This window comes from Synechococcus sp. YX-04-1, assembly GCF_030546365.1.
Lineage (GTDB): Bacteria > Cyanobacteriota > Cyanobacteriia > PCC-6307 > Cyanobiaceae > Parasynechococcus.
The window spans coordinates 195,655-307,461 of the sequence record NZ_JAUONZ010000003.1 but is presented as its reverse complement, the minus strand read 5'-3'; the positions used below and the strand labels follow the sequence as shown (position 1 = coordinate 307,461).

The 111,807-nt window shown below is 58.9% G+C and carries 118 protein-coding genes, 4 tRNA genes and 1 other RNA gene (1 of these 123 only partly in view); 56 read left to right on the top strand and 67 right to left on the bottom strand.

Annotated elements, in window-relative coordinates; translation table 11 throughout:
• A protein-coding gene (locus Q3Y53_RS07780) for a sulfotransferase (protein WP_303534768.1) crosses the window boundary here: on the bottom strand, nucleotides 1-1,013 show its 5' portion. It extends 61 nt beyond the left edge of the window; the window shows 1,013 of its 1,074 coding nt (coding positions 1-1,013); its start codon is at nucleotides 1,011-1,013; the stop codon falls past the left edge of the window.
• Nucleotides 1,014-1,045: 32 nt separating this feature from the next.
• Between Q3Y53_RS07780 and cbiE the strand changes: the two genes are divergently transcribed.
• Complete coding sequence (gene cbiE, locus Q3Y53_RS07775) at nucleotides 1,046-2,305, top strand: precorrin-6y C5,15-methyltransferase (decarboxylating) subunit CbiE (protein ID WP_303534767.1); 1,260 nt, start codon at nucleotides 1,046-1,048, stop codon at nucleotides 2,303-2,305.
• Nucleotides 2,306-2,312: 7 nt separating this feature from the next.
• Here cbiE and Q3Y53_RS07770 read toward each other — a convergent pair whose 3' ends face one another.
• From Q3Y53_RS07770 to Q3Y53_RS07760, 3 genes are read right to left on the bottom strand one after another with little or no spacing between them, the layout of a single operon-like run.
• Nucleotides 2,313-2,756, bottom strand: a complete 444-nt coding sequence (locus Q3Y53_RS07770) for a DUF192 domain-containing protein (protein ID WP_226413110.1) — start codon at nucleotides 2,754-2,756, stop codon at nucleotides 2,313-2,315.
• A gap of 6 nt (nucleotides 2,757-2,762) precedes the next feature.
• Entirely contained in the window at nucleotides 2,763-3,440 is a 678-nt protein-coding gene (locus Q3Y53_RS07765; RefSeq protein WP_303534766.1) for a response regulator transcription factor, read from the bottom strand.
• Nucleotides 3,437-4,345, bottom strand: coding sequence for an NAD(+) kinase (locus Q3Y53_RS07760; RefSeq protein WP_303534765.1), 909 nt, complete (start codon nucleotides 4,343-4,345; stop codon nucleotides 3,437-3,439). Before Q3Y53_RS07760 ends, Q3Y53_RS07765 begins: the two co-directional genes overlap by 4 nt.
• A gap of 88 nt (nucleotides 4,346-4,433) precedes the next feature.
• Here Q3Y53_RS07760 and Q3Y53_RS07755 point away from each other — a divergent pair, with 88 nt between their 5' ends.
• On the top strand, nucleotides 4,434-5,516 hold the full coding sequence (locus tag Q3Y53_RS07755; RefSeq protein ID WP_303534764.1) for a hypothetical protein: 1,083 nt from the start codon (nucleotides 4,434-4,436) through the stop codon (nucleotides 5,514-5,516).
• 450 nt (nucleotides 5,517-5,966) lie between these two features.
• On the opposite strand, the gene Q3Y53_RS07750 is transcribed toward Q3Y53_RS07755, so the two are convergent.
• From Q3Y53_RS07750 to Q3Y53_RS07710, 9 genes are all read right to left on the bottom strand, one after another.
• Nucleotides 5,967-6,827: a formylglycine-generating enzyme family protein gene (locus Q3Y53_RS07750; RefSeq protein ID WP_303534763.1), complete on the bottom strand. Its 861-nt coding sequence runs from the start codon at nucleotides 6,825-6,827 to the stop codon at nucleotides 5,967-5,969.
• On the bottom strand, nucleotides 6,827-9,223 hold the full coding sequence (locus tag Q3Y53_RS07745; protein ID WP_226425561.1) for an arylsulfatase: 2,397 nt from the start codon (nucleotides 9,221-9,223) through the stop codon (nucleotides 6,827-6,829). The genes Q3Y53_RS07750 and Q3Y53_RS07745 overlap by 1 nt, the downstream gene beginning before the upstream one ends.
• A gap of 148 nt (nucleotides 9,224-9,371) precedes the next feature.
• Nucleotides 9,372-10,673 carry an NAD(P)/FAD-dependent oxidoreductase gene (locus Q3Y53_RS07740; protein ID WP_303534762.1) on the bottom strand — a complete coding sequence of 434 codons (1,302 nt, stop codon included), beginning with the start codon at nucleotides 10,671-10,673 and terminating at the stop codon, nucleotides 9,372-9,374.
• An 83-nt stretch (nucleotides 10,674-10,756) separates the two neighbouring features.
• A complete protein-coding gene (locus tag Q3Y53_RS07735; protein WP_303534761.1) occupies nucleotides 10,757-12,310 on the bottom strand; it encodes a DUF1254 domain-containing protein in 1,554 nt (517 codons plus the stop codon).
• 41 nt (nucleotides 12,311-12,351) lie between these two features.
• Nucleotides 12,352-13,920, bottom strand: a complete 1,569-nt coding sequence (locus Q3Y53_RS07730; protein WP_303534760.1) for a DUF1254 domain-containing protein — start codon at nucleotides 13,918-13,920, stop codon at nucleotides 12,352-12,354.
• A gap of 176 nt (nucleotides 13,921-14,096) precedes the next feature.
• The gene (locus Q3Y53_RS07725) at nucleotides 14,097-15,239 is read right to left on the bottom strand and encodes a DUF1254 domain-containing protein (protein WP_226425565.1); all 1,143 of its coding nucleotides are present in this window, start codon (nucleotides 15,237-15,239) and stop codon (nucleotides 14,097-14,099) included.
• 55 nt (nucleotides 15,240-15,294) lie between these two features.
• Nucleotides 15,295-16,416 carry a DUF1254 domain-containing protein gene (locus tag Q3Y53_RS07720; protein ID WP_226425566.1) on the bottom strand — a complete coding sequence of 374 codons (1,122 nt, stop codon included), beginning with the start codon at nucleotides 16,414-16,416 and terminating at the stop codon, nucleotides 15,295-15,297.
• 152 nt (nucleotides 16,417-16,568) lie between these two features.
• On the bottom strand, nucleotides 16,569-17,549 hold the full coding sequence (locus tag Q3Y53_RS07715) for a neuromedin U (RefSeq protein ID WP_303534824.1): 981 nt from the start codon (nucleotides 17,547-17,549) through the stop codon (nucleotides 16,569-16,571).
• Between the two features lie 435 nt (nucleotides 17,550-17,984).
• Entirely contained in the window at nucleotides 17,985-18,188 is a 204-nt protein-coding gene (locus Q3Y53_RS07710; RefSeq protein WP_226425569.1) for a hypothetical protein, read from the bottom strand.
• Nucleotides 18,189-18,194: 6 nt separating this feature from the next.
• On the opposite strand from Q3Y53_RS07710, the gene Q3Y53_RS07705 reads away from it, so the two are divergent.
• Both Q3Y53_RS07705 and Q3Y53_RS07700 read left to right on the top strand, forming a co-directional pair.
• Nucleotides 18,195-19,856, top strand: a complete 1,662-nt coding sequence (locus Q3Y53_RS07705; protein ID WP_303534759.1) for a hypothetical protein — start codon at nucleotides 18,195-18,197, stop codon at nucleotides 19,854-19,856.
• 46 nt (nucleotides 19,857-19,902) lie between these two features.
• Nucleotides 19,903-20,823 (top strand): hypothetical protein, encoded by a 921-nt coding sequence (locus Q3Y53_RS07700; protein WP_226425572.1) that lies wholly within the window; start codon nucleotides 19,903-19,905, stop codon nucleotides 20,821-20,823.
• 26 nt (nucleotides 20,824-20,849) lie between these two features.
• Here Q3Y53_RS07700 and Q3Y53_RS07695 read toward each other — a convergent pair whose 3' ends face one another.
• Complete coding sequence (locus tag Q3Y53_RS07695) at nucleotides 20,850-21,461, bottom strand: ferric reductase-like transmembrane domain-containing protein (RefSeq protein ID WP_226425574.1); 612 nt, start codon at nucleotides 21,459-21,461, stop codon at nucleotides 20,850-20,852.
• A gap of 112 nt (nucleotides 21,462-21,573) precedes the next feature.
• Nucleotides 21,574-22,581, bottom strand: a complete 1,008-nt coding sequence (gene pheS, locus Q3Y53_RS07690; protein WP_303534758.1) for a phenylalanine--tRNA ligase subunit alpha — start codon at nucleotides 22,579-22,581, stop codon at nucleotides 21,574-21,576.
• Between the two features lie 71 nt (nucleotides 22,582-22,652).
• Here pheS and surE point away from each other — a divergent pair, with 71 nt between their 5' ends.
• A complete protein-coding gene (gene surE / locus Q3Y53_RS07685; protein WP_303534757.1) occupies nucleotides 22,653-23,462 on the top strand; it encodes a 5'/3'-nucleotidase SurE in 810 nt (269 codons plus the stop codon).
• On the opposite strand, the gene Q3Y53_RS07680 is transcribed toward surE, so the two are convergent.
• Complete coding sequence (locus Q3Y53_RS07680) at nucleotides 23,447-24,007, bottom strand: DUF3611 family protein (RefSeq protein WP_226413100.1); 561 nt, start codon at nucleotides 24,005-24,007, stop codon at nucleotides 23,447-23,449. The two genes, surE and Q3Y53_RS07680, sit on opposite strands and share 16 nt — an antisense overlap.
• Nucleotides 24,008-24,061: 54 nt before the next feature.
• Here Q3Y53_RS07680 and Q3Y53_RS07675 point away from each other — a divergent pair, with 54 nt between their 5' ends.
• The 5 genes from Q3Y53_RS07675 (at nucleotide 24,062) to Q3Y53_RS07655 (ending at nucleotide 27,650) form a co-directional block, all read left to right on the top strand.
• Complete coding sequence (locus Q3Y53_RS07675) at nucleotides 24,062-25,003, top strand: bifunctional riboflavin kinase/FAD synthetase (protein WP_303534823.1); 942 nt, start codon at nucleotides 24,062-24,064, stop codon at nucleotides 25,001-25,003.
• A gap of 134 nt (nucleotides 25,004-25,137) precedes the next feature.
• Nucleotides 25,138-26,196 carry a thiamine phosphate synthase gene (locus Q3Y53_RS07670; protein WP_303534755.1) on the top strand — a complete coding sequence of 353 codons (1,059 nt, stop codon included), beginning with the start codon at nucleotides 25,138-25,140 and terminating at the stop codon, nucleotides 26,194-26,196.
• Between the two features lie 3 nt (nucleotides 26,197-26,199).
• Nucleotides 26,200-26,418, top strand: coding sequence for a sulfur carrier protein ThiS (thiS, locus tag Q3Y53_RS07665; protein WP_226425579.1), 219 nt, complete (start codon nucleotides 26,200-26,202; stop codon nucleotides 26,416-26,418).
• An 18-nt stretch (nucleotides 26,419-26,436) separates the two neighbouring features.
• Entirely contained in the window at nucleotides 26,437-27,393 is a 957-nt protein-coding gene (locus tag Q3Y53_RS07660; RefSeq protein WP_303534752.1) for a DUF1517 domain-containing protein, read from the top strand.
• A gap of 98 nt (nucleotides 27,394-27,491) precedes the next feature.
• Nucleotides 27,492-27,650, top strand: coding sequence for a hypothetical protein (locus Q3Y53_RS07655; RefSeq protein WP_226425706.1), 159 nt, complete (start codon nucleotides 27,492-27,494; stop codon nucleotides 27,648-27,650).
• Nucleotides 27,651-27,654: 4 nt separating this feature from the next.
• Here Q3Y53_RS07655 and larB read toward each other — a convergent pair whose 3' ends face one another.
• Genes larB through budA form a run of 7 tightly spaced genes read right to left on the bottom strand, consistent with a single transcriptional unit; the run spans nucleotide 27,655 to nucleotide 33,210 of the window.
• Entirely contained in the window at nucleotides 27,655-28,329 is a 675-nt protein-coding gene (larB, locus tag Q3Y53_RS07650; RefSeq protein ID WP_303534750.1) for a nickel pincer cofactor biosynthesis protein LarB, read from the bottom strand.
• Nucleotides 28,326-28,712 (bottom strand): TIGR03792 family protein, encoded by a 387-nt coding sequence (locus tag Q3Y53_RS07645; RefSeq protein ID WP_303534821.1) that lies wholly within the window; start codon nucleotides 28,710-28,712, stop codon nucleotides 28,326-28,328. The genes larB and Q3Y53_RS07645 overlap by 4 nt, the downstream gene beginning before the upstream one ends.
• Nucleotides 28,713-28,769: 57 nt before the next feature.
• A complete protein-coding gene (trmD, locus tag Q3Y53_RS07640) occupies nucleotides 28,770-29,975 on the bottom strand; it encodes a tRNA (guanosine(37)-N1)-methyltransferase TrmD (RefSeq protein WP_303534747.1) in 1,206 nt (401 codons plus the stop codon).
• Between the two features lie 6 nt (nucleotides 29,976-29,981).
• Nucleotides 29,982-30,443, bottom strand: coding sequence for a phycobiliprotein lyase (locus tag Q3Y53_RS07635; protein WP_303534746.1), 462 nt, complete (start codon nucleotides 30,441-30,443; stop codon nucleotides 29,982-29,984).
• Between the two features lie 21 nt (nucleotides 30,444-30,464).
• A complete protein-coding gene (locus Q3Y53_RS07630; RefSeq protein ID WP_303534744.1) occupies nucleotides 30,465-31,367 on the bottom strand; it encodes a phytanoyl-CoA dioxygenase family protein in 903 nt (300 codons plus the stop codon).
• Between the two features lie 38 nt (nucleotides 31,368-31,405).
• Entirely contained in the window at nucleotides 31,406-32,341 is a 936-nt protein-coding gene (era, locus tag Q3Y53_RS07625; RefSeq protein ID WP_226425589.1) for a GTPase Era, read from the bottom strand.
• A gap of 17 nt (nucleotides 32,342-32,358) precedes the next feature.
• A complete protein-coding gene (gene budA, locus Q3Y53_RS07620; RefSeq protein WP_226425590.1) occupies nucleotides 32,359-33,210 on the bottom strand; it encodes an acetolactate decarboxylase in 852 nt (283 codons plus the stop codon).
• Between the two features lie 50 nt (nucleotides 33,211-33,260).
• Between budA and Q3Y53_RS07615 the strand changes: the two genes are divergently transcribed.
• The gene (locus Q3Y53_RS07615; RefSeq protein ID WP_226425591.1) at nucleotides 33,261-33,782 is read left to right on the top strand and encodes a hypothetical protein; all 522 of its coding nucleotides are present in this window, start codon (nucleotides 33,261-33,263) and stop codon (nucleotides 33,780-33,782) included.
• A 58-nt stretch (nucleotides 33,783-33,840) separates the two neighbouring features.
• Here Q3Y53_RS07615 and Q3Y53_RS07610 read toward each other — a convergent pair whose 3' ends face one another.
• The 5 genes from Q3Y53_RS07610 to Q3Y53_RS07590 all read right to left on the bottom strand — a co-directional run bounded on the left by Q3Y53_RS07610 (nucleotide 33,841) and on the right by Q3Y53_RS07590 (nucleotide 39,642).
• Nucleotides 33,841-34,572, bottom strand: coding sequence for a Bax inhibitor-1 family protein (locus Q3Y53_RS07610; protein WP_226425593.1), 732 nt, complete (start codon nucleotides 34,570-34,572; stop codon nucleotides 33,841-33,843).
• 68 nt (nucleotides 34,573-34,640) lie between these two features.
• The gene (locus Q3Y53_RS07605; RefSeq protein WP_303534740.1) at nucleotides 34,641-35,636 is read right to left on the bottom strand and encodes a PhoH family protein; all 996 of its coding nucleotides are present in this window, start codon (nucleotides 35,634-35,636) and stop codon (nucleotides 34,641-34,643) included.
• A gap of 8 nt (nucleotides 35,637-35,644) precedes the next feature.
• On the bottom strand, nucleotides 35,645-36,046 hold the full coding sequence (gene rpsP, locus Q3Y53_RS07600) for a 30S ribosomal protein S16 (protein WP_226425595.1): 402 nt from the start codon (nucleotides 36,044-36,046) through the stop codon (nucleotides 35,645-35,647).
• A gap of 78 nt (nucleotides 36,047-36,124) precedes the next feature.
• Complete coding sequence (gene ffh / locus Q3Y53_RS07595; protein WP_303534737.1) at nucleotides 36,125-37,612, bottom strand: signal recognition particle protein; 1,488 nt, start codon at nucleotides 37,610-37,612, stop codon at nucleotides 36,125-36,127.
• Between the two features lie 68 nt (nucleotides 37,613-37,680).
• Entirely contained in the window at nucleotides 37,681-39,642 is a 1,962-nt protein-coding gene (locus Q3Y53_RS07590; RefSeq protein WP_303534735.1) for an IMS domain-containing protein, read from the bottom strand.
• 101 nt (nucleotides 39,643-39,743) lie between these two features.
• Between Q3Y53_RS07590 and pdhA the strand changes: the two genes are divergently transcribed.
• A complete protein-coding gene (pdhA, locus tag Q3Y53_RS07585) occupies nucleotides 39,744-40,829 on the top strand; it encodes a pyruvate dehydrogenase (acetyl-transferring) E1 component subunit alpha (RefSeq protein ID WP_226425601.1) in 1,086 nt (361 codons plus the stop codon).
• A 45-nt stretch (nucleotides 40,830-40,874) separates the two neighbouring features.
• Here the strand turns inward: pdhA and Q3Y53_RS07580 are convergent, their stop codons facing one another.
• Nucleotides 40,875-41,813 (bottom strand): RpoD/SigA family RNA polymerase sigma factor, encoded by a 939-nt coding sequence (locus tag Q3Y53_RS07580; protein ID WP_226425605.1) that lies wholly within the window; start codon nucleotides 41,811-41,813, stop codon nucleotides 40,875-40,877.
• Between the two features lie 179 nt (nucleotides 41,814-41,992).
• Complete coding sequence (locus Q3Y53_RS07575) at nucleotides 41,993-43,516, bottom strand: NAD(P)H-hydrate dehydratase (protein ID WP_303534731.1); 1,524 nt, start codon at nucleotides 43,514-43,516, stop codon at nucleotides 41,993-41,995.
• A 51-nt stretch (nucleotides 43,517-43,567) separates the two neighbouring features.
• On the opposite strand from Q3Y53_RS07575, the gene mnmA reads away from it, so the two are divergent.
• Nucleotides 43,568-44,719 carry a tRNA 2-thiouridine(34) synthase MnmA gene (gene mnmA / locus Q3Y53_RS07570; protein WP_303534729.1) on the top strand — a complete coding sequence of 384 codons (1,152 nt, stop codon included), beginning with the start codon at nucleotides 43,568-43,570 and terminating at the stop codon, nucleotides 44,717-44,719.
• On the opposite strand, the gene lnt is transcribed toward mnmA, so the two are convergent.
• On the bottom strand, nucleotides 44,671-46,086 hold the full coding sequence (lnt, locus tag Q3Y53_RS07565) for an apolipoprotein N-acyltransferase (RefSeq protein WP_303534727.1): 1,416 nt from the start codon (nucleotides 46,084-46,086) through the stop codon (nucleotides 44,671-44,673). The genes mnmA and lnt overlap by 49 nt on opposite strands.
• A gap of 53 nt (nucleotides 46,087-46,139) precedes the next feature.
• On the opposite strand from lnt, the gene Q3Y53_RS07560 reads away from it, so the two are divergent.
• Genes Q3Y53_RS07560 through sodX form a run of 4 tightly spaced genes read left to right on the top strand, consistent with a single transcriptional unit; the run spans nucleotide 46,140 to nucleotide 48,019 of the window.
• Entirely contained in the window at nucleotides 46,140-46,469 is a 330-nt protein-coding gene (locus Q3Y53_RS07560) for a phasin family protein (protein WP_226401159.1), read from the top strand.
• Between the two features lie 51 nt (nucleotides 46,470-46,520).
• Nucleotides 46,521-47,120, top strand: a complete 600-nt coding sequence (locus Q3Y53_RS07555; protein WP_303534724.1) for an FKBP-type peptidyl-prolyl cis-trans isomerase — start codon at nucleotides 46,521-46,523, stop codon at nucleotides 47,118-47,120.
• 42 nt (nucleotides 47,121-47,162) lie between these two features.
• Nucleotides 47,163-47,636 (top strand): superoxide dismutase, Ni, encoded by a 474-nt coding sequence (sodN, locus tag Q3Y53_RS07550; protein ID WP_303534722.1) that lies wholly within the window; start codon nucleotides 47,163-47,165, stop codon nucleotides 47,634-47,636.
• Entirely contained in the window at nucleotides 47,630-48,019 is a 390-nt protein-coding gene (gene sodX, locus Q3Y53_RS07545; RefSeq protein WP_368506439.1) for a nickel-type superoxide dismutase maturation protease, read from the top strand. Before sodN ends, sodX begins: the two co-directional genes overlap by 7 nt.
• Here the strand turns inward: sodX and Q3Y53_RS07540 are convergent.
• The 6 genes from Q3Y53_RS07540 to Q3Y53_RS07515 all read right to left on the bottom strand — a co-directional run bounded on the left by Q3Y53_RS07540 (nucleotide 48,002) and on the right by Q3Y53_RS07515 (nucleotide 52,314).
• The gene (locus Q3Y53_RS07540; RefSeq protein ID WP_303534720.1) at nucleotides 48,002-48,670 is read right to left on the bottom strand and encodes a hydantoin utilization protein A; all 669 of its coding nucleotides are present in this window, start codon (nucleotides 48,668-48,670) and stop codon (nucleotides 48,002-48,004) included. The two genes, sodX and Q3Y53_RS07540, sit on opposite strands and share 18 nt — an antisense overlap.
• Before the next feature lie 53 nt (nucleotides 48,671-48,723).
• Entirely contained in the window at nucleotides 48,724-49,611 is an 888-nt protein-coding gene (gene trpC / locus Q3Y53_RS07535; protein ID WP_226425611.1) for an indole-3-glycerol phosphate synthase TrpC, read from the bottom strand.
• A gap of 39 nt (nucleotides 49,612-49,650) precedes the next feature.
• Complete coding sequence (lpdA, locus tag Q3Y53_RS07530; RefSeq protein WP_303534718.1) at nucleotides 49,651-51,093, bottom strand: dihydrolipoyl dehydrogenase; 1,443 nt, start codon at nucleotides 51,091-51,093, stop codon at nucleotides 49,651-49,653.
• Complete coding sequence (locus tag Q3Y53_RS07525) at nucleotides 51,090-51,887, bottom strand: RNA methyltransferase (protein ID WP_303534716.1); 798 nt, start codon at nucleotides 51,885-51,887, stop codon at nucleotides 51,090-51,092. Before Q3Y53_RS07525 ends, lpdA begins: the two co-directional genes overlap by 4 nt.
• A 62-nt stretch (nucleotides 51,888-51,949) precedes the next feature.
• Nucleotides 51,950-52,198 carry a hypothetical protein gene (locus Q3Y53_RS07520; protein ID WP_303534714.1) on the bottom strand — a complete coding sequence of 83 codons (249 nt, stop codon included), beginning with the start codon at nucleotides 52,196-52,198 and terminating at the stop codon, nucleotides 51,950-51,952.
• A gap of 32 nt (nucleotides 52,199-52,230) precedes the next feature.
• A tRNA-Leu gene (locus Q3Y53_RS07515) sits at nucleotides 52,231-52,314 on the bottom strand.
• A gap of 149 nt (nucleotides 52,315-52,463) precedes the next feature.
• Between Q3Y53_RS07515 and murA the strand changes: the two genes are divergently transcribed.
• The 5 genes from murA (at nucleotide 52,464) to Q3Y53_RS07490 (ending at nucleotide 56,833) form a co-directional block, all read left to right on the top strand.
• Nucleotides 52,464-53,765 carry a UDP-N-acetylglucosamine 1-carboxyvinyltransferase gene (murA, locus tag Q3Y53_RS07510; protein WP_303534713.1) on the top strand — a complete coding sequence of 434 codons (1,302 nt, stop codon included), beginning with the start codon at nucleotides 52,464-52,466 and terminating at the stop codon, nucleotides 53,763-53,765.
• A gap of 33 nt (nucleotides 53,766-53,798) precedes the next feature.
• Nucleotides 53,799-53,881, top strand: a tRNA-Leu gene (locus Q3Y53_RS07505).
• A 13-nt stretch (nucleotides 53,882-53,894) separates the two neighbouring features.
• Nucleotides 53,895-55,076, top strand: a complete 1,182-nt coding sequence (locus Q3Y53_RS07500; protein ID WP_303534711.1) for an aspartate aminotransferase family protein — start codon at nucleotides 53,895-53,897, stop codon at nucleotides 55,074-55,076.
• On the top strand, nucleotides 55,077-56,291 hold the full coding sequence (locus Q3Y53_RS07495; RefSeq protein ID WP_368506437.1) for a folylpolyglutamate synthase/dihydrofolate synthase family protein: 1,215 nt from the start codon (nucleotides 55,077-55,079) through the stop codon (nucleotides 56,289-56,291).
• A 68-nt stretch (nucleotides 56,292-56,359) separates the two neighbouring features.
• Nucleotides 56,360-56,833: a pentapeptide repeat-containing protein gene (locus tag Q3Y53_RS07490; protein ID WP_226425623.1), complete on the top strand. Its 474-nt coding sequence runs from the start codon at nucleotides 56,360-56,362 to the stop codon at nucleotides 56,831-56,833.
• Between the two features lie 3 nt (nucleotides 56,834-56,836).
• Here Q3Y53_RS07490 and Q3Y53_RS07485 read toward each other — a convergent pair whose 3' ends face one another.
• The 3 genes from Q3Y53_RS07485 to Q3Y53_RS07475 are packed head-to-tail and all read right to left on the bottom strand — an operon-like array spanning nucleotide 56,837 to nucleotide 59,871.
• A complete protein-coding gene (locus Q3Y53_RS07485) occupies nucleotides 56,837-58,186 on the bottom strand; it encodes an FAD-binding oxidoreductase (RefSeq protein WP_303534709.1) in 1,350 nt (449 codons plus the stop codon).
• Between the two features lie 18 nt (nucleotides 58,187-58,204).
• The gene (locus tag Q3Y53_RS07480) at nucleotides 58,205-59,482 is read right to left on the bottom strand and encodes an amidohydrolase family protein (RefSeq protein ID WP_303534708.1); all 1,278 of its coding nucleotides are present in this window, start codon (nucleotides 59,480-59,482) and stop codon (nucleotides 58,205-58,207) included.
• Nucleotides 59,482-59,871 carry a DUF4359 domain-containing protein gene (locus Q3Y53_RS07475; RefSeq protein WP_226425699.1) on the bottom strand — a complete coding sequence of 130 codons (390 nt, stop codon included), beginning with the start codon at nucleotides 59,869-59,871 and terminating at the stop codon, nucleotides 59,482-59,484. The genes Q3Y53_RS07480 and Q3Y53_RS07475 overlap by 1 nt, the downstream gene beginning before the upstream one ends.
• Nucleotides 59,872-59,955: 84 nt before the next feature.
• On the opposite strand from Q3Y53_RS07475, the gene Q3Y53_RS07470 reads away from it, so the two are divergent.
• A tRNA-His gene (locus Q3Y53_RS07470) sits at nucleotides 59,956-60,028 on the top strand.
• A gap of 4 nt (nucleotides 60,029-60,032) precedes the next feature.
• Here the strand turns inward: Q3Y53_RS07470 and Q3Y53_RS07465 are convergent.
• Together Q3Y53_RS07465 and Q3Y53_RS07460 are read right to left on the bottom strand one after the other, a co-directional pair.
• Complete coding sequence (locus Q3Y53_RS07465) at nucleotides 60,033-61,115, bottom strand: DUF1611 domain-containing protein (protein WP_226425628.1); 1,083 nt, start codon at nucleotides 61,113-61,115, stop codon at nucleotides 60,033-60,035.
• The gene (locus Q3Y53_RS07460) at nucleotides 61,112-62,203 is read right to left on the bottom strand and encodes a dipeptide epimerase (protein WP_303534816.1); all 1,092 of its coding nucleotides are present in this window, start codon (nucleotides 62,201-62,203) and stop codon (nucleotides 61,112-61,114) included. The genes Q3Y53_RS07465 and Q3Y53_RS07460 overlap by 4 nt, the downstream gene beginning before the upstream one ends.
• A gap of 74 nt (nucleotides 62,204-62,277) precedes the next feature.
• On the opposite strand from Q3Y53_RS07460, the gene miaB reads away from it, so the two are divergent.
• From miaB to ftsZ, 5 genes are all read left to right on the top strand, one after another.
• Nucleotides 62,278-63,672 (top strand): tRNA (N6-isopentenyl adenosine(37)-C2)-methylthiotransferase MiaB, encoded by a 1,395-nt coding sequence (miaB, locus tag Q3Y53_RS07455; RefSeq protein WP_303534706.1) that lies wholly within the window; start codon nucleotides 62,278-62,280, stop codon nucleotides 63,670-63,672.
• A gap of 51 nt (nucleotides 63,673-63,723) precedes the next feature.
• Nucleotides 63,724-64,776: a D-alanine--D-alanine ligase family protein gene (locus Q3Y53_RS07450; protein ID WP_303534704.1), complete on the top strand. Its 1,053-nt coding sequence runs from the start codon at nucleotides 63,724-63,726 to the stop codon at nucleotides 64,774-64,776.
• Nucleotides 64,777-64,799: 23 nt separating this feature from the next.
• Complete coding sequence (locus tag Q3Y53_RS07445; RefSeq protein ID WP_226425635.1) at nucleotides 64,800-65,210, top strand: hypothetical protein; 411 nt, start codon at nucleotides 64,800-64,802, stop codon at nucleotides 65,208-65,210.
• Nucleotides 65,198-66,043, top strand: a complete 846-nt coding sequence (locus tag Q3Y53_RS07440; protein WP_226425638.1) for a cell division protein FtsQ/DivIB — start codon at nucleotides 65,198-65,200, stop codon at nucleotides 66,041-66,043. The genes Q3Y53_RS07445 and Q3Y53_RS07440 overlap by 13 nt, the downstream gene beginning before the upstream one ends.
• 117 nt (nucleotides 66,044-66,160) lie before the next feature.
• Nucleotides 66,161-67,270, top strand: coding sequence for a cell division protein FtsZ (gene ftsZ / locus Q3Y53_RS07435; RefSeq protein WP_226425639.1), 1,110 nt, complete (start codon nucleotides 66,161-66,163; stop codon nucleotides 67,268-67,270).
• 41 nt (nucleotides 67,271-67,311) lie between these two features.
• Here the strand turns inward: ftsZ and ffs are convergent.
• Nucleotides 67,312-67,409, bottom strand: an RNA gene (gene ffs, locus Q3Y53_RS07430) — signal recognition particle sRNA small type.
• 43 nt (nucleotides 67,410-67,452) lie between these two features.
• On the opposite strand from ffs, the gene panB reads away from it, so the two are divergent.
• On the top strand, nucleotides 67,453-68,268 hold the full coding sequence (gene panB, locus Q3Y53_RS07425; RefSeq protein WP_226425640.1) for a 3-methyl-2-oxobutanoate hydroxymethyltransferase: 816 nt from the start codon (nucleotides 67,453-67,455) through the stop codon (nucleotides 68,266-68,268).
• On the opposite strand, the gene hemW is transcribed toward panB, so the two are convergent.
• Nucleotides 68,204-69,385: a radical SAM family heme chaperone HemW gene (gene hemW, locus Q3Y53_RS07420; protein ID WP_303534701.1), complete on the bottom strand. Its 1,182-nt coding sequence runs from the start codon at nucleotides 69,383-69,385 to the stop codon at nucleotides 68,204-68,206. The two genes, panB and hemW, sit on opposite strands and share 65 nt — an antisense overlap.
• 39 nt (nucleotides 69,386-69,424) lie before the next feature.
• Here hemW and Q3Y53_RS07415 point away from each other — a divergent pair, with 39 nt between their 5' ends.
• The 5 genes from Q3Y53_RS07415 to cbiB all read left to right on the top strand — a co-directional run bounded on the left by Q3Y53_RS07415 (nucleotide 69,425) and on the right by cbiB (nucleotide 74,128).
• On the top strand, nucleotides 69,425-70,582 hold the full coding sequence (locus Q3Y53_RS07415; RefSeq protein ID WP_226425642.1) for a PIN/TRAM domain-containing protein: 1,158 nt from the start codon (nucleotides 69,425-69,427) through the stop codon (nucleotides 70,580-70,582).
• 24 nt (nucleotides 70,583-70,606) lie between these two features.
• Complete coding sequence (locus Q3Y53_RS07410; RefSeq protein WP_226425643.1) at nucleotides 70,607-71,275, top strand: ATP-dependent Clp protease proteolytic subunit; 669 nt, start codon at nucleotides 70,607-70,609, stop codon at nucleotides 71,273-71,275.
• 53 nt (nucleotides 71,276-71,328) lie between these two features.
• Nucleotides 71,329-71,931, top strand: a complete 603-nt coding sequence (locus Q3Y53_RS07405) for an ATP-dependent Clp protease proteolytic subunit (RefSeq protein WP_226425644.1) — start codon at nucleotides 71,329-71,331, stop codon at nucleotides 71,929-71,931.
• Nucleotides 71,932-71,993: 62 nt separating this feature from the next.
• Nucleotides 71,994-72,989 carry a ketol-acid reductoisomerase gene (ilvC, locus tag Q3Y53_RS07400; protein ID WP_226425645.1) on the top strand — a complete coding sequence of 332 codons (996 nt, stop codon included), beginning with the start codon at nucleotides 71,994-71,996 and terminating at the stop codon, nucleotides 72,987-72,989.
• A 119-nt stretch (nucleotides 72,990-73,108) separates the two neighbouring features.
• Nucleotides 73,109-74,128: an adenosylcobinamide-phosphate synthase CbiB gene (gene cbiB, locus Q3Y53_RS07395; RefSeq protein ID WP_303534696.1), complete on the top strand. Its 1,020-nt coding sequence runs from the start codon at nucleotides 73,109-73,111 to the stop codon at nucleotides 74,126-74,128.
• 6 nt (nucleotides 74,129-74,134) lie between these two features.
• Here the strand turns inward: cbiB and Q3Y53_RS07390 are convergent, their stop codons facing one another.
• Both Q3Y53_RS07390 and Q3Y53_RS07385 read right to left on the bottom strand, forming a co-directional pair.
• Nucleotides 74,135-74,893, bottom strand: a complete 759-nt coding sequence (locus tag Q3Y53_RS07390; protein ID WP_226425649.1) for a sugar transferase — start codon at nucleotides 74,891-74,893, stop codon at nucleotides 74,135-74,137.
• A 31-nt stretch (nucleotides 74,894-74,924) separates the two neighbouring features.
• Nucleotides 74,925-76,154: a glycosyltransferase gene (locus Q3Y53_RS07385; RefSeq protein WP_303534694.1), complete on the bottom strand. Its 1,230-nt coding sequence runs from the start codon at nucleotides 76,152-76,154 to the stop codon at nucleotides 74,925-74,927.
• Nucleotides 76,155-76,231: 77 nt separating this feature from the next.
• On the opposite strand from Q3Y53_RS07385, the gene Q3Y53_RS07380 reads away from it, so the two are divergent.
• Complete coding sequence (locus Q3Y53_RS07380) at nucleotides 76,232-76,489, top strand: hypothetical protein (RefSeq protein WP_025362415.1); 258 nt, start codon at nucleotides 76,232-76,234, stop codon at nucleotides 76,487-76,489.
• Nucleotides 76,490-76,649: 160 nt separating this feature from the next.
• Nucleotides 76,650-77,204 carry a hypothetical protein gene (locus Q3Y53_RS07375; protein ID WP_303534691.1) on the top strand — a complete coding sequence of 185 codons (555 nt, stop codon included), beginning with the start codon at nucleotides 76,650-76,652 and terminating at the stop codon, nucleotides 77,202-77,204.
• A 62-nt stretch (nucleotides 77,205-77,266) separates the two neighbouring features.
• Here the strand turns inward: Q3Y53_RS07375 and Q3Y53_RS07370 are convergent.
• The 7 genes from Q3Y53_RS07370 to Q3Y53_RS07340 all read right to left on the bottom strand — a co-directional run bounded on the left by Q3Y53_RS07370 (nucleotide 77,267) and on the right by Q3Y53_RS07340 (nucleotide 82,501).
• Nucleotides 77,267-77,353 (bottom strand) — tRNA-Ser (locus Q3Y53_RS07370).
• Between the two features lie 25 nt (nucleotides 77,354-77,378).
• Nucleotides 77,379-79,274, bottom strand: a complete 1,896-nt coding sequence (locus tag Q3Y53_RS07365) for a ComEC/Rec2 family competence protein (RefSeq protein ID WP_303534814.1) — start codon at nucleotides 79,272-79,274, stop codon at nucleotides 77,379-77,381.
• Nucleotides 79,275-79,280: 6 nt separating this feature from the next.
• The gene (glyQ, locus tag Q3Y53_RS07360) at nucleotides 79,281-80,171 is read right to left on the bottom strand and encodes a glycine--tRNA ligase subunit alpha (RefSeq protein WP_115008732.1); all 891 of its coding nucleotides are present in this window, start codon (nucleotides 80,169-80,171) and stop codon (nucleotides 79,281-79,283) included.
• Nucleotides 80,172-80,399: 228 nt separating this feature from the next.
• Nucleotides 80,400-81,014: a hypothetical protein gene (locus tag Q3Y53_RS07355; RefSeq protein WP_303534688.1), complete on the bottom strand. Its 615-nt coding sequence runs from the start codon at nucleotides 81,012-81,014 to the stop codon at nucleotides 80,400-80,402.
• Nucleotides 81,015-81,394: 380 nt separating this feature from the next.
• Complete coding sequence (locus Q3Y53_RS07350) at nucleotides 81,395-81,751, bottom strand: hypothetical protein (RefSeq protein WP_303534686.1); 357 nt, start codon at nucleotides 81,749-81,751, stop codon at nucleotides 81,395-81,397.
• 125 nt (nucleotides 81,752-81,876) lie between these two features.
• Entirely contained in the window at nucleotides 81,877-82,266 is a 390-nt protein-coding gene (locus Q3Y53_RS07345; protein WP_303534684.1) for a hypothetical protein, read from the bottom strand.
• A 46-nt stretch (nucleotides 82,267-82,312) separates the two neighbouring features.
• Entirely contained in the window at nucleotides 82,313-82,501 is a 189-nt protein-coding gene (locus tag Q3Y53_RS07340) for a hypothetical protein (RefSeq protein ID WP_303534682.1), read from the bottom strand.
• Nucleotides 82,502-82,886: 385 nt separating this feature from the next.
• Here Q3Y53_RS07340 and Q3Y53_RS07335 point away from each other — a divergent pair, with 385 nt between their 5' ends.
• Both Q3Y53_RS07335 and Q3Y53_RS07330 read left to right on the top strand, forming a co-directional pair.
• Nucleotides 82,887-83,735, top strand: coding sequence for a hypothetical protein (locus Q3Y53_RS07335; RefSeq protein ID WP_303534680.1), 849 nt, complete (start codon nucleotides 82,887-82,889; stop codon nucleotides 83,733-83,735).
• A 572-nt stretch (nucleotides 83,736-84,307) separates the two neighbouring features.
• Entirely contained in the window at nucleotides 84,308-84,457 is a 150-nt protein-coding gene (locus Q3Y53_RS07330; protein WP_303534678.1) for a hypothetical protein, read from the top strand.
• Between the two features lie 1,040 nt (nucleotides 84,458-85,497).
• Here Q3Y53_RS07330 and Q3Y53_RS07325 read toward each other — a convergent pair.
• The 6 genes from Q3Y53_RS07325 to hisF form a co-directional block, all read right to left on the bottom strand.
• The gene (locus Q3Y53_RS07325) at nucleotides 85,498-86,094 is read right to left on the bottom strand and encodes a site-specific integrase (protein WP_303534676.1); all 597 of its coding nucleotides are present in this window, start codon (nucleotides 86,092-86,094) and stop codon (nucleotides 85,498-85,500) included.
• Between the two features lie 486 nt (nucleotides 86,095-86,580).
• Nucleotides 86,581-87,954: a tyrosine-type recombinase/integrase gene (locus Q3Y53_RS07320; RefSeq protein WP_303534674.1), complete on the bottom strand. Its 1,374-nt coding sequence runs from the start codon at nucleotides 87,952-87,954 to the stop codon at nucleotides 86,581-86,583.
• Nucleotides 87,954-88,658: a hypothetical protein gene (locus Q3Y53_RS07315; protein WP_303534672.1), complete on the bottom strand. Its 705-nt coding sequence runs from the start codon at nucleotides 88,656-88,658 to the stop codon at nucleotides 87,954-87,956. The genes Q3Y53_RS07320 and Q3Y53_RS07315 overlap by 1 nt, the downstream gene beginning before the upstream one ends.
• Nucleotides 88,659-88,835: 177 nt before the next feature.
• A complete protein-coding gene (locus tag Q3Y53_RS07310) occupies nucleotides 88,836-89,186 on the bottom strand; it encodes a hypothetical protein (RefSeq protein ID WP_114988475.1) in 351 nt (116 codons plus the stop codon).
• Between the two features lie 78 nt (nucleotides 89,187-89,264).
• Nucleotides 89,265-89,966 (bottom strand): bifunctional demethylmenaquinone methyltransferase/2-methoxy-6-polyprenyl-1,4-benzoquinol methylase UbiE, encoded by a 702-nt coding sequence (gene ubiE, locus Q3Y53_RS07305; RefSeq protein WP_303534668.1) that lies wholly within the window; start codon nucleotides 89,964-89,966, stop codon nucleotides 89,265-89,267.
• The gene (hisF, locus tag Q3Y53_RS07300; protein ID WP_303534666.1) at nucleotides 89,963-90,733 is read right to left on the bottom strand and encodes an imidazole glycerol phosphate synthase subunit HisF; all 771 of its coding nucleotides are present in this window, start codon (nucleotides 90,731-90,733) and stop codon (nucleotides 89,963-89,965) included. The genes ubiE and hisF overlap by 4 nt, the downstream gene beginning before the upstream one ends.
• A 56-nt stretch (nucleotides 90,734-90,789) precedes the next feature.
• Between hisF and Q3Y53_RS07295 the strand changes: the two genes are divergently transcribed.
• The 3 genes from Q3Y53_RS07295 to Q3Y53_RS07285 are packed head-to-tail and all read left to right on the top strand — an operon-like array spanning nucleotide 90,790 to nucleotide 94,018.
• Nucleotides 90,790-91,005: a DUF2862 domain-containing protein gene (locus Q3Y53_RS07295; RefSeq protein ID WP_114988478.1), complete on the top strand. Its 216-nt coding sequence runs from the start codon at nucleotides 90,790-90,792 to the stop codon at nucleotides 91,003-91,005.
• A gap of 11 nt (nucleotides 91,006-91,016) precedes the next feature.
• Nucleotides 91,017-91,970 (top strand): chlorophyll synthase ChlG, encoded by a 954-nt coding sequence (chlG, locus tag Q3Y53_RS07290; protein WP_226425654.1) that lies wholly within the window; start codon nucleotides 91,017-91,019, stop codon nucleotides 91,968-91,970.
• Nucleotides 91,967-94,018: a transglycosylase domain-containing protein gene (locus Q3Y53_RS07285; RefSeq protein ID WP_303534659.1), complete on the top strand. Its 2,052-nt coding sequence runs from the start codon at nucleotides 91,967-91,969 to the stop codon at nucleotides 94,016-94,018. Before chlG ends, Q3Y53_RS07285 begins: the two co-directional genes overlap by 4 nt.
• A gap of 9 nt (nucleotides 94,019-94,027) precedes the next feature.
• On the opposite strand, the gene Q3Y53_RS07280 is transcribed toward Q3Y53_RS07285, so the two are convergent.
• Together Q3Y53_RS07280 and Q3Y53_RS07275 are read right to left on the bottom strand one after the other, a co-directional pair.
• On the bottom strand, nucleotides 94,028-95,365 hold the full coding sequence (locus Q3Y53_RS07280; protein ID WP_303534656.1) for a 16S rRNA (cytosine(967)-C(5))-methyltransferase: 1,338 nt from the start codon (nucleotides 95,363-95,365) through the stop codon (nucleotides 94,028-94,030).
• Between the two features lie 3 nt (nucleotides 95,366-95,368).
• Nucleotides 95,369-95,665 carry an MGMT family protein gene (locus tag Q3Y53_RS07275; RefSeq protein WP_303534654.1) on the bottom strand — a complete coding sequence of 99 codons (297 nt, stop codon included), beginning with the start codon at nucleotides 95,663-95,665 and terminating at the stop codon, nucleotides 95,369-95,371.
• Nucleotides 95,666-95,833: 168 nt separating this feature from the next.
• Here Q3Y53_RS07275 and trmH point away from each other — a divergent pair, with 168 nt between their 5' ends.
• Both trmH and Q3Y53_RS07265 read left to right on the top strand, forming a co-directional pair.
• A complete protein-coding gene (gene trmH / locus Q3Y53_RS07270) occupies nucleotides 95,834-96,523 on the top strand; it encodes a tRNA (guanosine(18)-2'-O)-methyltransferase TrmH (protein ID WP_226425657.1) in 690 nt (229 codons plus the stop codon).
• A gap of 63 nt (nucleotides 96,524-96,586) precedes the next feature.
• Entirely contained in the window at nucleotides 96,587-96,760 is a 174-nt protein-coding gene (locus tag Q3Y53_RS07265) for a hypothetical protein (RefSeq protein WP_170950570.1), read from the top strand.
• 8 nt (nucleotides 96,761-96,768) lie between these two features.
• Here Q3Y53_RS07265 and Q3Y53_RS07260 read toward each other — a convergent pair whose 3' ends face one another.
• Complete coding sequence (locus tag Q3Y53_RS07260; protein WP_226425660.1) at nucleotides 96,769-96,978, bottom strand: hypothetical protein; 210 nt, start codon at nucleotides 96,976-96,978, stop codon at nucleotides 96,769-96,771.
• 19 nt (nucleotides 96,979-96,997) lie between these two features.
• Nucleotides 96,998-97,870 (bottom strand): ABC transporter permease, encoded by an 873-nt coding sequence (locus Q3Y53_RS07255; protein ID WP_303534646.1) that lies wholly within the window; start codon nucleotides 97,868-97,870, stop codon nucleotides 96,998-97,000.
• Nucleotides 97,871-97,899: 29 nt separating this feature from the next.
• Here Q3Y53_RS07255 and Q3Y53_RS07250 point away from each other — a divergent pair, with 29 nt between their 5' ends.
• A complete protein-coding gene (locus Q3Y53_RS07250; RefSeq protein WP_303534644.1) occupies nucleotides 97,900-99,306 on the top strand; it encodes a sensor histidine kinase KdpD in 1,407 nt (468 codons plus the stop codon).
• A complete protein-coding gene (locus Q3Y53_RS07245) occupies nucleotides 99,303-99,656 on the top strand; it encodes a hypothetical protein (RefSeq protein ID WP_303534642.1) in 354 nt (117 codons plus the stop codon). The genes Q3Y53_RS07250 and Q3Y53_RS07245 overlap by 4 nt, the downstream gene beginning before the upstream one ends.
• Here the strand turns inward: Q3Y53_RS07245 and Q3Y53_RS07240 are convergent.
• Nucleotides 99,653-99,949 carry a hypothetical protein gene (locus Q3Y53_RS07240; protein ID WP_303534640.1) on the bottom strand — a complete coding sequence of 99 codons (297 nt, stop codon included), beginning with the start codon at nucleotides 99,947-99,949 and terminating at the stop codon, nucleotides 99,653-99,655. The genes Q3Y53_RS07245 and Q3Y53_RS07240 overlap by 4 nt on opposite strands.
• Nucleotides 99,909-100,094, bottom strand: a complete 186-nt coding sequence (locus tag Q3Y53_RS07235) for a hypothetical protein (RefSeq protein ID WP_303534638.1) — start codon at nucleotides 100,092-100,094, stop codon at nucleotides 99,909-99,911. The genes Q3Y53_RS07240 and Q3Y53_RS07235 overlap by 41 nt, the downstream gene beginning before the upstream one ends.
• Nucleotides 100,095-100,304: 210 nt before the next feature.
• Here Q3Y53_RS07235 and Q3Y53_RS07230 point away from each other — a divergent pair, with 210 nt between their 5' ends.
• From Q3Y53_RS07230 to Q3Y53_RS07210, 5 genes are all read left to right on the top strand, one after another.
• Nucleotides 100,305-100,979 (top strand): type IV pilin protein, encoded by a 675-nt coding sequence (locus Q3Y53_RS07230; protein ID WP_303534636.1) that lies wholly within the window; start codon nucleotides 100,305-100,307, stop codon nucleotides 100,977-100,979.
• 53 nt (nucleotides 100,980-101,032) lie between these two features.
• Nucleotides 101,033-102,622 (top strand): hypothetical protein, encoded by a 1,590-nt coding sequence (locus Q3Y53_RS07225; protein ID WP_303534634.1) that lies wholly within the window; start codon nucleotides 101,033-101,035, stop codon nucleotides 102,620-102,622.
• Nucleotides 102,619-103,194, top strand: a complete 576-nt coding sequence (locus tag Q3Y53_RS07220; protein WP_303534632.1) for a Tfp pilus assembly protein FimT/FimU — start codon at nucleotides 102,619-102,621, stop codon at nucleotides 103,192-103,194. Before Q3Y53_RS07225 ends, Q3Y53_RS07220 begins: the two co-directional genes overlap by 4 nt.
• 3 nt (nucleotides 103,195-103,197) lie before the next feature.
• Complete coding sequence (locus Q3Y53_RS07215) at nucleotides 103,198-104,349, top strand: calcium-binding protein (protein WP_303534630.1); 1,152 nt, start codon at nucleotides 103,198-103,200, stop codon at nucleotides 104,347-104,349.
• Nucleotides 104,350-104,543: 194 nt separating this feature from the next.
• Nucleotides 104,544-105,020, top strand: a complete 477-nt coding sequence (locus tag Q3Y53_RS07210) for a hypothetical protein (RefSeq protein ID WP_303534628.1) — start codon at nucleotides 104,544-104,546, stop codon at nucleotides 105,018-105,020.
• A gap of 4 nt (nucleotides 105,021-105,024) precedes the next feature.
• On the opposite strand, the gene lepA is transcribed toward Q3Y53_RS07210, so the two are convergent.
• Nucleotides 105,025-106,845, bottom strand: a complete 1,821-nt coding sequence (gene lepA / locus Q3Y53_RS07205) for a translation elongation factor 4 (RefSeq protein WP_303534626.1) — start codon at nucleotides 106,843-106,845, stop codon at nucleotides 105,025-105,027.
• Between the two features lie 71 nt (nucleotides 106,846-106,916).
• Here lepA and Q3Y53_RS07200 point away from each other — a divergent pair, with 71 nt between their 5' ends.
• Nucleotides 106,917-107,237 (top strand): multidrug efflux SMR transporter, encoded by a 321-nt coding sequence (locus tag Q3Y53_RS07200; protein ID WP_303534624.1) that lies wholly within the window; start codon nucleotides 106,917-106,919, stop codon nucleotides 107,235-107,237.
• A gap of 3 nt (nucleotides 107,238-107,240) precedes the next feature.
• Here the strand turns inward: Q3Y53_RS07200 and Q3Y53_RS07195 are convergent, their stop codons facing one another.
• Nucleotides 107,241-108,749 carry a malate:quinone oxidoreductase gene (locus Q3Y53_RS07195; protein WP_303534812.1) on the bottom strand — a complete coding sequence of 503 codons (1,509 nt, stop codon included), beginning with the start codon at nucleotides 108,747-108,749 and terminating at the stop codon, nucleotides 107,241-107,243.
• 80 nt (nucleotides 108,750-108,829) lie between these two features.
• Here Q3Y53_RS07195 and Q3Y53_RS07190 point away from each other — a divergent pair, with 80 nt between their 5' ends.
• The 5 genes from Q3Y53_RS07190 to Q3Y53_RS07170 all read left to right on the top strand — a co-directional run.
• Nucleotides 108,830-109,075: a NifU family protein gene (locus tag Q3Y53_RS07190; protein ID WP_011128549.1), complete on the top strand. Its 246-nt coding sequence runs from the start codon at nucleotides 108,830-108,832 to the stop codon at nucleotides 109,073-109,075.
• Nucleotides 109,072-109,374 carry a gamma-glutamylcyclotransferase gene (locus Q3Y53_RS07185; RefSeq protein ID WP_368506438.1) on the top strand — a complete coding sequence of 101 codons (303 nt, stop codon included), beginning with the start codon at nucleotides 109,072-109,074 and terminating at the stop codon, nucleotides 109,372-109,374. The genes Q3Y53_RS07190 and Q3Y53_RS07185 overlap by 4 nt, the downstream gene beginning before the upstream one ends.
• A 104-nt stretch (nucleotides 109,375-109,478) precedes the next feature.
• Nucleotides 109,479-110,201: a GAF domain-containing protein gene (locus Q3Y53_RS07180; protein WP_303534609.1), complete on the top strand. Its 723-nt coding sequence runs from the start codon at nucleotides 109,479-109,481 to the stop codon at nucleotides 110,199-110,201.
• 357 nt (nucleotides 110,202-110,558) lie between these two features.
• The gene (locus Q3Y53_RS07175; protein WP_303534607.1) at nucleotides 110,559-110,813 is read left to right on the top strand and encodes a hypothetical protein; all 255 of its coding nucleotides are present in this window, start codon (nucleotides 110,559-110,561) and stop codon (nucleotides 110,811-110,813) included.
• 273 nt (nucleotides 110,814-111,086) lie between these two features.
• Nucleotides 111,087-111,807 (top strand): hypothetical protein (locus tag Q3Y53_RS07170; RefSeq protein ID WP_303534604.1); only part of this gene is annotated, 721 nt, incomplete at its 3' end.

The window sequence follows — 111,807 nt, the reverse complement described above, 5'->3', positions numbered from 1 at the left end:
TCAGCGGTGTAGCTACGGGCCTGGGCAATCCGAGCCTGCAGCGGAGCCTGCGCCACCGACCAGCTGCTGAGCCCGAGTTCGTCATAGATCCGTCTCACCGCAACGAGGGGTTGGCGAATCAAGGCCTCATAGGGCAGCTCAACCAACTGCCCCGCAGGGATCCGATGCCGAGAGGCCTCAAAGGCATCAAGCAGCTGGCCATGGGCCGCCACCGTTTCCTCCACCTGGATGACAGCATCAGGCAGGGGTTGGAGTCCCACCAAAGCGCCCAACCGCTGCTTCACCTGAACCAGCGAGCGGATCGAGGCCTGCGGATCACGGCGCAACAGAACAAAGCGCGCCTTAGGGAAGTGGCGCAGCACCAGCTCCACCCGAGCGGAATGGGCGCTGTTCTTGATCAGCAGTCCCGTCTTTCCCTTGCCGTCATGGAGCCAGGAGAGCTTGGTGAAGTGCAGCCACTGCCGCTCGAAGGCACCGGACGAACCCAGAACATTGCGTCGGAAAAACCAGGGATAGGCCAGGGGAAAAGCCATGCCCGCCATGTTGGTATCCATGGTGAGTCGGGCCAGCCCGAGCTCATCCTCCTGGGGGTCGTCCGGCCCCCACGGCACTGCATCAATCGGCCGCTGCTGCGTCATCAAGGCTTTGAGTGCCGAACGAATCCAGGGTTTGAGCAGCAACGCCACCTGCGGCGCCATGGTCAGCGAATTGCGTGCCGTCGCCAGTGTTGGGTCGCAGGCCAGCAACTGATGCAGATAGGTGGTGCCACTGCGCCAGTGGCCAATCACCACGATCGGGTCGTCTGGAAGTTCGACCTTCTGCAACCGGCGAGCAAACAGCCAGGACTGAACCCAAGCCAGGGGCTCCACCAGCAGCCCACTGAGTCCCATCACCAGGCTCACCCTCCAGCAGGAGAGGGCCGGACGACGAAGCTGCAAACCTCGAAGCAGCACCGCAGGTCGCACAAAGCCTCCCGCCACCAAGCGATCGACCAGCAAATCCCCCCGTCCCATGGCCCCACAAACCCTCACACCAGAATGACGGGATGATCGATGTGATCGGCACCGACGCCGGGGCTCCCTCCTCGTTGCCCGTTCCGCAGCAGACGTTGCTGCAGGCTGCGGAGGTGATTGCTGCGCCGCAGCGGTTGCAAGCTGCTCTGCAGGCCTGGCTGGGGGACGCACGCCCAGAACTCATCAGAAGCGATGACCCGCGGGCTCTGGCGGACGCTCTGCAATCACGGCCTTCGGATCAGCCTGTGGTGGTGCTCGCCAGCGGCGACCCGCTCTGGTTCGGCCTGGGTCGCATTCTCTGCGATCGCATCGGTGTAAAGCGGCTGCGGTTTCATCCCGCCCCCACATCGCTGCAGTTGGCCTTCGCCCGCATCGGTCGCCCCTGGCAGGACGCCGACTGGGTGAGCCTGCACGGACGGAACCCCGAAATACTTGCCAGCGCCTTGCAGAAACGACCGGCGGCCCTGGCGGTGCTCACGGACCCAAACCAGGGGGGCGCCAGCAGCGTGCAGCGGATGTTGCGCAGCAGTGGCCTGGAGACCAGCACGGATCTGTGGCTCTGTGAAAACCTCGGGCATGCCGATGAGCGGGTTCAGCTGATCACCCCCGGCACCGCATTACCAGCAGATCTGCATCCGCTGCTGATTGCGCTACTGATCGCCCGAGAACCTGCCGCACAAGATCCCCATCAGCTGCCGTTGTTCGGGCTCGATGACGGGCTCTACCTGCAGCACAGCGACCACCCCGGACTGATGACCAAGCGGGAGGTGCGCATCCAACTACTTGCCGAACTCGCCCTGCCAAAGCAGGGCGTGCTCTGGGATCTGGGGGCCGGCACCGGTAGCGTCGGCCTTGAAGCCCTGCGCCTGCGCCCTGAGCTGCAACTGCTGGCAGTGGAACGCCGCGCCGGCGGCGCGCAACTGATCCAGCGCAATGCGCAACGGCTCGGGGTTAACCCCGCAGCGGTGCTGGAAACCGACGCCACCGCGGTACTGAACGGCGGGCTCCCCAGCCATCTCAGCCAGCCCGATCGGGTTTTGCTTGGAGGCGGTGGCGCCCAACGCGAACGCTTGCTGCAAGACGTTCTGGCACGGCTGCGGTCTGGTGGCGTTGTGGTGATCCCCCTGGCGAGCATTGAGGCATTGGCCAACGTTCGACCACTGCTCGAAAATGCCGGATTGGCGGTGCGCGTACAGCAACTGCAAGCCTGGCGTGGACAACCGCTGGGGGATGGCACGCGCCTGGCTCCGATGAACCCCACTTTGATCGTGACGGGAACGAAGCCGGCTTAAGGCGGCTTCACTCCGAAGGCGTGAGCGGAGCAATTCGAACCGGATCGCCGATGTCAATCCCAAGCCGCTCCGCCTCCCCGGCACCGATTTCAATCACTGCATCAACGAAATCAGCCCGTCCATTGCCATCCGCATCGGCGGCGTAGGAGCGACAGGGCAGCGCAGCGCAGGTTGGAACGGCACGCACCAAATCGAGCACCCGCCCATCACGCACAAAGATCATGTCCAGAGGCGCAAGGGTGTTGAACATCCAGAAGCGCTGCGGCTGCGGGGTGGAGAAGGGAAACCACATCCCGCGCAAGGGCGACAGGGCCGGCCGCTGCATCAACCCCAGCCGCTGCTGCTCCGGAGTGCGGGCCACCTCGAGATCAATGCAACGCTGCTGGTCCACGCACCAGCGGGCAGCAACCGAAAGCCACTGCGGAGGCGGCTCAGGGGGCAGAGCATCCATAGCCGCTTAAACCTCCGACATCACCTGGCCAAGGCAGTAACCCCGGCCGCGCACGGTGTGGAGCAAACGGCGCTCACCACCGGCCTCCAGCTTCTGACGCAAGTAGCGCACATACACCTCAACAACATTGCTACTTGAGCTCTCCCCCTGCCACACCTCCTGAAGCAACAGCTCGCGGCTCAACACCTGGCCCCGCCGCCGCAAAAGCACCTGCAACAGCATGAATTCCCGGGCTGTCAAAGCCACCACACGTTCTCCCCGCTGCACCGTTCGGGTGGTGGGATCGACGCTGAGATCGTCGAGCTGAAGCAGCGCCGGGCGCTGACCTGACCGCTGTTGAATCGTGCGGTGCAAGCGCAGACGCAACAACAGATCGCTGGGCCCGATCTCCGAGAGCCAGAAATCGTCAGCGCCAGTTCCCAGGCAGGCGGCGCGGGCCTCAACGCTGTCCCGTTCCAGGTCCAACAGGATCGGCATACCAACGAAACGGCTGCGCAGGTCTTGAATCAATGCGGCCTGATCGGCCGCCAGCACAGCAGCCACAGGCGATTCACCCGGTTCAGGAGCATGGGCCGAGGGCCCTGCACTAAGCCAATCGAGGGTGGAGTAGCCCGATGCGGCTAGACGAGGCGCAAGGGACACCGCCGAAGGGCCTGCCAGCAGCAACAGGGGATCAGCGTTCATTCCCGCTCGGGCTTGGCGATGTGGGGCAGCCCCCATCCGAGCTTGTTACGCAGCACCTGGAAGAACTCATGGTCAGCGAGACGAACAAACCGCACGGGATGATCGCTGCGACGGATTAGCACCCGATCTTCCGGCCAGACATAGCAACCTGCACTGCCGTCCACCACCATCATCAGGCGCTCCGGCGTGGCGGGAAACACAGTGACGGGCTCACGGTCACTGAACACCAAGGCGCGGGAGGCCAAGGAATGGGGTGCGATCGGGGTGAGTTGCAGCACCGGACAATCCGGCGTGATCACCGGCCCACCGGAGCTGAGGGCATAGGCCGTGGATCCCGTCGGCGTGGAGAGGATCACACCGTCGGCAGCGATGTCTACCGGGGCATGGCGGCCGATGGCGATCTCGAAGTGACACATGCTGGTGAGCGGCTCACGGTGCAGTGCCATTTCGTTGAGGGACAAGGCCTCCCAGCGGCGCTGATCGCCCCGCATCACACTCACCACAAGGTTGCTGCGTTCCTCGATCGTCCATTGCTGGGTGAGCACCACATCGAGGGCCCGGTCCAGATCATCGAGATAGGCCTCAGCCAAAAACCCCAGATGACCGGTGTTGATCGTGAGAATCGGGATCCCAACCGGGGCGGTCTGACGCGCTGCAGAGAGCACCGTGCCGTCACCCCCCAGCACGATGGCCAACACCATCGATTGGTCGAAGCCCTTTGGCACACAGGCGCTGTAGCCCCGAAGCCGCAGGTGCTGATCAGGGTTGGCAAAGCCCACCATGCCCCCGGAGCTGCTGGCCCGCTCCACGGCATGGCCGGCTGCCTCCAGACGCTGCTGAATCGTGTCCGCGGTCTGAACCGCAAGCGGCTTGCCGTCATTGACGATCAGTCCAATGCGGGGCACTGACCGCCTCAAGTGCAGAACCTAGCCACTTTATGAGTCTTGGCGGAAACGGAATCAGGCTGGCCCCCATTCGACACAGAGGCTCTCCGTGGGCGGTACAGCGCCTGGGACGATTCGAGCGCTTTTATTTGTCGGCCAACAAAAAACCCCTATTTTCAGTTTGATTTATTTTCAAATCGGCATGCGTCGCTTTCTTCTCCCGCTCGCTTTTGCCATCCCTGCACTACTCGGTACAGGTGGTCAAGCATCGGAAGAGTTAGCTTGGTCATACACCCCCTGGGTGACGCAAGATCTGCTCGCGCAAGCCGAGGGTGATGATGCTGTTTCTGAAGCAGAAGAAACTGACAACGACTGGCGGCTTTACCTCGATCTTTATGGGTTCTTGCCGCATGAAAACGAAGGGACTGTCAAGCTGGATGGAAACAGCAATACGGGCAAGCTGAGTCTTAGCGACATTCTTGAAAATGTTTCCAGCATTGCGACAGTTCGAGCAGGCGTGGAACGAGGGCGCTGGGGCCTTCAGACAGGCATCTTTCACGGAGCTGTTGACTTCAACGACAGTGGATCGAAATATGTGACTCGTGATCACTCACGCGTCCGGAAACTCACCGGCGACAAAGTGACGCGAAAACTCACCCTCAAAGGTGATGTCGAGGGAGATTTTCACCTCGATCAAACCTTGATCGATCTTGCTGTTCGCTACCGCGCGGGTGATGTTCAGCGTCCAAAAATGGATCAAGGAAGCTTCAGCTTTGTTGGTTTTGCAGGAGCCCGTCTCGTGGACGGCACGATCAAAACCGATATAGACGTTGAATTGTCTGCGTCCTACGAGGGCCCAATTCTTCAGGCTGAGCGCTCCAAAAAGCAAAGCTTCGGCGATTCCTGGTCACACACCTGGGTACAACCGTTAATCGGAATGCACGCCACTTATGCATTCAGCCCTGAATGGCAAGCTTTTGTGTACGCAGACGCCGCTGGTTTCGGCCTGGCCGGTGAAAAGGATCTCAGTGGCAACGCACAGGCAGGCATCGCCTATGCAGTTGGAAATTCAACCCAGATTTCACTGTCGTACAAAGTCTTCGGCCTGGAATATTCGGCCTACGGCAATGACAACGGATACAAGACCTTCTCTCATGGCCCCAACGTTGGAATTCGGTTTCTCTTCGACTAATAGCTAATTACATGGGCCATGACTCTAATTGCATCTAGATCCGTTTTTTCAGGTCATTTTGATGCATAAATCTCAACTCAACACCCGGCGATTGTCCTGTCTGGTTGAGCTTGCAACCGGCACAGCATTGCTTCTGACGCCTGGGCTGGCAATGACACTGATCGTTGGATCATCCCTGCCCAACGGTGGGAATCAGATGGCCCAACTGTTTGGAGCTGCAATCATCTGCCTCGGGTTGTCCTGTTGGTCAACCACCCAATCGTCAAGCCAAGACGCGATGCCAGGAATCGGCCTGACGGCATACAACATCATCAGCGGCCTCCTACTGGCCATATTCGCCTTCTCAGGCGATGCAAGGCCCTCTGTGGCACTCCCTGCGGCCATCCTTCACATCGCACTTGGCGTCGCCCTTCTGAGCAGACAAATCAAGGGCCGGACATCAACCCAGCCCTAACAATCTGCAGCGCAGCGAAAACCCATGTGACAGGTCGCCGTATCCAGCGTTTGGCCCATCAGGGCAGACGGTCGAAACCGGTGGCAGTAGTTGTCGGCGCAAAGGAACGAGCCGCCTTTAATCACCCTTCGTTCTTGCTCACCTTCAGGAACCGCGTAGGGCGTCGACGTCCATTCCCAGACGTTCCCACAAACGTCAACGAGTCCGTAGCCGTTGGCAGGAAAGCTACCGACGGGTGATGTCCAGAACCAACCATCCGTCTCTTTGTTGTCCCAAGGGAACGGGCCCTGCCAGACATTGGCCAGCCAACGACCATCAGGCGTCTTTTCAGACCCCCAGGCGTAGTCCTGATCAACCAGGCCTCCCCGGGCCGCAACCTCCCACTCATCGGCCGTGGGCAACCGTTTCCCGGCCCAATCGGCATAAGCAAGGGCATCCTCGAAGGCGACATGAACAACGGGATGCTGCATCAATCCTTCGAGGCTGGTGTCAGGCCCCTGCGGATGGCGCCAGTCGGCACCAGCGATTAAGCCCCACCAGGAAAGAGGTTCACTGCGATCCACCGTTGGCGGAGGAGGCAGGAAAACAACAGACTCGGGAATCTGCTCTTCAGGTGGAAGATCCGGGTACAGCGTTGGATCAGGGGGCCGTTCCGAAACTGTTTGATAGCCGCTGGCGTCAACGAATTGCAGAAACTCTGCGTTGGTGACAGGTGCCTGATCGATCTCAAATGAAGCGATCGAAACCTGACGCACTGGCGCTTCCTCGGGATAGAAGCGATCGGAGCCAACTTGATAGTCCCCAGCCGGGATGGCAATCATTCCATCCCGGCAATTCGACGTCGAGCTTGACACCATCAGCCCTGTTTGGTGTCAGTGTCTTTGGGATAGATCTGAATCGTCACCTTGTCGATCTGACCGCCATAGGCGCTGTAACGACGAGGACCGATGGTCTTGATCGTGACCGCTGATCCACGGTCAAGACCGACGTCAGCACCTTCATCAATGGAGAAGCGCGATGCAATCGTCTTCTCCATGCGGCCCTCTGCGACCACCTCGCCGTTGAGTTTCAAGCGAACGTCAGCTCCTTTTCCAGTACCACCACCGTCGTAGTCGAGCTCGAAACGGATTTCTGACTTACCAGTTGGTAGTGGCTTGTTGCTTGTGAGCGTGAACAGCTCTCCCATGTAGTTGTACGTGTAGGAAGGTCTGTTGTTTTCAACGTAAAGAGACCAACCTCCAAATCGACCACCCTGGGAGAAAATCACACCATCTTCTTCGCCACCTTTCACATCAACAAATGCCGTCACACTGTTCGACACGTTCTTCACGTTGAGAATCGAGTCTTCAACCAGGTTCCAGGCATAGGGATACAAATCAATGGATGTCCGATCACCTAGAAGCGTCGGCCGACCTGCAACGGAAGGAACGAGACGCTCCAGAAGACGATCATCAAGGGGCAACACCTGATTTTCAATCGCCTCTTCCATGAACTTCTTCTTCATGGCCTCAAGGCGCTCAGGCTCCTGATCGGCGAGATTATTCGAAAGACTGAAATCCTTGGTGGTGTCGTACAGCTCCCAACCATCATCTGCCGCAACCGTGTTCATTCTTTCGGGCGCCATCCAGGGATACATGATTGTCGCCCGCGCCATCCAGCCGTTGTGATAAATACCTCGGTTGCCGATGATCTCGAAATACTGCGTGTTGTGCTTTTCTTTGGCATCCGGGTTATCGAAGGTATACATCAGGCTGGTTCCTTGCATGGGAATCTGCGGGATGCCATTAATTGTCTTTGGCATCGGTAGATTGGCTGCCTCAAGGATCGTTGGAGCCACATCATTCACATGGGAGAACTGTGTGCGTACACCACCACCTTTCTTGATGCGCTCAGGCCAATGAATCACTGTGCCATTGCGTGTTCCTCCAAAATCACCGGCGACTTGCTTGGAAAGCGCAAAAGGTGAATTGAAGGCGATTGCCCAAGCCATGTGATACATGGGATAGGTGGTTGGACCGCCCCATTCATCGAGCTTGGCCTCCTGTTCATCCGGCGTTTCTCCAACACCGTTGAGATAGTGGTTCCAGTTCCAATGACCAGTCCGATCCCCCTCAACACTGGCGCCGTTGTCACCAGTGATATAGATCACCAAGGTGTTATCAAGCTCACCTAGATCTTCAATCGCCTGAATCAAACGGCCTGCTTCATAATCGGAATGCTCCGTGAAAGCAGCAAACACCTCAGCCTGACGCGCATAAATTTTCTGCTGCTGGGGAGTAAGGCTGTCCCATTTGGGAATACTGTCTGGCGCCTTGGCCATCTGAGTCCCTTCGGGGACGATGCCCGCCTTGATCTGGTTCTGAAGATTGCGTTCCCTAAGAACATCCCAACCTTCATCAAACTTGCCCTTGTATTTGGCAATCCATTCTTTGCCCACATGGTGTGGGGAGTGGGCACCGGCCGAGGAGTAATAGATGAAAAATGGCTTATCAGGCTTGATCGCCTTCTGTTGCCGCATCCAACCGATCGCCTGATCGGTCATATCTTCGGTGAAGTGATACCGATCTTTCTTCGGTGCATCGACAACGGTGACACCATCGTGGATGGTGGGTTCCCACATGTTGTCTTCAGCGCCGACAAAGCCGTAGAACTTCTCAAAGCCCTGACGCGTTGGCCAACGGGTTTGAGGACCGGCTGCCGTGGTCTCACGGCCGGGAGTCTCATGCCACTTGCCGAAGGCGGCAGTGTTGTATCCATTCAGTCGCAGGATTTCTGCAACTGGCACCGCATAATCAGGCACCACAGTTGAGTTGCCGGCATATCCAGTTGCAACTTCAGGGATAGATCCTGTATTGACTTTGTGATGATTACGGCCAGATTTCAAGGCCGCCCGGGTTGGCGCACAAAGTGCAGTGGTATGAAATTTGTTGTAGCGAAGTCCGTTCTCGGCAAGTTTTTCAGCCGTCGGCATGTTCACCACACCGCCAAAGGCGGAGGGTGCTGCATAGCCCACATCATCAAGCAGGATGATCACCACATTGGGTGCATCGGCAGGTGCCGTCACCTCCCATTGGGGAGGCAATGGCACCTCTGACGGCAGTACCTTGGTAACCTTTTCAGGCCGTGGCTCAGCGATCGGCAGCTGCGTGCGATCAAACTGAGCGCTGTTAGCCTTATTTTGAAGCCCGAGTTGAGTTGAGCAGGCAGCAAGAACAAGGACGCCGCCTCCCAAAGCAATCTGACGGAGTTTCATGAACTCAGGAATCAAATAGTCAACATATGAAGCCTAATCAGGATGAGACTCACGAACCAAAAATTTCACAAACAAACCAGAGAGAAATTTCGAAAAAGTTTTTTTCGTACCAACATCCATAATCGTTTTGGACTGTGGATCGGCAGTGTCATCCCTGAATACTCTTGGCAATGCCCAATGCTGCTGAGGAACCGCTGGCGATCGCTCCCTCAATAAAGCCGCGCCAAGCCTGGGCATGGTCTCCGGAGGCAAACACAAGATTGCCCTCCTGTTGAGGCAGGGCATTGGCAAACCTTGCGATCGTGCCGGGCCGATAGGTGCACCAGGATCCCTGGGACAAAGCATCGCCACCCCAGTCGTGGCCAAAGGTGGACAGCAGCTTGACGCCTGGAAGAAATTCTTCGAGAACGGCTTGCCATTCATCAACCGACTTGTCCAAAGCACCGGGTTCGAGGCTGAATCCAGCCAGAACAGAGTGTTGTTCGCCGCGCTTGTAGGTGAAACTGCCGATCAGGGGGGAATCCGTTGAACGCGACAGGGTCATCACCGCGCCGGGATCTCCCTGCACCTCAAAAAACACCTTGTAGCCACCACCAACATGCTTCAGCGTTGAGGCCTCCTGCTTCGCTGCAGACAATGGCGGATCAAAGCTGACGCTGTTGAGGAGATTCAACGGCAGCGTGACGACCGCACGCTTGGCATTAACGACGTCGCCATTGGTTGTGGTGACCACAACCCCGGCCTCCGATTGCTGAACAGAAGCAACAGACGTATTCAGCTCAACATCGAAACCACCATCCTCAGCGATGGCATCAACCAGCTCACCCGTTCCATTGGTGAACTTGTAGCGGGCCGCGGTGTCATTGAAGATCTCGTAATTCCAACCGGTCAGCGACCAACAACGCATCATCTCCACATAAGACGCGTTTTCGGGTTGGTTCATCGAGAGGATCTCGAGGAATCCGCCAATCGATGTGCGTTGCAGAGGGGTGAGATCCAAGGCGGCAAAGCGATCAGCAACGCTCTGCGAATCATGGGCACAGATCGCATCCCAACAGTGATCTTGGTCGTAAGGGCGCTCCCAAACTTGCTTGGCCTCCGCAAAGAACAGCTCAAAGCCCTGCAGAAATTCAGCGAGCTGGTCTTCCTGCAGGTCATTTACCTGCCCATCAACCTTGATGGCAACCCGCTCGGCAACACAACCGGGAGTTTCCTGAACCTCCAAGCCGTAACGCTCCTTTTCCGCCCAAACAAAGGGTTGGGTCCAGTGAATCCAGGTTCCGCCCAGCTCCACATGGAAACCATTCACCTCCTTGTACCAAGTGCGACCACCCAAGCGATCACGGGCCTCGAGCAGCAACACATTGAAGCCACGGTGTTTGAGATCACGGGCGGCGGTAATCCCGGCGAAACCGCCACCGATCACAACAACATCAACAGTGCGAGACATCGGACCAGAGGGAAAGGAGAACGGGACAAGCAACGACACCCATCGATGGATAGATACCCACCGATGGGATCAAGACAAAAGAATCAGAGCTGTTCGATCGCACCGAGTTTCCAGGTGCGGTCAAACCACTCCTGACCTGGGCCATAGAGACGGAAGATGCCGAACCAACCCTTGCCGGGAACCGTCTTCACCCAGTTGGCCTCTTTGCCAGCAGGGGCTTCAGGGCCGAAGTAAAGATCAATGCTTCCGTCAGCATTTTTCGCCATCTCGGGATTGCGCTTGTTGTTTTTGCTGGGGTAGGGCATCTCCTTGCTCTGGAGCATGGAACGGGTCTGCGGGTCGTAGACCACGAACGACCAGAAGCGCTGAGCCGGTGGATTGGCAGGGATGTTGACTTTGTAAGTCTTGGATCCATCCAGGTAGGCGCCGCTGCCATCACGCGAGCTGAAGGCGTATTGGGACCCCACGCCAGGAAGTTCCAGCACCATCGCCGGCGTGTTCACCGTGGCCAGGTAGAAGAACAGCGTGCGGCCATCCATGTCACGGCCACCATTGCCGCCATCCACGAGGTACGTGTGGTTGCCGCCGGGGAAACCGGTCTGCCAATAGCCGGCCTTGCCGGGATAGATGTATGCCTTGGGATCCTGCGGGGCAAACAGAATCGAACGTGCCGTCGCATTGCCAATGGCGACCGCTTCAGTCAGCAGGGCTTTCTGCTCCCTGGTCGGATTGAACGGCTTCCCTTTTTGAATGCCAATCGCCGAGGCCATGCCCAAGAGTTCAGGGGAGAACATCTCGGAGGGCTCACGCTGGATCACCTCATCCAGTTCCTCGTAGAACTTGAAGTTGTTGGCATGGATGGTGTTCACATCTGACCCGGTGAGGTTGGTGAACGTGTTTGCAGGAGGGTTGCTCCTTTGAGCGAAGGGATACACCTTGAGGCCATTTTTAAATGCCGTCTTCGCCGTATCAGGCTTGCCTTGGTCATCAAGAAAGCCGCGAAGAATCAGCCAGTTGATTTTGCTGGGAGTCGTCGCAATGAAGTAACCATCGGTGTTGGCCGGTGGCGTATGGCCTGGGCCAAGAATCAGATACTTGCCGCCTTTGCCTTTGTCTGGGCCAGGGCCACCCATGTCGACAACAAAGCGGAAAAAGGCGTCATTAACGGTGCCCGGCCCTGTTCCCGCAGGAACTTCCACCACCACAGGGCCATCACTGAGATCAAGAAAAGCCGAGGCATAGACCGTATCGGTATTGCCGGTTAGCCAGAGCGATGTGGAGCTCATCAACTCCTCAAACAAACCGATATCTCGATTTGGCTTCAAGCCATAGCCATCGCGGTGGCCGACATAGAGCATCTCGATGGATGCTGCCGGCATGAAATTGAGGAAGGTCTGCACACCACGGCCGAGATCCACTTGACGGCGCGCTGCCTTTTTTGTGGCTTCATCAGGGAAGCCATCGAAATAGCGGAACGTGCCGATGCGGGTACGAACAACATCAGGCGTTAAGACATCTTCAGGGATCGGCGTGTTGTAACCCTTGGGAGTGACATCCTTCGCTTGAACTGGAAATGCAGAGCTTCCGATCAAGAGAGTGGAAGCCAAGAGAGGTGAAACAGAATTAAGGCCTTTCATGACAAATCAATGAATAAAAGTGGAAGTCGTGAATTGTTCGTTCAATCAAGCACTTCGATATTGTTCAGCTTCCAGATTTGGTCAAACCAGGGTTGCAATGGGCCATAGAGCCGAAAGGCCGTGAACCACCCTTTCCCAGGTACCGTTTCAATCCAATTGGTTTCCTTGCCCAAAGGTGCTTTGGGTCCGAAATACAAATCCACGGACCCATCTGCATTCATAACCATGTCTTTGTTGCGCTTGTTGTTCTTGGCAGGGAAGGGCTGACTGGTTTGCAGCTGAGAACGCGTTTGTGGGTCATAAACCACGATTGACCAGAAATCCTTAGCAGGTGGATTCTTATCAATGGTTAATTTGTATGTTTTACCACCATCAAGAACAGCACCATTTTCATCCGTCCCAGCAATCGCATATTGAGAGCCGACGCCAACCATTTCCAGCACCATGGCCGGAGTGTTGACGGTGTAAGCCCAGAAGAAGTTGTTACGGGCGTCAAGATTTCGACCTCCCCGGCCACCATCTTTGAGCCACTCATAACTTCCACCCGCGAAGGCTGTGAACCATTGGGGATTACCTTCATAGGTGTATGCATCTGAAGCACGGGGGGTAACCATGTCGGAGCGGACATACGCCACACCCACCTGAACAGCTTCCTCCATCAAGGCTCGATCTGCCGGTGAGGGGTTAAAAGGTTTTCCTTTTTCCATCCCGATCCCAGCTGCCAAACCGCGAATTTCCGGATCAAGGAAATCGATGGGCTCCCGCTGAATCACACGATTGAGTTCGTTGAAGAATTCAAAGTTGTTGGCATGCACAGTATTAAAAACCTTGTCCCCACCTTGGATGAAGGTCATCTTGGGTGGGTTGTCTTTTTGCGACAGCGGATACATCCGCAAACCATTCTCGTAGTTCGCAACTGCCTGGTCAGGCTTACCCTCATCATCCAGGAAGGCCCTCAAAATCAACCAGTTGGAATACGTGGGTGAGCGGAAAACAAAGTAGCCATCGGTGTTTGCAGGCTCTTTATCGTCAGGACCAAGAATCAAATATTTACCACCCTTGCCTTTGTCCGGACCGGGACCTCCTGTATCAGCCACAAATCGAAAGTAGGCATCATTGATCGTGCCAGGTCCAAGACCAGCAGGCACCTCAATCACCAACGGCCCCGTCCGCTGCAAGTTGAAAAAAGCCGAGCCATAAACGGTATCTGTATTACCGGTTAAAAACAGGGGATTGGAATTCAACGGTGACATCAAATTCACCTTGGTGTAATCATCCACACCGATCTGTTCATGACCGTGCCGCAGCATTTCTATGCTCGCCGCAGGCATCATCGTCAGGAAGGTCTCGTAAGCCCGGATGAATTTGAGATTGTCGAAAGTCGCCTTCACCGTGGCCGGATCGGGCATACCATCGAAGAAATTGAAGGTGCCAACAGACGTGCGCACCTTGTCTGGTGTGAGCAGCTCTGATGGGATCGGAGTGGTGTATCCGGCTGGGATGGCATCAGCCCCTGCTTGCGCTCTGGTGGGCAAACCAAACAAAACACCTGACAGGGCAAGAAGGGACAGCCCCTTAGAGGCACCCTTCATCCACGTTGCGCTCACCATGAGATGCAATCGACAGCTTTTTAAAGCTAGATAGCAAAAAGCGATCGGTCAGCGGTCGATGGTACGAAAAAGCCTTGATTTACCAGCAAAGGGAAAGATGGCTTGCATGAGCTTGAAAACCCACGCAAGCCAAGCCCAAAGGGCATTCAATCCCATTAAGGATCAATCACGGAGACTCATTTGAGCTCCAACTCAGGCCGAACCCACGAACCATCGAAATAAGCGGGTTTTGGATTGTAGATCCGGAAGGTGGCATTCCAGCCCGGGTAAATCTCCAAATAGTTGGGTTGTGTAGTATCACCACCAAAATGCAGCGTCACATCACCTTGTGCGTCTGCCTCGGCAAATGCACTATTCACATTGAAATTCTCACCAACCGGGAATCCATCCTTGTCGTACACCGTTAGCGACCAAAAAGCATTATCTCCATTCGGAACATCATTAAGCTTCAGCGTTTGAGGCTCAGATGATGATGGCGTGTAGAAGAGATAAACAGCACCTTCCTTCGGTAATCCGCCAATTCCAACAGCCACACCCATATTATTTTGCTCCGGGGTGACTTCACCGGGCCGACCAAAGAGCGATTCCGACTTCACACCTTTCTCGTTTCGCTCTTCGTTATAAGCCGCACGGAGAGCCATCATCTGCTCAAGATCCCATTGGTTGGGTTGCACATACTCGCCTGTCTTAGCCTGAGTAACCGACAACTTGGCCTGCAGAGCCTGGGCCTGTGCTACATCATCAGGATCCTGAATGTTCACACCGGTACGGAATGCTACTAAGGCATAGCGGCTCCCGACCTCGTCTTCTGTAAGGGTGTAATCACCAGGCTCTTTTTCCACATACACGTACCCCTGTCCATTAACCACCATGGCGCTCTGGTAGCGGCCATTGGTTTGCGGAAGCGTAAATGTCGCCGGAGTGGTCAGATCGAGAATCAACCAGGAATATAAGGTGTCAAAATTAATGCGAATCACCGTCCGATCCTTGGGATCCGCAGCCTTCTGGAGATTCAAAATCGTTCCCAAACCTCCGGTGCAGGTTGCAGCTGAAACATCGGCGATGTATTTGGCAAAGATCGTCTGCGTTTCAGCTTCGGAATAGTTTTCCTTGGTAACTGGCACAACTGTGTCGCTTTGAATTGAAACAGCAGGCTTAGGGCAATCCTTTTTTGCTGTGCCTACTGAAGCAGGAGCCTGCTCAGGATTGGCAGTCGACGAAGGCTGATCCGAAGAACTTTTGGGCTGGCCGCAGGCAACGGTTAAGACACCCAAACCAAGAGCGAGAGCACCAGTGATAGCTTTCTTTTGAAAAGACATGATTAAGGGTAGTAATTAGATGAAATTAAAAAAGAGAAGGAAATAATGATTTAATTCATTTTGCGGGCTCAAACTGTGGTGCAGTCCACGTGCCGTTGAAATATGCTTCTGTTGGTGAATAGATCCGCACCGCGACATTCCAACCAGGATAGATATCGAGGTAGTTGTCCTGACTCTTGTCACCTCCGAGGTGCATTACATACTCACCTTTATCATTTTTCTTCGCGAAAGCACTATTTACATTGTACTTTTCGCCCACTGCAAAACCATCCTTGTCATAGACAGTGACTGACCAGAATGCCCTTGGGTCATTGGGAACATCCTTCAGCACCAACACGTGAGGCTCAGTGGAATCGACAATTGTGGGGAAGGGATACACAGCCCCCTGCTTGGGAAGGCCACCCCAGCCCAAAGCAACACCGAAATCACGCATCTCATCTGAAATCTCACCCTTTTTGCCAAAGACCATTTCGGAGGTCAAACCCTCGGGTTGCATCCGCTTCTGGTAGCCAGCCCGAATAGCAAGAATTTCATCCATGTCGTACTTATTTTTGCTGACAAACTCACCGGCTTTATCCTGAACCAGCGCAATTTTCCCTTGGATCTCTGCCGCCTCCTTAAGATCAGCAGGGTCCTGCATATTCACTTGAGTGCGCACAATCACGTACGCATATCGACTTCCAACACTCTCCCTGCTGAGTTGGTAGCGACCGGGCTTATCGCTAACGAGTGGGATCCAATGATCCTCGTCGATCACTTCAAGAATCTGATATCGATCCGTTTCAGGCAGAACCACTGTGGCTGGACTCTCAAGGTCGAGAATCGCAAAGGAATAAAGAGTGTCGAAATTTGGGCGCAGGATCGTGCGCTCTTTGGGATCCATCGCTGCACGCTGGTGCAGGAAAACACCGACGCCATCACCGCACGTGCCCTTGGCGATCTTGCGAACGTAATCAGCAAAGATCACTTCCGTTTCAGCATTAGCGTAATTCGCCTTGGTGACAGGCGTCACCTCAGTCGCCTTGCTCACGACCGCAGGACTTGGACATTCGGCAGCTGAGGATGTCGCCTGATCGGGATCAGACTGGCCAATTGTGGATTGCGTCTGACCACAACCAACAGCACCAAAAACCAATGCAGAAGCGAGAACTAACGACTTAAATGAAGAACGAGTCATGAAACTTGAATTAAAAAATCAATGAAGCGAAGAACTTTCTAGCGATTGCTGTAGCCAATGACTTGAACCAAAACAAATCCTAGGCACGTAGTTAAATTTTTAGAAAAGAATAAACCGCAAATTCGCCCTAGGTCCAGATAAATATGTCAAGACTATTTCTTGCCAGCCGAGGGGATTAGGAACTGAACCTGCGTACGAATTGTCCAGTCACCCATCAGCTCTTCTCCACCAATTTCTGGCTTAATTGCATTGTAATAGCCATGAACTGAGACATTGATTGGCTGCTTTCCAAGCGTAAAGACTCGGCCAATTCCAGCACCGACTGGAACAGTCCAGCCTTGATCCTTATTCTCCCAATCAGCTGTAATGATTGGTGAAAATGACACGTACCAACCCTTAGGCAGATTGTAGTTAATGAAGGGTTGGACCAACATTTTATTCACATCCTTTCGGTCATCTTCACCTGCGAAAGACCACATGTTGTTCACCAAACCGCCCACAACCCAGGGGCCCTTGGTATAGACACCAACGAGTGCAGGACCGACAGACCACTTTCCGGTGCTCAGCGGGATCTTATTGGAAGGAATACTGAGGGTCGGGCCGAAACCAAAGGTGAAATCACCCTCCAGGGTGGGCACGAAAAAACCGGTGGGATTGACATCACCAACACCAAACGTGTATTTCTCCCTCCAGCCATCAAAGTAAGGTTCACCTGCTGGGGTGAGGTTAAACTTTGGCTTAGCGAATGGTGCATTAATGAAAGGAACAATGGTGCGCGTCACCAGCGTCCAGTCATCACTCAATTTGAACGGAAAAACAGGTTGAACGTTGACCACATTCATGACCCTGTCATGCTTGGCATCGGGGTCAACCGAATTCGGTGCCCATTGAGTCCCGGGAGTGGCATTCCATTGGAAGGGAATGCTGATCATGCTGGCGATGGGATTTTGTGCCGCTTTGGCCAGAGCGGCTTGGTCCGGGCCAGCAGCCTCTGCCGCAACAACACCAGGTGCCTTGTCTTCGGACGCAATGAGCTGGGCCTGAGCGATCTCGGCTTGCTCAGGCTCCGTCAGAGGGCTGTAATCAAAACCGCCTGACTCAGCCTTGATCTCGTTGACCTCTTGCGCCACCACGCCAGTGCCAGCAAAAGCTGTAAACGCAACCACGCCCAACAGAAGTCGACGAAACACTGGCAATCACCAAAATCAATTCATCTTGACGGGCTGAAAAATCAGGGTGGTACAAATCGATCGGTTATCTCGAGACTCGACAAGAGAATTGCCGGCCGAACCTTTTCAGTTGGGCAGCGGCCTGTCGTCATTGAAGATCAGTCCGACGGGACCGACATGCGCCCATCCGTACGTGATCGGGTTCGAAGCAGGGCAGAGATCTCCCTCTCTCCCTAGACAGAGAAAAACGTATCGACGTCCATGAAGGTCTTCAAAACGCTTGGACAGGTCCTCGCCCTTAGTGCACTGGCTGTTGGGACAGCAACAGGGTCTGTCGAAGCCCGAGGGCAATCAACATTAAAAGGGCAGATCTCCTTGAAGGGTCAGCCGGTGAGCGGCTCATCCATCACCCTCTGGCAAACCCAAGCTGGGCAATCCCCCAAACAACTGAGCACCCATCGTTCGAACAAAAGCGGGGCGTTCAGCGTCAAGGTTCGAGCAACGCAAGGGGTCGTCCACTACCTCGTGGCCAAGGGGGGCGACATCGGCGGATCCAGCGCCGACCAACTCACCATGCTCACGGTGCTTGGCGGGGATGAGCATCAGCAGGTGGCCATCAACGAGCTCACAACCGTTGGTTCGGTTTGGCCCAATGCTCAACTGATTGAAGGCACAGCGTTGGAAGGGAGCCAAAGCGCCTTAGCAATCGGATCGAGCCAAGTGGAAAACCTGGTTGACCAGAGCACAGGTCGCTTTGGAGCAACGTTGCTGAAAAGCACCAACCTGCTGAATTCCGAGACTGCAGCTCGAATGAATGTGCTCTCAGATCTGATTGCATTATGCGGGCAACCCCAGCAGTCTCAAGCGTGCTATCAGCTGCTAGCACTGACAAATTCAGAGAACACACTCTCGGCAATGACGTCCATTGCCCGTCAACCCTGGAAGAACGCCGGCGCGCTCTATCAGCTGTTCCAAAGCGCATACCCGATCAACAAAGCCTCACAGCTGCGCCCAACTGCAACCGCTCCCTATTTGTTGTTTCAACCCAAAAGTTTTTCACTTTCCCTGGTTTTTAACGGTGGCGGTGCTTTAGGCCTCGGGAAGTTGATGTTTGACGGAAAAGGAAGCATGTGGAGTGGAACCAACTGGATGCCTGGCTCTCAATCCGGAGTGGTAAACAACATCGGCGGAGGAGTGACCCACTTCGGCCCCGGTGGCACGCCTCTTTCACCAGCGATTAGCGGTTACAACGGCCAAGGCATCAACGGTGTGGGCTGGGGGACCGGAGTATCAGAAAAATATGCTTGGGTTGGCGCGTTCAACAACATGGTTGGGGTGTTCGACCTCAAAGACAGCAAAGCCCTTGGGCCAGCCACCATTGATAAGGAAGTGGGTCAGCTTCAGGGCGTCGCCACAGCCGCCAATGGAGATGTATGGATTGCCGACAACACCGCAAACCACATGATTCATTTCCCCGGTGGCGATTACACCCAAGGGAAACGAATCACAATTAATGACCTCCAAGCACCCTTCGGTGTCGCCATTGACGGACAGAACAGAGTGTGGGTGAGCAGCAGTTACAACAACAAACTCACCGTGTTTCCAGGGGACGCTCCTGATCAAGCCAAAACGATCGAAGTGAACCTTGGGGGCCGTGGTGTTGCGGTTGATTCAACAGGGCATGTATGGATTGCCCAGCAATCCAATTCTCCTCAAGGAGCACTACCTCCAGGCGCGAAAATGCCTCCCAATATCCCTGCCAATGCACCACAACCCAAAACCATCATGGAGGAGTTTGAGGCCGGTGCTGAATACCTTTTGACCAACCCCAACATCACGCAAACTGGAATGGTTGGGCTGATTTCACCCGACATGGAAGTCGTCCAACAAGACATCGCCAAAGGCACCGCTTATATCCCCTGGGGTGTGACCATCGACGGCAATGACAACGTCTGGGTCGGCAATCTTTATGGTCAAAGCTTGACTCACATCTGTGGCGTCAATCCCGCCAATTGCCCCGCAGGAAAAACCACTGGGGATGTGATTCACAACTACCAAAGCGGCGTTATTCAAATGACCACCGATGTCATTGTTGATGACGCTGGAAACCTCTGGAGCGCCAATAACTGGTTCGACGGTGATGTCGTCATTAACCCCACCTACAGGGGCCGCACCTCCACATTTGGAGGGGGCCAGGGATTCGTTGTGACTTATGGCGTGGCCGGACCGGTTCAAAACCCCCTGATGGGTCCTGTGCGCAAGCCACGCTGATGGCTTCGTTGTTCTCGATCTCCTGATTCTTCCGCTCCAAAGCCCGATGCGTCTCAACCGCCTGCTTGGCCTCGCCACGGCCTGTTTGCTCGCTCCGCTTGCACTGCCGTCAGCCGCAGAAGAAGTGCCTGACGAGGATGGCAACACCCGGGTGTATCTGGAGGCCTACGGGTTCTTCCCGCTGGAAACCCACTCCAAAACCACGCTGGACAACAACACCACCAAGGAAACGCTGGATCTCAGCGATGTGCTGGACATGCTCACCGGTGTGTTCAGCGGCAAGGTGGCTGTTGAGAAAGGGCGGTTTGGCCTGCAAGCAGGGCTGGACCATCTCAGCTTCAGCACATCCGAGACGGTCTCGTCCTGGAACAGCTCGAACCCGATTCAGAACGAACGCCACCCGCACTTCCCGCAGCGCCGGGTCACCTCCAAGGGAACGATCAAGTCGGTCACCGACAGCGAGCAAACCATTTTTGATCTGGCCCTGCGCTACCGAGCCGGTGAGATTCAAAAACCACGGATGACGCCTGGTTCGGTGAGCTTCATTGGCTTTGCAGGGATGCGATTGATCGACGCCTCACTGGACATGGACGTGTCGTTCAAAGACGACGTCACCGTCGAGGGAATCCTGCCCTCAAGGCAACTTCAGCGCGACATTGCCGATGAAGCCAGTGAGACATGGCACAACACATGGGTGCAGCCCCTCATCGGCATGAACACCACCCTTGCTCTGGGCGAAGACTGGCAAGCCTTCCTCGGCATGGATGCTGGTGGTTTTGGGATCAATGGCAAACAGGACCTGTCGGGAACCGTCGAGGCGGGTGTGGCCTATGCCCTGGGCAATTCAGCTCAGATTTCCCTGGCCTATCGCTACTTCGGCATCGACTACTCCGCCCACAACGGACGGAACGGCTACTCCTCCACACAACACGGTGTTTCGATGGGATTTCGCTGGTTGTTTGAATGAGCCTTCAACCAGAGAGACCTGAGGGTCTATCCACTCACTGGGCTTAACGGGCTTTTGGGTTTGATGTGGCCAACCCAGCGGATCACTAGGAGAACCAGGGTGAACACAAGAAAAGGTGCATAGAAATCAGCTGGCCCTTTCTTCACATGGCTCACATACGTGAGGGCGAATTCTGCCCATATCCAATAGGAGCCAATCACGTGCAGTCGCTTCCAATGCTTCATGCCCATCCATCGTTGGGCCGCATTCGTCGACGTGAGGGCCATCAAGGCAATCAACAGATACGCCATACCGCCAACCAGCCACTTCCCTGCGGGCTGCTCACTCAGGAATGGATCAGGGAAATCCAGAGACATCGCAAGGATCAAGGCCAAGTGAATCCCGTGGGACGACGCAAAACTCAGCCCGATCCAGCGCCTGTTTTGCAGCATCCACTGGCTCAGGGATGACGGCCAGAGGCGTTGCACACTCGAAGCCACGAAGGCCATCGAAAAGAGAGCCAGGGAGCTTCGCCCCGTGGCATCGATGCCTGCCGCAACTGACGTCGACGTCCATCCAGACACGCCGAAATGCAGCGCAAGGCCCGCCAGAATCGCGAACGTCACCGAGGCCGTCAGTCGCCAGCCAAGACGAGCCATCGACACTCCCCTAAATCTCTTTTTTAAACACGCTGTTCAGCCTTGCCAACAGGGCATTGAACAACCATCGAAGGCCATGAGGGCAGAGCGTCGTTGGCTTTTGCTGCGCCGATCAGAACTGCTCAAGGAAGCGCAGATCGCTGGTGTAGAGCCGGCGAATGTCGTCAATGCCATGGCGCACCATGCAGAACCGCTCCACCCCCAGGCCTGCGGCAAAACCGCTGTAACGCTCGGGATCGAGGCCCAGCCCTTCCAGTACAGCGGGATCGACCATGCCGCAGCCCATCACCTCCAGCCAGCGGCCGCGCCACTGCACATCCACCTCGGCTGAGGGCTCAGTGAAGGGGAAGTAGCTGGCCCGGAAGCGAACCGGCAAGTCGCCGAAGAAGGCCTTTAGGAAGGCCATCACCGTGCCGCGCAGGTGGCTGAAATCCAGTCCCTCATCAATGGCCAGCACCTCCACCTGGTGGAAAACCGGCGAATGGGTGGCATCGACGGCATCGCGGCGATAAACCCGACCGGGAGCCACGATCCGTACCGGCGGAGGGTTGTCTTCCAGATGGCGGATCTGCACCGGCGAAGTGTGGGTCCGCATCAGCAGGTCACCCCCGAGATAGAAGGTGTCCTGCATGTCCCGGGCCGGATGGTCCTCGGGGATGTTCAAGGCAGTGAAGTTGTAGTGGTCCCGCTCCACTTCAGGCCCCTCGGCCACGCTGTAGCCGAGGCCCAGGAACAGATCGACGATCTCTTCTGTGGTGGTGATCAGGGGATGGCGATGCCCCATCGGCACCCCAGTAGCCGGAGCGGTGACATCCAGACTTTCCTTGGCAATGCGCTCCGCCATGGCCGCCTGCTTCACGGCCTGTAGCCGCTCTCCCAGCAGCGACTGCACTTGCGTTTTCAGCACATTGGCGCGCTGGCCCACCAGAGGACGCTCCTGACCGGGCAACTTGCCCATGGCTCCCAGCACACCGGAGATGCGGCCCTTCTTGCCCAGCAGCCCGACCCGCAGTTGCTCGAGCGCAGCGGCATCGGCTGCCTCGGCGATCTCAGCCGCGGCCTGCTGCTCGAGGGCATCGAGTTGATCGGTGAGCTGCTGCAGGGTGACCGGTGCGCTCACAGGGATGAAACAGACAGCTGCTGACTGTAAGCAGCCAAGCCGCTTAGGTTCAGCTCAGTGCGAATAACCCCATGGCCCCGCTGCGGATCCTGATCAGCAATGACGATGGGGTCTTCGCAGACGGCATCCGAACCCTGGCCGCCGCAGCTTCAGCCCGCGGCCATCAGGTGACGGTGGTCTGCCCAGATCAGGAACGGTCTGCCACTGGTCATGGCCTCACCCTGCAGACCCCCATCCGTGCCGAGCGGGCCGACGAATTGTTCGCCCCAGGGGTCACCGCCTGGGCCTGCAGCGGCACCCCCGCCGACTGCATGAAGCTGGCCCTTTTCGAACTGGTGAAGGAGAAGCCGGACCTGGTGCTCTCCGGCATCAATCACGGCCCCAACCTGGGAACGGACGTGTTCTGCTCAGGCACCGTTGCCGCAGCGATGGAAGGCACCCTTGAGGGCATTCGTTCCCTGGCTGTGAGCAGCGCCTGCTTCCAGTGGCGTCAGTTCCAGGCGGCCGCCGACCTTGCTCTGGAGGTGAGTGAACAGGCCATCGCAGACCAGTGGCCCGACAACCTGTTGCTCAACCTCAACATCCCCCCCTGTGCCCGGGAGGTGATGGGAGCACTGCGCTGGACCCGACTCTCGATCCGGCGATACGACGAGCAATTCAGCCGTCGGGAAGACCCCCGTGGCCGCGCCTACTACTGGCTGGCCGGAGAAGCCGTGCAGGACCTGGAATCAGCCGGAGAAGGTCCCCGGGATTGGCCCAGTGATGTGGCCCAGATTCATGCCAATTCACCCTCACTCACGCCGATCCAGCCCGACCTGTTCTGGAGGGGGCCCCTCGGCGGACTTCCGCAGCTCAAGCTCAAGGATCAACTGGTGCGGTAAACCCGCTGCAACAACCAAAGGGAGAACAACACTCCGATCAGGTGGGCGAACAGCACCTGGGTGTTGCTGAGCACGGACAGCATTTCTAGGGAGGTGATCGCCAGGTTGTCGGCCATGCCGCGGCCGCCGATGGCAATGCCTGGAGTCTGCATGGAGGCCTGCACGAACAGGCTGCCGGCGAGGGCCTGATATCCGATGGTGGCAAAGGTGAGACCCAGGAGATCCGCCAACAGCCCCCGTTTGATCAGCCGTGCGACCTCTCCCCGACTGGGACGGGCCCCACTATCGATCGCCCGACCGGTACGGACGATCAGCCAGCCCTGCCAGAGGCTGAACAGCAGTACAAGGAAGGCCAGGGAGGTAAGCGACAGGCCAGGTCCCAGGCCCACGGCACGTTCGGAATTGCGGGCCAGGCTGCCGCCGATGTTGTTGAACAGCAGAACGCCCACCACAACGATGCCGAGGACCACCTGGATCCAAAAGCGGATCCATCCCATCCGACGCACGCCGAACGACAACTTCTGGAAATCGAGGCGGTCTGGCATGCCCTGGTGCTCGGTCGTTCAAACTTGCCACCAAAGCGCACCTTCTGCACCTCTTTGATCCCGCTCTGTTCTCCAGAGGAAGCCCGTCGGCCCACTGCCCTGGCGCTGGGGAGTTTCGATGGCTTGCACGCCGGCCATCGCAGCGTGATCGCCGAGGCCATCCAGGGCAGCCCGGATGAGGCCATTGCCTCAGTGGTGAGCTTCTGGCCCCATCCCCGTGAGGTGCTGTTCGGAGAAGCACGCCTCAGGCTGGATCTACCCAGCGAAAAACTCGCCCTGCTGGAACCCCTTGGGATCCAGCAGCTCGTGCTGGTGCCCTTCACCCGCGAGCTCGCTCAACTGAGTGCGGAAGACTTCGTCACCAGCGTGCTGCTGGACACACTTCAGGCTAGGCGCATTGCCGTGGGCACCAACTTCCGCTTCGGTCATCAGCGGCGCGGTGACGCCGAGATGCTTGAACGGCTTGCGGCTCGGAACGGCGTTGAGGTGAAGGTGGTGCCGATCGTTGAAGACCAAGAGGGCCGGATGAGCAGCAGCAGAATCCGCGCGGCCCTCGACCAGGCCGACCTAACCACCGCCAAAGCCCTGCTGGGCCGGTCCTACCGCTTTCAGGGACGGGTGGTTCGGGGCCGAGGGCTGGGGCGTGAACTGGGCTGGCCCACCGCCAATCTCCAGGTGGATGGGCGCAAGGCATTGCCAGGGCTTGGCGTCTACGCCGCCTGGGCCCAACTGGATGGGGAGGGTGATCGCCTGCCGGCCGTGATGAACCTCGGCCCCCAACCCACAATCGATCCCACATCTCCCTCAGCCGTTGAGGTGCACCTGCTGGATCAGAGCCTTGAGCTGGAGGGCCGGCACCTGGGCGTCGAGCCTGTGCAGCGCCTGCGCGGCCAGACCAAATTCAGTGGTCTCGAGGAGCTCAGCAGCCAGATCGGCCGCGACGCAGCTCAAGCCCGCGAGATCCTTCAGACCGGCTCTCAGGCCACGGTCGGATAGGCATTCACCAGGCCCCAAACGATGAAAACGCCGATGCCGCCGAGAAGAACGATTCCCCAAACCAGAACGTGCATGGTGCTCTCAGAACCACCGTTCTCCATGACCGACGCAGAAACCGTTGCCCACAGGGTGCCATGAATCCAACCCCAAGCGAGACATCCCTGGATTCACGGGTGGCACGCCTGATCGACGCCAACCTCGACCGGGCCCGGGAAGGGTTGAGGGTTGTTGAGGACTGGTGCCGCTTCGGGCTGGAGCAACAGGATCTGGTGGTGCGCCTCAAGGATTGGCGTCAACGGCTGGGACGGCTCCACCACGACAGCTACAAGCAGGCCCGCTCCACCAGCACTGACACCGGCGCCGGACTGGAGCATCCAGCCCAACTGGATCGCCACAGCCCCGACCACGTGGTGGCGGCCAACTGCGCCCGGGTGCAGGAAGCGCTGCGGGTGCTGGAGGAGTACGGCCGCAACATCGATCCCGCCCTAGCTGCTGAAGCCGCTGCGATCCGCTACGGCCTTTACGACCTGGAGGTGACCTGCCTCAACGCCACCCTGGGAGCAAGGCGACGCAACAAGCTTCAGGACTGTCGCCTCTGCCTGATCACAACGCCCTGCAATGACCTGAGCGATCGGGTGCAGGCCGCCCTGCAAAACGGCGTGGGCATGGTGCAGTACCGCTGCAAAGCGGGACACGACCGCGAACGTCTGCAGGAGGCCCAGCAGCTCAGGCAGCTCTGCAACCGCTTCGGGGCGCTCTTGTTCATCAATGACCGTGTGGACTTGGCCCTGGCGGTCGATGCGGATGGGGTGCACCTGGGCCAGGAGGACATGCCCAGTGAGGTGGCCCGCGATTTGTTGGGTACCGATCGTCTGCTGGGCCGCAGCACCCACAGCATCGATCAGGTTCATCAGGCTCAGCAGGAGCCGATCGACTACCTCGGCTTCGGGCCGATCCACTCCACGGCCGTCAAACCCGAGCGGAACCCTGTTGGTGTGGAGCTCTTGGCGCAGGCCACTGCGATCAGCCAACGCCCCGTCTTTGCCATCGGTGGAATCACAGCAGCCAACCTGCCGGCACTGCTTTCGGCCGGCGGCCAGCGTGCGGCGGTGATCGGCGCGATCATGCACGCAGATGACAGCGGGCAGGCCTCGCGGCAACTGCTCCAGCAGCTGGACCACGCCACGTTCTGAGCCATGCCTCTCACCCTGATGGTCAACGGTGAAACCCGCGTGCTGGATCCAGCACCGACCCCCGCCAGCCTGGCGGCCGTTGTTGCCCTGCTGGCCAACAACCCCCAGCTGGTGGTCGCCGAGCACAACGGGGTGATCGCACCCCGCAGCCGTTGGGACAACATCGTGGTGAAGGATGACGACACCCTTGAGATCGTCACCATCGTTGGTGGTGGTTCCTAGAGTCGCCGGACTGATGCTGTGGGCGCTGCTGTGGCCACCCCCCGACTGTTGAAACGACCCCAACGACTGCTCGCATCACTACTTTTGCCCCTGGTGATTGTGGGGCTCTGCCTCTTCCAGGCACAGCCGGCTGATGCCGCCCGCGGTGGGCGCATGGGAGGGGGCAGCTTCCGCGCTCCTTCGATGCCGCGATCCGGTGGGAGCTATGGCGGCGGCTACGGCGGCGGCTACCGCGGGGGTGGCTACCGCGGCGGCGGAATGGGCTTCCCCTTTCTCATTCCAATCTTCGGCTTCGGTGGTGGTGGTCTGTTCGGGCTGCTGATCCTGATGGCGGTCGCAGGTGTGCTGGTGAACGCCTTTCGTGGCGTTGTCAATACTCCCTCGATCGGTGGTAGCGCTGCTGCACCAGCCATGCCGCGCAACGTGAACATGATTCAGGTGCAGGTGGGGCTGCTGGCCAGTGCCAAATCCCTGCAGGACGATCTGCGCTCTTTGGCCTCCTCGTCCGACACCAGCAGTTCTGCTGGTCTGCAGAGGCTGCTACAGGAAACAACCCTGGCCCTGCTGCGCCAACCGGACCTCTGGGTTTACGCCAATGCCGAGAGTGGAAGTGTTCCCTTCAGCTCAGCTGAATCGACGTTCAATCGCCTCTCGATGAACGAGCGCAGCAAGTTGGATGCTGAGCTCACCAGCAATGTCGGTGGTCAGCGAATGAGCGACACCAGCAGCAGCGCTGGCGAGGCAGATGCCACCAACGAATTCATCGTTGTGACCTTGCTGGTGGCCTCGACGGCATCGGCCAAGCTCGCTGGAGCCGATACCGGAGAAGATCTGCGCCAAACCCTGCGCATACTTGGTTCCACAGCCTCCACTGAACTCATGGCCCTTGAGGTGATCTGGCAACCGGAGGGCCGCGGAGATGTGCTCAGCGCCAACGACCTCGTCACCGCCTATCCCAACCTGCAGCACCTCTGAAGAACTAAAGATTTTCTTCGCCGATTTTCAGGTTTTCTGGGTATTCCTTCTCAGGAATCAGCCTTAATTTGTTGATAACCAAATTTGGACTACCTGCGTTGGCTCCCGACCCCCGCTCCATGGAATGGCAACAGGACGGTGAGCTAGCTCGGGCTGATCTTGATGCTCTTGTCCATGCGCTTCAGCGGGTGGAATGCGACCACAACAGCGCTGAGCTGAAGCGCCTCGGCCAAATCGATCCTCCCGCGGGGGCTTGATACCTCAGCTTGAAGCTTCTGGGGCAAAGCCTCTGAGCATCCGCAATGCAGCCATTGCTGCGCCGTAGCCGTTGTCGATATTCACCACAGTCAGCCCTGGGGCACAGCTGGCGAGCATTCCTTCCAAAGCAGTTCGCCCCCCTGCGCTAATCCCATAGCCAACGGAAATGGGGACGCCAATCACGGGTTGCGGCACCAGACCAGCGAGCACTGTCGGCAACGCACCCTCCATCCCCGCGCAGGCGATCAGGATCCGAGCCGAGGCCAGGCGGGGGAGTTGATCGAGCAGGCGATGCAATCCGGCCACCCCCACATCCATCACAGGATCCACGCCGATGCCATGGCAACGCAGTGCCACGCTGATCTCAGCCACCACCGTGCGATCACTGCTGCCTCCACTGAGCACCACCACCTCAGCTGGTGGCGCAGGCACTGAAGGCAACGCACCCAGGGTGAGGCAGCGAGCATCGGGGTGCCGCGCCACCTCCGGCAACGCCTCACACACCCGTGCCGCCTTTTCAGGAGCTACCCGAGTCACAAAACCCAGTTCTCCTGCTGCGGCAAAGCTTTCAAGAATGGCGACGATCTGATCGGCTGTCTTGTGTTCCCCCCAAACGGCCTCGACCATGCCCAAGCGTTGGCGGCGCCGCAGATCGAGGCGAGCATCCGGCGTGTTCACTGCGGTAACAGTTCCCCTTCAAACACCAGCGGGAAAGGGTTGCCCTGGCGCTGTCCTGTTTGCTCGCGGGCCAGCATCTCGAAGCGCTCCTGAACCGTCTCCACCTCTTCCATGGAGATGGATTTCCATTCCTCACGACTGCTCCAACGAATCAGCAGCGTTCCCTCCTCTGTTGCTGGATCCCAGAACAGTTCACGGCCCAGAAACCCAGGCTGTTGCTTCAACCAAGGCTCCCAGCTGCCGCGTTCCGCCACCATCCAATGCTCACGGCTCTCCTGGGGCACCTGCAGCCGCAGGTGCTCAACCACAGCCACAGCTTCACCAAGCCTCGGGGCGTTCTCTGCCCGAACCTCTGCCTTCGAAAGCCCGCCCAACAACAGAATCAGCGCCAAACATGGTGCGATGACCCTAAGCAGTAGCGACCGGAGATGATGCAAGGTTCAGCTCCGCTGCAGCAGGGCCACAGCCTGGCAACTGATGCCCTCTTCCCGTCCCTCCGGACCCAAGCCTTCGTTGGTGGTGGCCTTCACACCCACGGCATCCGGGGCAATGCCGATCGCTGACGCCATACGGCTGCTCATCTCCGCGATATACGGCTTGAGCTTGGGGCGCTCGGCAATCACCACGGCATCGATGTTCACCACAGACCAGCCGCGCTCCTTCACCAACTTCACGACTTGATCCAGAAGCTTCAAGCTGTCGGCCCCTTTCCATTGGGGATCGGTGGGGGGGAAGTATTTGCCGATGTCACCAAGGGCGAGGGCCCCAAGCAGGGCATCCATCACGGCATGCACCAGCACGTCGGCATCGCTGTGTCCATCCAGGCCAAGACCGTCGGGATGGTCCAGGGTTACACCCCCCAGGATGAGGGCCCGTCCAGGCACCAGCCGATGGATGTCGTATCCGTTGCCGATGCGCAGCTCCATGCCGGGTTCTGAAGGGTCATTCATTGTCGCGGTCTGCCAGCGGGCAAACAGATCAGGTCGCCGCTCGCGGGTGCGCTGCTCCCGCTGCTCCTGACGCCACCGGGCGATGGCACCGTGGTCGCCACTGCGCAGCACATTCGGAACGACCATGCCGCGGAAGTCAGCAGGACGGGTGTAGTGCGGGTGTTCCAGGAGGAGTGCACTGTGGCTTTCCTCCACCAGGGAATCGGCCGTCCCAACCGTGCCGGGCAGCAGGCGAACAACGCCGTTAATCACCGTCATCGCCGGTAGCTCACCACCGGTGAGGACGAAATCACCCATCGACACCTCCTCATCGGCTAAACCGCGAATCCGCTCGTCAAACCCCTCGTAGTGACCGCAGAGGAAGACCAGTTGATCGTGGTCGGTGGACCAGCGCTGCAGATCCTCCTGCTGCAGGGGACGCCCCTGCGGCGACATCAACAGAACCCGGCTGCGGGGGCTGCGGGGAATCGCCTCCATCGCAGCGAACACCGGCTCCGGCTTGAGCACCATGCCGGCACCGCCCCCGTAGGGCTCGTCATCAACCTTGCGATGGCGATCCGTGGCGAAGTCCCTGGGGTTGTGCAGATGCAACTCAGCAATACCCGCGTTGAAGGCGCGACCGATCACCCCCAGCTCCAGCAGAGGAGCAAACGCCTGCGGCGCCAGGCTCACCACATCAAGGCGATAGGGCGCCATTCCGCCTCAGGCCGCCGGTTTGGACACCCTGCGGATGTCCGTGCAGAAACTGCCCTGCACTGGTGTTCCCTGCGCATCCACCGCCGTGGTGCTGCGCAAGCGCAGGTTGACCCGCGTGAACCAGATCCTCTCCTGAACCTGCACGCCGTCAGCCCGACTGAGGTTCAGCTCCATGCTGCCGTCGGGCCAGAACCTCCAGTTGCCCTGGGAATCAGCATCGAGAATCAGCTGTCCATCAGCGGCGAAGGTGAGCGTGCTACAGGTTCCACCAGGGGCCTGCACCTGCAGTTGGCCGAGAGCTCCCTGCTCTTTCACGCAGCGGACGGTGAGTTCACCCCGTTCGCTGCTGTGCCACTCGTCATCACCACCGGCAGCCAGCTCAAAGCAGCTGCGAAGGCTCATCCACACCCCGTCGCAGAGGCTCAGAAAGGAGCCAGGGTCTTCGGGGGGAAAGACTTGTTCACTCATGCGCCCATCCTCTCAGCCGGATCACCAGCTGATGGGAGAAAAGGGATAGGGGCGGTTCCAGCCGTAGAGCGCCAACCTCTGCCGACCCTGGGCGGCTGCTCCGCGCCGGTGAAAGCCGAACACATCCGCCAACACCAGAGTGTTGGCAGGGCAAGTGAGCGCAACAGGCTTGGGCAGACCCAGCTCAGCCAAGGACTCTTCCTGAATTCGGAAGGATCCAGACACATCTGGCTGCCGCCGTTGTTCGGCCGCCGCGGTGGCTGTGGACTGCTCCCAACGCAAGCGGTACTGATCAAGACGATGGCTGCCCGGCACGTATTCGAAAGGGCCGTCCTGACGTTGAACCGGCCGCAAAAAAAACCAGAATTTGAGGGCACGGAAGAACGTGTCGCGGTGCAGCACCTTCTGCAGATCCGGCGTGCGGGTCTCCTCGCCATGCACCGTGAGATAAATGTCCAGCTTGCGCGGATTCATCGGCAAGCCAATGATCTGGCGGGATCCCGCACTGAGCCGCTGGTCATCGGAGAAGGCAGCGGCCCGAGGCATTTGCTCAGGATCGATGTGTAAGAAACGGTTGAGGGTGCCTCCATCGAAACGGTCAAACCCTCCAGCAAAGGGTTGCTTGGGGCGAAAACCAGGCCGGGTGTTGTCTTGTACTGGATGCAGGCGTGAGGCGCGACCAACAACCGCCTCCACCTCGTCACGCAAGGCCTCGAACTCCTGCTGCGGCAGGAAGTTCTCCAGCGCCACAAAACCGTCCCTCTCCAGGCTGGACAGCTGCGCCGGTCGCAGCAGGCGTCTCCAAAGACAGAGCGTCTCCGCCAGCTGAACGCGGTGTCGATGCAGCTGCCAACGCCGGTTCAGGCCAGGGTGACCGACCCACGGATCGCGAAAGCTCTTTTGGCGCGTCAGCAGCGAAAGCATGGGCGCGACATTACGCGCTGATGCTGTGAAGCGCGCGGTTATTGATTGCCCGTGTAACCCAGCTCCGCCAAGCGGGCCGGTTTGCTGCGCCAATCGGGCACCACCTTGACGAACAGCTCTAAATACACCGGGCCATCGATCAGCACCTGCATCTGCAGCCGGGCCCCCTGGCCGATCGTCTTGAGCATCGCCCCACCTTTGCCGATCAGGATTCCCTTCTGACTCTTGCGTTCCACCAGCACCGTGGCCAGAACGGCTGTTCGCCCAGCCCCTTTGCCCTTTGCCGGCAACTCCTCAACGCGATCAATGGTGACAGCAACGCTGTGGGGCACCTCCTCCCGCGTGTGCAGAAGAACCTGCTCGCGGATCAGTTCACCCAGCAGCACCCGCTCTGGTTGATCACTCACCATCTCGGGCGGATAAAGCTGTGGCCCCAAGGGCAACTGAGCCGCCATCGCTGCTGTGAGCTCTTCGCAGCCATCGCCTGAAAGGGCGCTGCAGCGGTGCACCGGCCAATTCGTCTCATGCAGCAGGGCGGCATAGGCCTCTTCCGCCTCGGAGCGATGCTCCTCCGCCAGTTTGTCCCACTTGTTCAGGGCCACCAGCACCGGCAGGGACTGCTGCTGCAGCAGATTCACGATGAAGGCATCACCCCGCCCCGGGCGCTCGCACCCCTCCAGAAGCAACACCACCAGGTCCACTTCACCGATGGCGCTGCGCGCACTCTTCACCAAGCGTTCCCCAAGCAAGTGGTGGGGTTTGTGGATACCAGGGGTGTCCACCAGCACCATCTGTGCCACCTCCGTGGTGAGGATTGCCCGCAGGCGATTGCGGGTGGTTTGGGCCACAGGGGATGTGATCGCCACCTTCTCCCCAACCAGCTGATTCACCAGCGTGGATTTACCCACGTTCGGTCGACCAATCAGTGCGATGAAGCCAGAGCGGTAGTCCTCTGGCAGAGGAGTTGGTTGCATACGCCAAGTCTGCGCCGTCAACGGCCTCCTCGCGTTTCTGCCTCTTCCAAAGCGGCAGATGGATCACCCGAAAGATCCGCCATCAAAAATTCCTTGGTTTCAGGCAGCGCCAACCGAAGATTTGATTGGAAATCAAACTCCACCTCCAACGCGGTGGCTTTCAAATCGAGCAGATGGCCACCATGGCGCTGATCGTCTGAAAGGAAATGAAGGTGATAGCCGGGAATATTGAGGCTGCTTGCATGGGTTGGACTCCAAAAACCAACCAACGTTCCCCGTATGGCGTGATGGGTGAACGTGGTTTGAGCGCGCGTTGCATCCAGCAGGCTGGCCCCTTGTTCAACGCGCGAAACGGAGCGCACCATCACCTCTTCAAATTCGCCCGTAACGCGAATCGCCACAAACAAATTCGCACTGGGGCGATAGGGGTCGAGCAGCTGAGCAAACTGCCCCAGATCCGAAATCGGGCCGAGACGCATCTGGCGTTCGCAGGCGAAATGGGTGGCAATCCAAAAGGGAATCCCTTCGTCCATTGGAGCCTGGATGAGCGTGCCGTCGGCACCGGCTTGCCAACACACACCGTTCAAGAGGATTCCCTCCCCATCAAGCTGCTCAAACGTGCCAATGCCGAAATCACCGTGGTCTGCAAGATCTTTCACCTGCAGCGCCTCACCAAACACCCCTTTTACGACCGCACTTGAGGTGGATAGCTGCCACAGGGTGTGGTGCTCCAGATCGAGATAATCGCCAAGAGCCTTCCGGATCACAGCACTCGCACTCTCTCCTGATCGCTCACAGTGCTGCTGAAGCTCTTTCCAATGTCCTGCTGGAAGACGCAGATGAAGATCATGGAAAGAAGCGCTGGACATTGGAACGGCCACACCTGCCCATAGCCTGGCCACAGTGTTTCCACGCTGCCATGGCCAATCAGCAGCCCACCTTCCAGCAGGCCATGGAGATCACAGCGGCCTGGCTGCAGCAGTGGGATAACGAGGAGATCAGCGATGAGGTGCTGGCCGACCGGATCGGTGAAATGGTGGCCAGCCGCGATGGTGCCCGGGGATTTTTTGTGGTGAGCCTGGCGGGCGAGAGCGTACTGATGGATCGGTTGCCCGATGCCGTCGTCGGCCAACTGCGCGGCGCCGGTGCTGGAGTTGTGGATCTGAGCGTCCGCAATCTGGCCATGAGCACCGCCATGGCCGTTCATCACAGGCGCACGGGAGATGAAGTGCAGCAGGCAGGCTCGGAGCGGGTCAGCAACCGCTGCATTGAACTACTCAGGCTGCTGGAACCAGCAGAGGTGAAAGAGCGTCTGGAGCAACTGCTGGCCGCCGCCCTCGACAACCGCGGTGAAGACGTCTCCTTCCTGGAGAAGTGGGGGTACGACGCCGAGCAGAAACAAGCTATCGGGAACAGCGTCTATGCCGTGGCCGAAGGTTGAGCCATAAAAAAACCCCGGACAAGCCGGGGCGAAGGCAGATTCGATTGCGTTGAAATCGTCAGTCGCGACGACCACCACCGTTGAGCACGATGATCAAGCGCAGGATGAAGATGAACAGGTTGATGTAGGTGAGGTACATGCTCAAGGCACCTGCCAGGTATTGGTCATCCCGGTAAGAGCGAGGCATCGTGTAGAAGTCGACGAAGGCGGCGCCTACGAAGAGCACAGTGCCGAAGCCGGCGATCATCAGTTCAAAGCTGGTGCCATGGAAGATGGCTGGGGCAAAAATGCCGCCAACAAACTGGACGACCATGGCCAGGATCAGGCCAATCAAGCCGAGACCAACCACGCCGGAGAGCGCCTGACCGACGGAATCACTCATGCGACGACCAACGATCGAAGCAATCACGAAGGTGATGCCGGTGGCCAGGGCAGCTGTGCCGACCGCACCGATACCGGCGACAGCTCCAGCGAACGCCACGAGACCGCTCAGGGTGAATCCGGTGATCAGGCTGTAGATCGACAACAGCGGCAAGGCTGTGGCGTTGTTCCCCTTCATCGCGACGTTCTGCGCGACGAAGAAGAGAACCAGGTTGCCGATCACGGCCACCCAGAACAGGGGCATGAACAACGGGGTGGCCATCATCGAAAGACCACCGATCACCCCAATCGAGGTGAGCACCATGCCGCCACCGACGTAGGGCAGAGCTTTATTGACAACGTTGGGCCCGACAAGGGCGCTCGATTGCGCCTGACGGATCGCCTCCTGGAAATTGCTGCTTGCTGGCATGTTGACCAGGTCACCAAAGACTCCTCATATCCTGCCAGCGGTGGCAAGGGATTGGAGTGTGGATCTCCCTATCGACGCTGAGGCTTGGCTGTCTTGCGTTCGTCCCGTCGGGCATAGGCCTCGACCACCCGCTGCACCAGGGGGTGACGCACCACATCCGCCGCGGTGAGGCGACAGACAGCCACCCCTTCCACACCATCCAGAACATCGGAAGCCTCCACCAAACCGCTCTGCACGGTGGCGGGAAGATCCACCTGGGTGATGTCTCCCGTCACCACCATCCGAGAACGCTCTCCGAGGCGGGTCAGCACCATGCGCATCTGGGCAGGCGTGGTGTTCTGCGCCTCATCCAGGATGACGAAGGCATCGCTGAGGGTTCGGCCCCGCATGTAAGCCAGGGGAGCGACCTCAATCACGCCCTTCTCCAAAAGCACAGTGGTTTTCTCCGCGCCGAGCAGGGAATGCAAAGCGTCGTAGAGCGGACGCAGATAGGGGTCCACCTTTTGTTGCAGGTCGCCCGGCAGGAACCCCAGGCGCTCCCCAGCTTCAACAGCCGGCCGGGTGAGAATCAAGCGCTCCACCTTGCGTTCGGTGAGCATCCGAACCGCGAGAACGGTGGCAAGAAAAGTTTTGCCGGTGCCGGCAGGGCCGAGGGCAAAGGTGAGGTCGTGGCGCTCCATGGCATCCACGTATTTCTTTTGGCGCAGCGTGCGCGGGCGCAGCAGGTTGCCCTTCTGGCTCTTCGCCAACACCTGCTCACCCATGGCGGCGTGGTCATCGCCGCGGCCGGTGTTGAGAGCCCCCAGGGCCGATTGAAGGTCTACCGGTGACACCGACTGGCCGTCCTGCCAGATCGGACGCACCAATTCCACAACCGCAGCAGCCCTCTCAATCTGCGTTGGCCGCCCGGTGATCACCAGTTGAAGACCCCGCAGCACCATGGAGGCTCCGGTCAGAGCTTCAAGGCGATGCAGGGTTGTTTCTGCTTCACCAGCCAAGGCCAGTGCAGCATCAGGATCAGGCAGGTCGAGAACGAAACGGCCGCGTTCGCCGTCGTCAGACACCGGAATGATCAGCCCTCGGTCGATTCGGATTCTGCGGAATCGGAAGCTTCAGCAGCCTTCTCCTCAGCTGCTGCAGCCTTGGCCTCAGCAGCCTCCTTGGCGGCTTGCTTGGCATCAGCTTCACGCTTGGCCGCTTGCTTGACCTTGCCGACGGTCTCAGCAGGACGCACGGTCTTTTCCAGAAGACCGCCGCGCTCGAGCAGCGTGCGCACGACATCGGTGGGTTGAGCACCCTGACCCAGACGCTCACGGATGGCCTCGGTGTCGAGACGCGTTTCCTTCGTCCGCGGGTTGTAGAAGCCCAGCTCCTGAAGGGGACGACCGTCCCGACGTGAGGTGCTGTTGCAGGCCACGAGGCGGAAGCTCGCTTCCCGCTTCTTGCCAAACCGCTTCAGGCGGAGCTTGATCATCGTGGCCCTGGAATGAAGGAAAGAGGTGGTCCGGCGACGCCTAAACGCCCGCCAAACAACCACCATACCGTTCCACCCTCACAGGTCCCCGAAGCCCTTCTTCTTCTTGGCGGGTCGCTGCCGCTTCGGCGGTCCACCGCGACCGGGGCGACCACCGCCCCCGGGCATTCCGCCCATTCCAGGCATTCCACCCATGCCCGGCATTCCACCCATTCCGGGCATACCTGGCATTCCGCCCATCCCGGGCATGCCTCCCATGCCGGGCATGTTGCCCTGGCTCATCTGCTGCATGAAGCCGCGCATTTTCTGGAAGTCGGCCAACACCTTGTCCACATCTGCAGCCTGATGACCGCTGCCGCTGGCGATCCGGCGACGCCTTGAGGGTTGACTCGCCAGGAGGTCGGGGTTTTCCCGCTCCTGCTGTGTCATCGAGCCGATCATGGCCTCGATGCGCTTGAGCTGCTGCTCCCCCTGCTTGAGCATGCCGTCATCGATCTTGTTCATGCCCGGGATCATTTTCATCAGACCCCCAAGCGAGCCCATGCGCTTGATCAAGCGCATCTGCTTCACAAAGTCCGAAAAATCAAAAGTCGCCTCCTGCAGCTTCTTCTGCATCTTTTCGACGTCGGCGAGTTCGACCTCCTTCTGGGCCTTCTCCACCAGCGTCAGCACATCACCCATGCCGAGGATGCGGCTGGCCATCCGTTCGGGATGGAACGGCTGTAGGGCCTCCACCTTCTCGCCGGTGCCGATGAACTTGATCGGCTGACCGCTCACCTTGCGGATCGAGAGGGCGGCACCGCCGCGGGAATCACCATCGAGTTTGGTGAGCACCGCTCCGGTGATCCCCACCTGGTCGTGGAAGGCACGGGTGAGTTCGGCCGCTTCCTGGCCGATCATCGAATCCACCACCAGCAGCACCTCATCGGGCTGCACAGCGGTGCGGATCCGCACCATCTCCTGCATCATCTCGGTGTCGATCTGGAGGCGACCGGCGGTGTCGACCAGGAGCGTGTCGAACCCTTCCTCTTTCGCCTTGGCCAGACCAGCGGCCGCAATATCTTCCGGCTTGGCCTCGGCACCGAGGCTGAACACCTCCACATCGATCTGAGCACCGAGCGTTTTCAACTGCTCGATGGCAGCTGGTCGGTAGACGTCGGCACCCACCATCAGGGCTCGACGCCCCTGATCTTTGAGGTGGAGGCCCAGCTTGGCCGTCGCGGTGGTTTTACCGGCACCCTGAAGGCCGGCCATCAACACGACGGTGGGAGCGTCAGCAGCCTTCACCAGGGGAGCGTTATCGCCCCCCATGACCTCCACCAGCTGTTCATGGACCACCTGAATGAACTTCTGATCCGGGCTGACGCCTCGCACCACCTCGGCACCTACGGCTTTGTCGCGGACCTCAGCCACGAACTCCTTCACCACCGGCAGACTGACGTCGGCTTCAAGCAAGGCCCGACGGACGTCCTTCAGGGCTCCATCGACGTTGGTTTCGCTGATGCTGTCTTGGCCACGCAGCCCCTTGACCGCATCCTCAAAACGGGCTGAAAGCTCGTCGAACATCGGCGTTACGCCCCTGGATCAATGGAGTGATCGTAAAAAGCGACGGTCAAGCCACTCAATCGAGCAAGTCAAGAGCCCGGGATGTAGTCGTGCAAAAGCCATTGGGTTCCATCTCTGCCAAGCACATACGTCACGATGAAATCAGTCGGTGCTGTCTCTTCAATGACGGTTCCGTCGGCAGCCTGAAGGCGATCGCTGTAGGCCACCTGGGCCAGAAGTTCAATCCTCTGAGGCTTGCGGTCGACCACCTCGATAGTGGTGATGGCAGCATCAATCGACTTGGATCGCCCTGCAGCCTGATCAGCGGCCCGCTCCAGCTCCACGCGCTTCACCAGAGGCTCCCTCGCCACGACGGAAAGATCAGCTTGCTGACCAGACAGCGTCAACGCCTTGGCATCAAGCCATCCCTGGAGCAAGGCCTGAAGCTCGGCTTCCGTCGGGGCATCACTGACCAGTGGCTCAGACGGTGCTGAAGGCTCAAGATCGGCCTTCAGGCTCGCGACTGGCTCGTCATCCGCGGGGGATGAAACAGCGTCGAGCTCCGGCGTCTCTTCAACCTGCTTCTCCTCAGCGGGTCGTGAAGCGGTTTCCGGCAAGAGCGGAGCAGGGTTCCAGTTGCGTCGAAGCAAGGCGGAACCTGCAACGGTGATCCCGACCAGTGCAAGAACTGCAGCAGCGGGGCGAACCCAGCGTTGCTGCCAGAGCGGCGTGGCATCCGCGTCTTCGGAGTCAACCTCCTGGTCCGATTCAGCCGGTTCGCTCGACTCACCTAGAGCTGCATCCCCTGCAGATGCCCAGGCCAGGGGCATCTCTTCAGCGCCGATCTGGCGCGACGCCTTGCGATCGAGACGATCGACAAAGCCCTGAACGTCACGATCAGCAAACCAGGCATCCAAATCAGCGCCCGAGGCATCAACGTCGCGATATCCCGGCAAGACATCGCGTTCAAGCCAGGCTCGGCAGTATTCGCATTGCGCGGCTAGCCGATCACCGGGGTGATTCAAGAACCAGGCCTGCAGATCTGGATCCCGCAAAACGGCGAAATTCCGATCCGCATCCTTGACGTTGCCCAACAGCAGATCCAGACACCCAAGCAGCGGCATGGGATCAAGGTCGGCATTGGCAAGCGTCTGCATCCGGGCGCGCGCCTGCTCGAGGAACTCGGGCTTGCGCCGCGAGAAGCCCGCGGCGGTGAGGGCCAGAACCGTGAGGAAACCGGCATCGGCGGCGCCCCCCTCAAACCAGCGGCTGAACAGATCGATCTGCTCCTGAACGGTCAAGAAGCGACGGATCTGATGAAAGAACGATTCGAAATCGTCCTGGCAGAGGCTGCCGGGCTGATCCACATCAGCATCGGCGGCCTCCAGACCACCACGGGCCACGACCAGCTCATCCAACAGCGTTAAACCCCGTTGATGGGAGTCCTGATCACCGAGATCACGGCTGAGCAGATCCAGAATCCTGAAGGGAGTGAGCCCCTGCAGGGTGTCTTCCAGCTGGCGCTGCTGGTCGGGCAGCTTGCCCATCCGCTGTTGCAGCTGAATGCCGTCAATCAAAAGCTGGGCCGCCGACTCGTAGCGCCGTTGGTCTTGTTCCTCCAGGGCAGCATCGCGGCAGGCCAGGGCGGCCAGGAGCGTCAGATCCGCTTCACGGCCGCTTCCGAGGGCAGGGGCCTGAGGGGGTTGGAGACCCTGCCGCGCCAACTGAAAGGCCTCGAGAGCTCCATGGGCCTCCCAGAGCAGAATCAGGCCCGCCACCTCACTGCTGGTGGGGAGGTCCAACCCCACCGTGCCGTTGGGATGGGATTCACTGAGCCGCAACAGAGCTGCTTCGTATTCAGCCCTGTCGGAGGGGTCGGTCAGCAGATCGGCGGAGCGACGAAGTAGGTCGGCCCGTTGGAGCAGAGCCTCGTGGGTAAAGCCCTGATCCGGTGGACTGTCACAGCGGGTTTCCAAGCGACGCAGAATCGCTTCAGGCGCTGCCGATGGACTGACGCCCAGAAGTCGGAAATGATCGATGGGCAGATCCAACAGCGGCGCTGCGAGGAGACGCGGATCTTAGTCAGTGTCTGGGGTTTTGCCCATCGCTCATCCGTTGGCCCTTAAAGTTGAGCGCAATCCCTTAGGTGGACATGGGTCAGGACCTCGCTGTCGATTCCGCTCCGATTGGCACTGCGACTGCTGGTCCCCATGCCGAACGGCTCTCCAAACTGGTCACGTCACAACGGGCCACCGTGGACCGGGACACCGGTTTGGACCTCTACCGGGACATGACCCTGGGCCGGCGCTTTGAGGACAAATGCGCCGAGATGTACTACCGGGGCAAGATGTTTGGCTTCGTGCACCTCTACAACGGTCAGGAAGCAGTCAGCACCGGTGTAATCGGTGCGATGAAGCGGCAGCACGACTGGTTCTGCAGCACCTATCGCGACCACGTGCATGCCTTGAGTGCCGGCGTGCCTGCCCGCGAAGTCATGAGCGAACTCTTCGGCAAGGAGACCGGTTGCAGCAAGGGTCGCGGCGGTTCGATGCACCTGTTCTCCAAGGAGCATCACCTCCTGGGGGGCTTTGCCTTCATCGCCGAAGGCATTCCCGTGGCACTCGGATCTGCCTTCACCAGCCGCTACAAGCGTGACGCCCTCGGTGATGCCTCCAGCAACGCCGTGACAGCAGCGTTCTTCGGCGATGGAACCTGCAACAACGGTCAGTTCTTCGAGTGCATGAACATGGCGCAGCTGTGGAAGCTGCCAATCATTTTCGTGGTCGAAAACAACAAGTGGGCCATCGGCATGGCCCACGACCGGGCCACCAGTGACCCGGAGATCTGGCGCAAGGCCAGTTCCTTCGGCATGGCCGGAGAGGAAGTGGACGGCATGGACGTTCTTGCGGTGCGGGCAGCGGCTCAACGCGCAGTCGAACGAGCCAGAGCGGGTGAAGGGCCGACCTTGCTGGAGTGCCTGACCTATCGCTTCCGCGGTCATTCCCTGGCCGACCCTGACGAACTGCGGGCGGAGGAAGAAAAGCAGTTCTGGGCCAAGCGTGATCCCCTCAAAGCCCTCGAGCGGGACCTGACCGAAGCGGGTCTGGTGAGCAGCGACGAGCTGCGCGCGATCGAGAAGGAAATCGACAGCATCGTTCAGGACTGCGTTGACTTCGCCCTCTCCGCACCCGAACCAGACCCCTCAGAACTCACCCGCTACATCTGGGCGGAAGACTGATTCAGCTGAATTGGATCTGTTGGAGCCATCGTCACCCGAGGCGGCTCAGATGCCGCTCGGGAGACGACGGGTGAGGTTGCGCAGCTTCCGCAACGCTTTGAGTTCAACCTGACGCACCCGCTCTCGGGACACCTCCATCAGGCGTCCAATTTCAGCCAGCGTGTGGCGCTCATTGCCCTCAAGCCCGAAGCGCATGCGCAGGACATGCTGCTCCTGTTCGCTCAGGTGGCTCAGCCAGCGGCCCAGCTGTTCGTGATGAATCCGCTGCTCAACGATCTCGAGCGGTTCATCAAGGGATGAATCAGCGATCAGATCCCCGAGGAAGCTGCGCCCCTCCTCACCATTGACGGGAGCATCCAGGCTGCTGGTGGTGAGGGCCTGACGCAGCAGCGAATCCAGTTCATCCAAAGGAATATCCATGGCTTCGGCGATCTCCACACGGCTGGGCATGGCGCCCAGCTTGTGGGCCAGATCAAGACTGACCTTGCGGATCGTGGTGAGCCGCTCACTGAGATGGACAGGAAGCCGGATCGTGCGCGACTGGCAGGCAATGGCGCGGGTCATGCTCTGGCGGATCCACCAGAAGGCATAGGTGGAGAACTTGTAACCCCGGGTGGGATCGAATTTCTCTACAGCACGCTCAAGTCCGAGGGAGCCCTCCTGAATCAGGTCGAGCAATTCCAGACCTTTGCCTTGATATTTCTTGGCAACGCTGACAACAAGACGAAGGTTGGCCTTCATCATCCGCTCTTTGGCGCGGCGACCGATTCTCAGAAGCCGGCGCTGTGGCGTGGTGAGTTCTCCATCCTCGAACTCACGGGAACCGTCTTCGGTGAGGGCCATCATGGCCTGCACCTGATTGCCCAGTTCGATTTCTTCAGCTGGGGTCAGCAGTGGAATTCTGCCGATGGTGGCGAGATACCAACTGACGGGGTCGCTGCTGCGCCGACGTTGCGTCTCCAGCGGCTTGGAAGCTGTGGACACCTTGGGTGCTGCGGAAGTGAAATGACTTTCCTACGAACAGAAAGAATGTCGATGTGTTTTCAGCAACCCTTCAGATTCAGAACAGCAAACCGCAACATTTCAGATTTGCGAAAGATTTAAAAACGAAGGAAAGCTCTTTTGGGACCTACAAGCCGAGACGATGAAAAAGACGCATTTGTTCAGACTTCGTTGAACATCGTTGTTTGCTTTTTCTGACACCGCGCTGTATTGATTTTCAAACAATCCGCAACCGTTGAAGCATCACTTGAGCGAGCACGAGCTGCCGCCAAACCATGCAAAGCCGCAGCGGCAGTAAAGCTTTCCAGCCCAGGCTGCTGCTGAGCCGCAACAGCCTGGGCGCCCCAACCGGTGGCAAAACCGGCCAGCAGGTCACCCAGGCCGGTGCGGGCCACACGAGGAGTCGTATCTGTCAGGACCACCGCCATACCCGATGGATCCGCCAGCACGGAATGCGCTCCCTTCAGCAAAATGCAGCAACGGCTGCAGCGTGCTGCGGCAATCGCCTTCTCCAGCGCATCAGCCGCACCACAATCAGGGAACAAACGCGCGAACTCAGCAGCGTGGGGTGTCAGCCAGGTTGGACCCTGACGCTGCAGTAGCCAGCGCCACCCCTCCGGACTGGACGCCAGGGCATTGATCCCATCTGCATCGAGCACCAGCAAACCAGCGACGGTGCGCAGTTGCTCCGACCACTGGTTCCACCACCGAGACGGGTTGCCAAGCCCGGGACCGACCAACACCGCATCCAGCCGGTCTGGAATCACCCCCTCCTCCAGTTGCATCACCTCCGGCAACACCTGCCACAAGCTGGCTTGAAGACAGGGCGGCACAACAGCCTGAACGCAGCCGCAGCCACTGGCCATGGCCCCCCGAAGCGCGAGATGAGCCGCGCCGGGGTAGTGATCACTGCCCGCCACCACCAGGCAGCGGCCCCGTTCGTACTTCATCGCTGTGGGCGGCAGCGCTGGTAACGGGGCCGTACAGGCCTCTCCCACCGGCAGGCGGCGCGGCAAGACCGCAGCGGCGTTGCCTACCAAAGCAGGGGGCAACCCCAGATCGATCCGCACCAACGCACCAACCCAGGGACGGGCCGGGTCCAGACACAACCCGCGCTTCAACCAGCCAACGCTGAGGGTGACCGCGGCACAGGCCGCCTGCTCGCCCAACACAGTTCCATGGTCAGAACAGAGGCCCGACGGCACATCCAGGCTGATCAACGCCCCAGGTCGCAGCTGCTGCCGACGCCGAAACAGATCCGCCAACGACTCAGGCAGCGACCGGCTCTGGCCGAGCCCGAAGACCGCATCCACCCACAATGCTGCTCCACCTGGGTCGGGCTCTTCAGACAAGCGACGCAGACCAAGCCACTCCCCGTGGCGCAGATGTTCAGCGGTTAGGGGCTTGCGAATCGGCAGGGGACACCACAACGACACCTCAATGCCAGCCAGGTTCAACTCCCGGGCCACCACCAGACCATCGCCACCGTTGTGACCCGGTCCCACCAGGACCACAACGCCACGGTGCAGCAGATCCCGGCGCGCAAGCAGCCAAGCCGCCATGGCCAGCCCCACCTTCTCCATCAAGGCAGCGACGGGCATTCCGCTGTCAAACAACCTCTGTTCCGCGGCGCCCATGGACGCGGCATCCACCAGTAAGTGATCGGAATCAGCGGGAGGCCACACCAGTTACAGGTTGCCGGGACCTCACTATGGAGAGAACTCCCTGCGCCGCCCATGGCCATCGGATCCACCACAACCCGCGCTGGAGAGGCTGCTCTTGAGCGCCTCCGGCAATGGCCTGGGGACCATCGCGTGGCCGTTGGTCTCTCTGGAGGCGTTGACAGTTCCCTCACTGCTGCGCTGCTGGTGGAGGCGGGCTGGCAGGTGGAAGGCCTGACGCTCTGGCTGATGAGCGGGAAAGGGGCCTGTTGCGCCGAGGGGCTGGTGGATGCGGCCGGCATCTGTGAACAGCTGGGCATTCCCCACCATGTGGTGGACACGCGGGAGACGTTCCAACAGGAGATCGTTCAACGGCTGGTGGATGGCTATCGCGATGGGATCACGCCATTGCCCTGCTCCCAGTGCAATCGATCGGTGAAATTTGGACCGATGCTCGATTGGGCTCTACAGGAGCGCAAGCTGCCCCGCATCGCCACCGGCCACTACGCCCGAATCCGCCATGGCGGCGATCAAGGGCGACATCAGCTTTTGCGGGGCCTCGATACCCGCAAGGACCAGAGCTATTTCCTCTATGACCTGCCCCAAGAGGTCTTGGGGCGCATCGTTTTCCCCTTAGGGGAACTGACCAAATCCGACACGCGGCTCGAAGCCGCTCGACACGGTCTGCGCACCGCAGAAAAACCAGAGAGCCAGGATCTTTGCCTGGCAGACCACCACGGATCAATGCGGGCGTTCCTGGATGCCTATCTGCCACCGCGGCAGGGGGAAATCGTGCTGGCGGACGGGACCGTTGTGGGCGAGCACGATGGCATCGAACACTTCACCATCGGTCAACGCAAAGGTCTCGGGGTGGCCTGGCGCGAGCCCCTTCACGTCATCCGCCTTGACGCTGCGATGAATCGAGTGGTCGTCGCACCCCGGGCCGAAGCCGGGCGAGACGGCTGCGTGGTGGGCGCGGTGAACTGGGTCTCGATTGACCCGATCGAGGCGCCGCAAACCGTTGAGGTGCAGGTGCGCTATCGGAGTTCGCCGGTGCTTGCGCAGCTTTCACCCCTCCCAGCAACCGAGGCAGATCAGCAGCGAGAGCGGCCCCACCGCTGCCGTCTCAGCTTTGAAGAGGAGCAGTTCTCGATCACGCCAGGGCAGGCGGCTGTCTTCTACGACGGTGAAACTGTTCTGGGTGGGGGACTAATCCAACGCGAATAGGGCGTGACGCGCTGGCGCACCTGAACGACGGCCTCGGCGACGCCCCGAGCCTCAGGCGGAAGCAGCCACTGCACCGACCCATTGGCCGAAATCAGCGCCGTGGGGCCCGTGTTGCCAACGCTGAGCAGATCCCGTCCTGTCTCGATCGCCCGTAACTGCGCCAGAGCCAGAAACTGCTTTTGCAGCTGCAGCGGATAGGGGTCGAGATTGGCAATGGCAAGGAGCCAGGTCGCACCATCGGCAGCAGCGCGCGCCAGAGCCAGACCATCGGCGATCTCGTAACAGATCGCCACAGCCGCTGGGGGTTCAACCACCGCCATCGTTCTCGAGGCCGGACCGGGAGACAATCCACCCACCGCAGACAGACCCGCCGTCAGCCCGGCAGGAAGGGGCGGGATCCATTCCCCGATCGGAACCAAACGGTGCTTATCAGCTAAGGGAACAGGAGAACGGGCCGGCGGCTCGTACAGCAACAAAGAACTGCGTTGCTGACCCCGCACCCAACGAAATCCGCCACTGATCAAGGGAATGGCTGGAGCATCGGCCGGCAGCTGAAAACGCGCCGGCAGCGCTCCTTCCGGAGCCACCACAGCAGCTGGATTGTTGGGCTCCAGCTGACGCATCGCATCCACCAGAGCTTCTGGAAGCGCCTGTTGACGCTCCAGATCGAATTTTTCTCGTGTGGGAACGGCGGGTTGCCAGACCCCCAGAGCAACGGAGCCGACCGGCGGCGGCGGCGCCAACAACAGCCAGCTCCCTAAGCCATGGGCCAGAAGCACAGTGGCCAATCCGAGCAAGCCCCAACGACGCCAGGCAGCTGGTTGCTCGAACAGGGCCAGCAGGCAACAGCCCCAGCACAACTGCAGCAACGTCAGCCCTCCGGAGCCGAACCAGCGGGCCAACCCCGCCAAGGGGCGGTCCCAGGGCAGGGTGGTGCCGCCGACGCCGATCCAAAACAGCGGCGACCCTGACAGCACCAGTTCAGCCAGGGCCCAAAGCCCGGCCAACAGCATCAGCCGCACAAGACGCGGCCAGCGGCGAGGCAGCCGCCGCGCCAGCACAGACCATCCAGCCAAGAGAAGAGCGGCAAGGCTCCCGCAGGCCAGCCAGAGGCCCAGCGCCACCGGCAGGCTGAGCCAGGCGGGAACACCCATCCAGGTGAGTGGATGCAGGGCTAGCAACCAACGGTGGCTGACCAAAACAGCCAGCAGTCCCCAGCCCGCCGACCAGCGTGGACGCTCAGCCACAGACCAGAGCAGCGCCAGGGCGGGGACCATCAGCAATGGCCCGCCAAGAGATGGAGCCATGCCTGCCAAGACGCCGCCCAGCAGCGCCCGCGATCCGGCCTGCAGTTGGTGATTGCCCATGGTCAGCAGTCCCGGCCGAAGGCATCCTGGATCGGACCCGCCCACCTGTCGCCATGGATGCCGCGAATCCTCTTCAGCAACTGCTGCTCCGCGGCCTGGGGACAACCACCCTCGTTGCGGACCGTCTGCGCGGCGTTACCCAGAACTGGGTGAGCAGTGGACGGCTGGATCCGAATGAAGCGTCCGCTCTGGTGGACGACGTGCTGAAAGCCCTCCGCGGTGAAACCCCCGAACTGGAACAGCAAATGGGGCGCAACCTGGAACGCAACCGCGACAACCTGCTCCAGGACTTTGGCGTTCCCAGCCAGAAGGAAGTTGATGAGCTGCGGGGCCGGATTGATCGCCTAGAGCAACAGCTGCGGCAGATGAACCGGCCTGAATGAACGCCGACGCCGCTGACCGGAGGTCAGAATCGACGCAATAGAAGCCTTTCCGTGCGCGACATCATCATCAGCACAACGGTCTGCGTGGCCTGCCTGCTCCTGGCCCTGGTGAGCCAGATCGTTGCCCCCTCCACCGTTTCCGCAGCCCCGGCGCAGCCGGCTGCAATTCGCACCGAGGCTTCGAAACCACAAAAAGCGTTGAGCTTCGAACTCGACCCTGACGACCCCAACCCAACTCTTTTCGCCATGGCCAACGATTCCGCTCCCGCCGACGCCTCAGCCCTCGGCGGCCCCCTCGATGCCCCTGACACCACCATCACCGCCAGTGGTCTGAAAATCATCGAGGTGGAGTTGGGCAACGGCGAAGAGGCCACTCCCGGCCAAACGGTTGTGGTGCACTACCGCGGCACCCTGGAAGACGGACTGCAGTTCGATGCCAGCTACGACCGGGGAACCCCCTTCAGCTTCCCCCTCGGCGCTGGCCGGGTGATCAAGGGTTGGGATGAAGGCGTTGCCGGAATGAAAGTGGGCGGCAAGCGCAAGCTGGTGATCCCCTCCGACCTGGCCTACGGAGCCCGGGGCGCCGGTGGCGTGATTCCCCCCAACGCAACCTTGATCTTCGAGGTGGAACTGCTCGACGTGAAGAAGTGAGCGGAAGCTAGGCTCATCCAAAGCCAATTCCGCTCTAAACCGATGCTGCGCTCGGCCCTTTCCGCCCTTGCATGTGCCCTTCCTGCTCCCGTGGCAGAAGCCCATTGCGACGGTCCTTGTGGCGTGTACGACCCGGCTTCCGCTCGTGTGGCAGCCGAAGCCGTGCTGTCGATGACCAAAAAGCTGAAGGCGATGGAAGCTCCCGTCGCTGGTGACGCGGCTGCTCTGGCTGCTTACAACAACACCTTCGGTCGCTACATCGCCATCAAGGAAGAGGAAGCACAGAAGACCAAGAAAGAGCTGTTGATCCTCTGGACCGACTATTTCAAGCCCGATCACCTGGCCACCTTCCCTGACCTGCACGACACCTTCTGGAAAGCAGCCAAGCTCTGCAGCGCCTGCAAGGTGAACATCGATCAGGCCAAGGCAGAAGAACTGATGGCTGCCGTTGAAAAAATCCACGGCATGTTCTGGCAGTCCAAGGGCCGTTCCGACGCCTGGGTCACCGCATCCTGAGTTCGAACAGAACCAATCCCCCCATCGCAGCAGCAGGTCTTCGCGACCTGCTGCTGCTTTTTTGTGGGCGACTGCTTCTGCTGCGGATCGAAGGACGATCGATGCAACCCACCCTTGAACCTGGAGACCGGGTTCTGGTCAGACGGCTGGGACGGAAGCTCTCTCCCAGCCTGGGATCCGTGGTCGTGACCTGGCATCCACAGCGAAGCAAGCTCCGCCTGATCAAGCGTCTGAAGAGCGTTGAGGAAACCGGGCTTTGGTTGCTGGGAGACAACCCCACCGAAAGCACCGACAGCCGCCAACTCGGAGCTGTGCCAACAAACCTGTTGATCGGCGAAGTGGTAGGCCGGCTCCCGCGCGGGGAATCAGAACAGGGCCGGTGAGGTCTTCTGCAGCCAGATGGCCCCGGTGATGATCGAGAGAGCGCCCGTACCGCCCACGATGAAGGGCATCAGCCGGGCACCACTACGGAGGGTGAGGAACGACACCACCGACACCACGGCCACCATGGCGCCGATGGATCCAAGCAGGTAAGCAACCAGATAGCCCACAGCGGCGTGGGGCGGCAGAGCCAAAGCAGGAATCACCGCGAGCAGGTGGCTGGCCCCCGCCAGGCCATGCAGGAGACCCAGACCGGAGGAGGCATGGACGTGGCGACGGTGATTGCTGGCACCGTGCACATGCAGGTGAAGATGACGATGCTCGGCGGCACCGTCGTGGCGGTGCTCATGGGTGTGCAGTTCCAGCCCGAAGGCCGTGCGCACGGCCAGGGCACCCACCACCAAAAGGGCCACGCCCACGAGGAATTCCGCCCAGGACGACATGGCCTCCACATGGGCCAGGTCTTTCAGACCAATGGCGATCAACGCCAAAACCACAACTCCTGTGGAGTGACCGGCACCCCAAGCCAAGGCGTGACGACAGGCAGCCCATGGCTTGTTCAGAGAGAAGGGCGCCATCGCCACCAAGTGATCAGCACCACCGACCACATGAACGGCCCCGGCTACAACACCGGTCAAAAGGGTAATCAGCACAAAGAACCGCCTGAATGTCGCAATTCTGCATCAGCAGTGAAATAGCAATGGCCTTAGACGGCCTGGATCAACTGCACCAGACCAGCTTCAACATCCGGCTGCCGCATCAGGGCTTCTCCCACCAGCACAGCCCCCGCACCGGCGGCTTGCACCCGATCGAGATCGGCCCGGCTGAACAGGCCCGATTCACTCACAAGCAGCGCCCCCAGTTGCTTCAACCGGTCGTTGAAATCGATCATCAGACGCTCGGTCGTGGCCAGATCCGTCTCGAAGCTGGCGAGATCACGGTTGTTGATCCCGATCAAGGGGAAGCCGCCAATGCTGAGCACACGGTCCATCTCGGTGGCGTCGTGGACCTCCACCAACACCGTGAGGCCCAGTGCCGCCGCAGCCTTGTTGAGATAACGAAGATCCTGGTCCGACAGGATGGCAGCGATCAGCAGCACCGCATCAGCGCCGGCCGCCCGGGCCTGAAACAGCTGATAAGGACTCAGCACAAACTCCTTGCAGAGAAGAGGCAGGTCGACGGCCTGACGCACTTCCACCAGGACATCAAAACCGCCCTGGAAAAACGTCTTGTCGGTAAGCACCGAGAGGCAGCTTGCACCGCCAGCGGCGTAGGCCTTGGCAATCGCCGCCGCGTCGAAATCCTCGCGGATCACCCCTTTGCTGGGGCTCGCTTTTTTCACTTCAGCAATCACCGCTGGTTTCGTTGCGGCCGCCTGAAGTGCCCCCAGGAAATCCTTTGTGGGGGGAAGCTTGGCAATCTGCTGCTTCAGGTTGTCGAGGGGAACCTTGTCGCGAGCAATATCGATCTCACGGTCTTTTGCCCAGACAATTTTCTCGAGAATGTGACGCGGTTCTTCGTCGTCATGGGGCACCGCATATTCGAGATGGGCCACCCGCACCTTGGGGTTGGGGGGACGACGGCGGATCTCCATGGAACAGGGAAAAAGCTGGAACGAAAAAGCTGGGCGTGATCAGGCTGCCACCTGGGCGGCAGCCTGCTTGTAAGCGACCTCCACCACCTCGCTGAGGGTCGGGTGGGTGTGCACTTCGGTGGCGAGCTGACGCACGCTCTGACGACGGGCAACGGCATTGGCCACCTCCTGGATCAGGTCGGCGGCGTGAAGTCCGTAAATGTGGGCCCCCAGCACTTCACCACTGGTTTTGTTGAACAGCAGCTTCATCAGACCGTCGCTGTCCAGCTCTGCCAAAGCTTTGGAATTGGCCTTGAAGTAGCTGCGAACGGAACCGAGCTGGAAGCCATCCTTCTCTGCCAAAGCTCTGGCATCCGCCTCGGTCAGGCCAACAGAGCTGATCTCGGGATGGGTGAAGGTAGCTGCCGGAATGCTGCGGTAATCGATCTCGCGCGCATGACCAAGGATGTTGTCCACGGCAACGGTGCCCTGGGCCGCTGCCGTGTGGGCCAGCATCAGCTTGCCTGTCACATCTCCGACGGCCCAGAGATGGGGAACAGGCTGGTCGTTAACCAAGACCCGCATCGCGTCGTCGATCGGGACGAAGCCACGGTTCGTCTCCACATTCAGCGACTCCAAGTTGAGATCCTTGCTGCTGGGAACACGCCCTGTCGCCACCAGAACGGCATCAACCTCAAGGGTCTCCACCAGTTCACGGCTGTTGAAATCAGCCAGCTCGATCTGCACCGGACAGCCCGGTGTGACCTTGCGGGCCAGCAGACCGGAACGCGCATCGATATCGCGACCATCAATCAGATGACGCCCAGCGATCTTCGCGATGTCGGGATCAAAGGTGGGCATCACCTTGTCCATGGCCTCGATCATCGTCACTTCGCAACCGAGGGCGGTGTACACATCAGCGAATTCAAGGCCGATGTAACCGCTGCCGATAATGGCGATCCAGCGGGGCAGCCATTCCAGGTTGATGGCCTCATCACTGGTGAACACCGTGCGGCCATCGGTTTCGATGCCTGGCGGCACAAAAGGATCAGACCCCGTGGCGATGATCACGTCTTTGGCGGTCAGCACCCTGTCCACCCCGCTGGGCTCCCGCAGCCCCACCTTCTGGCTCCCCTCCAGACGGCCGTGCCCCCGAAGGATCGTCACCCCTGCCCTTTCCAGGGTTTTGGTGAGGTTGGTGCGGATGGTCTGAACGAGCTGATTGGCGTGATCAGCGATTTTCTGCCGTTCGAACCGCACAGGAGCAGCGTGAATTCCGAAGCTCGACAGGTGCTTGTCGTCCGCGAGTTCCCGCACTTTTCCGCTGGCGGCCAGCAGCGCCTTGGAGGGAACACAGCCCCGGTTCACACAGGTGCCACCCATGTCGCGAGATTCAACGATCGCCGTCTTCAGGCCGTGCTCGGCGGCATGTTTGGCAGCGTCGAAGCCGCCGTAGCCGGCTCCAATAACGATGACGTCGAAGTCGAAGCTGGCGTCGCTCACCCGAACTGCTGCGATGTGGCGGTCATTGTCGCCCTTCGCCGCTCCAGAAGGAGAGGAACAGCGGCAGACGCCACATTCAGGGATTCCACCCGTGCGCTGTGGGGGAGCGTGACGGCATGGGTACAGCAGGCCTGCAGATCCGGATGCAGACCTGCTCCCTCGGTTCCCAGCACCAGCGCCGTCGGCAGCGTCCAGTCGAGATCCCAGTAAGGCAAGGGAGGATCAGCCTTGTTCGAATCGGGCACCAGGGTGGCCACCACCTGCACACCCAAGGCCACCAGTTGCGTCAGTTCCTGCTGAAGCTGTGAAATCGCAACCGCTTCGCTCGGGCCAAAGCGTTGATGCGGCAGTTGAAGCAGAGCACCGGCAGAGGCCCGCAACACCTTCGTGCCGAGGGGATCAACGCCAGCCCCCATCCAGACCGCGTTGATGTCAGCAGCCAGGGCCGTGCGCAGCAAAGTGCCCAGATTCCCTGGATCCTGAATCCGATCCAGAACCAGGAGGAAGTCCTGCTCTGGAGGGACGGTGGGCAGTCGATCCAGGGGGCTCAGGCAGGCAACACCATCGGGTGTGACCGTTGTGAGAGCAGCCCGCAACACCTCATCAGTGACGATCCGCCATCGCGCTTGTGGACAACGTTCAGCCAGGGCCGGATGACATTGCAACCAGGCTTCAGTCGCGATGATTTCCTCGGGTGCGTTGCCCTGCCTGAGAACTTCCTGCAACAGGTGGGTGCCCTCGAGAAGCAACAGTCCCTCGGCCTGTCGCCCCGCACGGGTGGCCAGAGTTCGCAACCGTTTGACCAGGGGATTGCGTCGGCTGCTGATCAGGGGAGAGGAGGAGTCCAGAGAATGACTCAGAACTCTGCGTGTTTGCGCACGTTGAGGCCTTTGTGAACGCTCAGATTTTCGCCATCGAGCTCGAGGCCATTGATGGCTGCGATTTCACCTTTAATTCCCTCCGCCGCAAGATTCTCAATCAACTTTTTGATCACCTGATCCTCAACGGTTGTGTGATCTATGGAGTTAGGGGTGAGGAGCTCAAGGAACTTGCCAACCTTGGAAGCAACCACTTCCGATGCATTGGAGATCTTGAGAACGATCATGATTGTCGGGCGTTGCTATCCGACAAAGTTAGTGCGGATGGGGAGACTTGAACTCCCACGATGTTGCCACCACTAGTACCTGAAACTAGCGCGTCTACCAATTCCGCCACATCCGCTGGCGTGTCGTGTTCGACCGAAAGAACATAGGGCATCACCGATTCGTGACTGCCCCAGCCCCGTAACAAACTGTCCAGTTTGAACGCCGGCCGTCTAGACGGTCTCAAAGAACGTTGCCAAGATCCCGATATAGGGGATCAGCTCATCGATGAAGGCCGTTGCAGAAGTGTCTCAAGAGGGTCTCAAGCAACGCCTCAATGTCAGCGGCGGCCAGGCACTGAAGGGAACGCTTCGCGTCAGCGGTGCCAAAAACTCTGCTCTGGTACTGATGACAGCCAGCCTCCTCAGCGAGGAGACCATTGAGCTGACCAATATTCCCTCCCTCACAGACATCGATGGCATGAGCGCCATCCTTGAATCTCTGGGGGTTCAGGTGAACCGAAGGGCGGACCGCATTCGCCTCACCGCCGCCAAGCTCAGCGGCTCTGCTCCTCCCTACGAACTGGTCAACAGCCTTCGCGCCAGTTTCTTCAGCATTGGCCCCCTGCTTGGACGCTTGGGACACGCACGGGTCCCCCTGCCTGGGGGTTGCCGCATCGGGGCACGTCCCGTCGTCGAGCACATCCGCGGTCTGAAAGCCCTTGGTGCCGTCGTCCACGTTGAGCACGGGATTGTCACGGCGTCAGTCCCGGGCATCAAAAAACGCCTGACAGGGGCTCAGATCGTGCTCGACTGCCCCAGCGTTGGCGCCACCGAAACCCTACTGATGGCAGCGGTTCTAGCCGATGGGGTCTCCACCATTGAAAATGCTGCTCAGGAACCTGAAGTGCAGGACCTGGCCAACCTGCTCAACAGCATGGGAGCCCAGGTCAGCGGCGCTGGCGGCCCGGTGATCACCGTTAAGGGAGTGGAGCGGCTCCATGGTTGCAACAACTATCCGGTGATCCCGGATCGCATCGAAGCCGGAACTTTCCTGATGGCGGCGGCAATCACGCGCTCACCACTGGTGGTGGAGCCCGTCATTCCCGAGCACCTCAGCGCGGTAATCCAAAAACTTCGGGATTGCGGCTGCTCCATCGACATCAAGGGGAGGGCCGTGACGATCACCCCGGGAGAGATCACGGCGGTGGACATCACCACTCAGCCATTTCCTGGGTTTCCAACCGATCTTCAGGCACCGTTCATGGCCCTGATGTGCACCGCGAAGGGCACCAGTGTGATCAGCGAAAAGATCTACGAAAACCGGCTGCAGCATGTGGCCGAACTGCAACGCATGGGGGCATCCATTCGTCTCAAGGGCAGCACAGCCATTGTTGAAGGCGTGGCTCAGCTGAGCGCGGCTCCCGTCACCGGCACCGACCTCCGTGCAGCGGCTGCCATGGTTCTGGCTGGTCTCTCCGCCAAAGGAATCACCGAAGTGGCTGGTCTGAAGCACCTTGATCGGGGCTACGACGACCTCGAAGCCAAGCTCAGCGCTGCCGGCGCTGAGGTGAAGCGCAACATCCACTGAAGCGGGGCCCTTCAATCAATACAATTCCCGTGCGGGAGCCTGGCGGAATTGGTAGACGCAGCTGACTCAAAATCAGCCGGCCACTGGTCTTGGGGGTTCAAGTCCCCCGGCTCCCATCCATCCGCTGTGATGAACACCTACGGCCGTTTCCCTTTGGCTCTGGCCAAAGGGAAAGGCTGCTGGGTCAAGGACACCGAAGGGCGGCGCTACCTGGATGCAGTCGCTGGCATCGCCACTTGCACCCTGGGCCACAGCGACAGAGCCATGCAGCGGGCTCTGCGCAGGCAGCTGGGACGCCTCCAGCACGTTTCGAACCTCTATCAGATTCCAGAACAGGAAGAGTTGGCCAGCTGGTTGGTGCACAACAGCTGTGCTGACAGCGTCTTCTTCTGCAATTCCGGAGCCGAAGCCAATGAAGCCGCGATCAAGCTGGCCCGGAAACACGGACATCAACGGCGCGGCATCGAACAGCCCGTGATCCTCACGGCAGCAGCCAGCTTTCATGGCCGCACGCTCGCGGCGGTCACCGCCACCGGTCAACCCAAGTACCACAAGGGTTTTGAGCCCATGGTGAACGGGTTTGATTACTTCCCTTACAACGATCTAAAGGCTCTCGAAGCCCTGATCAACCGCTACGAACAGGCCGGTCCCTCGATCGCAGCTGTTCTGGTTGAACCCCTGCAAGGTGAGGGTGGCGTCAACCCTGGAGACCGCGTTTTCTTCTCACGCCTGCGCGAGATCTGCACAGAGAACAACATCCTGCTGATCCTTGATGAAGTGCAGGTGGGCATGGGACGGAGTGGCCGCCTGTGGGGCTATGAGCAGCTGGGCATCAGCCCTGACGCCTTCACCCTGGCCAAGGGCCTGGGTGGTGGCCATGCCATTGGTGCCTTGCTGGTGAACGCATCCGCGGATGTGTTTGAACCCGGCGACCATGCCAGCACCTTCGGCGGCAATCCATTCGCCTGCCGGGCGGGTTTGACGGTGGCCACCGAAATCGAACGACGAGGACTGCTAACCAACGTCACTGCCCGCGGCGAACAACTGCGCGATGGGCTCCAAGAGCTGGTGAACTGCTTCCCCGAGCACCTGCAAGGCGTGCGGGGCTGGGGCCTGCTCCAAGGCATCGTGATCCGGGAGGGCAGCAGTTGGAAGGCCCCTGCGCTGGCAAAAGCCGCCATCGACCACGGCCTGCTGCTGGTGGCGGCCGGCCCCTCGGTGCTGCGCATGGTGCCCCCACTGACCATCAACAAGCGCGAGGTGCGCGAACTGCTGCGCCGCCTGGCGGCAACCCTCTCCAGCGTCAGCTGAGTGGACGATCTGTCTGATCTGATCCCACGCTTCGATCTGCGTGGCATGGATCTGCAGTTGGATCGCATGCATGCGGCACTGCACGAGCTCGACCATCCCTGTCGGACGATCCCCGCGATTCAGGTGCTGGGCACCAATGGCAAGGGTTCCATCGTCAGCTTTGTGGAATCAGCCCTTTGTGCAGCCGGCCTCCGCTGCGGGGTCACAACCTCCCCCCATCTGGTGAGCTGGTGCGAACGCATCCGGATCAAGGGAAAGCCCATTGCCGCTGAAACGCTGCGCACCCAGTTGCAGGCGCTCCAGCCCCTGAACGAACGGCATCGGCTCACCCCATTTGAACTGCTCGTGACCTCAGCCTTCTTGGAGTTCCAACGGCACGCCTGCGACCTGCTGGTGCTGGAAGTGGGGCTGGGAGGGAGGCTTGATGCAACCACGGCCCACCCATGCCGCCCTGTGGTGGCTGTCGCCAGCATTGGCCTGGACCACTGCGAGCACCTGGGCAACAGCCTCACCGCTATCGCAACCGAAAAAGCGGCAGCGATCCCGCCGCAGGCCACCGTGATCAGTTGCGTCCAAGCCCCTGAAGTGCAGGACGTCCTGGAGACAACCTGCCGGACCCAGCAGGCCAAGCTCCACTGGGTGAAGCCCCTGGATTCAACCTGGCAACTGGGCTTGTCCGGCACCATTCAGCGGAGCAACGCCGCTGTGGCCCTGGGTGCCTTGCGAGCCCTCTCGGGCTTGGGCTGGACCTTGCCTGAAGCCGTAATCCAGGAGGGCTTTGCCACAGCCCACTGGCCCGGTCGCCTGCAAACCGTGCATTGGGGGGACCAAAAGCTTCGCCTGGATGGAGCCCACAATCCACCGGCAGCGGTGCAGCTGGCCGAAGAACGCAGCCAGTGGATCGATGCCTCCAATGGCGTGGTGTGGATCCTGGCAATCCAGGCCCATAAGGACGCTGTCGCCATGCTCCAGACGCTGCTGCAGCCGCAGGACCAGGCTTGGATCATTCCTGTGCCGAGCCACAAGAGCTGGAGCCGGTCGGCCCTCCTCCAGGAACTGCCTCAGCTCGAGCACCAGCTGCAGGAGGCCGACGGCCTTGAAACCGTGCTGAACCACCTCAGCAGCAACGAATGGCCGACACCTGTACCGATTGTTGCCGGATCGCTGTATCTGATCGGTGACCTGTTCGCTCGTGGCGTTGTAACGGCAGAGTGACCACAGCTTGCGCGTGGACTGTGCTGCGAATCTCCAGGTTGCTGGGCCTTCTCCTGCCCCTTCTGCTCATGGCAACGCCTGCCCAGGCCCTTGATACCTCAGCTGGGGTGGGGCTGCAGGACCGGGCCCTGTTCCAGGAAAAAGTGGATTACACGCTCACCAACCAGAGCAACGGTGACTTCGAGGGGCAGAACCTGGCCAACACATCCTTTGCCGGAGCTGTGGGCCGCGGAGCGAATTTCCGGGGCGCCAACCTGCATGGCGCGATCCTCACCCAAGGGGCCTTCGCCGAGGCTGATTTCCAAGGCGCTGACCTCTCCGATGCCCTGATGGATCGCGCTGACTTTGTCGCCACCGATCTACGCAATGCCGTCCTAACCGGGATCATTGCTTCGGGCAGCAGCTTCAGCAACGCTCAGATCGAGGGGGCTGACTTCACTGACGCCCTGCTCGATCGTGATGATCAACGCCGTCTATGCGGCGAGGCCGATGGCATCAACCCCAGCACGGGAGTCGCCACCTTCGACAGTCTTGGCTGCTGATCCTCAGGAGCGCTCCTCCCAACCCCGAAGCTTGCCTGGATTGAGCAGACCGGCAGGATCAAAGCGCTGCTTGGCCGCCACCTGATCGGCATCGATGACGCCAAGGCCGCCGTCTTCCACAGTGATCACGTGGGGGTTGAACAGCACGGCACCCGCGGCCCTGCAGTCGTCCATCAACCGGTTCAGCTGATCTGCTCCCTGCCAACGCACCAACGGCAGAGCAGCCAGGCGGGGACAGCCCTGCTGTCGCACAAGCTCGAGATGCCAGACCAGGGCATCACCCCAGCGCTGCTTCAGTGCCGCCATCGCAGGGGCCTCCGGTTGCGGCAACAGCATCTGCAGGTAGGTCCATCCCGGCTCGGAGGCCCGCACATGCAAGGTGGTGTGATTCCAGCTCAGCTCGCGCAAGCCATTGCCCCCGGAAAGATCCTCAGGGCCGAGATCCCGCAGGCTGGCCCCGGCTGACTGAACCATCCTTTGCAAGCTTTTGAGCCCATCGGGTGCGACGAGCAACAGCAGCCGGTGGGCTGAGACGGCAGGACCACCCCAGCCGGGCATCCGCGACAGCAGCGGCTGTTCCAGCAGGCTCGCCAAATGGAGATCCAAGGCCGAGGCAGCGATCCTCTGCATCAGCTCAATTGCCTGCTCCCAGTGCTCGCAGTCCACACTCACCTGGTGCCAGTTGACCGCTGGAGCTGTGGCCAGGCTGAGGGCCGTGATGATGCCGTTGGTGCCGTAGGCATGGTTCAAGGCCTCGGCATCCATCTCGCCGAGTTGATGGCGCTGGGCATCGGGGCGTAGAGGCACAATCTCCAACCCGAGGAGATGGCCTGGATCCCGCAGAAAGCCCCAGCGCAGCGAACCGATGCCCCCAGATCCCCCTGCAACAAAGCCACCAATAGTGGCGCTGCGCCAGGTGCTGGGCATCAAGCGCAGCTGGCGTCCATGCCGGCGCAACTCCTGATCCAGATCACGCATCACACAGCCCGGTTCCACGGTCACCACCCCAGTGATCGGATCAATCGAACGGATCTGCCGCAGGGCCGTGGTGAGCATCACAACGCCGCCCTGCAGAGGCACACACTGGCCGTAGTTCCCCGTCCCGGAACCACGCAGGGTCAAGGGAATCTGGTGCTCAGCGCAGGCCGAAGCCAGTCGTTCGACGGCGTCCACCGAGCCGGGGCGGACCACCAACTCAGCACGGCAGGCCTCCAGCCGCGGCGTCAGGACAGGGGAGTAATCAAAGGCATCCCGGGAATGGCGCTGAAGCTCCCCCGGTTCCTCCAACAGCTCCAGATCCGGAACAACGCTGAGGGCTTGCCGCAGGGCAATCAAGGCTTCAGCGCGACCCATGACGTGGCGGAACACTGGTCAGTGTCTAGCGCTTGGTGACGACTGCCAGTGGCCGTTCACGAGAATCTGACGCCGGGGAGAACACTGGATCAGATCTGACCATCCCCGGCCCTCCGTGCAGATCAGATCGGCTGGAGCACCGGCCCGCAGCACCCCATCCCACTCCAACTGAAGAATGGCGGGCGGCGCTGTAGTGAAGGGAGCCAGGCCCAGGCGCTGCCAGGGCAACAACTGAGTCAACGGCATCGAAGCAGACAGCAGGGCCAAGGGATCAAAGTCGCCTCCCGGGAACCAAGGATCAGCCACGTTGTCACCCGCAACCGCAACAGGAACACCGCAACGTTGCAACTGACGGATTGGGGCCTGCGGACGCTGAAGTGGTGTGGCGTGATCCGCCCGTGCCAGCAACCAGGCATTGGTGAGAGGCAGGGCAATCACATTGATCTGTGTTGCCGCCATGCGCTCTGCCAACCGCATAAGGCGTGGCGCCGGCAGCAGGGAAAGACTGCTGGCATGGCTGCAGGTGACTGGAACCTGCACTGGTACGCGCCGCAGAGCCTTCAGAAGCTGAACCATGCCCTCCGCCGCACCATGATCCGCTTCATCGATGTGCAGATCTACGCCGCAGCTGTAGCGATCAGCCAAGCGCAACAACGCCTCCAGCTGCTCGGTGACCACAGAAGATCCGCAGGGGGGAGTCACGACACCGCCCAAGCAGCCGCCACTGGCGGCGACGCGACGCGCCAGAACATCAGCTTCAGCTGTCCCCCAGAAGGCCAAAGGCACCAGCGCCACCAGCTGGAGATCGATGCGGCTGCGCCAGCGCTGCTGCAGCGTGAGCAGCGCATCCCAGCTGGGCTCAGCGCCGGGGCCACCACTGTCGACATGGCTGCGGATGGCCCGCAGCCCATTGGCAAACGCCCTTTCCATGGCGCGCTCTCCGCGTTGGAGCACGGAGGCGACGGTTCGGGTGTTGTGCTCCCGCAGATTGGCGTCGAGGGCTCCCGCATAGCTGCCGCTGAGGTTGGGATGCTCCTGCCAGGTGTAGGCCTTGTCCAAATGGACATGGCAGTCGACCAAGCGCGGCAGCACCATCCGAGACGGTGGCACGTGACCGGCGGGCAGGGGCTTGGGCTCCCGCAAGCGCCCCTGATGCCAGTCAAGGCGAACGGGCGTTAGCCCTTGCTTCGCGACATCTGGCAGGGGCGTTGAAGGGGTGAAATCCAGTAGTCCAAGGGGTGCCCAGGCCTCAAGAACACCACTTCCCGGCTGGGCCTCAAGCGACGGGGCGTCCATCACTCCTCAGCACCGTTGCTGGCATCAGTGCTGAGGACCACGAAACGACCTGCCACACCAAGGCTGAGGACTTCAAAGCCGGGCAGGCGCAGACCTGGCAGCAGTTCCTTCCCTTCCATCTGGGTGGAATACAAACTGGCCACCACCAGGTTGCGACGGGTGGTGAACTGCCCCGCCAACGCCGCCAGTGCATCCCGCTGGGAGGCAATCAGTTCAGGGCAATTGCGAATCCAAAGACGCAGCACCATCGGAAGGGTCGGTTCGTCGCACAGTTCCTTGGCGCCCAACCTGACCAGCTGGTCTCCGGCATGGGCTTGATAGTCCTCCATCGACGGGTTGGAGACCACAAGCGACAGCACACCGGCCGCCGCAACCCCCCCCGCCAACATCGCCAGAGCAGGCCGACCTTGCGGACGCGATGAAGGGGACACCAGGCAGGCTGCAGCTCGTGTTGGTAGATTCTCACGGACGCGGCGGGCGTCGCCAAGTGGTTAAGGCAGCGGCTTGTGGCGCCGCTATTCGGGGGTTCGAATCCCCTCGCTCGCCCTTCTCAACAACTCATCAAAGCTCCCAGGAGAGGCTCAGCACCCCAGCGGATGGGGTCGGTACAGGCCAGACCCAGCGTTTGGCTGACGCGCTCCACCTCCTCTCGAGCCTGAGCTTCATCGAGACGTGCGGTGTTGAGGGCGACAGCGGCCACCTTGGCTGGCTGACCTGCCCCATCAGGCCGAGCCCAGCTCGCCAGGGTTTCGGTGGTGGCCACCAAGGCCTCAAGGCTTGGAAGAGGGATCTGAGGCAGTCGATCAATGGTCTGCTGGCCGGCCCGATGCACCAGCAAAAGGGCCGTCGGCTGGGTGCCCCGCAACAGGGGCAGGGTGGCCGTTGAGGCCGGATGGCAGAGCGATCCCTGCCCCTCCACCAGCACAAGGCCACGGTCCGGCAGAGCATCCGCCGCCCGCAGCACCGCCGCCTCCACCGCACCGGCGGCGTAATCGACGCGAACAGCATCCAGAGCGACCCCTTCCCCGCTGATCAGGATTCCCGCCTGTCCTGTCCCTACAAAGCGCGCGGAAATGCCGGTGCGCTGGGCCGCCTCCAGCAAAGAAAGGCATGCACTCATCTTGCCGACAGCCATATCGGTGCCAACGGCCAGAAGGCGCCGACAGGGGAGCGCTGCGGCGCGTGCCTGGCCAACGTTGAGTCCTTCCGGCTCCCGACGCAGATCCCAGATCCAGCGGTCGGGCCAGCGGGCATCCGCGAGCTTCGGATCATCGGCCAGGCGGGTGTGGAGTCCGCTGGCGAGATGGAGGCCTGCGCGCAACGCCGCCAAGACGTCGTGGCGGACAGGATCAGGCAGCCGCCCCCCCGAGGGAGCCAGGCCGACCACCGCGACCTCAGGCTTGTAGGGCAGAGCCGCAGCCAAATCCGCCACCACCGGCACGTCACGCTCGATGCCGGTGACGTGTTGCAGAGACTGGCCCGCATGGTCGGGATCGATCACCGCGACGATCGGTCCGGCACGGTGGCGGAGCATGGCCAGACCAGTCTTGCCGGTGAGGCTGGCCAAACCGCCGTGTTGGAGCAGCACCAAACGCATCTCCCGAAATCCCGGCGGCGCCTGAATCCCGCTCATAAGGCTGCTGTGCCTCCTGCCTGGCGGATCCCCAATCCAGGCATCGCCGAAGGTCGCAAACGATCGTCCTGCAACTCAAGGCCAACAAAGGGGTCATCCACCAAGTTGAGATGGCTGTCGAGATCCGGCCAACGGATCAGAGGCAACATCTGAGCTGCTGCACCGTTCAACAAGGAGCTGTCGGAGTAACACCCCACCATCAGGTCCAACCCCTTCTTCTGCGCCAATTGGGCCATCAGCAGGGCCTGACTGAGCCCCCCGGTCTTCAGAAGCTTGAGATTCACACCATCCACCACCGGAGCCAGACGCAGGAGATCCTCCAGATCCCAGCAACTTTCATCCGCCACCAAGGCCATCGGACAGTGCGGGTGCAGCGCCGCGAATCCGGCTGTGTCCTGCGTCGGATCCGGATCAGGAGCCAGGGGCTGCTCCAGCAGCACCACCTGGTGTGAGGCCAGGGGCTCCAGCATTCGCCTGGTCTGATCCACGGTCCATCCACCGTTGGCATCCACTTGCAGTTCGACCACCACACCCTGCCGCTGGGATCGATCCGTGATGGCTTGGGCCACAGCCTCCAACAGGCTGAGGTCGTGGTCCAACCCGTCTGGGCTGCCCAGCTTGAGCTTCACCCGCGTCGCCGGCAGCTGCGTCCACCAGCGGTCCAGACGATCCAACACGGCATCCACAGGAGCCAGTCCCAGGGTGACGCTTGTGGCCACACCCTCGGCTGGATCCAGTCCCCAGAGCCGCCATAGCGGATGGCCGAGCCGTTGCCCATGCCAGTCCCACAAAGCCAGGTCGATGGCACAACGAGCCGGTGGACTCAGGCCTGCCAGCAGGGGCTCGAACCGTTGCGTACGGTTGGGATCCAGAGCCTCTAGGTGCGGCAACAGCGCCAGCAGTTCCTGTTCCACAGCCTCCAGGGCAAAGGCACGGTGGCCGGTTTCAAATCCACCGGTCTCGCCGCGGCCGACCAGGCCATCACGTTCCAACCTGAGCTCCAATCGCACCACGGCAGCTGTGGTGCCCCGGCTGATCGTCAGGGGCACGGCCTTGGTGAGCGAAAACCGTGTGAGGGCCCAGCCCATCGCCATCCGGCCGTCAATCTCCAAACTGACACAACACCGCTGTGACTCACACTGAGAAGGCTTGAGCCAGAGATTTGGTCGCCTCCGCCCCCCTCGCCACTGACGCCACTGCCAATCCCCAGCGCGGCAGCTACTGGATCACTACGTTCGGCTGCCAGATGAACAAGGCGGATTCCGAACGAATGGCGGGAATCCTGGAGGCCATGGGCTACCAGGAGGCGTCAGCCGAACTGGATGCCGATCTGGTGCTGTACAACACCTGCACCATCCGGGACAACGCCGAGCAGAAGGTTTACAGCTACCTCGGCAGACAAGCCCAGAGAAAACGCAGCAACCCCAATCTCACCCTGGTGGTGGCGGGGTGTGTTGCCCAGCAGGAGGGCGAATCATTGCTGCGGCGCGTTCCGGAGCTGGATCTGGTGATGGGACCGCAGCACGCCAACCGGCTTGAGACCCTGCTGCTGCAGGTGGACAGCGGTCAGCAGGTGGTTGCCACTGAAGACCACCACATCCTTGAAGACATCACCACGGCCCGCCGGGACAGCAGCATCTGCGGCTGGGTGAACGTGATTTACGGCTGCAACGAACGTTGCACCTACTGCGTGGTGCCCTCCGTGCGGGGCAAAGAACAATCACGGCTGCCCCAGGCGATCAAGCTCGAAATGGAGGGTCTTGCCGCCCAGGGCTACAAAGAGATCACCCTGCTCGGCCAGAACATTGATGCCTATGGCCGTGATCTGCCGGGCATCACACCAGAGGGTCGCCGCCAACACACCCTCACCGATCTGCTCCATCACGTCCACGACGTGGAGGGCATTGAACGGATCCGTTTTGCCACCAGCCATCCGCGCTACTTCACCGAGCGGCTGATCGATGCCTGTGCCGACCTGCCCAAGCTCTGTGAACACTTCCACATTCCGTTTCAGAGCGGGGACAACGACGTGTTGCAGGCCATGGCCCGGGGCTACACCGTTGAGCGCTACCGGCGGATCATCGACCGCATCCGTGAGCGCATGCCCGATGCCTCGTTGAGCGCCGATGTGATCGTTGCTTTCCCCGGCGAAACCGATGCGCAGTTCCGCCGCACCCTCAACCTGATCGAAGAGATCGGCTTCGATCAGGTGAACACGGCGGCCTATTCCCCCCGGCCCAATACCCCAGCGGCTGACTGGGACAACCAACTGCCGGAAGAGGTGAAGGTGGAACGCCTGCGCGAAATCAATGCCCTGGTCGAAAGCTGCGCTCGCAGGGCCAATGCCCGCTACGAGGGGCGCACTGAAGAAGTACTAGCGGAGGGCATCAATCCCAAGGACCCATCGCAGCTGATGGGACGAACCCGCACCAATCGCCTGACCTTCTTCAGTGCCACCGGACCGGATGGTGAGGCCTACGAAGCCGGCGATCTCGTGCAGGTGCGCATCGATGCCGTGCGCTCCTTTTCACTCAGCGGCAGCCCCCTGCCCCGCTGAGCACAACGCTGATACCTTTGGCGCTCCCACTGCTCAGGGGTCGCAGCATTCATGCCGTCCAGTCCCATCACGGTCGGGCTCGTTTTTGGAGGCCGCTCTGGAGAGCACGACGTTTCGATCCGTTCTGCGGCGACCGTCGTCCGAGGCCTGCGCAGCGGGCACAACAGAGAGCGCTATACGGTGCAGGCGATCTACATCGACCGTGATGGTCGCTGGTGGGGAACGGAAGTGGCCGAGGCAACCCTGGTCTCCGAAACCGCACCGGAGCTCACTTCACCCCTGCCACCCTCAGGATTCCAAGGGTTCCCGGAGGGATGTGACGCTGTCGACATCTGGTACCCGGTGCTGCATGGTCCCAATGGCGAGGACGGAACGATTCAGGGGTTGTTCCAACTGACCGGCAAACCTTTTGTGGGGGCCGGTGTTCTCGGCTCCGCCGTCAGCATGGACAAGCAGGCGATGAAGTCCGCCTTCACCAGCGCCGGGCTGTCTCAAGTGCCCTATGTGGCTCTTCACGCGTCCGAACTCGAGGACGCCAACAGCCGTTCAGCCCTCTTGAATCGGATTGAGACCGAACTGAACTACCCCTGTTTTGTGAAGCCAGCCAATCTCGGCTCGTCGGTTGGAATCAGCAAGGTACGTTCCCGGCAGGAACTGGAAGAAGGCCTCAACCAGGCAGCAGCACTCGATCCAAGGCTTGTGGTGGAGCAGGGCGTCAACGCCAGAGAAGTGGAATGCGCCGTCCTGGGAGGACGCACGCTCGAAGCGTCGGTGATCGGCGAGGTTCGTTTTGATGCGGACTGGTACGACTACGAGACGAAATACACCGCAGGGCGAAGCAGCACGTTGATTCCAGCACCCCTGCCTGATCAGGTGAGTGACCGCATCCGCGCGCAGGCCTTGCAGGCCTGCGCTGCCGTTGGCGTTAACGGCATGGGGCGGGTGGATTTCTTCTACGACGACGCCAACGATCAGCTTTGGATCAACGAAATCAACACCCTGCCTGGTTTCACAGCCCAGAGCATGTTCCCGATGCTCTGGGCGGCCAGCGGCGTAACACTCGAACAGTTGGTGCACAAACTGATCCAAACAGCAGGAGAATGAGCGCAGCGTCCTTCGCCTGACCCATGAGCCACGGACTGCTCTGGTTTCCATTGCTGCTGGCCTTTGTGCTGCTGGCGTCGCTCGGATGGCTGGAACGGCGGCGCCAAAACCTGTTTCGTGCCTGGGCCGAAGGCTCCGAACTCGCCAAGCTTGACGGTTGTGGCGGTGCCCGCCTGAAAGACGGTGAACTGCAATGGAGCAGCTTCGAAGCGGGCAGTTTTCAAGATCAGGGCTCGTTTGATGTCTGCAGGCTGGAGCTTGTGGAACTGATGTCACTGGCGTCCGGCGAAGCTCCCCTCACCGAGGAATCCCAGGGCCGCTGTCGTCTTCGCCTCATCGGTAAAGATCTGAAGATGGATGTGCCCTTCTCTGATGCCGACCGAGCGCGCAGCTGGGGTGAGCAACTGATGGCACGGGCCCGGTGCGACCTTTGAGCCGGGTCTCGACCAACAACAAATCCTCCCAACAGCCGGTTTCCACTCAGGTCGCCCGGCGCCGGGAATTGCGCCGGCAGCGTCGCCAGACCCTGTTGATTCAACTTTGGCGCTTTGTGGCCTTGCTGCTTGTCAGTGGTGGATTCTCCTGGATCCTGCTGCGCCATGGCTGGACGCTGCGGAGCCCTGAGGCGCTGATCCTGACCGGTGGCACTGCCCTTGAGGCCAATCAGGTCATCGAGGCCGCCAAGCTGCGCTTTCCCCAACCCCTGCTAGAGGTCAGTCCCAGGGCACTTGAACAACAGCTGATCAAGTCCTTGCCGGTGCAAAGCGCTCATGTGCAGCGACGAATGCTGCCTGCTCGCCTCTTGATCAGCCTGAAGCCCGAGATTCCCGTCGCCAAGGCGGTGCGTCAGGGTCCTTTTGGACGGGAACGGGGGCTGCTGAACGCCGAAGGGCAGTGGATCCCCCTGAGCGACGCTTTGCCAGAGCCACTGACGGAGATCGTGGTGCGTGGTTGGAACGACCAACAACGCAGCCAGATCGCTGCACTGCTGCAACAACGGGATCGCTTCGAGGGGAGGCTGAAAGCCATCGTGCTTCACCCCGACGGCAATGTCAGCCTGATCACCACCGCACTGGGCCAGATCGATCTAGGTGGCGAACCAGCCCTTCTGAACGCCCAGATCGAGACGATCGTCCACCTCAACAAGACGTTGCCGAAGCAGCTGCGCCAGGCCCATCAGAGCAGCCTTGATCTCAGCAATCCGGACCGACCAGAACTGCAACTGCCGACGCCACCCGAGCCCAAAAAGGTCAAAACACAACCCTGAATCCAGAGGATTAAAAATCTGGAGACCACAACCTCAGTTCCTGGTTTGTGATCTGTTAAAGCCGAGACCAAGCTTCAGGGACATAATGCATCGCAACCAAACGGTTCTGCCTCGACGATGGAGATGGTGAGCGGCTCAGGGTCTTACACGGCAGCGGGAATCCAGCCCAGCCAATCCGCCCGCATCGAGGTAATCGGCGTTGGCGGCGGTGGAAGTAATGCCGTCAACCGCATGATCCTCAGTGACCTTGAGGGTGTGGGCTATCGCGTTCTCAACACCGATGCACAGGCCCTAATCCAGTCGCAAGCCCAGCAACGCCTGCAGTTGGGGCAGACCCTGACCCGAGGGCTTGGCGCGGGTGGCAATCCGACCATCGGCCAGAAAGCAGCCGAGGAATCCCGTACTGACCTGCACGACGCACTGCAGGGCTCCGATCTTGTGTTCATTGCCGCTGGCATGGGCGGTGGAACCGGTACTGGTGCCGCACCAGTGGTGGCCGAAGTCGCCCGTGAAGTCGGTGCTCTCACCGTCGGCATCGTGACCAAGCCGTTCAGCTTCGAGGGCCGTCGTCGCATGCGTCAGGCCGACGAAGGAATCGCTCGCTTGGCGGAACACGTGGACACCCTCATCGTGATCCCCAACGACCGCCTGCGTGATGCCATCGGCGGAGCTCCCCTTCAGGAAGCCTTCCGCAGTGCGGACGATGTTCTGCGCATGGGCGTCAAAGGCATCAGTGACATCATCACCTGCCCTGGCCTGGTGAACGTTGACTTTGCGGACGTTCGCTCCGTGATGACAGAAGCGGGAACGGCACTGCTGGGCATCGGCATCGGTTCCGGTCGCTCCAGAGCCGTGGAAGCAGCCCAGGCCGCGATCGCCAGCCCACTGCTTGAAACCGAGCGGATCGATGGCGCAAAAGGCTGTGTGATCAACATCAGCGGCGGCAAGGACATGACCCTGGAGGACATGACCACGGCTTCAGAGGTGATCTACGACGTCGTCGACCCCGAAGCAAACATCATCGTGGGAGCTGTGGTGGATGAGGCGCTCGAAGGCGAGATTCACGTCACGGTGATCGCCACAGGATTCGAAAACAAGCAGCCCTACCGCAGCGAGCGCAGCCGCTCCATGCCATCCATGTCAAACCGTGCTGAACCCGAAGAGAACGGCGCGAGAATTCCTGAATTCCTGCGTCGCCGTCAACAACAAGACAACGGCACGGTATGAGAGTCCCGTCAGGCCTTGTGGTCTGACGACTCTTTCGAAGGTGGTGACCCGGAACCCACGCCTGCCCTGAGCATCCCGTGTGGCTGCTCCCTTCCGGTCCTGACCAGATTTGGGCGTCAGAGCCGCATGGGCCCGAATCCATCGAATGCTAGCAATGAGCCCCCGAGGGGTTCTGAAGCTGCATGCGTCCTTCTGATCTGACCCGCTTCAAGCAGAAGGGCCAACCCATCGCCGTGCTCACCGCTTGGGACAGCCTCTCTGCGGCTCTGGCTGAAGCCGCCGGTGCCGATGTGCTGCTGGTCGGTGATTCACTGGCGATGGTGGCGCTGGGCCATGCCACAACCCTGCCGGTGAGCCTGGACCAGATGCTCCATCACACCCAGGCGGTGGCGCGGGGATTGACGAGCATGCCCGCCGATCAGCCCCTGTTGGTCTGCGACCTGCCCTTTCTCAGCTACCAGTGCGGTGAAGACCGCGCCGTGGCGGCTGCAGGACACCTGCTGAAGGAGTCCAGTGCTGCAGCGGTGAAATTGGAGGGAGCGGAACCGGAGGTCGTCGCCGTGATCGACCGACTGGTGCGGATGGGCATTCCTGTGATGGGGCATCTGGGCCTCACCCCCCAGGCCGTGCATCGTTTGGGTTATCGCCGCCAGGCCACGGACGCCATCAGCCAGGAACGCCTGATCGAGCAGGCATGCACCCTCGAGCAGAAGGGCTGCTTCTCCTTGGTGCTGGAACATGTTCCATCGGAGCTGGCGTGCCGGGTGCAGCAGGCCCTAACCATCCCGGTGATCGGCATCGGTGCAGGTGACGGCTGCGACGGCCAGGTGCGCGTCACGGCAGATCTGCTGGGGCTCACCGCCAAACAACCTCCGTTCAGCCCAGCGCTCGTGGATGGCCGCCGCTTGTTCATCGACGCATTGAAGGGTTGGGTCAGCCAGACCCGGAACCACACTCCTCCCACCAAAGAATCACCTCAATCAACACCTGATTGCTGAGGGCCATGCCCTCGGGGTCGGTGAGGCACCAACGCCCTGCTCGCTGCTGCAGCCATCCACGCTCAACGAACGGTTGCCAACGTCGCACCAGGGCCTCGGCATCAAGACCTTGAAGGGTCACTCCTTCCCTGCGCCGCAGACCCACCAGCAATTGATCATCCAGGGGGAGACCAGCCTCGGCGATGGATTCCTCAGGAGGGTGATCCAGCCATGCCGCATAGGCAGCGCGGGTGCGGGGTCGCGCCAAGCGCACCCCCCAGGGTGCTGATGTCGCTCCCATGCCAAATCCCCACCAACCGGCACCACTCCAATACACCCGGTTATGTCGGGAGGCATGCCCCGGACGGGCGTGGTTTGAAATCTCGTAGCGGCTGAGGCCGGCAGCTGCGAGTCGTTGGGTGGTTCGCCCCATCAGCGCAACGGCAAGGTCGTCCTCCGGCAGCTTCAACAGGCCAAGCGAGCGTTGGCGATCAAACACCGTGCCCGGTTCCACCGAAAGGTCGTAGATCGAGAGATGGGGGGCCTGACTGGCAATCGCCTGATCCAACTGCGAATCCCACCCGGAAAGGGTCTGGCCCGGGAGGTTCTGGATGAGATCGAGACTCCAGGATCGAAGCGTGCCATCGCTCAAGGCCTGCACCATCCAGTCGATCGCCGCATGGAGGTCGCTCTGGCGGTGCCGACGCCCCAGCTGTTCGAGCACCGCGTCATCAAAGCTCTGGCCCCCCAGGCTGATGCGATTCACTCCATGGGCCAGTACGGAGGCCAATTGCGCGGAATCAAAGGTGGCCGGATCCATCTCCAGGGTGATTTCCGCACCCGGCTGAAGACCAAATTTGTTTGCCAAGGCATCGAGCAGTGCTCCGATCTGATCAGGGCACAACAGCGATGGCGTTCCCCCACCGATATAGACCGTGGATAGAGGCGGACCGCTTGGGGCAGAGGCGATTTCCCGATGCAGCAGGGTCAGGTACTCACGGATCGAGCGACTGCCAGGCCCCTGATCGGCGCGGGCTTGGTCCCCCAGGGGAACAACGGCGAAATCGCAGTAGTAACAGCGCCGGTGGCAGAAGGGAATGTGGAGGTAGGCGCTGCGGGGCGGGATGGGATAAGGCATGCTTTTGGCATCCGGATCGAGCTGCCACGACCTGAACCCATGGTGGATCCGCTCATCCTGCTTCTGTTTGTCGTTTCCGGTGCAGCTGCCGGGTGGATGGGGATTCATCTGCTGCCCGATGGCCTGGTCAGTGCAACCACCAATGCTGAACAGTTACGTCTCCAGCTCAGCGGAGCTGGCGGTGGCGTTGGCTTGATTGCAGGCCTGGTGTTCAAAAAGCTGCGGGTGCGCCTGATGCAACAGGTGCGCACCATGCCCACCGATCTACTGGTGAGCCGCGCTGTCGGCCTGATCCTGGGGCTGCTGGTAGCCAACCTGCTGCTGCTGCCCGTTCTGCTGCTTCCGTTCTCCGGGGGAATTGTTCTGCTCAAACCCCTTCTCGCGGTGGTGAGCAACGTCTTTTTCGGAATTCTGGGAAGCAACCTGGCGGAAGTTCACGGCCGCACGCTGCTGCGCCTGTTCAATCCCGCCAGCACAGAGGCGCTGCTGGTGGCCGATGGGGTGCTGACCCCCGCCACAGCCAAGATTCTGGACACCAGCGTGATCATCGATGGCCGGATCCGCGGCATGCTCGCCTGCGGCTTGCTGGAAGGGCAGGTGATCGTTGCCGAATCGGTGATCGATGAGATGCAACAGCTGTCGGACTCCACCAACATCGAAAAGAGGGCCAAGGGCCGACGTGGCCTGAAGCTGCTGAAGGATCTGCGGGAAACCTACGGACGGCGGTTGGTGATCAACAGCACCCGTTACGACGGCAAGGGAACCGACGACCGACTGCTGCAGCTGGCGTCTGACACCGGCGGCACGCTGGTGACCGCAGACTTCAACCTGGCGCAGGTGGCCCAGGTCAAAGACCTGAAGGTGATGAATCTGAGTGAGCTGGTGATCGCGTTGCGGCCTGAAGTGCAACCCGGCGATGAGCTCAAACTCAAGATCGTGCGTGAAGGCAAGGAGGACAGCCAGGGTGTCGGCTACCTCGACGACGGAACGATGGTGGTGGTCAACGAGGCGAAATCGCTAATCGGCCAACGCAAACCTGTGGTGGTAACCGGTGCCCTGCAAACCCCAACCGGTCGCATGGTGTTTGCACGGTTGGACGAGAAGGATGCATCAACCGACACCAAGCCTGCAACGAAATCGAAAAGTCAGGGGAAACCGGCCAAAACCAGCAACCGCAAGCCCGCTGACCCCGGCTAGGCTCGCCCCACCGCGATGGTGGAGATGACAACTTCGGCCCCGTACTACGGCGACAGCGCCGTGATGCGCACACCACCTCCTGACCTTCCCTCACTCCTGCTCAAGGAGCGGATCGTTTACCTGGGCTTGCCCCTGTTCTCTGACGACGACGCCAAGCGTCAGATGGGCATCGACGTGACTGAGCTGATCATTGCTCAGCTGCTTTATCTGGAATTCGACAACCCAGAGAAGCCGATTTACTTCTACATCAACTCCACAGGCACGAGCTGGTACTCGGGTGATGCCATCGGCTTCGAGACCGAAGCCTTCGCCATCTGCGACACCCTCCGCTACGTCAAGCCTCCGGTGCACACCATCTGCATCGGCCAGGCCATGGGCACGGCGGCGGTGATCCTTTCAGCAGGAACGAAAGGTCAACGGGCTGCATTGCCTCACTCCTCCATCGTTCTGCACCAACCCCGCAGCGGCGCCCGCGGCCAGGCGACGGACATCCAGATCCGGGCCAAAGAAGTGCTGCACAACAAGCAGGCGATGCTCGAAATCCTTTCCACCAACACAGGTCGTTCAGTGGAAGATCTGAGCAAGGACTCCGACCGGATGAGCTACCTAACCCCTCAACAAGCTGTTGAGTACGGACTCATTGACCGCGTGCTCAGCAGCCGTAAAGACCTGCCTGGCAATCCCCCCGTCTGATCGACGGCATCAGATCCAACCCTCCTGCACTTCTTTCTTCAACGTTCTGAACCATGCCGATCGGTACCCCCAGCGTTCCCTACCGCCTGCCCGGCAGCCAGATGGAGCGCTGGGTCGACATCTACACCCGTCTGGGGGTGGAGCGGATCCTCTTCCTCGGCTCAGAGGTCAATGACAGCATCGCCAACAGCCTGGTGGCCCAGATGCTTTATCTCGACTCAGAAGACAGCAGCAAGCCGATCTACCTGTACATCAACTCCCCCGGTGGCTCCGTCACAGCGGGACTGGCCATCTACGACACCATCCAGTACGTCAAAAGCGAGGTGGTGACCATCTGCGTTGGTCTTGCTGCATCCATGGGTGCCTTTCTCCTCGCCGCTGGCACCAAAGGGAAGCGGGTCGCTCTACCCCACAGCCGGATCATGATTCACCAGCCCCTCGGCGGCACCAGCCGTCGCCAGGCCAGTGACATCGAAATCGAGGCAAGGGAGATCCTGCGGATGAAGGAGATGCTCAACCGCTCCCTGGCCGACATGAGTGGCCAGAGCTTCGAGAAGATCGAGAAGGACACCGACCGGGACTACTTCCTTAGTGCCGAAGAAGCCAAGGAATACGGCCTGATCGACCGCGTCATCTCCCATCCGAACGAGGCTTGAACAGAACGGGGCAGGCCACTGCGTAAGCTCGTCCACTGCAGTGTTCCGCAAGCCCGCCCCGGATGGCCCAGCTCTTCTACGACTCCGACGCCGATCTCGGTCTGCTGAACGGCAAGACCGTGGCCATCATTGGTTATGGCTCCCAGGGTCATGCCCACGCTCTGAACCTGAAGGATTCAGGTGTGAACGTGGTGGTGGGCCTCTACGACGGAAGCCGCTCAGCGGAGAAAGCCAAGGCCGATGGTCTTGAAGTGCTGAGCGTGGCCGATGCCTCGGCCAAGGCGGACTGGATCATGGTCTTGCTGCCCGACGAATTCCAGAAGGACGTCTACGAGAAGGAAATCGCACCTCACCTGAGTGCAGGCAAGGTGCTCAGCTTTGCCCACGGCTTCAACATCCGCTTCGAGCTGATCAAGCCCCCCGCTGATGTGGATGTGGTGATGATCGCTCCGAAGGGTCCTGGCCACACCGTGCGTTGGGAGTATCAGAACGGCCAGGGCGTGCCCGCCTTGTTCGCTATCGAACAGGATGCTTCCGGCAACGCTCGCGGCATGGCCATGGCCTACGCCAAAGGAATCGGTGGCACGCGTGCCGGCATCCTGGAGACCAACTTCAAGGAAGAGACCGAAACCGATCTGTTCGGTGAGCAGGCTGTGCTGTGTGGCGGTCTGTCCGAACTCGTGAAAGCTGGTTTCGAGACCTTGGTGGAAGCTGGTTACCAGCCCGAACTGGCTTACTTCGAGTGCATGCACGAGGTGAAGCTGATTGTTGATCTGATGGTGAAGGGAGGACTGACCTCCATGCGCGATTCGATCTCCAATACCGCGGAGTACGGCGATTACGTCAGTGGCCCTCGTTTGATCACCGCCGACACCAAGGCCGAGATGAAGCGTGTTCTGGCTGATATCCAGGACGGCACCTTCGCCAGGAACTTCGTGGCCGAATGCGAAGCCGGCAAACCCGAAATGAAGAAGGTGCGCGATCGTGACTCTCAGCATCCGATCGAGAAAGTGGGCAAAGGCCTTCGCTCGATGTTCAGCTGGCTGAAGGACGCCTGATCCAGCGCAAGCGCTGAACACCCGGTGGGATCAAACACCATCACTCACCGCATCCCCCGCTCTGTTGCCCTAACGGTGCAGAGCGGGGATTTTTGTTGGTTCCAGGCCATGCCCCTCCCATGACCTCAGAAACGATGGGAGGCCTGCTGGTGCTTGGGGCAGCACTGCTGGATCAGTTGATCGGTGACCCGCGCCGGATACTCCACCCCGTGGTGGTGATGGGGTGGAGCATCCGGCAGTTGCGCCATTGGGTCGAGCCATGGGCTGGGGACGATCCGATGAAGCTAAGGATCGGGGGAGGCCTGATCACCCTGATCCTGGTGCTTGGCAGCGTGCTGACGGGCTGGTGTCTGGAGCGGCTGCTTTGGCTTCCCTCCTCATGGCAGTGGATTTCCATCCCCGTTCTGGCCCTGAGCCTCGCCAGCACCCTGGCGGCCCGCAGCCTGAGGGACAGCGTGCTGGCGGTGGTGAATGCCTTGCCATCAGCGGCGGCAGGAGACCTCGAGCTGGCCCGCAGGAACTTGAGCTGGATCGTCGGACGAGACGTTCAGAGCTTGGATCGAGAGGGACTGCTCAGGGCCGCAGCCGAAACAGCCTCGGAAAATGCTGTGGATGGCGTGTTCGCACCTCTGTTCTGGATGGGGATCGGTGCGCTGCTTTGGATGGTCATGCCCTCTGGTCCTGGCCCCCTGGCGCTGGCCTGGGGCTTCAAGGCCAGCAGCACGCTGGATTCCATGCTCGGGTACCGCACCGGTCGTCTGCGCTGGTTAGGAACAGCCGGCGCACGCCTGGATGATCTGCTGACCTGGCTGCCCTGTCGTCTGGTCATGCTGACGCTGCCCCTGGTCTGCCCTCCCTGGAAGCAGTGGGCGCAACGGGTGCAAGCTGCAGAACGAGATGGGTCTGCAGATCCATCCCCCAATGCAGGGCGTTCGGAAGCGATCTACGCCCACTGCATCGGGATCCAACTCGGCGGCGAAAACAGGTATGGAGAGCTCTTGGTACAGAAACCGGTGCTTGGAGCTGGCCAACCAACTGCAAACGTGACTTTGGTCAGATCTGTTCTAAAGGCATCAAGCCGGCTGGAGATCGTCTGGCTCAGTGCTCTGGGAATCATCCAATTGGCGATCACCCGTTGAGCTCAGTCAGTAGGCACCACGGTCCATCGGGAGGAGCAACACACCAAACGTGCGAAGGATGATGGCGAAGTCCAGGCCGAACGAACGACCACGGGCATAGGCCAGATCGAGCTTGACGCGTTTTTTGTAGCTCAGGTTGTTTCTGCCACTGACTTGCCAGAGCCCAGTCAACCCAGGGCGAACTGAGGCAACTTCGTCCATGTAGGGGCCATAACGAACGAGTTCCTTCTGAACGATTGGACGTGGCCCAACAACGCTCATCTCACCGCGAAGAACGTTCAAAAACTGCGGCAGCTCATCGAGACTCGAGCGGCGGAGAAAACGACCAATAGGAGTGATCCGTGGATCACGCTTGAGCTTGAAGTCACGCTCGAACTCGTCACGCAGCGAGGGATCCGCCTCCAGAACACGCGCCAGAACGTCATCCGCGTCGGCCCGCATGGTCCGGAACTTGATACAGCCAAAACGCTGGTAGCTCCGGCCCACCCGACGCTGGACGTAAAACACAGGCCCCGGCGAACTGAGCTTCACCAATCCCGCCAGCAGCAGCAACACCGGTGAACCGATGCTGAGTACGGCGAGAGAAAAAACAATATCTCCGGTGCGCTTGAAGACTCGGCCCCAACGGTTCTGATGACGAATCAGCATGCCGGTCGACAAAACCGACGGCGGAGCTGAGATCAGCGCAAGGTGTGGCTTGTACTTGCCACGGCGAGCTGCACGCCCTGCGGTCTGAATCAAGGAAGGCCTGGAGGCCGAGGTCAAAGGCTCAACCTGGGACTCACCACACTCAACGTCACAGCTGGGGCCCTGGCATCTCCGCGGGGTCACTCGCTGCAACGGCACAGCCCCGTTGATGGGCGCGCCAGGCCGTTCGCAGAACCGAATCAAAGCGCGCCGCAAAGGCTTCCGGCCGAAAGCGCTCAGCCCACGCACGGATGGATTCCGAATCCAGAGAACGCCAAATCCGTTCTTGTTCAAACCACTCCACGGCCTGCACAAGCGACTCGACGCTCTGGTCCGGGAACAGCACCCCGGTGGGCTCGCGCAACCCGGCCGCTGCACAACGCACCGTGTCCAACAAACCGCCCCGCCCCAACCCAATCACCGGCGCTCCAGCCGCCATCGCTTCCACCGGAGCAATGCCGAAATCCTCCAGACCGGCATACACAAATGCCCGACAACGAGCCATGAGCTCTTCCACCTGCTGCTGGGGCTGACGGCCGAGCAAGGTGACAGTGGGACCGGCCAGAGCCTCCAACCTTCCCCGCTCAGGGCCATCGCCAACCACCAGCAGGGGAAGACCCAGCCGGTTGAAGGCTTCCACCACCAGATCCACCCGCTTGTAAGGGACCAAACGGCACAGGCAGAGGTAGACGTCGTCACGATCTGCATTCCAGCGAAAGCGATCCACCTCGACAGGGGGATGGATCACGTTGGCTTCCCGCCCCCAGTACTTGCGGATTCGCCGCGCCGTGAATCGGGAGTTAGCAATGAGGTGATCCACCCGCTGGGCACTGAGTTGGTCCCATTGGCGCAGTGCATGGAGCTGCCAGCGAATCAAGGGGCCCAGACCACACCGAACCAGCGCGGAGCGCTGCAGATAAGCGTGCATCTGGTCCCAGGCGTAACGCACCGGCGTGTGCACATAACTGATGTGCAACTGATCTGGAGCGGTGAGCACACCCTTGGCGACCAAATGGCTACTGCTGATCACCAACTCAGCGGCGCCAAGATCGATCTGCTCGATCGCAAAGGGCAACAGCGGCAGGTACTGCTGAACGTGGCTGTGCCCCCAGGGCAGGCGCTGTATCGGGCTGGTGAGAACAGAGCGACCATGCAACCAACTGCCCAACCGGCGGGATTCCGCATCGATCAGGGCGGCCAACTGCGGCTCACGGCCAAGGTTGCGCAGAAGGGAATCAACCTCTTGAACAACCTGTTCTGCACCTCCAACGGAGCGAGGCGAGAACCACTCATGAACCAGAGCGATGCGCTGCGGGAGGTGGTCCGAAGCCGAGGACATCCCTCTGGAATGAAACGAACGATACGAAGTCTCTCAGCTCATTGCAGGAGCAAGACAAGATCACGATGCTGGTGCACATGTCCAGCACGAACCTCACCATCAACATCCTCCTGGAAGAGGCGTTGAATGAACCGGACATCGGCACAACGAGTCGATTCCGTTGGCATGCCACGGCGGTGGGTATTGCAGCACTCTGGATTGACAGCGCTCCACCATCAACACCACCCTTTGAGGACGCACTCAAAGAAGGGCTCAATGTGGGGCTCGACCTCAGCCGCGAGGAACGGGAGTTCCATCAAGTGGAACAAGGACTGGTGCTTCTATTCCATTCCTGAGGAGATCAAGAGGGGTTGCTAAAAGAATTTGACGGGAAGCCACCCAAAGCGCTTTAACACTACACATGCAAATGAAAGATCTCTGGCATGCAAGATTACAGCCGGAGACGGGACAAGGGGCGAAATGAGGAGGAGCAACAAGGGCAGAAGGGCTCGCCACGTGATTGTGATTGCAGGTGCATCAGGCTCAGGCAAGACGCATTTGATCAAAAAACTGAGCCAGCCACCTCACGATGCGTTCACTTTGAACGTGCTGAAGCAACTGGGCTGTGATCCAAATCAACGCCTGAAACGCTCCACAGTTGAACGAATGCAGAGACTGATGGATCCAGCCAACTTCAAAAAACGAAAAACACGGAAGCTAAAACACTGCCTGCTGCTTCATGTCGATCTGACGAGCATCAATCACAACACCAATTTGAAGATGTTGCGGCAGATTTCAAAGCGAACCAAGCGGCTCGATGTGATCACCCTCTACACCTCACCGAAAGAATGGCGAAAACGCATCTTTGATCGTCTCCACACCGAAGATGAGCCATCGATGAGAGCAGCGCTGATTGCACTTTCAGCAAAAGTAAGCAGAAAAATTTCTAATTTCTTGTATCACAGGGAATACAACAAATGGCTGATAGAAATAAAAAACTATGCCGCACACAGCTGCTGCACGGTGAATACATTTGATCAGTCTTTCTTGAGATCAATACCCCCTTTCTAAGAAGATCTGCGCGAGAGTGAATTCAATATCGCTCAATCGGTCAGTTTTCGTTCATTCAAAAACGGAGAGGGTGGGATTCGAACCCACGAGGGTGTTACCCCTACACGATTTCGAGTCGTGCGCGATCAACCGGACTCTGCCACCTCTCCACACGCCCTAAGGCGTATAAGCACTTTAAAGGCCAATGAACCGCGAGCCAGCCCCATGCTGCAGAAGCCAACGCCGCTGTGAAGCGGAAGGCTTGAAGCCAAGCCATGTTCCGGTGATCACCTGCCGGGGGTCGGATCGCTGTTGCGCCTGCAGTGCCCACAAGGCCTGAGGCCTGGGAAACAGATGCCAGCGCTGACGTCCCACCCGCATCACCATTGCTCCAGAGCGATGCGGCAGGCGCCGCACCGATAAACCAGTGCTCTGCAACACCTGGCCGATGACGATGGGGGCTAGACCCTGCTGGGCAGCCTCAACGTGGTGAGCCAGCGCTTGCCAACAGGGAAGAACGTCTGTTGCCACAGGGTCTAGGAGCATCACCCAATCCAGACGGGCATGGCCATGCACGGCGGCGAGCCTCTGTGCCATCCGGCAACTGCGCGGATCGCCGTGGGTGCTCACCAGCGCAGCACGCCCACGATGGCGAGCCAGCAACCAGTGGCGACCGAACCGCTCCACCGCCACCAGGCCATCGCCAAGCTGCACCAGGCCATGGACGAGCAGGGCGGTTGCCATGGGGAGCAGCGCCCAGCGCCGGCAGCAGCGCTCTGCTCCCAGCAACCAAGGCAACATGCCCAGCACCAGCAGGGCAACCACCCACGGCTCGGGACGTCCGGTGAGCAGTTGGGCTCCAGGCCAGTGGCTGATCCAACTGGCCATGATCATCACCAGGCCCGCCAACTGATGGACGGGCCACAGCAGCACGGGCAGCAAACCCGTAGGCCCTACGAGAACCAACAACGCCGAAAGCATGGCCAGCAGCGTGAGCGGTGCCAGCAGCGGGGCAACGAGAAGATTGGCAAGCAGGGCATACAACGGCATGGCGCCGAAGTGGAGCAACTGCAGCGGCAGCGTCCAGAGCAAGGCCGCCACAGGGATGCACAAGGCCGCGGCAAGGCCGTGGCAGCGACCCGGCAGACAAGCTTGAACAGCCTGCTCGAGGCGAGGAGCCGTGAGGATCAACCCAGCGGTGGCCGCTGCACTGAGTTGAAAACCAATCGACAGGGCCCAGGCCGGGCGCAATAGCAACATGCCGCTGAGCGTCAGCACCAGCACCCCCACAGGACGGCTGTGATGACCTGACTCACGAATCAGCAAGGCCATCGCAGCCATGAGCACCGCCCGCACCACCGATGGCTGGGCTCCAGCAAGACAGACAAACAGCAGCAGCGCCATGGCCGCCAGGGGAAGCCGTAGGCCTGACGGCCAACGCCGGGCCAGCATCAGCACACTGCCCAGCAAAACGGAGAGGTGGAACCCTGATGCTGCGAGGGCATGGGACAAGCCGGCCATGCGGAACGCCTCTCTGACGTCATCCGGGAGCTGCACCTGGGAGCTGCCCAGCACCAGAGCGGCCAGAAATCCACCCCGTCGGGGCCCCACGGCCTGTTGCAGCCGATGGGCAACATCGCGCCGCAGATCAGCCAACGGCGTCCATGGACGTTGCAGCACCTCGATGCGCTCGACCCGCAGCTGACTCCAACTGCCTTGGCGGGCCAGACGTTCTGCCGACCCCGGCAACAGCGGGTGCGCTCCTGGCAGCGGACGCCTCAGCACACCCATGGCCTGGACACGCCAGCCCTGCAGCAACGGCGCAGAGCAGTCAGGCAGCTGCAGCTCGGTTCGCCCCTCGACCCAGCGAGCCTCGATCCGATCTACCTCCAACAGGCAGGAACACCCCGAGGGAAAACGGCGCACATCGGCGAGCAAGCGACCACTGATCGCCACGGCGGCAGGCGGCGTTTGGGTCAGGCGAGACGGATCGGATCGGCTTGGCGTCGGCGCCCCCCACAGCATCCCTCGAAGCACAAGGAGCGCCAGCAGAGAGAGGGCAAATGCATCAGCAGAACGACGTCGACGCAGAAACCATTAGGCCGCTGTCTCGAGAGTTCCCCCCTTCAACAGCGGGAAACCAAGGGCCTCCCGTTCCGCCAACCAAGCCTCAGCCACCTTGCGGGCCAGGTTGCGGATCCGGCCAATGGTGGCCGTGCGTTCCGTCACGGAAATCACGCCACGGGCCTCCAGCAAGTTGAAGGTGTGGCTGCACTTCAGAACGAAATCCAAGGCCGGTGCCGGTAGTTGCTTCTCGATCAGATCAGCAGCTTCCGCCTCGTAGATGGCGAACAACTGCTTGAGCCGCTCGGGATTGGAGGCCTCGAAGTTGAAGTGGCACTGCCCCTTTTCAAACGGCAGCCAAATCTCGCCGTAACTGCGCTCGCTGTTCCAGCTGAGGTCCCAAATACTTTCCACGTCTTGGAGGTACATCGCCAGCCGCTCGAGGCCGTAGGTGATCTCAATCGAAACGGGCTTGCAATCGATGCCGCCGCATTGCTGGAAATAGGTGAACTGGGTGACCTCCATACCGTCGAGCCACACTTCCCAGCCAACACCCCAGGCGCCGAGGGTCGGCGACTCCCAGTTGTCTTCAACAAAACGAATGTCGTGGTCAGCAGCCTTGATGCCCAGCGCCTCCAGTGACGCCAGATAGGTCTCCTGGATGCCGTCTGGGGATGGCTTGATCAGCACCTGGTACTGGAAGTAGTGCTGGGCCCGGTTGGGGTTATCCCCATAACGGCCGTCGGTGGGGCGTCGACAGGGTTCGGGATAGGCCACGGCCCAAGGCTCAGGCCCAATCGCCCGAAGCACCGTGTGGGGGCTCATGGTGCCGGCACCCTTCTCGGTGTCGTAGGGCTGCAGCAACAGACACCCCTGGTCTGCCCAGAACCGGTTGAGCGTGCTGATGATGTCCTGGAAGTGCATATGTCGGTCTGTTCTAGTGATGGTGGGGGTTTAGGGCGGTGAGATCTGTTGATCCCTTGTTGATCCCAGAGCGAAAACCCCAGTAATTACGAGACCTGTTGATCCGTTTGTTGATCCCGCCAGATCAACCACACCATTTTCCCAAATGACGGGTGGGATCAACGCACTACCACCCTCAAACACAACGACATCTCTGAAGCAGAACCGCAGAGACACCCAGGAGGACCCTCAATCGCTCTTGCCTCTGGGCGGGGGGCATCCATGTTTGTGGATGTAGTTCAGGCGCTTCTGGTCCTCGTAACGGCGCTTGTGCGCTGCTGCACGGTCCGCCTTGGAAGGAGGTGGAACATCACTGCCTGCGTACAGCGGATTCTTCAGGGCATCACGCTGCTCTTTGGGAGGCAACGGGCAGTTCCATCCAGCACCAGCAAGTTTCCGACGGAAGCGGTCCCAGCGGTACTGATCAGCGATCTGACTGTTGCTCGTCTCCGTGAGGAACTGGAAGAGCGTGTGGGTGCGCTTGCAACGGAAGCAGTGGAACTGATAACCGCCCCTGCTGGCGGTTCCAAACCGACCTCCTGTTTCACGCAGGCAGGCAGTGACCCTCGTCTTCTCGTAGGCAGTTTTCTGCTGTGCCGAACAGAAGGGACAGCGGAAGTGGAAGTTGACCGACTGACCAGAGTGCCGCTGCTCAAAACCTTGGAGTTGAGGGGTGATGTCGTTGATCACACCACGATCAATAACCTCTAACCAGTAACGCCACTTCTGTTCGTCAGTGATTGATTGAGACAACGAAAGTTGCCCACCATCCTCAAAGGGATTGGTGTACTTGTTTGTTTCCATTTGTTAACAGTTGTCCAGAAAGTAGTTAGTTTTTGTATAAATAAACTTTGAGTCAATTGGAATTTTATTTTTAATTTAATTAAAGAGATCTAGAGCACAGAGACACTCAATTCCAGAGACAGAGAACGAACTCAAACAACTTACTCTTCAGTCACACCAACGGATCTAAACCTAAATACAGTTAAGGCAACGGTACAGATTGAATCCAAATGGAATCCAGTAAGGCACCCAAGACGAAACACATTAGTTATTCCTCCAGGGAGGACTACATCACTGACCTTGAAGAGATGCTCATGCAGAAGTACAGAGTTGGATACTCTGCTCTGCACAAGCGTCTAGTAGTTGAGAAGAGCAATCAGTTACTCAACAGAACGATTTGATCAAACCAAATCACCCCACCTACAGACAAACAACCAATCACCAGATGGTGTTTCAGAAGGCAGTTTGTCTAGTTTATTCATTAAATCACTGAACACAATGCGGAGATAATGATCCTCTTGGTCAGAAGGTGCGCCATCTAATACGCCACTGTCGGAGATAGTTTGGCGAAGATCACTAGGTTCCGCATACTGATCACCAGCGTCTTCATCTAAATCCAAAATACTAGCGACATTTTGTCCATAGGCGACCCAATGAACCTTTGACTTATGGATGAAAGTTGCATCGTCCTCGCATGGAAGTTTAGTGCGATGGATGTATTGAGTAATTAATTCCCAAGTCATAGATAATTCAAGCAAGTTTGTTGGATGAGTTCGGAAGTATTCAGTTCGGTTCTATGAAGTGCTGCTCTATTCGCCTTGTTTGTCGGGCAGTCCAGAACGGAGTCCTGGGGGTTTATTGACGGTCTGCTGTCGTCAAAGCATCAAGCAGCGAGAAGCAGTTTCATCTGGTCAGCAGGTTCAGTGACCTCGGGGTTCTCAATACCTGCTTCTTCCAGGGCAACCCACCAGTGCCCCACCACACGATCACCAATCACCAGAGCACAGAGTTCGTCTTCATCGGTGTAGAGAAGGTGCTTCCAGAGGTCGTTCAGAGTTTCAGCGATATCCGCTGCTGCACCTTGCAGAGTCATCTCGGTGATGCCGTTCATGGGTTTGATGCCCGTCACCAGCGACTCGCTATTGATACCGCTCTCAAGGTCGTTCCCGATCCCCTGTGAACGGTGATCCCACTGGCGACCAATGGAAGTCATCGCAACAGCAAGGTCAGCACGAATCTGGACAGTGACGGTGGTGAGAGCAGTCGTGGGCATCGTTTGAGTCGTTTGAGGTTCGTAAGGGCAGGTAGTTGAGGCAGGTTCAGCAGGAGGTCTCTTCCTGTCGCAGCGCCACCAGTTGGTCGTAGATCGCACCGAGAGCGTTGAACTCGGATTCCTGGTCGTCGTCGTAGTGGAGGGTTCCCTCGTAGAGCACACCCATCAGGAGGTCTTCAAGGGCGCTGTACTGCTCCTGGTTGATCTGGATGGATTGAGTGGTGGCGGTGGTCATCGGGTTGTCTCCCTTGTTTCGTTGCACATACGATAGAACGATATTCTCTGCACGGAGACAGTCGTATGCAACTTCAGAGAGAGGCACAGGTCCTATGACTTTCTCCGTAAAGAGATGGTAGTATCTCTGCAGGCAGGCGCTGCTCTTGACTACGAGAAGGGTGGTCATCAACGCCAGGCAGTAGACCCAGAACACTCTGGTACAAATAAAAATGCAGGTTTTGCAGTAGTTCTGGCGCTTCAGGGTGCGGTTCCCGCCCTAACGACAACCAACTACAGAGAGAGTCGTTGATCTGGCGCAGAGAGTGTCGTACCTTGACCTCATGAAGAAGGCAGCAACACCCACGACAACGACTGAATTCCTGGCGGTCCTGGTTCAGGGGTCCATGGATTCGGTTGAAGGTGTTCTCCAGATCTGCAGGACCATCAGCACTGCGAAGGAGACGCTCCCTGAAACGGAGTTCAAGGACCTTCGGGACCGCTGGGGCAAGGGTCAAAAAATCTGGTCCAAACTCCTGCAGATCGGTCTTGATGACCGATTGGAAGCGATCCAGGAACACCTGCCTCCCTCGTACACAACGATCCATCAGGTCCACTGCCTGAACGATGAGGAACTGAAGGAGGCGGTGGACAGCGGCGCACTGCACCCAGGTGTTTCCCAAGGTGTGCTCACACGCTGGTTGAAGGAATACCGCTTCGTTGGAACCCAGGAGGCAGTACCAACTGACTTCAGTCCGATAGCGACTGTTATGGGTCCTTCAGGTGTTGATCCAGAGCACCTGGAACGCTTTAAGAGCGACCTAGAGAAGTTGGTCACCACCTACGGGTTCAAGTCACAGCACCAGGAGGATCAATCCACAACCGCCCTGCGCCTGCGAAGAAATAAAGACAGATCCCATGAAATGGTCGGGACACTGCTCAAGGACCTCAAGACCACCTGGAAGGACGCTCCAGACAACCTGAAGACGCTCTTCAACCTGCAGTCGCTAGAGGACCTGATCCACGGTCCGATGTCGGATTTCACTGGATTCCTGAACAGGGTCCGTGGTGGGCGTGATGGGTTCTGGAGTTTGCATGCCCATGACTACATCCACAAGATTGCCCTGGAGTACCTGAAGACCGACTCACGGGGTCAACGCTTCAACTACCGCAGGCGTCTGCGTGAGATCGCTCAACAGCACCCGCACCTTGCCGAGAAGGTGCAGAACACGCTGGAGGACTGGTTGAAATACTGATCAAACACTCCGCAATGTGGCGGAATGCGATGGCGAGGAAATCATGTTTTTTAACTATGCAGTGCTCGCTGGTTAAGACAGCAAGCACTGAAGATATGGACACCTAAAGAACACAAACTATATAAATATATTCACGCAATCAACAATAATTATGTAAATCTGATGCAAACTGGGGTCATTGAATTGAGCGCATAAAAAGAGACCCCTCTACCACCGAAGGGTCATTATGTCTCACTCTCGCAAACGAAGAATGTATTCGTACTCCTATTTAGCGGACATCAGCGCAGATTATGCGGAAAAACTTGATGATGCACGCTGGTCTTGGTTACACACTCTCCTGGGAGAGTGGAAGGTAGATCTAGACAGGAGAATCCGTATCTACAAGGAAACAGAATCATGCACACGCTTCCAACAGGACGCAATATTAGCGTACATTTTACAGCAGAAGAGTTAGTCCTCCTCAAGGAATTTGACCGATACTGCAAGGACAACTTCACCACAAAATCAGGTTGGGTGAAGAGGAACATCCACAAACAACTTCTGCAAGAGCAGAAACGACAACTAGCAAGTAAATGAAAACCTTATCCATCAGCGACACCACAATGTCCATGCTGACCGACATCAGCAAGCGTCACAGCAACAAAAAGGTAAATCTGATCGTTGAAGATCTGATTGAGAAACTCTACGCCGACATGAAGAGGAAAGGAGGCAAAGTGCTGTGAATGAATCTGATCGGAAGCGCAAGGACAGTCGCAAACGAATCAAGACACTCAAGGGCAGAGGGCAATCCAAGGACCCCTCAAGCATTGATGTACCCCAGGGCGACAGTCCCAAAGACGACTCCAACTTGATCTATGTGGGAGGCATCGCCAACTTCCATGAGCAGGAGGGCGGTAAATCATTTCGTCAGATGCGAGAGGACATCCGCAGGTCACAGGAGTTACAAGAGCGCAAGAACTCAAAGAAACGAAGAACCAAGAACCCAAGTACAGAGGGAGGTGACCCTCGTTCAATGAAAATCCGTGATCTCAAAAATAGAGAAAATTCGTGGCGAGGTTTGGAATAATTCAATCACTCTTTTTCTATAATCCCGTTTTCGTCCACACTGATACATGCCTGCTTGAATCTAACGAAAAACACGAAACTTTTGCAATACAACTGCAATAGATGTGGATCCAATGGTTCAGATCCACACCATTGCAGTGTTTTTTTAGCGAAACTCAACTGATGTGATGGTGATCTCCTTGGATGAACCGTGACGGTCACGCAATTTCTTCATCACAGCACTCTCGGTCTTCCCAGCGAACTGACCTGCAATGTTCATTGTCCAGGTCCTCTTGGAATAACTGTGTTGAGTGCTGATCACATACTCCACCTTGGCGACATAACTAGGCATCACGACTCCACTGGTGCTGGTGCTGGTTCAGGTCCCAACCGCACAACATCAAACCAGGGAGGTACACACTGATTCGGCACACCTCTAGGTGCCCAAGTCATGAACCGCAAGCGGGAGTCGGTTCTCGGATCCTCCCAATGAGCGAATCCAACATCCTCACGAGTTGCAGCACATAACTCGGGATAGTCGGAGATGTAGACCCGCTCTGTTTGCTCACAATCCACTGGGGTCCACCCAGCAGTCAGGAGTTGTTTCCTGAACTGTTTGTAAGCGGTGTCGCAAGGAAGGGCGAAGGCAGGAAGAACATTGATTGCAGCAAGGAAGATGCCTGCTGCTATGTGGAAACGATTAAGCATTGAACTCGGGTTAGGTGGTCGCCATGCGCTGGCGGTACTTGTCCACGACCTCTGCCTTATCAATCTCCAGGTACTCCTGGAGCGACTGCAGCGACCTATGCCCACTGATGTGCTGGATCTCCCGAAGGTTCCATCCATCCCGATACAACTCCGTCAGTTGAGTGCGGCGGAACGAGTGGGATGAGATTCCCTGGAGGTTGTTCCAGTCGCACACACGGCGCAGTTCTTTATCAAAGGACTGCACCGTCAGATGCTTCCTGCCTCCACGGTCTTGTGTGGGTGACTCGTTGAAGAACAAATAGTCAGCAGGTCCCAGATCCAGACAACGCACCCGCAGCAGCAGTTTCTGCATCAGGTGCTCGGGCAGATAGATCTCCCGTGTCTCCTTCGTTTTGGTGGTCATCCGCTCCAGAACCACCATCTGACGGTCAGGAACAAGGTTCCTCACTCGGATGGTGAGCACCTCCCTGATGCGACCTGCTGACCAATACAAGGTTTCTGCGATCAGTCGGTACTTCTCGGGAAGGTGCTTCTGAATCAGTTCACGCTCCTCGGTGGAGAGGACCTTTGACTTTCCAGAGCGGTTGACCTTGTGAAAGACAGACACGGGGAAAAGGCGTGAACAACCAAAGCATACTGCGTCTCTGCACGGAGAGTGTCGTCTTCTCTGCGATTGGTTGCACTATCCCTGGAAGATCAACCAAGGAATCCAGTCCCAGACAGGCGTTTGGTTTTGACCGATTCGTTGAGACGAGAAATGAGACAGATGAACGACATCTCTTGGGTGTTGATGTCGTTGGTACATCTGAACTATCGTGGAGTTCTTCGCTGTTGTCCCATGACCGATCCAGAGGAGTGGGGTTACCTGCCTTACGGGCATCTCTCACCAGCAGGTGAAGGCGCAAACGCTTGCCTCTACTGCGGGCATTACGAGCACCATCCGACGCTGCTGTGCGTCCCTCTGACGATCTGCCGCTTGCACCAGGGCATCGTTCCTAATCACAAAGCATCGTCAGTCGTATGTCGTGACTGGATCCCTAGAAAAACTTGACCCTGCAACTGTTACCAATCAACGAGCAGAGTAAACAGAAACTTATATGAGTTTCCTGCTGCCGTAGGGGTTCTGATCCTTCTTGCCGTACTGACGCTTGGTAACTTCTGGGATACGGTTACGCATTTTCATACGGTCATAGTGACGCCTCATGACGGAATAACTATGACCAGTCAACTTACAAACATCATCAGCAGATACACCTTCCTCTAGCAAGTTGGTGACGAAACTACTGCGTGTGGAGTAAAGAGTGTACTGATCCTCAAACTTATCTCCAATTTTTGCCTTGAGTTGGGACCATGCTTTTGAGTACATGGTGTACGAATAAGGTTTATTTGTTTTTGGGTTGGCGAAGATCAGATCACCGCTCTTGAGAGGTGGATACCCATTTTCCTTACGCCACTCAACAACAAAATCACGCCATCGCTCCAGATACTCTGCTGCCCGACAGGGAACCTCACGAGGGACCTTGGTCTTCGTCTTGCGAATATGAACCAATGAGATCGGTTTATCTTCCACCTCTCGTTTCTGACTCTCGGACCATCTGGTTTGTGGAATGATCTCAACATCGTCCCAAGGGACCCCACGCTCCAAGACATCCTTCTTGTTGTTAAAGCGCCCAATCATCTCGGATGGACGATTACCCAGGTTGTAGGCAACCAGCAGATAATGCCTAAAACACTGCTTCCAATAAGTGACCTCTGCCCTGTTCACACCTACCTTTGACTCGGACCAACTCTTCAAGTAGCGCCATATCATTTCCCACTGCTTCACAGGAATTGGAGGATTAGCAGACAGATCATCTAGATCCAACTGCTTCATTTTAATTAGAGGTTTACGACGCACATATCCTTTGGGAACCAGATAGTTGTTATACCATTCGTTGATCAAACCAATTTCAGAGTTTATCGTTCCATCAGTTGGCGGTTTGCGCTGATTCGGATTAGACCCTTTGTAGTATTTCCAACCTTCCGTAGTACGCCAAAAACGAAAATCATCAAAAGTATCTGCCTGAAGATCAGTAACCCTTTTCACACCACGACTCTTGAAATAGTTAGGGAGAGCGTTGGTAAAAAATGATCGCTTACTACGCCATGTGCCTTCCTGGATTTCGCCAGTAATCACACGCTGGTACGACTTCTCTATCCAGTCGTCCATCAGGTCCTGGACGCTCTTGGCGGTGATGCTGCCGCCGTCCTCCTCAATGGTCTTCAGTTTGCGCCACTCCTCATAGGCACGACGCTCTGCCTGTGCCCTGTCTTCGGTCTTCAGGGATCGCTTGATGTAGGTCCGCTTGTTGTTCGGACCAGCAGGGATGTACTGCCGAAACCACCAGAACCGAGGTTTGTTGGCGAAGCGGCAGATCTCAAACTCGCCACCGAGCAGAGGAATCTTTTCCAGCAGGGCACCGCTCATCAGTACCCACCTCGGTTGCAGGTGAAGGTCTGGTCGTCAATGGACAGGAACCACCTGATCACGGGTTTGTTGTCGTCACCCGTGTGAATGCCCCAGGCGAAGGAGATTCCTGGTTCACTGCTCGCCTTGCTGTTGAAGTTCCCCGAAGTACCTCGGGAATGGGATAGACCCACCTCCTCCTGGTCATCCACTTCCATCACGCCGTGACGGTATCCACCGTCCAGGAAGTCAGTGATCCGAAAGAGGACGGTGTGTTCGCCGCAGATGTAGCGGTACTTCCCTGCCGTGTTGAACCGTTTGGCGTAGTCCTTCAACGCTGCTGGATCAGGTATTGCCCAGACACCAACATCAGCATCACCGTTATCGCCACGCCTCCACGCTTTGCAGTCGTACTGCTGCCCACCTACAGCGATGTACTGCCTCCCTGCAGAGCGCCAGAGGACCTGTGAACGCTCTTCCACTGGGTACGGGTAGACCGAGAGCACCTCACCATCACCGAACTGGTTCTCGTACTCCAGTCGGGAGACCAGCGTCTGACCGTTCTCGCAGCGATAGAAGAACGGCGGGAAGTTTCTTGTGTACTTCTCGTTTGCCTCGGGACTCGGAATCAGCAGGAAGGTCGGTACGACACCTAGCGAGAACACACTTCTCCGCACTGCTGCAGCGAACCCCTTGAAGGGATCAACAGCACGGGAGGTATGCACCCAGAGCACCACATGGTTTCAACAACCAACGGACCATAGCGTTGATCCCTTGTTGATCCCAGTAGTATTAGCAGCGCAGAACCCAGTCCCTCACTCAATCTGGTTGAGAGTGGTGATGATGTCCTGAAAATGCACTGGGCCGGGGCTACCTGAGTTCCGATTCTGCCCAGTGGCCGGTCAGCCCTCCAAGGCCAGGCAACGATGCAGGTGCGCGATGGCGTGATGGCGATGCGGATTGTTGCCGCTGGGACCAATCATTCCGAGCCAGAAACTGCCATCCCCTTGAAAGACCAGGACGGGCTTTGCACCTCCCTTGCCGTGGCAATCCAGCAAGGACATGCAGAGCTTTTCAGCCACCTCCGGCCCCTTAGGGCGCTGGCGCAGGCGACGCAGCAAGGGATCCACCTGCGAGAAGGAGACAAAACAGGCGCGGTCCGAGTCGGTGATCAGGATCAGACCATCCAGCCACTGCACTTCCTGAAGCAGCTCTTCGATGCGGGGCAGCAGCTTCGGCAGCGGAAACGCCAAACCGGACTCCCCCTTCATCTTCTCTTCAACTTTCCTAAAACAGCATCGGGGGGTGTCGCAAGCGACATAGGCAAAGATTCATGCCCTGAGGATCAAAGTCCCCATCTGTCCGGCCACCAGCGAGCGGTGGGTCGCTTCAGAAAAACCCGCCTGCCGTGCCAGCCGCTCCTGTTCAGGCCCCGCAGGGAAGCGCTCCAAACTCTTTTCCAGGTAGGCGTACTCCTCCCGCAAACCCACAGAGGCGGCAGCGGGCACCACAAAGCGACGCAGATAGAAGCGCTGAAAGACGGCCGCCGCTCCGCTTTGGGGCAGACGGTTGAAATCCAGCACCCCGGCACGCCCGCCGGGCTTCAGCAGCCGGCGCAGTTCCTTCAGCCCCTGCAGGGGGTCCGCCAGATTGCGCAATCCATAAGCCATCACCGCACCATCAGCGCAGGCACTGGGCATGCCAGTTTCCAGAGCATCCCCCTGATGGAAGGTCACAGGCAACCAGGGCTGCTGACGCTGACGCTGGCGGGCCCGCTCCAGGGGAGCAGCGGCGGCATCCAGACCGGTCACCGCACCAGAGGGGCGAACACAGCGCCCCAGCTCCAAGGCCAGGTCCCCAGTGCCGCAGCACAGATCCAGCCACTGTTCGCCGGCCACCGGCTTAAGGGCGCGCACCAACTGACGTTTCCACTGGCGGTGCAACCCGAAACTGAGCACATCGTTGAGGCGGTCATAGCGGGGAGCCACAGCATCAAACAGCTGTTCCACCGCCGCGGGATCACCAGGCTTCATGGACGAATCGTCAGGCCACGGGAGAGCAGATCTTGCTTGATCTGTTCCACGGTGAGAACACCGTCGTGCAGCAACGAGGCCAGCAAGGCTGCGGAGGCATGGCCTCCCTCTGGGCCCACGTCCAATGCCTCAGCGATGTGATCCATGCAGCCCGCGCCACCGGAGGCAATCACCGGTATGGGGACCGCATCGGCCACGGCCCGGGTCAGGGCAAGGTCGTATCCAGCCTGGGTGCCATCACCATCCATCGAGGTGAGCAGGATCTCTCCAGCCCCAAGGCCAGCCACCCGCTGGGCCCACTCCACAACATCGAGGCCCGTGTTCTCGCGGCCTCCCTTCACATAAACGTCCCAGCCGCCGGCATCGCGCCGACGGGCATCAATGGCCACAACGATGCACTGGCAGCCGAACTGATCGGCCCCCTCCCGCACCAGCTCAGGCCGCCGCACCGCCGAGGAGTTGAGACTCACCTTGTCGGCACCGGCCCGCAACAACTCGGTGATTCCTTCAACGGTGCTGATGCCACCGCCCACGGTGAAGGGAATCGTGACCGATTCAGCTGTTCGACGCACCATATCGATCAGGGTGCCGCGCCCCTCATGGCTGGCTGCGATATCAAGGAAAACGAGTTCATCCGCCCCTGCAGAGCTGTAACGGCAAGCCAGCTCCACTGGATCACCGGCATCGCGCAGGCCAACGAAATTGACACCTTTCACCACCCGTCCCCGGGCGACATCCAGGCAAGGGATAAGACGCAGAGCAACCATCGATTCGGCGCAAAAGCGACTGTTAAGGTTGCGCCACTCTCCAAGCCTCGCAGGCCATGTCCCAGGCTGACGCCATCTCGATCGGCTCCAAGGTTCGCGTGACCCGCGTGCGGGATCGCATTCCTCAGGCCATGGTCGACCTTCTGAAGAAGGATGCCAACGGCACGGTGAAGGATTTCCGCACCGTCGACGGCAAAGGAATCGGTGTGGTTGTTGAGCTCAGCGATGGCTCCACCAGCTGGTTCTTCGAAGACGAAATCGCCGCCGCCTGAGGACTGTCTCTGTGAGCGACGCGCGTCAGCTGCTTGGGATGAAGGGTGCCTCAGGCACCACCAACATCTGGAAGCTGCGGCTGCAGCTGATGAAACCGGTCACCTGGATCCCCTTGATCTGGGGGGTGATCTGTGGAGCCGCAGCCAGCGGTAACTACGAGTGGCGACTTGACCACGTCCTCGCAGCCTTCGCCTGCATGTTGATGAGCGGCCCCTTGCTGGCGGGCTTCACCCAAACCATCAACGACTACTACGACCGCGAGATCGACGCGATCAACGAGCCCTACCGGCCGATCCCGTCCGGAGCGATTCCCCTGGGCCAGGTCAAGCTGCAGATCTGGGTGCTGCTGCTCGCCGGTCTAGGCGTGTCCTACGGACTCGACCGATGGGCGGGCCACACCACTCCTGTGGTTTTTCTGCTGGCGTTGGGCGGCTCATTTGTGAGCTACATCTACTCAGCACCGCCGCTCAAGCTCAAACAGAACGGTTGGCTTGGGAACTACGCCCTCGGTGCCAGTTACATCGCCCTGCCCTGGTGGGCCGGTCAGGCCCTGTTTGGACAACTGACCTGGGGCACAGCACTGCTCACCCTGGCCTACAGCCTTGCGGGTCTTGGCATCGCTGTCGTCAACGACTTCAAAAGCGTTGAAGGCGACCGTGAACTCGGACTTCAATCTTTGCCGGTGGTGTTCGGCATTGAACGGGCCAGCTGGATCAGCGCTGGAATGATCGATGTATTTCAGCTGGCGATGGTTGCCGTCTTGATCGGGATCGGCCAGCATTTCGCAGCGGTTCTGCTGGTTCTGTTGATCGTTCCCCAGATCACCTTCCAGGACATCTGGTTATTGAGAGACCCCGTTGCCTTCGACGTCAAATATCAGGCCAGTGCGCAACCCTTCCTGGTGCTTGGCATGCTGGTGACCGCTCTGGCCGTGGGCCACAGCCCCTTGACCCAGGTGATGTGAACCGTTCCCGCCTGCACTGGGCACTGACTGCGGGCACAGCCGCTGCAGTGGGCGTGGGAGCTGCCCTGGGCATGCGCGCTCTGACGGAACTGGTGGATTCCACGCTTCCTGATGCCAGAGGGATTTCCAGCTTCAACCGTCCAGGAACGATCACCCTGCTCTCCACCAATGGCAAGGTGATCCAGAAGCTTGGGCCGGCGACGCGAGAGAAGGTGAAGCCCGGTGCGATGCCGCCAACGGTGGCTGAGGCTTTCATCGCCGCCGAAGACCGACGTTTCTATCAACACGACGGTGTGGATGGCTGGGGCATTGCCCGGGCCATCGTCACCAATGTCCGCCAAGGCTCGGTTCGGGAAGGGGCAAGCACCATCACCCAGCAGCTGGCTCGAACCGTCTTTTTGAGCCAAGACCGCACGATCACCCGCAAACTCAAGGAAGCGGCTCTGGCCATGAAGCTTGAGCGCCAGCTGAGCAAACAGCAGATCCTCGAGCAATACCTCAACTACGTCTACCTGGGATCGGGCGCCTATGGGGTTGCCGATGCGGCCTGGATCTACTTCTCCAAAACCCCTGAACAGCTCACGGTTCCTGAAGCAGCCATGATCGCTGGGCTGCCGCCGGCGCCATCGATTTATTCACCCCTGGTGAACCCAGATCTGGCCAAGGAGCAGCGCTCGATCGTTCTGGATCGCATGGCCCAGGCCGGATTCATCTCCGCCAGCGAGGCGGAGCGCGGTCGCAACAGCCCCTTGGGGCTGAAGCCCGCAACACCCAAGTACTTCAACAGTTCAGCGCCTTACTTCACCACCTGGATTGCCCAGGAGCTGCCCAAATTCTTGACGCCAGAACAACTGGAAGTGGGTGGGGTCAAGGTGCGCACCAGCCTCAATCTCGACTGGCAAAAGAAAGCTCAGCAGGTGATTCGAACCAATGCCCCCTTCGACACCGAAGGGGCGATGGTTTCGATCGATCCCGGCAACGGACTGGTGCGGGTGATGGTGGGCGGAAAGGATTTCTCCAAGAGTCAGTTCAACCGCACGATCCTGGCGCTGCGCTCACCAGGGTCCACCTTCAAACTGTTTCCCTACGCCGCGGCCATTGATCGGGGCATGAAACCCGAAACCAAAGTGTTTGATGCCCAGCGTTGCTGGAACGGCTACTGCCCAAAAAACTTTGGCAACAAGTACTACGGCAACATCTCCCTCTCCAATGCCCTGAAGAACTCACTCAACACCGTTGCAGTTCAACTGCAAGACATCGTTGGGTTTGATGCGGTGATTGAAATTGCCAACAACTTCAACATCGGCACCGAGCGGCCTCTCGGCAAGTACTACCCCATGGCGATTGGTGCATACGAGCAAACCATCCTCGACATGACCGCCGCTTATGCAGGCATGGCCAATCGCGGAGTGTTCTTCACACCCAGCCCCTTCGAAGAAATTCGTGGACCGAAGAATGAGCTGCTTTGGAGCCGGCGCATGAGCGACAACCGAGGCAAACGGGCAGTTGATAGTGATGTGGCAGACACCATGAACTGGATGCTGCAACGGGTGGTGACCGGCGGTACCGGCATCGCCGCCAAACTCGATGATCGACAGGTGGCCGGCAAAACGGGAACGTCAGAGAACACCCGTGATCTCTGGTTCATTGGCTCGATTCCTCAGCTCACAACAGGCGTCTGGTTCGGATACGACGACGACCGAGCCACCAAAAGCACCAGCGGCGAGGCGGCATGGGCGTGGAAGCAATTCATGCTCCAGATCAAGGACGAGATCCCCGTCCGCAACTTCCCCGACAAACCCAAGCTGAAACGCAAAGTGCGTTTGGCTGTCGACCCGAAAACAATTGCCAAGCCACCGAAGACCAAACCAAAGCAGAAGAAGGAGAAAGGCAACGGCGAGCTTGATCCAGCTCAACCAACAGTTGAGACGGACCTGCCCGCTCTCACGCCCATGTCACCTCCACCTCGCCAGACGCCCTATCTCTGGAGAAACAGCTCACCAGGCAACAACGTTGATCGCCAAGGACGTCGCTGGACACGGGATTGATCCAGGGCCTTAGACCCGCTGAAGCACAGCCGAATAGAACCCATCCCCCCCGCCTGATTGATCCGGCCAGCGCTGGCTGTCCTGCTCCAAACGCAGCGTTGGGTGACGCTTCAACAGAGCCTGGATCTGTGCCTGATTTTCATCGGGATGAATGGTGCAGGTGGCATACACCAAAGAACCTCCAGGAGCCAACAACGGCAGAAGTCCGTCCAGAAGAGCCTGTTGTTGGGGCAAAAGACCACGGATGGATTCGGGTGTCACCCGCCAACGGGCATCGGGGTGACGGGCCAGAGTTCCAAGCCCCGAACAGGGGGCATCAATCAGGATCCTCTGGAACGATTCACGCCATTCGGGACGCTGATCCAAGAGATTGGCGGCATCCGCTGCCAGGGCATTGATGGATGCAAGGCCCAGCCGGGCAGCATTCGTAGCAACGCGCTTGAGCCGTCCAGCCGAACGGTCCACAGCCCAGATCTCCGCCTGATCCCCCACCAACTCCGCCAAATGGGTGGATTTTCCCCCCGGCGCCGCGCAGGCATCCAGGATGCGATCCCCCGGATTGGGCTTGAGCAGAGGCGCAATCCATTGCGCCGAACAATCCTGCACACACCAATGGCCCTCGGCGTAGCCAGGCCATTGGCGCAGATCACCGCTGTGCCCAGAGATGCGCAGGCCGTTAGGACAACCAACGATGGGCTCACTGCTGATGCCAGCCGCGGCCAGATCCTGCTGCACCTGCGAAGGGCTCGATCGCAACCGATTCACCCGCAAATCCAGATCCGGCACCCGGTTGCAGGCGCGCGCTACCGCCTCGGCCCCCTCCGCCCCGCGCCATTCGATCAACAACTGGGTGAACCAATCCGGCAGGGAATGGGCTTGGGCCAGCTGGGCCGCCGGATCGTTGGGCAGCTGCAGGGTTTCGCCGGCCTCCCGCGCCCGCAGTGCCGCCCGCAGAACCCCATTCACCACAGGGGCCAGTCGGGCCAATCCCTTGCTGGCTTTGGCCAACTCCACAGCAGTGTTCACCGCTGCTGAATCAGGAATCCGCTCCATCAACATCAGTTGATAGAGACCCACATGCAACAGCCAGCGCAGCTTGGGCGGTTGCTTTGCAGCCGGCACCTTGCCCAACCGATCCAGCCAGGCATCAAGAGTGCGCCGTTGGCGGATGGCGCCATAGGCCAGCTCGGTCACCAAACCCCGATCGGAAGGCTTGAGGTCCCGCTCCCGCAGCACCCGCTCCAGTGCCACATCGGCATAGGCCCCAGCCGCAACTGCTTGCAACACATCCCAGGCGAGACGGCGCGGCAGCAGTCCAATCGGAGCCGAATCAGACAAGAGCACCACGCATCAATCTCCAGCATGGGCGCCCGGGTGCCAGAGGAACTGACGCAACGGCAAGCGTCCTTCCACATCCACCGGAATGCCCTCTGCCAGCAGAAGGTCCCGCTGGATCCAGTCACTGCCCTCACGGCTGAGGCTCATCGAAATCCGGCCCTGAGCGTTCACCACGCGGTGCCAAGGGACAGGGGACGGGAGCTTGAGGCGACGCAGCGCCCAGCCCACCTGACGAGCACAACCAAAGGCACCGATCAACTCAGCGATCTGGCCGTAGGTCGCCAACCGTCCGTGGGGGATGCGTTCCACCTCACTCCAGACACGCTGATCAAACGTGCCGCCGGAGACGTACGGTTCAACGGAGGGATCCTTAGGCGGGATCTGGATGTCGACAGAAGCGCTGGCTGCTTGATTGTCGTTCCAGGCCCCAAAGCATGGAAGTACCCCAACCTGTTGCTCTCACCCGATTGATCGCCCATGCCCCTGCTGCCGCGACGGTTTGAGCGGCTGAAATCCGTGCTGAACCACCGCATGGCGGATCTCACGGTGTTGCTCGAACACGTGGAGAAACCCCACAACCTCTCCGCCATCCTGCGCAGCTGTGATGCCGTCGGAGCGCTGGAAGCTCACGCGGTGAGTTTCGACGGGCGGCCACGCACCTTCAACAGCACGGCCCAGGGCAGCCAGAAATGGGTACCTCTGCACGATCATCCCGATACCGAAACAGCCATCCGGCAACTCAAAGCGAAAGGGTTCCGCCTCTACGGAACCCATCTCGGAGTGAATGCCAAGGACTACCGGGAGTGCGACTTCACCGGACCCACCGCCTTCGTGCTTGGGGCCGAGAAATGGGGGCTGACCGATCAGGCGCGAGATCTGATGGATGAAGCGCTGTTCATCCCCATGCGCGGCATGGTGCAGTCCCTGAACGTGTCGGTCGCCACGGCAACCCTGCTGTTTGAGGCGCTGCGCCAACGCCAGGTCGCCGGACTGGCCCCAACTCAGGGAGAAGGCCTGAAGCCAGAGCAATACCAGCAGTTGCTGTTTGAGTGGTCCTACCCCGAGGTGGCCCGCTGGTGTCGGGATCAGCAACGGCCATACCCCGCCTTAAGCGAGGAAGGAGAGCTGATGGAGGAGTTGCCGCGAACTGTGAAGCTGCGCTGCTGATCCGACGGAAGACTTGTATCTCTGCGAACGCTGGGCCATAACCAAAGCAGCGGATTGTCAGCAATGGACAACAAACAGTTGCACCAGTACGCGGTCACCTATCACTGCGGCAACGAGTGGGGCGAAGAAATGCTCCAGTCCGACGATCTCAGCCATGCAGTGGAAGCGGCCCACGCCATCTTCCCCAGCTCCTGCCGGATTTCGATCCGTGAGGTGAAGGCACCAAAACCAGCCTGAGATCAGCGCTATCGCCGCGACGCCCCAGGCAACTGAACCGCGGCGATCATTACCGCCGTCTCCAGCAGCAGATTGCGGCTAACCAGCACCACCACCAGCACCAAGGTGGTGGAAAGGATCCGCTCGAGCAAAGCGATCACGTCATCGGTGCTGTCGAGGCTCTTTTTCCAGAGAAACGCGGCCATGCTCAGCAACATCAAGCTGATCCACCAGGCCATCAATCACGTGCCGATGGCTTCAGTCTGACGCGGGCCGGGCTTCTGTGCCGCTCACCCAGGCCTCGATCCCTTCCCCAAGGAAGGACAGCCCCAGCACCAGAACAAACATCGCCAGGCCGGGGAACAATGCAGTCCACCACACCCCGGTGGGCACCGCCGCCAGTGCCAAGTTGAGATCACCACCCCATTCGGGCACGGTCTCCGGCAAGCCCAGGCCAAGAAATCCCAGTCCCCCCAGCACCAACACCGCATCGGCGGCATTGAGGGTGAGCAGCACCGGCACCGAGGTGATCACGTTGCGGAACAGGTAGCGCCGCAGGATCCAGAGCGGCCCTGCCCCAAGGCTCTGGGCGGCCTCCACAAACAGCTCACTCTTCACCTGAGCGGTTTGGTTGCGCACCACGCGGAAATACTGCGGCACGTACACCACGCAAAGGGCTGCGGCGGCATTGGGGATGCCCTTGCCCAGCAGAAAGGCCAACACCACCGAAAGCAACAACACCGGCAGCGTGTAGAGCGTGTCCATCAGCAGCACCATCAGGCGATCGACAGCGCCGCCGAAATAACCACTCACCATGCCCAGGGGCACCCCTACCAGCAGGGCCAAACCCACCGCCAGCAGTACAACCTGAAGCGCCACTCCACTGCCTGCCATGGTGCGCACACACACATCCCGGCCGAGCCGGTCGGTGCCGCACCAATGGGTCCAGCTGGGACCGGAGTAGATCGGGTTTTCCAGGCCAGCATTGGCGTCCGGAAGGATGCCAGCACTCACCAACAACGGCGTGATCAAAGCCACCAGCAGGTAAATCCCCACGATCACCAGACCCCAGCGAGCCATGCGGGTGGAGAGGCTGCGGGTCACGGGCAAGTTGGCCTCGGGCAGATGCATTGTCTCCCGAACCGAGGAAGAATGAAGCCATGGCGTCCCGCTACCACTGGCGACAACGGCTTCTCGGCAGTCTCCAAGGCCAGCTCCAGCTGGCCACCTATTTGGTGGTCTTCCTCGGATTCACAGGGGCCTCATCGGTGGGTCTGCTGATCGGTCAGCGCAATCTGTTGGCCAACGACCAGCAGTTGGCCCGCCAAAGCATCGCGCTGTGCGAAGACGCCATCACCGATCTGCAAGACGATCCAACCCGGCTTGAACAGGAATTGCTGTTCCACTCCAGCCCCAACACCAGCCTCTGGATCGAAGACAACAACGGCGATTTGGTGCGGCCACGCATCCACCAGGCCCTGCCGGACGCCGCGATCCAAACCGCCATGGCCACCAACCCCGGCCGTGAGCCAGGGCTGCAGCGCACGTTCGACATCGGCAATGAACGACTGCTGACAGAGCTGGTCAAGCAATTGCCCGACGGCTCACGCCTGTGGATGGCCCAACGGGCCAGCTCCAACCTTCAGGCCCTGAACAACTATCTGGTGTTGATGATCATGGTGTGGGGCAGCTGCCTGGCCATCACCCTGCTGAGCGTGAGCTGGGTGGTGCGGCGCGTGGTACAGCCCTTGGATCAGCTCAATGCCGCCAGCTCCCAACTGACGGCAGACACCCTGGCCACCGCCAAACTCCAGCTAAGCGAAGGCCCCATCGAAGTGATGCAGCTGAGCCGCACCTACAACGGCCTGCTGGAACGGCTGGCCCAGTCGTGGAGCCAGCAACGCCAGTTCGTGAGCGCCGTCAGCCATGAACTGCGCACCCCCCTCACCATCGTTCAGGGCTATCTGCACCGCACGATCAAACGCGGCAACAACCTCAGCACCAATCAAGTGAAGGGGTTGCAGACCGCGGAGGAGGAAAGCATTCGCATGCGCCGGCTGCTGGACGATCTGCTGGACCTCTCCCGGAGCGACTCCGGCCGGTTGGCCATCGCCAAGGGACCTGTCCGCCTCTCCGACCAACTGGAACAAGTGGCGGATCTTGCCCGCAACACCTTGAGCCGCCCCTTGGTGCTGGAGCTTCCTGACGATCCAACGGCCCGTGATGCGATGGCCCTGGCCGATCCGGCCCGCTTGCGCCAGGTGCTGTTGGATCTGATTGAAAACGCCGACAAGTATTCCCCCGGGGACACCGCCATCCGCTTGGTGCTGCGGCAGAGCGCCAGTGCCTTCTTGATCGATGTGATTGATCAAGGCATCGGCATTCCTGAGACCGAACTGAACCAGGTGTTTGAGCGTTTTCAGCGCGGCAGCAACGCACCGGCCAAAACGGGCTCCGGCTTAGGACTTTCCGTTGTGAAGCTGCTGGTGGAGGGCATGGGCGGCAGCATTCAGGTGCACAGCCGCCTTGGCCAAGGCAGCTGCTTCACCGTGGTGTTGCCGTCATGATTCCGTTCCTCGTGTTCTGCTCACTGCTGATCCCAGTGAACCTCTGGGCTGCGATCACACCGCATATGCACAGTGATGTGTCGATGCGAATCCTGCACGGCGTGTGCACGGTTGTTTTGATTCCCCTGCTGTGGATGCTCTGGGATCAACGGCGTCTGCTGCGGACTGTGCCTGCACTGGTGTTGGCGATCTTTGCGACGGTGATGTTGGTGGTGAACAGCTGGATCACCGCCATGGGCATGGGCGTGGAATTCGGCTGGTTGGACCACCTCTTCCTGGCCCTGTCTGAAGTGGCGTTGACCCTGTTCTTCCTGATGGCACCGGATCCTGCGCCCGTCACCGAGCCCTAGCCAACCCCCTGGGAACGGACACGCCCTCCCAGGCGGGTGCGTTGTTCGAGCTGCATCTGCAGCACCGGCAATCCAGACGGCTGGTGGAGCTCAAAGCGCTCCACGCCATCCAGAACCACACGATTCTGATAGCGACTGCCGCTGCGGATCCCCCCCTGGAGATCAAAGGCAGGGCCGCAGCGCATCAAGACATCACCGCGCCAGATCGCCGACGGCGCCGGACCCAGGCTGTACACCACAGGATCCGAGCCATCACGTGGTGCGATGGCGAGCTTGGGTTGCCGATCGGCCAAGGCACAGGGCCAACGCCTGACGGCTGCGCTGACGCGCATGGAGGGCGAGGGTTTGCAACGACAAACTGCTCAACAGCAGCAATGCCGAGGTGGTGAGTGCCAGAGGCAGGGCAAACCCCTGCCGCTTTGGATCAGGCGATCGCATCCAACATCAACGAAAGATGGATGAAGCATTCCCCATAAGACGAAAAACCTGGAGGGGTTTCAATAAAGCTCAGAGATGAGCAACATCGGAGAAAACAACTCAGAGAAAGCTCAGAGAAGACTCAGCCAGTACTGGCTTAAAGGCCTACTAGTTGATTCATGGTTGTGATTGCAGCACCACTGCGTGCACTCTTTACAACCACTTATTGCCATGACGACACTGAACAGACGGGTGAAGCTGGCATTCCTCAACCGCAAAAAAGGCCGCAATCCGCTCGAGAAGGGCTTCACTTTGGTGGAGCTGATGGTTGTGATTGTGATTGTTGGAATTCTGACAAGCGTTGCACTTCCGCAGTTCCTATCTCAAAGCACTAAAGCCAAAGGGGCAGAGGGCAAATCTGACACCGCCGCAATCGTCAAAAATACAGCCGCAGAATACCAACAAGGTGGCGCAGAATACATCGCTGAATTAGCCACTAAAGGCACCACCACGAATACACCTTTTGTCTTCGCAGGATCAGCAACGACATGCGACAACCTTGGAGGGAGAACAAAACTCGAAACTCAAAAGTTTGATTATTATTGCTCACTCGTCCAAGCGCCAGCACCAGCCGCCGGTGCTACGCCCTTACTTGATGACGGCACATATGCTTTGGGTGATTACATTCTCGTAGTAACCGCCTTCGGACCACCCATCACAGATACGGCCACAGTAAAAGTTGACACTTCGCTGCAGAATTTGGTGATGACCCAAGCCACCAATCTTGATAATGGTCACACACAAACGGTGAAAACCGGAACTTGTCAAGTCTTCGGTGGAACTGCAACTGCGACCACAGCTCCGACCAACACCTCGTCTGGAACCCCTTCTACAGCAGCCTGCTAAAACAACTCTAGGGCTCTCGAAAAGAGAGCCCTTCAGCAATAGAGGAAGAGAAGATGCAATCCAAATCAGAAAAATTCAAACAGCAACCGAGAACAACAATTAGTGGGCATGCAAAACATGCACAAATCATATGGAGAAGACTAGAAAATACTTCTGAAAGCAATGGATTTGCTCTCCCACTCGTCCTGATCGTTGGCTTGATCATGACGGTGGGTGGTTTTGCTCTTCTAGCCAGAAGCTTTGGGGGATTGATTGGGTCACAAAGGCTGGAGCAAGCACGCCAAGCGAGGGCCATCGCAGAATCAGGCATTGCCCAAACGATCGAATCGTTAAACAGCAATTATCGCTATCTACTGATCAATTGCTACTCCAAGAATGGGTCAATTCCAGGAAATCACAGCTGCATAGAAGACGAAGATTCAGACACTATCAGTTATGAATGCACATGGGACCAACCATGCATTCCGTCCTCCATCTGCCCTGATGCCACAAGCTCGGGAAAACCAGATATCGCAGGAATCACCTCCAATCCATCTGGAGATTACGAAGTTGATTACTATGCTTATTCAGGAACTCAATACTATGGTGGAACGGGAACCCTTCGCGTAATAGGGCATCGAAAAAGCAACGACAAGACGCGCATTCTTGCCAGCGCAGTCGTCGAGACAAGCTTCGACATCAAGCCAAAGCCCTGTGACAACACCTACGGATCACCCGCAACAAATAGTGGATTTCCAGCTTTACTCGCCTCAACGGTCACCATGGGAGGCAACGATGTAATTGGACAGACATCGGGCAATATTCTCTGCACAAAATGCACGACGCCTACCTATACAGATACAAATGCAGATGGAATCATCGATAGCGATGAACGCACCAAACAGAATGAACCGGCAATAAGCTGCAACACCCAGTGCGATGTTGGGGGGGAGATATTTATAGGCGATATCGACATTCCTCCCGTACCAGAATTCCCATCAAAGCTCATTGGAAACACTGAATACACCAATATTGACTTACAAACTGGTGACACAACAATCACTGCAGGAAACACTGCTGGCGTCAACAACAACAATCGCTGCGAGACGGAAAAAGAAGGCAATATATTCATAACTCACTGCAAAGTAAGCAACATTATTGGCAGCGGCAAGAGGGTCTTAAATGTCGACACATCCAATGGCCCAGTCAATCTCTACATTCAGGGCAACATCACACTCAGTGGTAAAAGTGGAATCATCCATAACGGCTCAGCGGAAGACTTGAGCCTATTTGGCCTTCCAGCATCGAGCGACGACTCATGCTCAACGGATGACAGCTTCACCCTGCAAGACATCAAGATTTCAGGAGGTGCCAGTGGCAGCAACATGTTCATCTTTTTCCCCTGTGGTGATGTTGGGATCAATGGTGGATCAAAAAATAATTGTGATGTCGCCGAAGACGACAACTGCGCTGGGGGAGATATCCGTGGTGCCGTCTGGTCAAAATCGTGGACAGGATCGTCGGGCAATCAAGCTCAACTGGTCGTACCTCCCGATCTTCCGTCTGAACTGGTTCGCCGGAATGGCACCAGCTTTGCCACCTCAATCCAGGACTACATCAGCCTTGGCGTGAACAGTTGGTTCTCTTTTGATCGAGAGCCATGATGATGCCCAGCAAAAACACTCAGAGTGGAGGATTCACAATCCTTGAATTAATGGTTGTTGTCATCATCTTTGGGATTCTTGCAGGGATTGGCATCGGTCATTACCAGCGCAATTGGAAAGAAGAGAGGCTTAAAGCAATTACACGGGAAACAGCAGCCTGGCTGGAAGACAATCGACTGCGAGCCTTACAACAATCGGAAACTTGTGTTATCGAGATTGATGATGCAAACACCGCTTTAAGGGCCGCATCGCATAACGATGGGAATGATTGCGATGATATCTCACAACTAGATCTTAAGCAAATAACTCAGAATATTGACAACCTAATTCTCTGCAGCGATACATCAACGTCGAACAATCTAATCTGCGATAGCTCACATACAAACTCGCAGACAGATGGGACCACAAACATCATCATTACACCTCGAGGCACAGTGGCGCAGGGTGGATTAATCAAGTTAAATCTGGACCAATCAATTAAGAATCGCTGCATTGCCATCATCCAGCCATTGGGATTAATTCGCCAAGGAATTGAGCGAAACAGCAGCTGCAACTTCAACACTGCTTTTTAAGCCATGGGTTTTACGATCACTGAATTAGTCGTAGCTGCAGCGATTGGACTCTTAACGGCATCAGTTGCTGGACAAGCCTTGATATCACACCTCCAAAGCAGTGAACGCGCAGAAGCCATGGAACGGCAACGAAACGACTGGGCACGTACAACACATTTCATCGAATCCGAAATTGCTCTTTCTGAGCACTTAATCACAAATATCGAGAACATTATCGTTTCCTCATCTTGCGACATTTCAGAAGAGGAGTTTCGCCTTGCCATTGATATGAGGCGCGACCTTCCAATTGTGATTTATGCAGTGAAGGAATCAGATTCAAACTGGCTGCCGACAAATACGTTGTGGCGATGTGGTCCAGGACTAAACAATGATGGCTCGTACAACAACACCATCGAGTTCGAACGGCTCCTCGATGGACTTGCTGGCACAGTTGACGAAGGAGGTGGATTTATCTCTAGCTCGAACACCTCCAATAGTTCCAAATACGCAGACTTCATACTTGGCCTAAAAGGTCATGCCACCGTGAAATATGGGCAAGTGACGGCTGCTCGTAGCCGCATCAGCCCGCTATACACAAGGCCAACCGCCAACAGCTTGTGTGATGCATCGAACATGGTCAAAGTGAAAGGTACAAGCGGACCAGATACTGACTTATCTTCTGAAAATATCTCAGTTTTGCGAGGAGAAGATATTTTATTATGTGGATATGGTGGCGGTGACTCAATCACTGGATCTGATGCCAACGATATTATTGAAGCTGGTGATGCTGGATCAAGCACTCTTACCGGAGCTGCAGGAAATGATGTTTTGAGGGGAACAGATGACGCCGATACCCTTATTGGCGGGCCAGGCAATGATGTATTGGTGGGTCGAGGTGGAAATGACAAGCTTGTAGGAGATATTGAAGCGCAAGCCATTGGTGATGATCAGAATATTTATCTGCCAGGAAACGGCAAGGATACAATTCACGGAGGACAAGGCTTAGATATTATTTTTTTCAACGGCAATCAGTCTGAATACACCATTGACACCACCGATTCCCCTTGCAACACGCAATCATGCACAGTTGAGACTTCAGAGAATGAAACCAAAACCATCTACGACTCTGAGATCTTGATTTTCAACGATGCACGCCTTGACCTACCAGACCCTTAACCCTCAGCAATTTCTCAGACGGATCACATCTGATCCAAAGCCAAAACCAATCATCCTCTGAGTAGAAGGCACCAACAGGGAGTGATGATAGTTAAGCAATCAAGGACAAGAAACGACTGCAAAGCTTTTCTTTAAGCCTCAATGCTTGGCGGCACTCAACAAGGATCGCAGGGCAAATATGGAGATAGCGCACCATGACAATCACCGAATCTCTAGTTGCTTCAGCGATTTTGATGACAATGGCAACACAGGCAAGCCAAGTGTTTGGTAATTCAATGCAAGCGATAGGAAAAAGTCGCCTACGCGACGGAATCAATACATCGATTCAACGAGACATCGAAAAAATCCGAGAGACTGTCTCGCAGTGGAGCATCAATACTACGGGCACAGATGGTCAATTGTCCTACGATCCACCTCAATCGGATTGCGAGGATTCAATTCTTGCTACAACGCTTCTGAGCGATCAAAATTCTCTACTTCCTGCATCCCAAGCTCTCAACTTATCCAATATCTCAACACCTCTTCAAGGATTACAGATCATACGCACCATCGAAACTCTGCCTGGCAATGAAAACCTGGTTCTTATCAACTACTCCACAACTGGACATTCAAAAATCAAAACTCAGGCAAGCACAATATTGTCAATCCCCGCCCAAGGTTGGTGCAAATAAACCCTCAGCTCCCCCCACCATCATTGAGCTTCAGTACAGCCATGAAGGCCTCCTGAGGCACATCCACCTTGCCCATGGCCTTCATGCGCTTCTTGCCCTTAGCCTGCTTCTTCAGCAGTTTCTTCTTCCGTGAAATGTCGCCGCCATAGCACTTAGCGAGCACATCCTTGCGGATGGCACTGATGCTGGTGGAGGCAATAATCCGGCTGCCGATCGAAGCCTGAATCGGAATCTTGAACTGCTGGCGAGGGATCAGTTCCTTGAGTTTCTCCACCAACGCTTTACCCACGTTGTAAGCCTTGTCTTGGTGAACGATCGTAGTGAGGGCATCGGCCCGCTCGCCGTTGATCAACACATCGAGGCGCACCAGCTGGTTCTTGCGATAGCCGATCAGGTGGTATTCCATCGAGGCATAGCCCTGGGTGCGAGTCTTCATCTGATCGAAGAAGTCGGTCACCACTTCCGCCAGCGGCAACTCGTAGATCAACGTCACCCGATCGGTGGTGATGTATTTCATGTCGATGTAGTCACCCCGCCGCTCCTGGCAGAGGCCCATCAAGGCGCCGTTGTACTCGTTCGGCGCGTAGATCTCCATCTTCACGTAGGGCTCTTCGATCGACTCACGCTTTTGCGGATCGGGAAGCGTGGCGGGGTTGTCCACCATCACTTCGGAGCCATCGATCATGTTCACCTTGTAGATCACCGATGGCGCGGTGACGATCAGATCAAGGTCGTATTCACGCTCAAGCCGCTCCTGCACGATTTCCATGTGCAGCAGGCCAAGGAAGCCGCAACGGAAGCCGAAGCCCATGGCGCTGCTGGTTTCCGGCTCGTACTTCAGCGCTGCATCCGAGAGCTGCAACTTGTCGAGGGCATCGCGCAGATCGGGGTACTGATCGGCCTCGGTGGGGAAGAGGCCGCAGAACACCATTGGCTTGGCCTCGGTGTAACCCGGTAAAGCCTTATCCGCCGGCGCATTCACCAGGGTGATGGTGTCGCCCACACGGGCATCAGCCACCGCCTTGATCGACGCCGCGAGATAGCCCACCTCTCCCGCGTGGAGCTCATCCACCTTCTTCTGATCCGGCGCCATGATCCCGATCTCATCGAGCTCATAAGTCTTCTTACTGGCCATCAACAACACTTTGTCTTTGCAGCTGATCCGGCCACTCATCACGCGGAAATAAACGATCACGCCCCGGTAGGGGTCGTAATACGAATCGAAGATCAGCGCCTTGGTGGGTTCCTCCACCGCATCCTTCGGTGGGGGCACACGGTCAACAACGGCCTGCAGGATTTCGGGCACCCCCAAGCCGGTCTTGGCCGAGCAGGAAATGGCATTGCTGCAATCGAGACCGATGATCGCCTCGACCTCTTCCTTGATTCGATCGGGATCCGCACCAGGCAGATCGATCTTGTTGAGCACCGGGATGATCTCGAGATCGTTATCCAGGGCCAGGTACACGTTGGCCAGGGTCTGTGCTTCCACCCCCTGGCTTGCATCCACCACCAGCAGCGCCCCTTCACAGGCCTGCAGGCTGCGGCTCACCTCATAGGAGAAGTCGACATGCCCAGGGGTGTCGATCAGGTTGAGGACGTACTCCTCCCCATCCGCCGCGGTGTAGTTCATCCGAGCGGCCTGGAGCTTGATCGTGATCCCCCGCTCCCGCTCCAGGTCCATGTTGTCCAGGAACTGCTCCTGCATGTCCCGGTTGGCCACCGTCCCGGTGTCCTGCAGCAAGCGGTCGGCCAGGGTCGACTTGCCGTGGTCGATATGGGCAATGATGCAGAAGTTGCGGATCCGTGAGACGGGGGCGTCGGTCATGCAGCGGCGGAATCCCGTCTCGGGTCCAGAGTTAGTCGTTGTCTCAATCCTAAGGAGCGGCACCAGAGGTCATGAGCAATCCCTGGACCCTGTTGCTGCTGGCGATCAGCGCTGAGGTGATCGGCACCTCCTGCCTGCGCTTGTCAGAAGGCATGACCCGACCGCTGCCCACCCTGCTGGTGTTCAGCGCCTACGCCCTTGCCATGGCCCTGCTCTCCAAGGTGGTGCTGAGCATTCCCCTGGGGATCACCTATGCCCTCTGGAGCGGCATTGGCACCGTGGTGATCGTGCTGGTGGGGCGCTTCGCCTACAGCCAGATGCTCCAGCCTGCGCAGTTGATCGGCATCGGCCTGATCACCGCCGGTGTGGTGTTGGTGAATCTGGGGGACTAAGGCTTAGGGCATGAGCCCCAGCAGGGCATCGCTGCGTTCCCGCATCCGCTGCAGCACTTGCGGATCCTGCTGCGGATCCTCATGAATGCTGGGCAACAGCGCTTGCAGCCGCTGCTGCCAGGCCTCGCTGTTGAGCCGTTGCTCGAAGCAGCGCTGCAGCACCTCCAACATGATCGTGACGGCCGTGCTTGCTCCTGGGGAGGCCCCCAACAACGCCGCCAGGGAGCCATCACCGGAGGCCACCACCTCGGTTCCCAACTGCAGCCGTCCGCCCTGCTTGCTGCGTTTGATGATCTGCACCCGTTGGCCCGCCACCGAGAGGGTCCAGTCTTCGGCGCGGGCGGTGGGCATGAATTGCTGCAGCGCCTCATGCCGCTCCGCAGGGCTCTGGCGCAGCTGATTGATCAAGTACTGCACCAGTTCGAAATTGGTGGCACCCACCTGCAGCATCGGCACCAAATTTGTGACGCGCACGGAAGTAGGCAAATCCAGCAAGGAGCCCTGCTTAAGGAACTTGCTGCTGAAACCTGCGAAAGGGCCGAACAACAGCGAGCGCTTGCCATCGATCCAGCGGGTGTCGAGGTGAGGCACCGACATCGGCGGGGCCCCTACGGCCGCCTTGCCATAGACCTTGGCGCGCTGACGGTCGGCCAGCTGCGTATCACCGCACACCAACCAGAGGCCACTCACCGGGAAGCCAGCGAAATCAGCGGCCTCCGGAATCCCGGAGCGTTGCAGCAGCGGCAGGGCACCACCACCAGCACCAAGGAAGACAAAGGGAGCCCGCACTTCTTTTTTGCCGGAGGGCCCTTTGAGCACCACGCGCCAGTCGGCCTCGGTCATGTCGCTGCGGCGCAAGCGTTTGAGGTCTTGCACCTGGGTGCCGTACTCAACGGTGAGTGCTCCGCTCTGCTGCAAGGGCATCAGATAGGCCCTGGTGAGGGTGCCGAAATCCACGTCCGTGCCCCGATCAATCCGGGTGGCCGCTACCGGCTGTTTGAGATCACGGCCCGCCATCACCAGGGGCATCCATTCGGTGAGCTCGCTCTGGTCTTCGCTCCAGCGCATCCGCGCAAAGGCCGGCAGCTCCTTCAGCTGGCTGTAGCGCTGACGCAGAAAGGCAATGTTCTCCGGCGTCCAGACGGCGCTGATGTGGGCCGCCTGGTGGAGAAAGCTGCCGGTGTCGAGATCGCCCCGCTCCCGCAGCGACCCCCAGAACTCCAGGCTGCGTTCAAACGAGGCATTGATGGCCACCGCTTTGGCCGTGGCAACCGTGCCATCCGCCTGCATCGGGGTGTAGTTCAGCTCGCAGTTGGCGGCATGGCCAGTGCCGGCGTTGTTCACCGCGGCGCTGCTCTCGAGAGCAGGCGCCTCGAGCCGCTCCACCAGAAGAATCCGCAGCTGCGGGTCAAGTTCATGCAGCAGCGCCGCCAGGGTGGCGCTCATGATTCCAGCGCCCACGAGCACGGCGTCGTAACGGGCCTCGGGGTTGAACGAACCGTCGTGCTGCACCGGAGCTGGAGGGTTAACCGCTCTCGTCACCCTATGGGGCCACTCCGTAACCTTGAGGACTTGATGTCTGGTTCATCCCGATGAGCACTGAAACCATGGCCCTCACGTTGGAGAACGTGGAGAAGGTGCTGGATGAACTGCGCCCCTTCCTGATGGCCGACGGCGGCAACGTTGAAGTGGTGGAGCTGGATGGTCCGATCGTGAAGGTGCGTCTGCAGGGAGCCTGCGGAAGCTGCCCCAGCAGCACGATGACCTTGAAGATGGGCATTGAACGCAAAATGCGCGAATCGATCCCCGAAGTGAGTGAAGTGGTGCAGGTGCTCTGAAGCGTCTGTTCGTCTACGGATCACTGAAGAGCAACGGCAGCGCCCATCACTTGCTCAAGGGCACTAAGCGCGACAGCGACGGAATCGTCGATGGCTTCGTCTTGATCGACTACCAGGGCTATCCGATGCTCCAGCGGGGGGATGGGTCCGTGACAGGAGAGATCTACTGGGTGCCCGACCCTTGCTTGCCCGATTTAGATGCTTGGGAGGAGGTACCTGAGGTGTACCAACGCAGCAGCGCGACCCTCAGGGATGGGCGGAGCGTGTGGCTCTATGAAGCAGCTCCAAGAATTAATTAATCGAGGGAAGTAAAATCCACAAAGCGAAATTTTTCGCACTGCACATTTACAGAAAATAAAAAAATCATGCCTTAGACCAAAGGCATGCCTAGCGAGGTATGCCCATGCAGGCAGCACCAAAGCCGATCAACGAAGCAGCCCGGCTGAGATCACTCAGTGAATATCGAATTCTGGGAACGAAGCCTGAAAAAGCTTTTGACAACATCACCCGGATGGCCTCAGAGATCTGCCAATCTCCGATCGCTCTGATCTCCTTGGTGGATGAAAAGCGTCAGTGGTTCAAATCGAAGGTGGGCCTTGAGGCCAGCGAAACCGACCGAGACATCTCCTTTTGCGCCCATACGATCCTCGATTCCAAGCCTCTGGTGGTGGAGGACGCGCTGTTTCATGAGAAATTCCGCGACAACCCACTCGTGCAGGAAGCACCCCACATCCGGCTCTATGCAGGCTTCCCCCTGAAAACCGACATCAACCACCGCATTGGAACGCTTTGCGTGATTGATCGGATTCCCAAATCACTCACCAATTCGCAATACAAGGTGATGGAAGGCCTGGCGGAACAAGCCACCACTCTTTTGGAACTCAGACGCCGATCCCTGGCCCTGATGGATGAGTTCTGTCAGATGCATCACGCTCAAGGGTTGGTCACCACTTGCAGTTACTGCAAATCCATCCGTGACAGGGAAGGGTTCTGGCAACCGATCGAACGATTCCTGATGCAGCACAGCACGCTGAATTTCAGCCATGGCATCTGCCCCGAATGCATGAACGAGCACTTTCCCGACGTGCAAAGCAGTCGAGCGGAGTCGACAAACAATCACGGTTGAGCCAATTGGAGCTGGGCGATGGGCAACGGCGACACCACGAACACTTGACATCGCCGGAAAATAAAAAAGGAAATTCAAGTGATGCGTCATGCGAATTGCAGATTTTCTGTATCGCAAACTCGGGCTGAATATCTTCAAAGCAGCACCTCACCTGAGAACGCAAACGCCCAATACTCCCGTGCCTGCGGTGGTTGAGCAGGAACCCGAACCACCGAGCCCAGTCAACACATCAACAGCCGATGTGATTCACATTGGTCCCAGGGGTGGTCGCTACAAAGTCGACGCCAAAGGTCGCAAGGTGTATCTCAAGGCCAGCTGAAGCATTTCAGATCTAACGAGCTGGCAGGACCAACTGAGTTGAAATACCGATCGATTGGCTTTGGTATCAATAAAAACCACCACGGATGCAGTCTGAACGACAAGCTTGATTCACGTTGGGAGATCGAGATGAATGCTGGTCCTGCCTGTCCCATCCGATTTGACAGCCTTGAACAGCGAAATGAATCGCTCACCGAGCAATGCCTGACGGCAGCTGAAATCGAATGGCAACGTTGGTCGGGCTGGCAGATGGAACGCACGGCGGCAAAACAGTTCAGAAAAAAGTGGTCTTGAGTCGTTGAACAAGGCACCACAGCACTAGCCAGCAACTCTGGGGACACCTGAGTCCACAAAGAGATGGTCGAACAAAGCCCTCGGAGATGGAATGCATGCGGATCCCGCATACCAAAAAGGGCTAGACAGGCGCCTGAGTTAAAATGCTTGAAATACGCTTAGTCAGTCCTGTTCTGGCACCCAGCTCTAAGCAGAAGTCAACTTAGGCAGCCAAGGTCATAAATGTATATGAGTGGCATTGTTAGAGAAGAACCGATAACGGAGTTCAGCAGATTGGAGGACGTCAATCTCCTCCCACTGAACCAGTTCAGCTGGCCGAGATTTAATTTTATTGCCCAGGACAGAAATTTAAGTGATGGAAACACTGGCCTCTCCCTCTACACCGGAGAAGAAGAGATTCTGATTTCAGGAAATCGATATTCCTTGCGCGAGCATAACGATCCCGGAAGCATCTACCTCTTCAACGATCCAGAATTCTCAAGCCAGTCCTCTTGGATTGACCTCGACGGCAACATCACCAAAGAAGACGGCTCCGCTCCTCTAAATGGCGAACAGGGCAATCAGTCAGGTGATGACCTCATCTCCAATTTTCAACTCGTTGATTACAACGGCAACTTCAGCCTCTGGGATCAATATCAACGCGACTACTCCGTTGCTCTCCTCTCTGATACTCAAGGCCAATACGTCCTCATCCAGGACCGTAACCTTGACGATGGCAATGACGGCACAGATACTCTCCGCAATGTCAATGAAATCTTCTTCCAAAACGGAGAAATAGTTGCCCTCTCACCTCTCAACAGCTGGGGCGGATACAATCCCAACTACCTCTTCTCCAATCCACAGTTCCTAAGCCAATCCTCTTGGATTGACCTCGACGGCAACGTCACCAGAGACGACGATTCCTCTCCACTCTACGGTGAACAGGGCAATCAGTCCGGTGATGACCTCATCATTGGCTTTGATCGCGTTTCTTACTCAGACTCAGCTGAAAATT

Coding starts and splice junctions, on each gene's coding strand:
- cbiE (WP_303534767.1), top strand. CDS start 1,046: ATGATCGATGTGATCGGCACCGACGCCGGGGCTCCCTCCTCGTTGCCC.
- Q3Y53_RS07770 (WP_226413110.1), bottom strand. CDS start 2,756: ATGGATGCTCTGCCCCCTGAGCCGCCTCCGCAGTGGCTTTCGGTTGCT.
- Q3Y53_RS07765 (WP_303534766.1), bottom strand. CDS start 3,440: ATGAACGCTGATCCCCTGTTGCTGCTGGCAGGCCCTTCGGCGGTGTCC.
- Q3Y53_RS07750 (WP_303534763.1), bottom strand. CDS start 6,827: ATGGTGTCAAGCTCGACGTCGAATTGCCGGGATGGAATGATTGCCATC.
- Q3Y53_RS07745 (WP_226425561.1), bottom strand. CDS start 9,223: ATGAAACTCCGTCAGATTGCTTTGGGAGGCGGCGTCCTTGTTCTTGCT.
- Q3Y53_RS07740 (WP_303534762.1), bottom strand. CDS start 10,673: ATGTCTCGCACTGTTGATGTTGTTGTGATCGGTGGCGGTTTCGCCGGG.
- Q3Y53_RS07735 (WP_303534761.1), bottom strand. CDS start 12,310: ATGAAAGGCCTTAATTCTGTTTCACCTCTCTTGGCTTCCACTCTCTTG.
- Q3Y53_RS07730 (WP_303534760.1), bottom strand. CDS start 13,920: ATGGTGAGCGCAACGTGGATGAAGGGTGCCTCTAAGGGGCTGTCCCTT.
- Q3Y53_RS07725 (WP_226425565.1), bottom strand. CDS start 15,239: ATGTCTTTTCAAAAGAAAGCTATCACTGGTGCTCTCGCTCTTGGTTTG.
- Q3Y53_RS07720 (WP_226425566.1), bottom strand. CDS start 16,416: ATGACTCGTTCTTCATTTAAGTCGTTAGTTCTCGCTTCTGCATTGGTT.
- Q3Y53_RS07710 (WP_226425569.1), bottom strand. CDS start 18,188: ATGCTCATCCCCGCCAAGCACCGTGAGCATGGTGAGTTGGTCGGCGCT.
- Q3Y53_RS07700 (WP_226425572.1), top strand. CDS start 19,903: ATGCGTCTCAACCGCCTGCTTGGCCTCGCCACGGCCTGTTTGCTCGCT.
- Q3Y53_RS07695 (WP_226425574.1), bottom strand. CDS start 21,461: ATGGCTCGTCTTGGCTGGCGACTGACGGCCTCGGTGACGTTCGCGATT.
- surE (WP_303534757.1), top strand. CDS start 22,653: ATGGCCCCGCTGCGGATCCTGATCAGCAATGACGATGGGGTCTTCGCA.
- Q3Y53_RS07680 (WP_226413100.1), bottom strand. CDS start 24,007: ATGCCAGACCGCCTCGATTTCCAGAAGTTGTCGTTCGGCGTGCGTCGG.
- Q3Y53_RS07670 (WP_303534755.1), top strand. CDS start 25,138: ATGAATCCAACCCCAAGCGAGACATCCCTGGATTCACGGGTGGCACGC.
- thiS (WP_226425579.1), top strand. CDS start 26,200: ATGCCTCTCACCCTGATGGTCAACGGTGAAACCCGCGTGCTGGATCCA.
- trmD (WP_303534747.1), bottom strand. CDS start 29,975: ATGGCGCCCTATCGCCTTGATGTGGTGAGCCTGGCGCCGCAGGCGTTT.
- Q3Y53_RS07635 (WP_303534746.1), bottom strand. CDS start 30,443: ATGAGTGAACAAGTCTTTCCCCCCGAAGACCCTGGCTCCTTTCTGAGC.
- Q3Y53_RS07630 (WP_303534744.1), bottom strand. CDS start 31,367: ATGCTTTCGCTGCTGACGCGCCAAAAGAGCTTTCGCGATCCGTGGGTC.
- era (WP_226425589.1), bottom strand. CDS start 32,341: ATGCAACCAACTCCTCTGCCAGAGGACTACCGCTCTGGCTTCATCGCA.
- budA (WP_226425590.1), bottom strand. CDS start 33,210: ATGTCCAGCGCTTCTTTCCATGATCTTCATCTGCGTCTTCCAGCAGGA.
- Q3Y53_RS07615 (WP_226425591.1), top strand. CDS start 33,261: ATGGCCAATCAGCAGCCCACCTTCCAGCAGGCCATGGAGATCACAGCG.
- Q3Y53_RS07610 (WP_226425593.1), bottom strand. CDS start 34,572: ATGCCAGCAAGCAGCAATTTCCAGGAGGCGATCCGTCAGGCGCAATCG.
- rpsP (WP_226425595.1), bottom strand. CDS start 36,046: ATGATCAAGCTCCGCCTGAAGCGGTTTGGCAAGAAGCGGGAAGCGAGC.
- ffh (WP_303534737.1), bottom strand. CDS start 37,612: ATGTTCGACGAGCTTTCAGCCCGTTTTGAGGATGCGGTCAAGGGGCTG.
- pdhA (WP_226425601.1), top strand. CDS start 39,744: ATGGGTCAGGACCTCGCTGTCGATTCCGCTCCGATTGGCACTGCGACT.
- mnmA (WP_303534729.1), top strand. CDS start 43,568: ATGGCCATCGGATCCACCACAACCCGCGCTGGAGAGGCTGCTCTTGAG.
- lnt (WP_303534727.1), bottom strand. CDS start 46,086: ATGGGCAATCACCAACTGCAGGCCGGATCGCGGGCGCTGCTGGGCGGC.
- Q3Y53_RS07560 (WP_226401159.1), top strand. CDS start 46,140: ATGGATGCCGCGAATCCTCTTCAGCAACTGCTGCTCCGCGGCCTGGGG.
- sodN (WP_303534722.1), top strand. CDS start 47,163: ATGCTGCGCTCGGCCCTTTCCGCCCTTGCATGTGCCCTTCCTGCTCCC.
- trpC (WP_226425611.1), bottom strand. CDS start 49,611: ATGGAGATCCGCCGTCGTCCCCCCAACCCCAAGGTGCGGGTGGCCCAT.
- Q3Y53_RS07520 (WP_303534714.1), bottom strand. CDS start 52,198: ATGATCGTTCTCAAGATCTCCAATGCATCGGAAGTGGTTGCTTCCAAG.
- murA (WP_303534713.1), top strand. CDS start 52,464: ATGAAGGCCGTTGCAGAAGTGTCTCAAGAGGGTCTCAAGCAACGCCTC.
- Q3Y53_RS07500 (WP_303534711.1), top strand. CDS start 53,895: ATGAACACCTACGGCCGTTTCCCTTTGGCTCTGGCCAAAGGGAAAGGC.
- Q3Y53_RS07490 (WP_226425623.1), top strand. CDS start 56,360: ATGGCAACGCCTGCCCAGGCCCTTGATACCTCAGCTGGGGTGGGGCTG.
- Q3Y53_RS07485 (WP_303534709.1), bottom strand. CDS start 58,186: ATGGGTCGCGCTGAAGCCTTGATTGCCCTGCGGCAAGCCCTCAGCGTT.
- Q3Y53_RS07480 (WP_303534708.1), bottom strand. CDS start 59,482: ATGGACGCCCCGTCGCTTGAGGCCCAGCCGGGAAGTGGTGTTCTTGAG.
- Q3Y53_RS07475 (WP_226425699.1), bottom strand. CDS start 59,871: ATGTTGGCGGGGGGGGTTGCGGCGGCCGGTGTGCTGTCGCTTGTGGTC.
- Q3Y53_RS07465 (WP_226425628.1), bottom strand. CDS start 61,115: ATGAGCGGGATTCAGGCGCCGCCGGGATTTCGGGAGATGCGTTTGGTG.
- Q3Y53_RS07460 (WP_303534816.1), bottom strand. CDS start 62,203: ATGGGCTGGGCCCTCACACGGTTTTCGCTCACCAAGGCCGTGCCCCTG.
- Q3Y53_RS07450 (WP_303534704.1), top strand. CDS start 63,724: ATGCCGTCCAGTCCCATCACGGTCGGGCTCGTTTTTGGAGGCCGCTCT.
- Q3Y53_RS07445 (WP_226425635.1), top strand. CDS start 64,800: ATGAGCCACGGACTGCTCTGGTTTCCATTGCTGCTGGCCTTTGTGCTG.
- ftsZ (WP_226425639.1), top strand. CDS start 66,161: ATGGAGATGGTGAGCGGCTCAGGGTCTTACACGGCAGCGGGAATCCAG.
- panB (WP_226425640.1), top strand. CDS start 67,453: ATGCGTCCTTCTGATCTGACCCGCTTCAAGCAGAAGGGCCAACCCATC.
- hemW (WP_303534701.1), bottom strand. CDS start 69,385: ATGCCTTATCCCATCCCGCCCCGCAGCGCCTACCTCCACATTCCCTTC.
- Q3Y53_RS07415 (WP_226425642.1), top strand. CDS start 69,425: ATGGTGGATCCGCTCATCCTGCTTCTGTTTGTCGTTTCCGGTGCAGCT.
- Q3Y53_RS07410 (WP_226425643.1), top strand. CDS start 70,607: ATGACAACTTCGGCCCCGTACTACGGCGACAGCGCCGTGATGCGCACA.
- Q3Y53_RS07405 (WP_226425644.1), top strand. CDS start 71,329: ATGCCGATCGGTACCCCCAGCGTTCCCTACCGCCTGCCCGGCAGCCAG.
- ilvC (WP_226425645.1), top strand. CDS start 71,994: ATGGCCCAGCTCTTCTACGACTCCGACGCCGATCTCGGTCTGCTGAAC.
- cbiB (WP_303534696.1), top strand. CDS start 73,109: ATGACCTCAGAAACGATGGGAGGCCTGCTGGTGCTTGGGGCAGCACTG.
- Q3Y53_RS07385 (WP_303534694.1), bottom strand. CDS start 76,154: ATGTCCTCGGCTTCGGACCACCTCCCGCAGCGCATCGCTCTGGTTCAT.
- Q3Y53_RS07380 (WP_025362415.1), top strand. CDS start 76,232: ATGTCCAGCACGAACCTCACCATCAACATCCTCCTGGAAGAGGCGTTG.
- glyQ (WP_115008732.1), bottom strand. CDS start 80,171: ATGCACTTCCAGGACATCATCAGCACGCTCAACCGGTTCTGGGCAGAC.
- Q3Y53_RS07355 (WP_303534688.1), bottom strand. CDS start 81,014: ATGGAAACAAACAAGTACACCAATCCCTTTGAGGATGGTGGGCAACTT.
- Q3Y53_RS07345 (WP_303534684.1), bottom strand. CDS start 82,266: ATGCCCACGACTGCTCTCACCACCGTCACTGTCCAGATTCGTGCTGAC.
- Q3Y53_RS07340 (WP_303534682.1), bottom strand. CDS start 82,501: ATGACCACCGCCACCACTCAATCCATCCAGATCAACCAGGAGCAGTAC.
- Q3Y53_RS07335 (WP_303534680.1), top strand. CDS start 82,887: ATGGATTCGGTTGAAGGTGTTCTCCAGATCTGCAGGACCATCAGCACT.
- Q3Y53_RS07330 (WP_303534678.1), top strand. CDS start 84,308: ATGAAAACCTTATCCATCAGCGACACCACAATGTCCATGCTGACCGAC.
- Q3Y53_RS07320 (WP_303534674.1), bottom strand. CDS start 87,954: ATGAGCGGTGCCCTGCTGGAAAAGATTCCTCTGCTCGGTGGCGAGTTT.
- ubiE (WP_303534668.1), bottom strand. CDS start 89,966: ATGAAGCCTGGTGATCCCGCGGCGGTGGAACAGCTGTTTGATGCTGTG.
- hisF (WP_303534666.1), bottom strand. CDS start 90,733: ATGGTTGCTCTGCGTCTTATCCCTTGCCTGGATGTCGCCCGGGGACGG.
- Q3Y53_RS07295 (WP_114988478.1), top strand. CDS start 90,790: ATGTCCCAGGCTGACGCCATCTCGATCGGCTCCAAGGTTCGCGTGACC.
- trmH (WP_226425657.1), top strand. CDS start 95,834: ATGCCCCTGCTGCCGCGACGGTTTGAGCGGCTGAAATCCGTGCTGAAC.
- Q3Y53_RS07265 (WP_170950570.1), top strand. CDS start 96,587: ATGGACAACAAACAGTTGCACCAGTACGCGGTCACCTATCACTGCGGC.
- Q3Y53_RS07260 (WP_226425660.1), bottom strand. CDS start 96,978: ATGGCCTGGTGGATCAGCTTGATGTTGCTGAGCATGGCCGCGTTTCTC.
- Q3Y53_RS07255 (WP_303534646.1), bottom strand. CDS start 97,870: ATGCATCTGCCCGAGGCCAACTTGCCCGTGACCCGCAGCCTCTCCACC.
- Q3Y53_RS07250 (WP_303534644.1), top strand. CDS start 97,900: ATGGCGTCCCGCTACCACTGGCGACAACGGCTTCTCGGCAGTCTCCAA.
- Q3Y53_RS07245 (WP_303534642.1), top strand. CDS start 99,303: ATGATTCCGTTCCTCGTGTTCTGCTCACTGCTGATCCCAGTGAACCTC.
- Q3Y53_RS07235 (WP_303534638.1), bottom strand. CDS start 100,094: ATGCGATCGCCTGATCCAAAGCGGCAGGGGTTTGCCCTGCCTCTGGCA.
- Q3Y53_RS07230 (WP_303534636.1), top strand. CDS start 100,305: ATGACGACACTGAACAGACGGGTGAAGCTGGCATTCCTCAACCGCAAA.
- Q3Y53_RS07225 (WP_303534634.1), top strand. CDS start 101,033: ATGCAATCCAAATCAGAAAAATTCAAACAGCAACCGAGAACAACAATT.
- Q3Y53_RS07220 (WP_303534632.1), top strand. CDS start 102,619: ATGATGATGCCCAGCAAAAACACTCAGAGTGGAGGATTCACAATCCTT.
- Q3Y53_RS07215 (WP_303534630.1), top strand. CDS start 103,198: ATGGGTTTTACGATCACTGAATTAGTCGTAGCTGCAGCGATTGGACTC.
- Q3Y53_RS07210 (WP_303534628.1), top strand. CDS start 104,544: ATGACAATCACCGAATCTCTAGTTGCTTCAGCGATTTTGATGACAATG.
- lepA (WP_303534626.1), bottom strand. CDS start 106,845: ATGACCGACGCCCCCGTCTCACGGATCCGCAACTTCTGCATCATTGCC.
- Q3Y53_RS07200 (WP_303534624.1), top strand. CDS start 106,917: ATGAGCAATCCCTGGACCCTGTTGCTGCTGGCGATCAGCGCTGAGGTG.
- Q3Y53_RS07190 (WP_011128549.1), top strand. CDS start 108,830: ATGAGCACTGAAACCATGGCCCTCACGTTGGAGAACGTGGAGAAGGTG.
- Q3Y53_RS07180 (WP_303534609.1), top strand. CDS start 109,479: ATGCAGGCAGCACCAAAGCCGATCAACGAAGCAGCCCGGCTGAGATCA.